Source organism: Rhodococcus sp. T2V (genome assembly GCF_029269925.1).
GTDB lineage: Bacteria > Actinomycetota > Actinomycetes > Mycobacteriales > Mycobacteriaceae > Rhodococcus_F > Rhodococcus_F koreensis.
The window spans coordinates 55,637-138,879 of record NZ_JARJBD010000020.1; the positions used below are offsets into that span (position 1 = coordinate 55,637).

93 protein-coding genes and 1 pseudogene (1 of these 94 cut by a window edge) are annotated in these 83,243 nt (G+C 66.3%); 51 read left to right on the forward strand and 43 right to left on the reverse strand.

Features of this window, described 5'->3' with window-relative positions; translation table 11 throughout:
* Positions 1-313, reverse strand: partial view of a Gfo/Idh/MocA family protein gene (locus tag P3H15_RS18605; RefSeq protein ID WP_276138594.1) — the 5' end (the start) only. 857 nt of this gene lie to the left of the window's left edge; 313 of the gene's 1,170 nt are visible here — the first part of the coding sequence; its start codon is at positions 311-313; its stop codon lies beyond the left edge, outside the window.
* Positions 314-698: 385 nt separating this feature from the next.
* Here P3H15_RS18605 and P3H15_RS18610 point away from each other — a divergent pair, with 385 nt between their 5' ends.
* From P3H15_RS18610 to P3H15_RS18660, 11 genes and pseudogenes are all read left to right on the forward strand, one after another.
* Positions 699-1,736 (forward strand): LacI family DNA-binding transcriptional regulator, encoded by a 1,038-nt coding sequence (locus tag P3H15_RS18610; protein WP_276138595.1) that lies wholly within the window; start codon positions 699-701, stop codon positions 1,734-1,736.
* 18 nt (positions 1,737-1,754) lie between these two features.
* Positions 1,755-3,196, forward strand: a pseudogene (locus P3H15_RS18615) (hypothetical protein).
* Entirely contained in the window at positions 3,196-4,218 is a 1,023-nt protein-coding gene (locus tag P3H15_RS18620) for a glutamate ABC transporter substrate-binding protein (protein ID WP_276138597.1), read from the forward strand. The pseudogene P3H15_RS18615 and the gene P3H15_RS18620 overlap by 1 nt, the downstream one beginning before the upstream one ends.
* Before the next feature lie 574 nt (positions 4,219-4,792).
* Positions 4,793-5,671 (forward strand): glycoside hydrolase family 26 protein, encoded by an 879-nt coding sequence (locus P3H15_RS18625; RefSeq protein ID WP_276138598.1) that lies wholly within the window; start codon positions 4,793-4,795, stop codon positions 5,669-5,671.
* A gap of 1 nt (position 5,672) precedes the next feature.
* Positions 5,673-6,896: a PP2C family protein-serine/threonine phosphatase gene (locus tag P3H15_RS18630; protein WP_276138599.1), complete on the forward strand. Its 1,224-nt coding sequence runs from the start codon at positions 5,673-5,675 to the stop codon at positions 6,894-6,896.
* 11 nt (positions 6,897-6,907) lie between these two features.
* Positions 6,908-8,860, forward strand: a complete 1,953-nt coding sequence (locus P3H15_RS18635) for a glycosyltransferase (RefSeq protein ID WP_276138600.1) — start codon at positions 6,908-6,910, stop codon at positions 8,858-8,860.
* Positions 8,857-9,195, forward strand: coding sequence for an STAS domain-containing protein (locus P3H15_RS18640; RefSeq protein ID WP_276138601.1), 339 nt, complete (start codon positions 8,857-8,859; stop codon positions 9,193-9,195). Before P3H15_RS18635 ends, P3H15_RS18640 begins: the two co-directional genes overlap by 4 nt.
* Positions 9,185-9,601 carry an ATP-binding protein gene (locus P3H15_RS18645; protein ID WP_276138681.1) on the forward strand — a complete coding sequence of 139 codons (417 nt, stop codon included), beginning with the start codon at positions 9,185-9,187 and terminating at the stop codon, positions 9,599-9,601. Before P3H15_RS18640 ends, P3H15_RS18645 begins: the two co-directional genes overlap by 11 nt.
* 524 nt (positions 9,602-10,125) lie before the next feature.
* Complete coding sequence (locus tag P3H15_RS18650) at positions 10,126-10,392, forward strand: hypothetical protein (protein WP_276138602.1); 267 nt, start codon at positions 10,126-10,128, stop codon at positions 10,390-10,392.
* Positions 10,389-10,715 (forward strand): hypothetical protein, encoded by a 327-nt coding sequence (locus P3H15_RS18655; protein WP_276138603.1) that lies wholly within the window; start codon positions 10,389-10,391, stop codon positions 10,713-10,715. Before P3H15_RS18650 ends, P3H15_RS18655 begins: the two co-directional genes overlap by 4 nt.
* A 485-nt stretch (positions 10,716-11,200) precedes the next feature.
* Positions 11,201-13,231, forward strand: coding sequence for a TerD family protein (locus P3H15_RS18660; protein WP_276138604.1), 2,031 nt, complete (start codon positions 11,201-11,203; stop codon positions 13,229-13,231).
* 90 nt (positions 13,232-13,321) lie between these two features.
* On the opposite strand, the gene P3H15_RS18665 is transcribed toward P3H15_RS18660, so the two are convergent.
* Positions 13,322-13,753 carry a hypothetical protein gene (locus P3H15_RS18665; RefSeq protein WP_276138605.1) on the reverse strand — a complete coding sequence of 144 codons (432 nt, stop codon included), beginning with the start codon at positions 13,751-13,753 and terminating at the stop codon, positions 13,322-13,324.
* A 118-nt stretch (positions 13,754-13,871) separates the two neighbouring features.
* Entirely contained in the window at positions 13,872-14,468 is a 597-nt protein-coding gene (locus P3H15_RS18670) for an FHA domain-containing protein (protein WP_276138606.1), read from the reverse strand.
* 856 nt (positions 14,469-15,324) lie between these two features.
* On the opposite strand from P3H15_RS18670, the gene P3H15_RS18675 reads away from it, so the two are divergent.
* Both P3H15_RS18675 and P3H15_RS18680 read left to right on the forward strand, forming a co-directional pair.
* A complete protein-coding gene (locus tag P3H15_RS18675) occupies positions 15,325-16,017 on the forward strand; it encodes a DUF6745 domain-containing protein (RefSeq protein WP_276138607.1) in 693 nt (230 codons plus the stop codon).
* Between the two features lie 33 nt (positions 16,018-16,050).
* Positions 16,051-16,506: a hypothetical protein gene (locus tag P3H15_RS18680; RefSeq protein ID WP_276138608.1), complete on the forward strand. Its 456-nt coding sequence runs from the start codon at positions 16,051-16,053 to the stop codon at positions 16,504-16,506.
* A 49-nt stretch (positions 16,507-16,555) separates the two neighbouring features.
* On the opposite strand, the gene P3H15_RS18685 is transcribed toward P3H15_RS18680, so the two are convergent.
* The 13 genes from P3H15_RS18685 to P3H15_RS18745 all read right to left on the reverse strand — a co-directional run bounded on the left by P3H15_RS18685 (position 16,556) and on the right by P3H15_RS18745 (position 29,623).
* Complete coding sequence (locus P3H15_RS18685; RefSeq protein ID WP_276138609.1) at positions 16,556-17,764, reverse strand: acyl-CoA dehydrogenase family protein; 1,209 nt, start codon at positions 17,762-17,764, stop codon at positions 16,556-16,558.
* 25 nt (positions 17,765-17,789) lie between these two features.
* Complete coding sequence (locus P3H15_RS18690; RefSeq protein WP_276138610.1) at positions 17,790-18,317, reverse strand: flavin reductase family protein; 528 nt, start codon at positions 18,315-18,317, stop codon at positions 17,790-17,792.
* A gap of 93 nt (positions 18,318-18,410) precedes the next feature.
* Entirely contained in the window at positions 18,411-19,226 is an 816-nt protein-coding gene (locus P3H15_RS18695; protein ID WP_276138611.1) for an ABC transporter ATP-binding protein, read from the reverse strand.
* Positions 19,223-20,011: an ABC transporter permease gene (locus P3H15_RS18700; RefSeq protein ID WP_276138612.1), complete on the reverse strand. Its 789-nt coding sequence runs from the start codon at positions 20,009-20,011 to the stop codon at positions 19,223-19,225. The genes P3H15_RS18695 and P3H15_RS18700 overlap by 4 nt, the downstream gene beginning before the upstream one ends.
* Complete coding sequence (locus P3H15_RS18705; RefSeq protein ID WP_276138613.1) at positions 20,008-20,835, reverse strand: ABC transporter permease; 828 nt, start codon at positions 20,833-20,835, stop codon at positions 20,008-20,010. The genes P3H15_RS18700 and P3H15_RS18705 overlap by 4 nt, the downstream gene beginning before the upstream one ends.
* A gap of 6 nt (positions 20,836-20,841) precedes the next feature.
* Positions 20,842-21,804, reverse strand: a complete 963-nt coding sequence (locus P3H15_RS18710; RefSeq protein ID WP_276138614.1) for an ABC transporter substrate-binding protein — start codon at positions 21,802-21,804, stop codon at positions 20,842-20,844.
* Between the two features lie 155 nt (positions 21,805-21,959).
* Positions 21,960-22,664, reverse strand: coding sequence for a dienelactone hydrolase family protein (locus P3H15_RS18715; protein WP_276138615.1), 705 nt, complete (start codon positions 22,662-22,664; stop codon positions 21,960-21,962).
* Entirely contained in the window at positions 22,661-23,170 is a 510-nt protein-coding gene (locus tag P3H15_RS18720) for a nucleoside deaminase (protein ID WP_276138616.1), read from the reverse strand. The genes P3H15_RS18715 and P3H15_RS18720 overlap by 4 nt, the downstream gene beginning before the upstream one ends.
* Positions 23,167-23,598 carry a nuclear transport factor 2 family protein gene (locus P3H15_RS18725; protein ID WP_276138617.1) on the reverse strand — a complete coding sequence of 144 codons (432 nt, stop codon included), beginning with the start codon at positions 23,596-23,598 and terminating at the stop codon, positions 23,167-23,169. Before P3H15_RS18725 ends, P3H15_RS18720 begins: the two co-directional genes overlap by 4 nt.
* Positions 23,599-23,739: 141 nt before the next feature.
* Positions 23,740-26,142, reverse strand: a complete 2,403-nt coding sequence (locus P3H15_RS18730; RefSeq protein WP_276138618.1) for a LuxR C-terminal-related transcriptional regulator — start codon at positions 26,140-26,142, stop codon at positions 23,740-23,742.
* A gap of 34 nt (positions 26,143-26,176) precedes the next feature.
* Positions 26,177-27,103, reverse strand: a complete 927-nt coding sequence (locus P3H15_RS18735) for a VOC family protein (protein WP_276138619.1) — start codon at positions 27,101-27,103, stop codon at positions 26,177-26,179.
* 12 nt (positions 27,104-27,115) lie between these two features.
* Entirely contained in the window at positions 27,116-27,997 is an 882-nt protein-coding gene (locus P3H15_RS18740) for a fumarylacetoacetate hydrolase family protein (protein ID WP_276138620.1), read from the reverse strand.
* 24 nt (positions 27,998-28,021) lie between these two features.
* Positions 28,022-29,623 (reverse strand): bifunctional 3-(3-hydroxy-phenyl)propionate/3-hydroxycinnamic acid hydroxylase, encoded by a 1,602-nt coding sequence (locus P3H15_RS18745; RefSeq protein ID WP_276138621.1) that lies wholly within the window; start codon positions 29,621-29,623, stop codon positions 28,022-28,024.
* Positions 29,624-29,832: 209 nt separating this feature from the next.
* On the opposite strand from P3H15_RS18745, the gene P3H15_RS18750 reads away from it, so the two are divergent.
* The 3 genes from P3H15_RS18750 to P3H15_RS18760 all read left to right on the forward strand — a co-directional run bounded on the left by P3H15_RS18750 (position 29,833) and on the right by P3H15_RS18760 (position 32,597).
* Positions 29,833-30,540, forward strand: coding sequence for a FadR/GntR family transcriptional regulator (locus P3H15_RS18750; protein WP_276138622.1), 708 nt, complete (start codon positions 29,833-29,835; stop codon positions 30,538-30,540).
* A 69-nt stretch (positions 30,541-30,609) separates the two neighbouring features.
* Positions 30,610-31,032 carry an MmcQ/YjbR family DNA-binding protein gene (locus P3H15_RS18755; protein ID WP_276138682.1) on the forward strand — a complete coding sequence of 141 codons (423 nt, stop codon included), beginning with the start codon at positions 30,610-30,612 and terminating at the stop codon, positions 31,030-31,032.
* 161 nt (positions 31,033-31,193) lie between these two features.
* Positions 31,194-32,597, forward strand: coding sequence for a CHASE3 domain-containing protein (locus tag P3H15_RS18760; protein WP_276138623.1), 1,404 nt, complete (start codon positions 31,194-31,196; stop codon positions 32,595-32,597).
* A 9-nt stretch (positions 32,598-32,606) separates the two neighbouring features.
* Here the strand turns inward: P3H15_RS18760 and P3H15_RS18765 are convergent, their stop codons facing one another.
* The gene (locus tag P3H15_RS18765; RefSeq protein WP_276138624.1) at positions 32,607-33,056 is read right to left on the reverse strand and encodes a DUF5990 family protein; all 450 of its coding nucleotides are present in this window, start codon (positions 33,054-33,056) and stop codon (positions 32,607-32,609) included.
* Positions 33,057-33,221: 165 nt separating this feature from the next.
* Here P3H15_RS18765 and P3H15_RS18770 point away from each other — a divergent pair, with 165 nt between their 5' ends.
* The 3 genes from P3H15_RS18770 to P3H15_RS18780 all read left to right on the forward strand — a co-directional run bounded on the left by P3H15_RS18770 (position 33,222) and on the right by P3H15_RS18780 (position 35,016).
* Complete coding sequence (locus P3H15_RS18770; protein ID WP_276138625.1) at positions 33,222-33,665, forward strand: DoxX family protein; 444 nt, start codon at positions 33,222-33,224, stop codon at positions 33,663-33,665.
* A gap of 81 nt (positions 33,666-33,746) precedes the next feature.
* Positions 33,747-34,505: a haloacid dehalogenase type II gene (locus P3H15_RS18775; protein WP_276138626.1), complete on the forward strand. Its 759-nt coding sequence runs from the start codon at positions 33,747-33,749 to the stop codon at positions 34,503-34,505.
* Between the two features lie 97 nt (positions 34,506-34,602).
* The gene (locus P3H15_RS18780; RefSeq protein WP_276138627.1) at positions 34,603-35,016 is read left to right on the forward strand and encodes a hypothetical protein; all 414 of its coding nucleotides are present in this window, start codon (positions 34,603-34,605) and stop codon (positions 35,014-35,016) included.
* Positions 35,017-35,035: 19 nt separating this feature from the next.
* Here P3H15_RS18780 and P3H15_RS18785 read toward each other — a convergent pair whose 3' ends face one another.
* The gene (locus tag P3H15_RS18785) at positions 35,036-36,025 is read right to left on the reverse strand and encodes a glutamate ABC transporter substrate-binding protein (protein ID WP_276138628.1); all 990 of its coding nucleotides are present in this window, start codon (positions 36,023-36,025) and stop codon (positions 35,036-35,038) included.
* Positions 36,025-37,389: a hypothetical protein gene (locus P3H15_RS18790; RefSeq protein WP_276138629.1), complete on the reverse strand. Its 1,365-nt coding sequence runs from the start codon at positions 37,387-37,389 to the stop codon at positions 36,025-36,027. The genes P3H15_RS18785 and P3H15_RS18790 overlap by 1 nt, the downstream gene beginning before the upstream one ends.
* A 137-nt stretch (positions 37,390-37,526) precedes the next feature.
* Between P3H15_RS18790 and P3H15_RS18795 the strand changes: the two genes are divergently transcribed.
* Entirely contained in the window at positions 37,527-38,630 is a 1,104-nt protein-coding gene (locus P3H15_RS18795) for a substrate-binding domain-containing protein (RefSeq protein ID WP_276138630.1), read from the forward strand.
* Between the two features lie 13 nt (positions 38,631-38,643).
* On the opposite strand, the gene P3H15_RS18800 is transcribed toward P3H15_RS18795, so the two are convergent.
* Positions 38,644-39,063: a nuclear transport factor 2 family protein gene (locus P3H15_RS18800; RefSeq protein WP_276138631.1), complete on the reverse strand. Its 420-nt coding sequence runs from the start codon at positions 39,061-39,063 to the stop codon at positions 38,644-38,646.
* A gap of 128 nt (positions 39,064-39,191) precedes the next feature.
* Between P3H15_RS18800 and P3H15_RS18805 the strand changes: the two genes are divergently transcribed.
* Positions 39,192-39,806 carry a bifunctional 2-polyprenyl-6-hydroxyphenol methylase/3-demethylubiquinol 3-O-methyltransferase UbiG gene (locus tag P3H15_RS18805; RefSeq protein ID WP_276138632.1) on the forward strand — a complete coding sequence of 205 codons (615 nt, stop codon included), beginning with the start codon at positions 39,192-39,194 and terminating at the stop codon, positions 39,804-39,806.
* Here the strand turns inward: P3H15_RS18805 and P3H15_RS18810 are convergent.
* Positions 39,757-40,506, reverse strand: a complete 750-nt coding sequence (locus P3H15_RS18810; protein WP_276138633.1) for a TioE family transcriptional regulator — start codon at positions 40,504-40,506, stop codon at positions 39,757-39,759. The genes P3H15_RS18805 and P3H15_RS18810 overlap by 50 nt on opposite strands.
* Positions 40,507-40,583: 77 nt before the next feature.
* Between P3H15_RS18810 and P3H15_RS18815 the strand changes: the two genes are divergently transcribed.
* Positions 40,584-41,066 carry a DUF6194 family protein gene (locus P3H15_RS18815; protein WP_276138634.1) on the forward strand — a complete coding sequence of 161 codons (483 nt, stop codon included), beginning with the start codon at positions 40,584-40,586 and terminating at the stop codon, positions 41,064-41,066.
* Here P3H15_RS18815 and P3H15_RS18820 read toward each other — a convergent pair.
* Positions 41,057-41,395: a hypothetical protein gene (locus P3H15_RS18820; RefSeq protein WP_206012347.1), complete on the reverse strand. Its 339-nt coding sequence runs from the start codon at positions 41,393-41,395 to the stop codon at positions 41,057-41,059. The genes P3H15_RS18815 and P3H15_RS18820 overlap by 10 nt on opposite strands.
* 256 nt (positions 41,396-41,651) lie before the next feature.
* On the opposite strand from P3H15_RS18820, the gene P3H15_RS18825 reads away from it, so the two are divergent.
* Entirely contained in the window at positions 41,652-42,461 is an 810-nt protein-coding gene (locus P3H15_RS18825) for an alpha/beta fold hydrolase (protein ID WP_276138635.1), read from the forward strand.
* 156 nt (positions 42,462-42,617) lie between these two features.
* On the opposite strand, the gene P3H15_RS18830 is transcribed toward P3H15_RS18825, so the two are convergent.
* Positions 42,618-43,877, reverse strand: coding sequence for an aromatic acid/H+ symport family MFS transporter (locus P3H15_RS18830; RefSeq protein WP_276138636.1), 1,260 nt, complete (start codon positions 43,875-43,877; stop codon positions 42,618-42,620).
* Between the two features lie 113 nt (positions 43,878-43,990).
* On the opposite strand from P3H15_RS18830, the gene P3H15_RS18835 reads away from it, so the two are divergent.
* The 8 genes from P3H15_RS18835 to P3H15_RS18870 all read left to right on the forward strand — a co-directional run bounded on the left by P3H15_RS18835 (position 43,991) and on the right by P3H15_RS18870 (position 52,045).
* On the forward strand, positions 43,991-45,715 hold the full coding sequence (locus tag P3H15_RS18835; RefSeq protein ID WP_276138637.1) for an AMP-binding protein: 1,725 nt from the start codon (positions 43,991-43,993) through the stop codon (positions 45,713-45,715).
* A 12-nt stretch (positions 45,716-45,727) separates the two neighbouring features.
* Positions 45,728-47,272 carry an FAD-dependent monooxygenase gene (locus tag P3H15_RS18840; RefSeq protein WP_276138638.1) on the forward strand — a complete coding sequence of 515 codons (1,545 nt, stop codon included), beginning with the start codon at positions 45,728-45,730 and terminating at the stop codon, positions 47,270-47,272.
* Between the two features lie 119 nt (positions 47,273-47,391).
* A complete protein-coding gene (locus tag P3H15_RS18845; RefSeq protein WP_276138639.1) occupies positions 47,392-48,030 on the forward strand; it encodes a TetR/AcrR family transcriptional regulator in 639 nt (212 codons plus the stop codon).
* A gap of 140 nt (positions 48,031-48,170) precedes the next feature.
* Positions 48,171-48,944 carry a maleate cis-trans isomerase gene (locus tag P3H15_RS18850; RefSeq protein ID WP_276138640.1) on the forward strand — a complete coding sequence of 258 codons (774 nt, stop codon included), beginning with the start codon at positions 48,171-48,173 and terminating at the stop codon, positions 48,942-48,944.
* A gap of 33 nt (positions 48,945-48,977) precedes the next feature.
* The gene (locus tag P3H15_RS18855; protein WP_276138641.1) at positions 48,978-49,643 is read left to right on the forward strand and encodes a VOC family protein; all 666 of its coding nucleotides are present in this window, start codon (positions 48,978-48,980) and stop codon (positions 49,641-49,643) included.
* Complete coding sequence (locus tag P3H15_RS18860) at positions 49,640-49,885, forward strand: hypothetical protein (protein ID WP_276138642.1); 246 nt, start codon at positions 49,640-49,642, stop codon at positions 49,883-49,885. Before P3H15_RS18855 ends, P3H15_RS18860 begins: the two co-directional genes overlap by 4 nt.
* Complete coding sequence (locus tag P3H15_RS18865; protein ID WP_276138643.1) at positions 49,882-51,123, forward strand: alpha/beta hydrolase; 1,242 nt, start codon at positions 49,882-49,884, stop codon at positions 51,121-51,123. Before P3H15_RS18860 ends, P3H15_RS18865 begins: the two co-directional genes overlap by 4 nt.
* A gap of 55 nt (positions 51,124-51,178) precedes the next feature.
* Positions 51,179-52,045, forward strand: a complete 867-nt coding sequence (locus tag P3H15_RS18870) for an alpha/beta hydrolase (protein WP_276138644.1) — start codon at positions 51,179-51,181, stop codon at positions 52,043-52,045.
* A 27-nt stretch (positions 52,046-52,072) separates the two neighbouring features.
* Here P3H15_RS18870 and P3H15_RS18875 read toward each other — a convergent pair whose 3' ends face one another.
* A complete protein-coding gene (locus P3H15_RS18875) occupies positions 52,073-53,107 on the reverse strand; it encodes a Gfo/Idh/MocA family protein (protein WP_276138645.1) in 1,035 nt (344 codons plus the stop codon).
* Between the two features lie 128 nt (positions 53,108-53,235).
* Here P3H15_RS18875 and P3H15_RS18880 point away from each other — a divergent pair, with 128 nt between their 5' ends.
* Together P3H15_RS18880 and P3H15_RS18885 are read left to right on the forward strand one after the other, a co-directional pair.
* Positions 53,236-53,823 carry a hypothetical protein gene (locus P3H15_RS18880; RefSeq protein WP_276138646.1) on the forward strand — a complete coding sequence of 196 codons (588 nt, stop codon included), beginning with the start codon at positions 53,236-53,238 and terminating at the stop codon, positions 53,821-53,823.
* Positions 53,820-54,341 (forward strand): hypothetical protein, encoded by a 522-nt coding sequence (locus tag P3H15_RS18885; RefSeq protein ID WP_276138647.1) that lies wholly within the window; start codon positions 53,820-53,822, stop codon positions 54,339-54,341. The genes P3H15_RS18880 and P3H15_RS18885 overlap by 4 nt, the downstream gene beginning before the upstream one ends.
* A 43-nt stretch (positions 54,342-54,384) precedes the next feature.
* Here P3H15_RS18885 and P3H15_RS18890 read toward each other — a convergent pair whose 3' ends face one another.
* Positions 54,385-55,377, reverse strand: coding sequence for a LacI family DNA-binding transcriptional regulator (locus P3H15_RS18890; protein WP_276138648.1), 993 nt, complete (start codon positions 55,375-55,377; stop codon positions 54,385-54,387).
* A gap of 136 nt (positions 55,378-55,513) precedes the next feature.
* Between P3H15_RS18890 and P3H15_RS18895 the strand changes: the two genes are divergently transcribed.
* The 4 genes from P3H15_RS18895 (at position 55,514) to P3H15_RS18910 (ending at position 59,167) form a co-directional block, all read left to right on the forward strand.
* Positions 55,514-55,738 carry a hypothetical protein gene (locus P3H15_RS18895; RefSeq protein ID WP_276138649.1) on the forward strand — a complete coding sequence of 75 codons (225 nt, stop codon included), beginning with the start codon at positions 55,514-55,516 and terminating at the stop codon, positions 55,736-55,738.
* Positions 55,735-57,288, forward strand: a complete 1,554-nt coding sequence (locus P3H15_RS18900) for a sodium:solute symporter family protein (protein WP_276138650.1) — start codon at positions 55,735-55,737, stop codon at positions 57,286-57,288. The genes P3H15_RS18895 and P3H15_RS18900 overlap by 4 nt, the downstream gene beginning before the upstream one ends.
* A 13-nt stretch (positions 57,289-57,301) precedes the next feature.
* Positions 57,302-58,303 carry a nitrilase-related carbon-nitrogen hydrolase gene (locus P3H15_RS18905; protein WP_276138651.1) on the forward strand — a complete coding sequence of 334 codons (1,002 nt, stop codon included), beginning with the start codon at positions 57,302-57,304 and terminating at the stop codon, positions 58,301-58,303.
* 273 nt (positions 58,304-58,576) lie between these two features.
* Positions 58,577-59,167, forward strand: coding sequence for a class I SAM-dependent methyltransferase (locus tag P3H15_RS18910; RefSeq protein ID WP_276138652.1), 591 nt, complete (start codon positions 58,577-58,579; stop codon positions 59,165-59,167).
* Positions 59,168-59,188: 21 nt separating this feature from the next.
* Here P3H15_RS18910 and P3H15_RS18915 read toward each other — a convergent pair whose 3' ends face one another.
* A complete protein-coding gene (locus P3H15_RS18915) occupies positions 59,189-59,509 on the reverse strand; it encodes a hypothetical protein (protein WP_072943458.1) in 321 nt (106 codons plus the stop codon).
* A 239-nt stretch (positions 59,510-59,748) separates the two neighbouring features.
* Between P3H15_RS18915 and P3H15_RS18920 the strand changes: the two genes are divergently transcribed.
* The 3 genes from P3H15_RS18920 (at position 59,749) to P3H15_RS18930 (ending at position 61,796) form a co-directional block, all read left to right on the forward strand.
* On the forward strand, positions 59,749-60,456 hold the full coding sequence (locus P3H15_RS18920) for an SDR family oxidoreductase (protein ID WP_276138653.1): 708 nt from the start codon (positions 59,749-59,751) through the stop codon (positions 60,454-60,456).
* On the forward strand, positions 60,453-61,511 hold the full coding sequence (locus tag P3H15_RS18925; RefSeq protein ID WP_276138654.1) for an S-adenosylmethionine:tRNA ribosyltransferase-isomerase: 1,059 nt from the start codon (positions 60,453-60,455) through the stop codon (positions 61,509-61,511). Before P3H15_RS18920 ends, P3H15_RS18925 begins: the two co-directional genes overlap by 4 nt.
* Before the next feature lie 90 nt (positions 61,512-61,601).
* Positions 61,602-61,796: a CsbD family protein gene (locus tag P3H15_RS18930; protein ID WP_276138655.1), complete on the forward strand. Its 195-nt coding sequence runs from the start codon at positions 61,602-61,604 to the stop codon at positions 61,794-61,796.
* A 41-nt stretch (positions 61,797-61,837) separates the two neighbouring features.
* Here P3H15_RS18930 and P3H15_RS18935 read toward each other — a convergent pair whose 3' ends face one another.
* The 12 genes from P3H15_RS18935 to P3H15_RS18990 form a co-directional block, all read right to left on the reverse strand.
* Positions 61,838-62,170, reverse strand: coding sequence for a gas vesicle protein K (locus tag P3H15_RS18935; protein WP_276138656.1), 333 nt, complete (start codon positions 62,168-62,170; stop codon positions 61,838-61,840).
* Positions 62,163-62,372, reverse strand: coding sequence for a gas vesicle protein (locus P3H15_RS18940; RefSeq protein ID WP_276138657.1), 210 nt, complete (start codon positions 62,370-62,372; stop codon positions 62,163-62,165). Before P3H15_RS18940 ends, P3H15_RS18935 begins: the two co-directional genes overlap by 8 nt.
* Positions 62,373-62,375: 3 nt before the next feature.
* Positions 62,376-63,155 carry a GvpL/GvpF family gas vesicle protein gene (locus tag P3H15_RS18945; RefSeq protein ID WP_276138658.1) on the reverse strand — a complete coding sequence of 260 codons (780 nt, stop codon included), beginning with the start codon at positions 63,153-63,155 and terminating at the stop codon, positions 62,376-62,378.
* Positions 63,142-63,549, reverse strand: coding sequence for a gas vesicle protein (locus P3H15_RS18950; RefSeq protein WP_276138659.1), 408 nt, complete (start codon positions 63,547-63,549; stop codon positions 63,142-63,144). The genes P3H15_RS18945 and P3H15_RS18950 overlap by 14 nt, the downstream gene beginning before the upstream one ends.
* Entirely contained in the window at positions 63,546-63,836 is a 291-nt protein-coding gene (locus tag P3H15_RS18955) for a gas vesicle protein (protein WP_276138660.1), read from the reverse strand. Before P3H15_RS18955 ends, P3H15_RS18950 begins: the two co-directional genes overlap by 4 nt.
* Positions 63,837-63,842: 6 nt before the next feature.
* Positions 63,843-64,094 (reverse strand): gas vesicle protein GvpG, encoded by a 252-nt coding sequence (locus tag P3H15_RS18960; protein ID WP_276138661.1) that lies wholly within the window; start codon positions 64,092-64,094, stop codon positions 63,843-63,845.
* Between the two features lie 3 nt (positions 64,095-64,097).
* The gene (locus P3H15_RS18965) at positions 64,098-64,886 is read right to left on the reverse strand and encodes a GvpL/GvpF family gas vesicle protein (protein WP_276138662.1); all 789 of its coding nucleotides are present in this window, start codon (positions 64,884-64,886) and stop codon (positions 64,098-64,100) included.
* The gene (gene gvpJ / locus P3H15_RS18970) at positions 64,886-65,296 is read right to left on the reverse strand and encodes a gas vesicle protein GvpJ (protein WP_276138663.1); all 411 of its coding nucleotides are present in this window, start codon (positions 65,294-65,296) and stop codon (positions 64,886-64,888) included. The genes P3H15_RS18965 and gvpJ overlap by 1 nt, the downstream gene beginning before the upstream one ends.
* Entirely contained in the window at positions 65,293-66,438 is a 1,146-nt protein-coding gene (locus tag P3H15_RS18975; protein ID WP_276138664.1) for an SRPBCC family protein, read from the reverse strand. The genes gvpJ and P3H15_RS18975 overlap by 4 nt, the downstream gene beginning before the upstream one ends.
* A gap of 5 nt (positions 66,439-66,443) precedes the next feature.
* The gene (locus P3H15_RS18980; RefSeq protein WP_276138665.1) at positions 66,444-67,157 is read right to left on the reverse strand and encodes a hypothetical protein; all 714 of its coding nucleotides are present in this window, start codon (positions 67,155-67,157) and stop codon (positions 66,444-66,446) included.
* A 266-nt stretch (positions 67,158-67,423) separates the two neighbouring features.
* The gene (locus P3H15_RS18985; protein ID WP_276138666.1) at positions 67,424-68,107 is read right to left on the reverse strand and encodes a hypothetical protein; all 684 of its coding nucleotides are present in this window, start codon (positions 68,105-68,107) and stop codon (positions 67,424-67,426) included.
* A 69-nt stretch (positions 68,108-68,176) separates the two neighbouring features.
* Entirely contained in the window at positions 68,177-69,229 is a 1,053-nt protein-coding gene (locus P3H15_RS18990) for a cupin domain-containing protein (RefSeq protein WP_276138667.1), read from the reverse strand.
* Between the two features lie 380 nt (positions 69,230-69,609).
* On the opposite strand from P3H15_RS18990, the gene P3H15_RS18995 reads away from it, so the two are divergent.
* The 7 genes from P3H15_RS18995 to P3H15_RS19025 all read left to right on the forward strand — a co-directional run bounded on the left by P3H15_RS18995 (position 69,610) and on the right by P3H15_RS19025 (position 75,713).
* Positions 69,610-70,812 carry a serine hydrolase gene (locus tag P3H15_RS18995; RefSeq protein WP_276138683.1) on the forward strand — a complete coding sequence of 401 codons (1,203 nt, stop codon included), beginning with the start codon at positions 69,610-69,612 and terminating at the stop codon, positions 70,810-70,812.
* A 41-nt stretch (positions 70,813-70,853) separates the two neighbouring features.
* Complete coding sequence (locus P3H15_RS19000; RefSeq protein WP_276138668.1) at positions 70,854-71,903, forward strand: sigma-70 family RNA polymerase sigma factor; 1,050 nt, start codon at positions 70,854-70,856, stop codon at positions 71,901-71,903.
* A gap of 100 nt (positions 71,904-72,003) precedes the next feature.
* Positions 72,004-72,522, forward strand: a complete 519-nt coding sequence (locus P3H15_RS19005; RefSeq protein WP_276138669.1) for a toxin-antitoxin system HicB family antitoxin — start codon at positions 72,004-72,006, stop codon at positions 72,520-72,522.
* Positions 72,523-72,573: 51 nt separating this feature from the next.
* Entirely contained in the window at positions 72,574-73,452 is an 879-nt protein-coding gene (locus tag P3H15_RS19010; RefSeq protein ID WP_276138670.1) for a DUF4097 family beta strand repeat-containing protein, read from the forward strand.
* Positions 73,452-74,414, forward strand: coding sequence for an ATP-binding cassette domain-containing protein (locus P3H15_RS19015; protein WP_276138671.1), 963 nt, complete (start codon positions 73,452-73,454; stop codon positions 74,412-74,414). The genes P3H15_RS19010 and P3H15_RS19015 overlap by 1 nt, the downstream gene beginning before the upstream one ends.
* Complete coding sequence (locus P3H15_RS19020; RefSeq protein WP_276138672.1) at positions 74,411-75,199, forward strand: ABC transporter permease; 789 nt, start codon at positions 74,411-74,413, stop codon at positions 75,197-75,199. The genes P3H15_RS19015 and P3H15_RS19020 overlap by 4 nt, the downstream gene beginning before the upstream one ends.
* A gap of 127 nt (positions 75,200-75,326) precedes the next feature.
* A complete protein-coding gene (locus P3H15_RS19025) occupies positions 75,327-75,713 on the forward strand; it encodes a hypothetical protein (RefSeq protein ID WP_072943487.1) in 387 nt (128 codons plus the stop codon).
* An 11-nt stretch (positions 75,714-75,724) separates the two neighbouring features.
* On the opposite strand, the gene P3H15_RS19030 is transcribed toward P3H15_RS19025, so the two are convergent.
* The 3 genes from P3H15_RS19030 to P3H15_RS19040 all read right to left on the reverse strand — a co-directional run bounded on the left by P3H15_RS19030 (position 75,725) and on the right by P3H15_RS19040 (position 78,724).
* On the reverse strand, positions 75,725-76,651 hold the full coding sequence (locus P3H15_RS19030) for an LLM class F420-dependent oxidoreductase (protein WP_276138673.1): 927 nt from the start codon (positions 76,649-76,651) through the stop codon (positions 75,725-75,727).
* A gap of 218 nt (positions 76,652-76,869) precedes the next feature.
* The gene (locus P3H15_RS19035; RefSeq protein ID WP_095864115.1) at positions 76,870-77,187 is read right to left on the reverse strand and encodes a chorismate mutase; all 318 of its coding nucleotides are present in this window, start codon (positions 77,185-77,187) and stop codon (positions 76,870-76,872) included.
* A 136-nt stretch (positions 77,188-77,323) separates the two neighbouring features.
* On the reverse strand, positions 77,324-78,724 hold the full coding sequence (locus P3H15_RS19040) for a phenylacetate--CoA ligase family protein (protein WP_276138674.1): 1,401 nt from the start codon (positions 78,722-78,724) through the stop codon (positions 77,324-77,326).
* A gap of 372 nt (positions 78,725-79,096) precedes the next feature.
* Between P3H15_RS19040 and P3H15_RS19045 the strand changes: the two genes are divergently transcribed.
* Positions 79,097-79,690, forward strand: coding sequence for a hypothetical protein (locus tag P3H15_RS19045; RefSeq protein WP_276138675.1), 594 nt, complete (start codon positions 79,097-79,099; stop codon positions 79,688-79,690).
* A gap of 103 nt (positions 79,691-79,793) precedes the next feature.
* Here P3H15_RS19045 and P3H15_RS19050 read toward each other — a convergent pair whose 3' ends face one another.
* Both P3H15_RS19050 and P3H15_RS55770 read right to left on the reverse strand, forming a co-directional pair.
* The gene (locus P3H15_RS19050) at positions 79,794-80,156 is read right to left on the reverse strand and encodes a hypothetical protein (protein ID WP_276138676.1); all 363 of its coding nucleotides are present in this window, start codon (positions 80,154-80,156) and stop codon (positions 79,794-79,796) included.
* The gene (locus P3H15_RS55770) at positions 80,039-80,692 is read right to left on the reverse strand and encodes a MurR/RpiR family transcriptional regulator (RefSeq protein ID WP_369426195.1); all 654 of its coding nucleotides are present in this window, start codon (positions 80,690-80,692) and stop codon (positions 80,039-80,041) included. Before P3H15_RS55770 ends, P3H15_RS19050 begins: the two co-directional genes overlap by 118 nt.
* A gap of 445 nt (positions 80,693-81,137) precedes the next feature.
* On the opposite strand from P3H15_RS55770, the gene P3H15_RS19055 reads away from it, so the two are divergent.
* The 3 genes from P3H15_RS19055 (at position 81,138) to P3H15_RS19065 (ending at position 83,148) form a co-directional block, all read left to right on the forward strand.
* A complete protein-coding gene (locus tag P3H15_RS19055) occupies positions 81,138-81,827 on the forward strand; it encodes a transglycosylase family protein (protein ID WP_276138677.1) in 690 nt (229 codons plus the stop codon).
* A 66-nt stretch (positions 81,828-81,893) separates the two neighbouring features.
* Positions 81,894-82,181, forward strand: coding sequence for a hypothetical protein (locus P3H15_RS19060; RefSeq protein WP_276138678.1), 288 nt, complete (start codon positions 81,894-81,896; stop codon positions 82,179-82,181).
* A 130-nt stretch (positions 82,182-82,311) separates the two neighbouring features.
* A complete protein-coding gene (locus P3H15_RS19065; protein WP_276138679.1) occupies positions 82,312-83,148 on the forward strand; it encodes a CoA ester lyase in 837 nt (278 codons plus the stop codon).
* Positions 83,149-83,243: the final 95 nt, after the last annotated feature.

Consider the following 83,243-nt stretch of genomic DNA (forward strand, 5'->3'; position numbering starts at 1 on the left):
TCAGCACATGCTTTCCCGAGCGCAGGATGGCCGGCAGAACGTCGGCGTGCACGCTGTTGGGCAGCGCCACGCTGATCGCGTCGATCGACGGGTCGTCGAGAACGCTCTGCAGGTTTGCCGTGGCGTCGGTGTATCCGTAGCGGGCGGCCGTGCGACGAGCCAGCTCGACGTTCGGGTCGACGACCACGGCCAGATCGATCTGGACCGTATCGAGCCCGCTCGCCATCGTGACGTTGCGGAACCCGAAGGCATGCGCCTGGCCTGCGGCACCGGCGCCCACGAGCGCCACTCGGATCTTCTGCTGTGGGGACATCGAAGTTTCTCGCTTTCTCTGGCTGAGCACGGAGGTCGAGGGCGAATCCCGACCGATCCAGAATGAATGTGGAACGCTCCACACGGCAAAAGGTAACGGCGGTCACATCGTGATGTCAAGGGCGCGGCGAATGCACACGCAGGCGCTCACGGTCGCGTAAAGAACATGTGCGTGTCGATGACGTGCAGATATGACCCAAGAAGGCGCGGGTGGTGGTGTAGCTCGGGTGTAGTTGTTCGGGACGCCGGGGCCGATGAGTCGCGGCGAAGAGTGAGCAATTCTGTGGAACAAGATGTGGAACGCTCCATTATTGTTATGCTTGCTCGGCGACGTCCTGGACGCAGTTCTGTCACCCCGGACACCGCAGAAGGGGAGTGGTGGTTCCGTGACCGACAGCGAAACCTCGGCCGACGTCCGCGCGGCCCGGCCGACTATTTTCGACGTGGCGAATCGGGCCGGCGTGTCGAAATCGTTGGTCTCGGTGGTCCTGCGCGGAAAGTCCGGGGTGAGCGCCGCCAAGCGCGCCGCGGTGTTGGGCGCCGTCGAGGAGTTGGGTTATCGTCCCAACGCTGCGGCCCGATCGCTGGCGCAGAAGCGCACCTTCACGGTGGGCGCGCTCCTCAGTGACCTGCGCAACCCCTGGTTCATCGATCTGCTGGCCTCCACCCGGACCGAGCTGTCGGCTCAGGGGCTGAATCTCTTCCTGGCCGAGGACCATCAACTCGAGACCGACACGTCCGTGCTCGATGCCTTCGTCGAAGCCCGCGTCGACGGACTGCTCTGCCTCGGCACCGTCCCCCCGACCGAACAGTTGCTGTCTACCGCACGGACTCTGCCGACAGTCGTCGTCTCCGGCCGGGAGCCCGACCTGCCGTGCGTGGACGTGGTGACCGGCGACGACCGTGCCGGTGCGGCGCGGGCTGTTGCCCATCTCGTCGAACTCGGCCATACCCGCATCGCCCACCTCGCCGGAACGGGACGCGCGGCCGACCTGCGCACCGACGGATACCGGGAGGAGATGCACCGAAGCGGCCTTGCCGAGCACATTCGGATCGAGATCAGTGATCGCAGCGAAGCGGGCGATATGCGCGCGGCCCAGGCGTTGATCACATCGCGGTCCCGGCCCACGGCGATTCTCGCCAACAACGACTACGCCGCACTGATCACCATGTCGCACGCCGTCGAGCGCGGATTGTCGATTCCGGCGGACCTCAGTGTGGTCGGCTACGACAACAGCTACCTCGCCCGGACCGGCTACATCGGTCTGACGAGTGTGGACAACAACTACGTCGAGATGGGCAAACTCGCCGTGCAGAAGCTCGTCGCCCGCATCGAGGAACCGGATGCCGCGCGTACGGTCAGCCTGCTCGACCCGACCCTGCTACCTCGCAGGACCTCGGGTTCGCCCGCGCGCTCCGATTGAGCGCAACCGACGACCGTCATGTCGGTCCGTCGACCACCACCTCCGGTGCACACTGGACTCAGCCACACTGCCCGGATCGGTGCTCAACCGGAATCGCGGCGGCGGTGCAGGAGGGCCGGATGTTCCACCGCGGCGACCACGTCGTCACCGACACCCCGACGCTCGACGAGGATCTGCTCGTCGAGCCCGAGGGTCGCCGCCCGTGGGTCGAATTCCTCACATCGACGCCCGGACGGCTGTCCGTGCTGGGGATCGCGCTCATCGCCGTGGTCATCGCCGCCGGCGTGATCACCTCGGCGGCGGTCGGTGCGCGGCAACAGCGAGTCGAGGTACTGCGCACCCACACCGAGCCCCTGGCGAACGCCGCCCAGGCCCTCTACAGCTCACTGTCGATCGCCGATGCCGCCGCGACGACCTCCTTCATCTCCGGTGGCGAGTCGGGTACCGGCGCGGAGCAGTTCACCCAGGCGGTGGGGGACGCGTCGAACGCGCTGGTCACGGCGACCAATGGGGTGTCGTCTCAGGATGCCGAATCGCTGGCACTCTTGTCGGACGTCGTGCGCAACCTCGCCGAGTACTTCAACCTCGTCGCCACGGCTCAAGCGAACGATCGGGCCGGCAACCCCGTCGGGGTGGCCTATCTGTCCGATGCGTCCGCGCTCATGCGGCACACCATCCTCCCGTTGGCGGAGCAGCTCTACGTCCGTCAGGCCGCGGCGGTCGCCGAGACCCAGACACACACGGCCCAACTGCCCGCGGCCGCGTTCACGGTGACCGCGGCCGCCCTCGTCGCGCTCGTTCTCGCCCAGCTGTACGTCGTGCGGAAGAGCAAGCGCCGGTTCAACCCCGGCCTCGCTGTCGCGACGCTGCTCATGGCGGGACTCCTGGTCTGGCTGATCGCCGGAAGCCTGGTGTCGACGTCGGCCAGCGAACACGCGAGAACTGAAGGAACACAACCCATCAACACTGTTGCCCGCGCTCGTATCCTGGCGCAGCAAGCCCGCGCCGACGAGACCCTCGCCCTCCTGCAGCGAGGGGCCGACACCCAATCGGAAGTCGACTACATGCGGCACTCCCAGGCGTTGTCCGACGAGCTCACCCGGCAGCTGGACAGCTCGCACGGTGAGGTCGCCGCGGACGACCTCCGCGACGCCGTGGCGGCCCGCGACGGCTGGCTGGCCGCGCACCGGGACATCGAGATCGCCCTCGAGCGCGGCGACTACCCGACCGCCGCGGCGATCGCCGCCGGGTCCGGCTCCGGCACGTCGGCGGCGAAGTTCGCGGCCATGGACGCGGCCCTCCGCAAGGCGATCGACCGACTTCGCGACGACGAGGCAAGCGCTGTGACCGACGCCTATCGGTCGATGTCGTCCTTGGCGATCGGTAGCATGATTATTGGCGTGTCCTGCGGATTCGCCGTCGGCGGGGGTATCTGGCCGCGACTGAACGAGTACCACTGATGACGCAGGTGAGGATTTCGAGACCGGGGGCGACGCCGCGTGCTCGGCTCCTGATCGGCATGCTCGCGGTCGCCGTCCTCGCCGGCTGCGCTACACCCGACCCACTCACCCCGACGGTCGCGGGCACGTACACCACCCGACCGATGACAAACGGCGCACAGATCATCCCGCCCACGAACAATCCGCCGCCTGCAGGACCGTCCCCCGAGTCGTGCGGAGCCCTCGCGAGCCTGCGACCCGGCCCGCAGCCGCCGCCCGGGCAGATGCCGCCTGGTGGGTCACTCGCCGAGATCGCGTCGCGCGGCCGGTTGATCGTGGGTGTGGATCAGAACACGAACCCGTTCAGCTTCCGCGACCCGACCACGGGCACCCTGCAGGGCTTCGACATCGACGTAGCGAAGGAGATCACCAAGGACATCTTCGGCGATCCGGCAAAAGTCGAATTCCGGCTGCTCACCTCGGCCGGCCGGTTCACAGCACTCGAGCACAACGATGTCGACGTCGTCGTTCACGCCACCGCGATCACGTGTGAACGCGCCCAACGCGTCGCCTTCTCCACCGAGTACTTCCGCGCCTTTCAGCGAATCATGGTCCCGCGGGGTTCCGACATCACGGGACCGGCGGACCTGGCCGGAAAGCGGGTCTGCACGTTCGTCGACACCACGTCGCTTCCCACTGTCCAACGGGTCGCGCCGGAGGCCACGATCGTCGCGGTCCCCGATTGGGACGACTGCCTCGTCACCATGCAGAAACGGCAGGCCGACGCGACCAGCACCTCGGACTCGCTCCTGGCCGGCCTGGTGTCCCAGGACCCGCATTTTCAGATCGTGGGGCCACCGATGGAGGACGAAGAGCACTGGGGAATCGGTGTCAACAAATACAAGGACGACCTGGTGCGGTTCGTCAACGGCACCCTCGACCGCATGCGCGCGGACGGCACGTGGATGCGCATCTACGACCGGTGGATAGCAGGCCCGCTCGGGCCGGTCGCAGGCCCACCACCGGCCACCTACCGCGACTGACAGGATCTGGGGAGCCGAGCCGCTACCCGAGCGGGCTCGTCGATGCTGTTGTTCGGGGTCGCTGTCGAGGATGGTCCTGAGGGGCTGGGGCATCCGCTCCCGGCCGTCGCCGCCGGACCGCAGCACATCGACTTCTTGTGGGAGTTGGGCGTGGTGACTCCGTGATCCGCCGGAATGGGTGCCAGATCAGACGCAGGAGATAGAGAATGGACGCACCGGCCCGTCGCGAACGACGAGGTGCGCACGTTCCTGGCGCACCTCACGGAGAGCGGTCGCGTGCGCTGATAGCCCTGCGGTGACACGTCGCAACGGTGGTCGGGGCGACACCACCGGGTTTGGGTGGTGTCGACGAGGGGACATTTGCGGAGTCGAGGGAGGGACTCGAGGATTTCATCGGGCATCACGGATCTGCCAGTGGGACTGCTCTGGCTTTGTGCCGGGGTGTGGTGTGGCAGCACGTGCGGGGCGAGTGATGAGAATGGGGCGTCAGGTGATTCGGCTGTGTGTGGCTGCGGTGGTGGTGACGATCGCGGTGTCCGCCTGTGGGGGTGGTGAGTGCGGGTGCCGCGGGCCGATGACCCCGCTGGATGTGCGCCCCTGCCTGCGGTTCGGCGTCAGCACACCGGGCGGCCCCACGGCCGTCGAGGAATTCGAAGGCGTCGCGAGGATTGTCGGTGAACCACCGACGGTGGTCCTGTCGTATTCCGATTTCACCTCGACGCCCCCGATCGCCGGCCTGCGTGCCGTGCGGGACCTCGGTGCCGTGCCGGTGATCACCTGGGAACCCTGGCGGTGGCTCGACGAGGGGCGGTACGGGTCGAGTGAGTTCTCGTTGTCGTCGATTGCCGCCGGTGTCCACGACAACTACCTGTACCGGTGGGCGGACGAACTGGTCTCCTGGGATGCACTGGTCTACCTCCGTTTCGCCCACGAGCCGAACGGAACCTGGTACCCGTGGAGTGTGGCCCAGGGAACGCAGCCGAGCAGCTATGTTGCTGCCTGGCGTCACATCCACGACCTGTTCGCATCGAAGGGCGCCGACAACGTGAAGTGGGTATGGGCGCCCAACGTCGCGTTCCCAGGCAGCAGTCCGATGGCTGACCTGTATCCCGGGGACGATTACGTCGACGTTCTCGGTGTGGACGGATACAACTGGGGCACGACGCAGTCGTGGAGTCAGTGGGTGGAACCGGCCCAACTTTTCGGTCCGAGCCTGGACGAACTGCGGAATCTGGCGCCGCGTAAGCCGATCCTGGTCACCGAGGTAGGCAGCGCCGACGCCGGTGGGTCGAAGGCCGACTGGATCGGTACGCTCGTCGACTTCCTCACGGCGCAAGGCGACGTGTCCGGTTTCATATGGTTCGATCACGACAAGGAGGCCGACTGGCGGTTGACGAGCACACCGGAATCGGCTGCCGCTCTGGCGGACGCATTGGGGAGGAAGTACCGCTGACATGAACATCCCGATCATTGCCGAAGATACCGAAATCGCGCGGCTTCGCTCACTCGAACAGTTGGCGATCCTGGATACCGCACCAGAGGCGCGTTTCGACCAGATCACCCGAATGGCGCGTCACCTCTTCGGAGTTCCGATGTCGGCGGTGTCGCTGCTCGATCGGGACCGGCAGTGGATCAAGTCGACGCAGGGCCTCGACATGCAGAACATTCCGCGATCGGAGACGGTGTGCCAGACGACGATCGCCCGGGCGTATCACCATCCGGAGGATCCGATGGTGATTCTCGAGGACGCACGTCGCGATACGGTGTTCGCGGATCTGCCCGGGGTTGCCGCGGACGGCGGGGTGCGGTTCTATGCCGGCTATCCGCTGTACGGGCCCGGTGGCCACCCGGTCGGGACGTTCTGCATCTACGACACCGAGCCTCGCAGACTCGACTCGACACAATTGGCCGCCTTCGTCGAACTCGCCGAATGGGCGCAGCGGGAACTCGAGCGCTCCGACGAGCTAGAGCGGGCCGCCAGAATTCAGCGTGAACTGCTCCCTCGACACGAGATCGAGCTTCCGGGATACGACTTGGAATCGTCGTGCGTGCAGGCCTTCGCGGTCGGCGGCGACTTCTACGACTACTACCGGATCGGTCCGTACTCGATGTTCAGCCTCGCCGACGTCATGGGCAAGGGCCTGGGGGCGGCGATCCTGACGGCGTCGGTCCGGTCCGCGTTGCGGGGCGTCACCCATGCCTTGGCCGGATACGGCGATGATCGCCCCGACCTCGGACGCACAGTTGGTGCTGTGGCGGCACAACTCGCCGACGACTTCGACCGTACCGGCACGTTCGTGACCCTGTTCCACGCTGCACTCGACGTCGAATCCGGCGCTCTCGACTATGTCGACGGCGGACACGGTCTCGCGATGATCGTCCGCCGGGACGGCACCGTGGAACCGCTTCGCAGCTCCGGACTCCCGCTGGGAGTGATCGAAAACCACTCCTGGACGGCGCAACACACCGCCCTGTACCCCGGCGACATGCTCATGATCTGCTCCGACGGCCTGCTCGACCACCTCGGCGACGTCGACTGCGGATGGGAGTCGGTGCCCGCGTTCGCCGCTGCGCACCCGTCACCGAAACAGCTGCTGGCAGCCGTCGATACCCTCGCCGCTGCCACCGCACCCCTCGACGACATCACCGTCGTCGCGCTTCGACGTCGCGACTGCTGAGGAGGATACCTGTGTCACCCCTCCGGCTTGCCGGTCTCCGGATACTCATCGTCCTCACCGCCCTGCTCGGTCTCAACTACATCGTGTGGCGATGGTTGTTCTCGGTGAACTGGCCGGCGTGGTGGATCGCAGTGCCGCTGGTGATCGCCGAAACCTACAGTTTGATCGACTCGTTGCTGTTCGGGCTGACGATGTGGCGGCTGAGGAAGCGGCCCGCGCCATCACCGCCGCCACCCGACCTCACCGTCGATGTCTTCATCACCACGTACAACGAACCCGAGGACCTGGTGCTCGCGACCGCGGCCGCGGCACAGCGGATCCGGTACCCACACACCACATGGATTCTCGACGACGGTGACCGCCCCGAACTGGCCCGCGCCGCCGATGAACTCGGCGTGCGCTACATGACCCGCGCGGCGTCCTGGACCAACAAGCCCCGGCACGCCAAGGCAGGCAACCTGAACAACGCACTGATGCTCACCGAGGGCGAGTACATTCTCGTCCTCGATGCCGACCAGGTACCCGATCCAGCAATCCTCGACCGTACTCTCGGATACTTCAGGGACGAGAAGATGGCCATCGTCCAGACACCGCAGTATTTCGTGAACGTGTCCGCGAGCGACCCTCTCGGCAGCCAGGCCCCGCTGTTCTACGGCCCCATCCAGCAGGGTAAAGACGGCTGGAACGCCGCCTTCTTCTGCGGGTCCAACGCCGTTCTGCGCCGCGACGCCCTGATGCAGCTCGGCATCGCCGGATATGTCGAAGCCGTCGAACGGGACGTGCATCGGGCACTGCGGACGGCCGCGAAGGTGCTCACGAAAGCTCGGGCCGATCTGAACGGGGACCAGGAGGAGATCGCCGACGCCCTCGATGATGTCACCGAGGCCGTGCACTCGGCACGGGAATCCCTCCGCGGCAACCGATCGCTCGCCGACGTTACTTACGATTTCCAGCAGCGGGTCGACGCCGCCGCGCGCCGGATCGTCGACGCCGATGTCGGGTCGATGCGCGAGGACCTGGCGGCCATCGCCGCACTGGAAGCGGATCTGAGCGACACCGACACTCCCGTCGCGGTACTCGACGATGCCGCGTTGGCACGGCTGGCCGAACGCGAATGGTCGCCGCTCGGCGCGATCGAGTCCGTCCGCACCCTGATCCGAGCGGTTGACGTCGGCCGCGACGACGAAGCGCAGCCGGTGTTGCCGATGGCCACCATCTCGGTCACCGAAGACATGGCGACGTGTATGAAACTTCACGAACTGGGTTGGCACACGGCCTACCACCACGAGAACCTCGCCCACGGTCTGGCACCGGAAGACGCAGGCACGATGCTGACCCAGCGACTGCGGTGGGCGCAGGGCACCATCCAGGTGATGTTCCGGGAGAACCCGCTGCTGCAGCGTGGTCTCACCCTCGCGCAACGGCTGATGTACTGGGCGACGATGTGGAGTTATCTCTCCGGCTTCGCCGCCGTCGTCTACATCGCGGCACCCGTGATTTATCTCGTCTTCGGCGTCATGCCCGTGCAGGCGTACAGCTGGGAGTTCTTCGGCCGTCTCGTCCCGTTCCTCGCCTTCAACCAGCTCGTGTTCTTCGTGGTCAGCCGCGGCACCCCCACCTGGCGTGGCCAGCAGTACAGCCTCGCCCTGTTCCCGGTCTGGATCAAGGCGTGTTGGACCGCTGTCCTCAACGTGTACGCAGGGCGGCCGCTGGGCTTCGCGGTGACGCCCAAGACCCGCCAGGAACACGGTGCGACCCCGTGGTATCTGGTGCGATACCAGCTGATCGCGATGGTGGCACTCATCCTCGCGTCGGTGATCGGCGTGATTCATCTCGCGCTCGGGAACATCTCCGTCCTCGGTGTCGGTGTGAACCTGTTCTGGGTCGCGTTCGATCTGGTCATCTTGAGTGTCGTCATCCCCGCGGTCCGATATCGCGGATTCCGACAGGAGGAAACTGCATGATCGAGTTCGAGAGCCGTACCACGGACGAGGGTGTGGCGGTGGTGCGTCCGGCCGGCAGGCTGAACATGGTTGCAGCGCCCCGCCTGCGAGAGCTGGTGCGCGACTTGGTCGACGGCGGAACGACCCGTGTGGTGGTCGATCTCAGCGCCACTGATTTTATCGACTCCTCGGGGCTCGGGGCACTCATCTCCGGTCTCAAGGCCGCCCGACAGGCCGGTGGCGACCTCCGCATCGCCCAGCCCACCGAGCAGGTCGAGACCGTGCTCGCGCTGACCAACCTCAATCGTGTACTTCGAACACACGATTCGGTCGATGCCGCATTCGATGGCCGCTGAACTCGGCCCGTTCGTCCGGCGGCTTCGCACAACCGCCCGCCCGGAAAGCCTGGACGAGGTCCACGAGGTCCTCGCGGACCTGTGGGCGAACGACCCTATGGACGTGCGCCGGCGCATCGAGTTCGAGTCCGCTGTCGCTGAAATCGCGGCGAACATCATCGAGCACACTTCCGGTGACAGTGTGACCATGACACTCGAAGTCCGGGCGCTGCCGGACCGGATCGAAGCTCGGTTCGAGGACGACGGAGATCCCGTGTCGGTCGATCTCACAGCCATCGAACTCCCAGACGAATTCGCGGAACGCGGCCGCGGCCTCATGATCGCCACCACGGTTCTCGACCGGCTCGACTACCAGCGGGACGGCACCGTCAACACCTGGATTCTGGGCCGCGACCGGGAGGGTTGACGCGATACGACAATGATCAGCCAGATCTCACAGTGTCGGCGCCAAGAGTTCCACCACGCCAACGCCGCCGTCGAGGACGCCCCCTGACTGCTTCGTGACCCGCGCAGACACCCGCACCCAGCGCCGCGCGCACCGCTCGGGAATACCACCCGATGGTCCGCTGTTGAAGGAGCGGACGGCGGCGCGCATACCCCGGGTACCACACCAGAAGAGTCGCTGCGAGCGACCACTTGCCGAGAGGCGATATGGCGTCACCGTCACCCTGACCGGGTAAGACCTGCATTGCGTAGCGTTCCCGGGAAGGAAACGAAGCCGCTGTCACCGGGGAAGGCGACAGCGGCTTCCTCTTGCTCGGATGGGTTCGATCCCGCGCACGCGGCAACCGTCCCACATCGCTTCCGCCGCGAAGTGTGCGGCACGAGCACACGACCGTCGATGACCCGCCGATCTGCTCGCCGCCGGCGGCATGACACCCTGTGACGAGACGGCACGCCCCGCCGACCCCGGAAGGACCCATACCACCCATGACCACCTGGATCCTCTGGCTCGGAGCCCTGCTGGTCGTCGGCGGCTCGACCGTTCAGCTCACACACCGGTCCGGGGTGGCCCGCGTCCTGTGGGTGCTCGCCGTGCTCGCCTTCGCGGCCACTACCGTCGGCGCGATGACCGCGTCCGAGATCTCGCTGCCCCTGGCGCTCACTCTCGTGGGCGCGATCGCGGCGACCTGTGCCCTGGTCGCGGTCACCCGTGAACCGGCAAAGGTCGCGGTCGCACAAAGGGGCGCCGAATGATCACCGCGGTCTGTGTCGTCGTCCTCGCCGTCCTGCTGGCCGGATCAGACCTCGCGGACCGGTGGCGAACAGGTCGGTCGGAGCGGGCGCGGATCGCCGAGATCACGGCCGGCCTCGATCGTTTTCAGTGGTGGGTGCTCGAAGACCTCGCCGAAGCACGCCACAAACTCGTGCACCGAGACCGCGCATCAGGGAACGACGAGGTTCGGGCGTTCATCGCGGCCCGTGAGCGTGCCACGAAGGTCGGTATCCCCGACGAGGTGGCGGTGTATCGCCTGACTGATCAGCTCATCCGGGAACGGGAGCAGCAACCGCTGCGATGAACCCTCACGCAGCGGACCAGCCTCTTCGAAGTGCGGACCCAGAGGCTTTGTCGAGTGCACCATGCCATGACGCACTGTTCATGTGGCGGCAATTCGGCACTTTCGCGGCTCGCTGCAGGCCCTGGCGGCCTGATCGTGAACGTCCGTCGGCGCGGTCACGGTGATAGCTGTCGAGGGTGTGCCTACCGGCAGTGCGTGGTCTGTGGCAGCGAGTGCTGAAACCTGCAGGTGTCCGGCGGTCGTCGATTCGAGCGCAGTTCGTCTGGTCCGCAATATCATTCACACAACCGACAGAGCGCCACGGGGTGTTGTCGACCCGCTGACGGCGTGAATGCCCGCGGCGACACGATGTTTGCGGGGTGGTGTCCAAGAGCGAAACGAACCGATTAGTATGCGCAGTTGATGCGACGGACGTCGGTTGTCGGCACAGACCCTGTCCGGCGGCACAGGTCGTTGCAGTACCGGGTCGAACAAAGGTGGTTCTGGTGGAGTTTCCGATGCTGTCCAAGGGGCAGAACCTGTCCCTGCCCGCTGATGTGGAGCAGATCGACGTGGTGCTCGGGTGGACCGAGTCGGACGTCGAGGTCGACGCGTCGGCATTGCTGCTGAACGCGGACCGGAAGGTGCGCTCCGATGCCGATTTCGTGTTCTACAACCAGCCTGAGTCGACCGACGGATCGATTCGGTTCCTGGGCGCGAGCGGCACCGAGGAAGGGGCGCAGGCGAGGATCGCAATCGATCTGTCCGCCGTGCCGGACGATGTGCACACCGTTGCCCTCGGCGGCAGTGTCGCTGCCGGCAGGTTCGGTGACCTCGGCAAACTCGCCCTTCGGGTCGTCGACGGTGCCGGGCACACGTTGGCGGAGTATGTCACTGCCGATGCCACCACCGAGTCGGCATTCGTATTCGGCGAGGTGTACCGCCGCAACGGCGACTGGAAGGTTCGGGCGGTCGGGCAGGGCTGGGAGTCCGGGCTGGCGGGGTTGGCCACGGATTTCGGAGTCGACATCGACGACGACCAGGACCCCGAACCCGCCGCGACCGCCGACGCCCCGTCCGACAGTGAGGAATCCGCCGTGGCGGCGCCGTCCGGCTCCACCGGCGACGTCCCGCAATTGGTGCCCGAACTGCCCACGACACCGGCCGCACCACGGAAAGCGACGACCCGGGGTGTCCGCACTGCCAAGCGGGCGGTGAAGAAGTCGAAACCACTCGTATTCGGCCTCGCCGAACAGGACACCTGGCAGCCGGCGCGGTTGTTCTCGGTCATCGGTGTCGGCGCGGGTGAGGAGCAGGAGCGGCGTGCCACGTCCGCACTGATCGCGACGATGCAGGCGGTGCGCCCGTTCGCCCGCGCGGTGTGTGCCCGGGTGGGGGCTCCCACGGGCACCTTCGAGGGGTACGTGGAGGTGGCGTACGAGCGGGGCGAGACGAAGGTGATTCCGGATGCCGTGTTGAAGGTCGCCCGCGGCAGCAGGGTGTGGACCGGTCTGCTCGAGGTCAAGACCGGCAGCGGCAAGCTGAAGAAGGAGCAGCTCGAGAATTATCTCGACGTAGCTCGGAAGAAGAAGTACGACGTCGTGGTCAGCCTGTCGAATGACGTCCCGGCCAGCGCGGGGGAGCTGCCGGTGGAGGTCGATCGGCGCAAGCTCGCCAAGGTCGCTCTACGGCACCTGTCGTGGGCGGAGGTGGCGCACGAGGCGCGGATGCTGCTGTCCCACGGCGGAATCGACGACGATCTGCAGGCGTGGGTCCTTGCGGAGTTCCTGCGGTACCTCGACCATCCGCGGTCCGGGGCGGTCGAGTTCGTCGACATGGGTCGGCACTGGGTCACGGTGCGCGACGCAGTCACCGCCGGCACTCTGCGCGCCGGCGACCAGAAAGCCCTCACCGTGGCCGACACCTGGGTGTCCCTGTCCCGGCATCTCGCGCTGCGACTGACCGCCGAGTTGGGGGTCACCGTCAAACACGTACTGCCGCGCAGGCACAGCACCGATCCGGTGGCCCGTAACGCGGCGGTTGCCGAGCGGTTGGCGGCCGACGGCGTGTTCGAGGCGGTCCTGCGGATCCCGGAGACTGCGGGTGATCTGGTGGTGATCGCGGATGTGCGGACCAACAAGATCCGCTGCCGGACCACCGTGGAGGCACCGAACGAGGGAACCTCCGGTCGCCGGCTGTCGTGGCTGCTCAGACAACTCAAGGAGGTCCCCGGCGACGTTCAGGTGGAGGCGGTGTTCTCCGAGCGCGGAAACGAAGCCTGCGAGCACATCGCGGCGGTGCGGGCCGATCCGAAAGTGCTCACCGCCGGCCGGTCCGGCGACATCGTGTCCTTCTGCCTCGAGCAGTCATTCCCGATGGGCGGTCGAAGGTCGGGAACGGCGGCGAGTTTCATCAGCAGCGTGACGTCCTCGGCGGACGCGTTCTACGGAACAGTGGTGCAGCAACTGCGGGAATGGGTGCCGGCTGCACCCAAGCAGACCGGGCAGCCGAGGACTGCAGAACCCGAAGGCGAGTAGTAATCGGCCGACGTGTGGTGGGCTGCGACCTCACAACATCGGCCGGTCCAGCGGCCGGATGACGACCGAACGTCGAATGCACGTGTCCACTCAACGAGCACCGGAATTTGTTGATCCAGTTGCCCCTGCGCTGACAGCCGTGAGTAGAGCGTCGGCTCGCTTCACCTGGCGATGCATCCCGAACGCCGCGGCAAGTAACGTGGCGGCCAACCACATGAACACCCACGTCAGGAAGAAGTCACCCTCGTCGGCGAAGTTGGCGAGCGCGACGAATGACATGAGGAGACCGGCGGCGAGCATCGCCCAGCTGCCGCGGGCGACCGACCGTCGGTTCTCGACCAGTCGCGTTCGCCATGACCAGATGTCTGCGTTCGGTGGCAGCGCGCCGTTGCTGATCGCCGTGGACACCTCACGTTTCGCGGCCAGCCGTGGACTGCGACCGCTCTTGATCAGCCAGAGCGGCACGACATATGCGGCGACGGCGCCCACCACTCCACCGAGAATCACGATGATCGGATCCATGCATTCCTCGCTTGACAGATGTTGTTGGCAACAACAGGATCCGCCGGACCTCCCGCGTATCGAAACGCATCCTAGGGTTGGAAATCGACCCCCCTTCGGCTTGGAACCGATCAGAACCCTAGTTGAGAACGCCGTTGTTGAGGGCGAGAGTGACGAGTCGGGAGCGCTTCTGATTCTGAGGGAGGTCCTCTATCTGGAATGTGCTGAAGAGGGCACGGAGATGGGTCTTGACGGTTTCGGTGCTCAGGTGCAGGGCGTCGGCAATCTGTCGGTTCGAGGCCGGGATGGGGTGGTCGGTGCCGTCGTGGAATGGCCGGCACAGTTCGGTGAGGACGGTGCGTTGGGCGGGTGTGAGAACGATGTCGGCGTCGACGGTGCCCCCGATGTGGGTGACGCCGCAGTCGGTGCCAGGCTCCCCATGGTAGGTGAGCATGCTCTCGCCGACTTGGATGACGTCTCCGGGGTGCAGTGTCTGGCGTCCTTGCAGGCGGGTGCCGTTGACAGAGGTGCCGTTGCGGGAGAGGCCGTCGTCGGTGATGGTCCAGTGGATGCCGATGCGTTCGATGGTCGCGTGCAGGCGTGAGATGTCGGGGTCGGTGGGCAGCGACAGGTCGGCGTACGAGGAGCGGCCGATGACGATCGGGGAGTGGTCCGGGACCAGAGTCATCTCGTCGGTACGCCCACGGTCGGTGTACGAGAGAACGGAGTCCGTCACTGGGAGTTCCCCTTTCGGAGTGCGCCCGTTGAGGTAGTGCGTTGCCGGGCTCCGTCGGTCGGCGGGTCGCCGTAGTTGGTCGACGTCATGGTGTGCTTTCTGGGGGTCGGGGCGGGTGTTGTCGATTCCGGTACCTCCATCGTGGCGCGCAGGGGCGGGTCGTGTTAGACCCCCTGGGGGTGGTGTCTGGCCACCCCCCTGGACCGAGCCGGCGAGGGAAAGATCGCGGGGGTCAGCCGGAGGTCTTGCGCTCGAGGCATTCGCGTGCCACGCTCATACGCATGACCATGGGAAAGGCGGACTCCGCCACAGTCGCGTGAGCGCCGCACCGTTCCGCTCGGTGACTCGGCACCGAGCGACATTCACCGAGAACACTGATTACTCCGCCGAATACACGTTCGGCGTCGAAGCTGCGCGTGACGCATGGCTCGCGCACGGGTTGTGTGCACACCCTTCCGATCGCACCACGGCGGAATCGGCTATCGAAACATTGTATCGTCGAGCCGGATTCAGCCGGCCGGAGTTCGTCTGGGTGCCGTCACCCCCAGCGGGATCGGACCTGATCGCCGCCGAGGGATTGGCGACGACGCTGTCGTTTGCCGGCGACGGAGTCCAGTGCGTCTCCGCCCGAATAGCAACCATGCTTTCGAAATCGCGCAGACGCATGGACGCATCGATCGCCCGAGGGCGATCCGACTGGCCGCACGAACGCCGGGCGATCGAGATCGCGCGAGCCCAGTCGCCCGACAACTCTGCCCGCGCCGACATCAGCCCCAATGCAATCATTCGAGCCGCCGTGTGGGATTCGTTGCGCACGAGCCTTTTCGATGGGGCCGCGGCTGCGATACGGACACTGATGCCTGCCGTCGCCGGTGGCGTGAGCTGGTATGGACAGCAAGAGGCCCATCGGGTCGCGTACTACGACGCGTACCGTCGGTTTGGGCTCGCCAGGTTCCGCTCCGACGATGTCGAGCTACTCGACGTCCACACCGCCCTGACCGGCGCGACCGGGTGGTGGTGGGCGTTCGACAATGTGTGCGTCGTTGCCGAACGACCCACCGCCCTGCATGCCGAGCCCATACCGGCCCGTGTTCACAACGAGCACCGATTGCATCACCCGGATGCGCCTGCGCTGGAATTCGAAGATGGTCGGGCGCTTTTCGTGCAGCACGGGACTATCGTCCCCGACTGGGTCGTCCTCGAGCCGACGGTCGAACGTATCGCACGCGAACGAAATGTCGAGGTCCGCCGATGCGCGATCGAGCGCATCGGATGGGACACCTACATCGACGAGGCCGGACTCGCGCTGATCGACCGAGCCGACGATCCCGGCAATGTCGGTCACACGCTGCAGCTTTACGTGATATCGGACGGCTGGGGCCGCAGCGATCACATTCTGCTCGCCGTCAACGGTTCTCCCGAACGCGACGGCCGTCGGCGACGATACGGGATCTATGTGCCGACAGGGATTTCGTCCGCGTTGGATGCCGCGGCCTGGACCTACGGCATCAATGGCGCCGACTACGCCCGGCTCGTTCGTCGAACCTGAAACCCGAAAACCCGAACTCCGAAGGTGATTCGCATGAATTCGATCATGACCTTGTCCGATCTCACGACCCTCACGGGCCTCGATGTGTTCGACTATCTCGATCAGGAAGTATCCGTACCCGTCATCGACGGTATGCAGGCCCAGGGCGATCTCATCGTAGTCCCGTACTCGCTTGTCGCCGAAGTCGTCACGCCCGGTCCATGGACGCGGTCGGAGAACGTCCCGCTGTCGGGAGTGGAGTTGCTGCGGAGCGCGGCGGGCGGAAACCCGCACAGCCTCGTCGCCGACGAAGGCATGTGCATATGGTCGACACCGGTGAACGACCCGCGGCGCCTCGCGCTCGGCATCCTCGACACCCGCGTTGCCGCCTACCTCATCCACCCCGAGCACGGAGCCACCGGCATTGCCCCCGGTCGATATGTGATCGGACGACAGCGGGAACGGGGCGCCGGGCGGTTCTTCGAGAGGACGCACTTCGTCGTCGATTGACGTCCGGGATTCCATCCGGTTCGGCTCTGCAGGTCGGGTGACACCGCGGTCACACCATTCGGCGGTTCTCGTCGGTCTGAAGGCCGAGGATGAATTCTGCGTGGCTTTCGAAACCGGCCTCACCCATCACCCCATGAGCGGAGATGGTGTTGAGGTCGCGGAGGAGCTTGGACAGGAGACTGTCGTCGAGGATCGCGGCGGCACCCGCATGTCGGAACGCGCGGGTGACCACTTCCACCGAGGTCTTCGCGGCAAGCGAGGCGGCGGTCTGCATCTGGTCGAGCAGTGGGAGCTGAACACGGTCTCCTGCGTCGATCACATCGTTGACCTGGTGCAGGGTATCGATGCAGAGGCTGCGCGCGGCGCGGACGCGGGCGTCGAGTTCGCCGAGTTCGCGTTGGAACCAGGTGAGTTCGGTCAGGGCAGGAGGCTGATGCAGGTTGATCCGCCCACCACGCCGGATCTTCGGCGCGGCGCCGACAATTTCGTCCAGAGCCCGGCGGGCCGCGCCGAGGACCATGCCGGGGTGCATTTGCAACACGAAGGGCACCATGCCGAGGCGGGACAGCGGGGTGTCGGTGCGGCAGCCCTCAGCCATCGGGTCGTAGATCATGTCGTCGGCGACGAAGACATGGTCGGCCTGGAAGCTGCTGCTGCCCGTGCCGCGCATGCCCAGTACTTGCCAGTCGTCGAGGATCTCTATCTCGCCACGCGGCAGGAGCGCGGCTCGGCGTACCGGTTTGCCGGCCTCATCGGCGATGAGGAACGTCGCGGTGACGTAGTCAGCGTGGTAGAGGCCGCTGACGAAGTCCCACCGGCCGCTGACAACGTAGCCGCCGTCCACCCTTTGCGCGCTGCCGGGCTTGAGGGACGCCGCCTTGAGGGCGATGCCGCCGGCGAAGATCCTGCGGGCTGTGTCTTGGCTGACCACGGTGGCGAGCTCGCCGGCACCTTCGAGAAGAATCGTGGCTGTCCAGGCGGTGGCGGGGTCGATGTGCCCAATCTTTTCGATTACCTCGAACGCGGTGACGGCATCGACGACGTTGCCGCCGAGATCGTCGGGAGTCATGATTCCGAGCACCCGCGATTGCCGCAGTGCTGCGATGGATCGGTCACTGAGGCGCCGACCCGATTCGGATTCGATTGCGCCGATAACGAGTTCGTCACGGATGGAATCGACCCCGGCGAGGGCCGCGGCGCGCCGATCGGTGCGGGCGAGCGGCCACGAGGTCAGCGGGGCAGTGGTGGTGGAGGTCATCTTCGGTTCCTTTGCGGTTGGGGAGTCACGGACGGGCCGAGGTGGGCAGCGGAGTATGGATCCCGAATCGGCGTTTGCTGTAGGAGAGGGTGCGGGCGGGCCGGTTTTCGACCGTTCTGACCTGCCCGAGAATGATGATGTGGTCGCCGCCGCCGACTATCCGGGCGACGTCGCATCCGAGCCAGCCGGGGGCGTCGATCAAGCGAGGCAGGCCGCTGTCCATCCTCCAGGGTGCGTCGGCGAATCGATCGATGCCGCTGGTAGCAAAGATGCGGGCGAGTTCCTCATCGTGCTCGCCGAGGATGTTCACGCCCAGTCGGCCGGTGGCGGTGACAGCCGTCAGCACCCGCGAGCGGCGGTCGAGGGCGACGGTGATCATGGGCGGGGTCAGCGACAGCGAGCCGAAGGCGCTGACAGTGGCACCCACGGGCGTGTTCTCGGTCATGGTGGTGATCACCGTGACCGGGGCGCACAGGGATGCCATCGTGTCTTTGAATTCGTCGGCGATCGAGGTGGTGTCGGTCCGGTCGGGGGTGTCTGTGCTGATCGACATTCGTGCCCTCACTTCAGGTCAGTGGTGGGAGGTGTTCTTGCTCGATACTGCTCGGGTCGGCAACGTCGGTTCATCCCCGGAACTCGGGATTTTTCAGCGCCGGATCAGTCCGAGGACATGTGCGCGTAGCTCGGCGAAGGCCGGCTCGAGTTTGGTGTGCAATTGATCCCGGGGGCCGGGTAGGGGGACCTGGATGATCTCGGTGACCGACGTCGGAGCGCCGGAGAGGACGATGACACGGTCGGCCAGGTACACCGCTTCGTCGATGTCATGGGTGACGAGAACGACGGTCATCCCCAGTTCCTCACGCAGTCTGAGCATCAGGTCCTCGAGATCTGCCCGGGTCTGCGCGTCGACCGATGCGAAGGGCTCGTCCATCAACAGCACTTCGGGCCGGCACGCGACTGCGCGGGCGATGGCGGCGCGTTGCTGCATCCCGCCCGACATCTGCCAGGGATAGAGGTTCGTCGCGTGTGCAAGGCCCACCGCCTGCAGCGCCTGCTCGGCGATGCGGTGGCGTTCTGTTCGTTTCAGGCCCGAACCGCGGAGCGGGAGCATGACATTGCCCAGCACACTCATCCAGGGGAGCAGGGACCGTGAGTAGTCCTGGAAGACGAGGGCCAGGCCCTTCGGGGGAGCGGTGACATTCTCTCCCTCGAGTGCGACCTCGCCGGCGTCCGGTGTCAGCAGTCCGGCGAGGCACCGCAACAGGGTGGTCTTGCCTGCCCCCGAGGGGCCGACCACGGTGACGAATTCCCCTTGATGGACCGTGAACGTGATGTCGGCCAGGATGTGCCGGGAGGCAGTCCCGCGACCATAGGATTTTGCCACGGCCCGCACATCAAGAGCGAGACGAGCGGGCACGTCCGGGTCGGTGGCTGCGGCCGGGGTGGTGGTGGATGTGGTCATGATGCAGAACCTCCTTGCCCAGCTTTCCTGAGCCCGTAGTACCAGCGGAGTAGATACCGTTCGATGCCGCGGAACACGACGTTGCTCGTGTAACCGAGAATTCCCAGAAGTAACAATGCCGACCACATCTCCGGAATCGCGAAGGTGCGTTCGGCCTGCAGTTGCACGTATCCGATTCCGTGCGTGGACGCGACGTATTCGCTGGCGATGATCAACACCACGCCGAGCGCGACGCTGATCCGCGCTCCGGCCAGAATCTGCGGGCTTGCCCCCGGCAGGACGACCCGCAGCAATCGATGGTGGAACGGAATGTGATAGCTGCGCATCATGTCTCGTACGAGCGGGTCCAGGGAGCGGACACCGTCGATCGTGCCGAGCAGGATCGGCCAGATCGTCCCGTAGGCGATAACCGCGATCTTCATCTCGTCCCCGACACCCATCAGCACGAGGCCGACGGGAACGAGCACGATCCCAGGTACCGAGCGCATGAACTCGAACACCGGGTGTGCGGCATCGTAGAGACCCTCGCGCAGCGCCAGCACCAACCCGGCACCGATTCCGATCACTGTCGCAATCACCAGACCGGCGAGGAAGTTCCGCACGCTGGGAACGGCATCCGATCCGATCCGGTCGAACAACCACATCTGCTGGAAGGTATGCGCCACCTGCTGAAGTGGAGGGAAATAGAAACTCTCGCTGCGTGTTGTCGCCACCCACACCACGGCGACGGCCACGATGGGCAGCCACAGTTCGACGGCGGCCGCTCGTGCTGTTCTCCGTATCATTTCACTGTCTCTCTGTTGGCGGGCGACCACGGAATCACCCGGCATTCGAGGTGGAGGAAGACCACGTTGAGGGCAACACCGAGCAGTCCCGCGACCATCAGCCAGGCGAACATCACATCCACACCACCGGCCTGCTGCGCTATGCCCAGTGACTTGCCCAGTCCCGGAGCCGAGCCGAGGTACTCGGCCGCCGTCGTCAGCATCAGCGCGATGGCGGCCGAAGTGCGTAATCCGGTGACCACGAAGGGGAGCGCGGACGGCAGGATCAGTCGAGTCATGCGATCGAAACGCGAGAGTCGTAACGACCGCACGGTGTCGGCGGCGACAGGGTCGACGTGATGAACACCGTCGACGGTGGACGTCAGTAGCGGCCAGCACGCCCCGAACACGACCAGGAGCACCTTCATCTCCATCGTCGAGCCGAGGATCAGCAGCAGTACGGGGGTGAGTGCGACCGCGGGAATGGTGCGCAGGAAGTCGATCATCAGGCGTGTGCTGCGGGTGAGGAACTCGGATGTTCCGATCAGCAGTCCGACGGGGACGGCGAGGACGACGCACAGGGCGAGGCCCGCAACCCAGCCCACCGCGGTCTGGCCCAGCGTCATCCAGAACTCCGGCGTGGTCGTCATCGACGCGAGAGCCGACAGTGATTGTGTGGCAGTAGGTATCGAACTGGAGGGCAACAGCCCGGACTGCACCGCCAGCTGCCAGCCTGCCAGGGCAGCGACGACGACCGCTGCCCGCGTGGCCAGGCGTCGCTGGGGGAGTGGAAACCGCGGTGAGGTTGCGGCCGGGGGTCGAGGCGTGTGCGTGAGCGTGGTCATGATCGATCAGCTCATCAACTCGTCGACATCGACGTCTCCTGAGACGAACTGATACTGCTCCATCAGCCCGGTCCACAGCGTCAGCGCGGCGCGGGGGGCGCCGGCGTCGAAGACAGGGAGCCGCATGGCCGGAATCAGTTCAGCGGGAACCGGGCTGATCGTCGGCAGCACTGCCCGCACCTCGTCCGGGTGCGCGGCGGCGTATTCGATGCCCCGGTTCAGTGCCCGGACGAAGCCCTGCACTGCCTCCGGATTCTCCTGTTCGAACTTCTGCGAGGTGGCGACGGTCAGCTGCATGCCACCGGGCACCGCCTCTGCGCCCGGTGACATCAAGCGGGTGGCGCCCTGGGCGAGCGCGGCGGTATCGAACGGTGAGATCGTGCTGATGGCGTCGACATGGCCTTTGGCGAGGGCGTCGGTCATGTCCGACAACGGCATTTCCAGGAATTTCACCTGGTGGCTGTCCGCCCCGGCCTTGTCGAGCGCGGCACGGAGAGACAGTTCGCCACTGCCTTTCAGTGCCCCGACCGCGACGGTTCTTCCGGTCAGGTCCGCGGGTGTCTTGACGGCACTGTTCTCAGCGACGAGCACGACTCCGGTGTCCTCAGCGGGGAGATCGGTGCTCTTGGTGACGCCCCCGACGATCCGCAGCGGGAGCCCCTTGTCGAACGCCTGGATCACGATCGCTGTCTCTCCGAGAGCGAACTGGTCGGAGCCGTTGACCAAGTTCGTGATCATGGCACCGGCATTGGTGAAGTCTGCGGTCGCGTTGATCCCTTCCTCGCGGAAGAATCCCTTGTCGACGGCAAACGTGAAGGGAACGGAGTCGACGATGGGTAGCTGACCCACCGTGACGTCGAGAAGGCCATCGGTACGGGACTGTGTGTTCGAGGAACTACAACTTGCCGTCGATACCAGGGCAAGTGTGACCAGGCCGGCGATGACGGCGTGTCGGGGCAGTATGTGCATCGGTCGTTTCCTTCTCCGAGAATGAGGTCGTGGACCTGAAGGGACTCGCGGTTCGCGCGATCCTTGGAGACTGGGGGTGTGGCGAAAGTCTCGTTGTACTGAGCCTGGCGGGTTCGAGTTGTGGCCGCAATGACGAGAACTCGGGATGTGTCAGGTCAGTCCAGCCACCGCTGCAGATGCAGCAGGGTGCGCTCGAACGCGAGATCGGTTGCTTCGGAATCGAACGTGTCGCGTCCGAAGGTGGCGAACGCGTGGTTCGCCCCGGGGTACCGGTAGAACTCCGCCTCCGGGTTCCCGGCGAACGCCTCCGCGATGGCGGTTCGGGCCTCGGGCGGGCAATAATGGTCATTTTCGGCGAAGTGGAACAGGACGGGGACATCGATCTGTTCGGCGACGTCGAGGCGGTCCTGCACTCCGACGCCGTAGTAGCTCACCGCAGTCTCGACGTCGGTACTCGCGGCGGCCAGGATAGCCAGACCGCCGCCGAGGCAGTAGCCGAGCGCACCGACCCGCCCATTGCCCCAGTCGCTTCGGCGCAGCCACTGGACTGCCGCGGAAATGTCGAGGCGGGCGGTGGACAGGTCCAGGTTGTCCCGCAGCTCGATCGCGTGAGTGAAGTCCTCCCCGGTGTAGTCGAGTTCGACATCAGTCTCCTGGCGCGCGAACAAGTCGGGGACGAGCGTCTGAAACCCCTGCGCCGCAAAGATCTCAGCCATGGTCCGTATGTAACGGTTGACACCGAAGATTTCGTGCAGCAGAACGATTCCACCGCGATGGTGACGTGTTTCGGGTCGCGCGGAGTAGGCCCGGAACGTGTGGCCGTCCCCGGCAATGAGGCGAACCGTCGAGGTGAGGATCATCGTGCCTGCCCCGTCCAGTAGTCGACGTGGGGTTCGAGGGCGGCCTGTCCCATCGGATGATGCCGGATCTCCGGACCACCGTCGCCACCGGCGAGCACCTCCGCCATGGGGGTAGGGACCGTGCGGACTTGGTCCGATGCACCCGGAAGTGATGCCAGATCCTTGGCTGCGAGTGCGTACACCACGCGTCCTATGCCGCTCAGATAGATCGCGCCGGCGCACATCGTGCACGGTTCCGCGCTGCTGTACAGCGTGGTCGAGGCAAGTGCCGGAGCCCACCTCGACGCCGACGCCGCGCGCACCACATTGGTCTCGGCGTGCGCAGTGATGTCGCGGTCGGTGACTGCGCTGTTCGTTGCCGTCAGCAGAACGATCCCTGCGGCATCGACGAGAAGGGCGCCGAATGGCCGGTTGCCCTCGGCGCGCGCCGTCCTCGCCAGATCCAACGCGTGCAGCAGGTGCGTTCGATCGGCGGCCTCGCCGACCGTGCTGCCGGCCGGATTCACGCCGACCTCGTGAAGATCGGAACCGAGCGCCGCTCACGGAACCGCCACACATGGTCGGCGCCCCGAAGGTAGATGTCCCGGTATTCCGCCACCGACTGTGCGATGGGTTCACCAACCTCGAGTCCGTCGTGCATGTACAAGGTGACGAGCACCGTGCCCTCGATCGACGAGGTGGAGAGACGAACGAGGCGATGGTTGCTGAGCACGCTTCGGGACGTGCGAGCCATTGCTGTGCGTCCGTCGGCGAACGCCTGCAGTGCGGCAGTGCCGGCCGTGACCGCCTGACCGGTGACGAATCTTCCGTCGGCCTCGAACAGTTCCGCGAACCCGGCCGGCTCCGCATGGTCGAGCTTCCAGGTGAATTCGACGACGAGGTCGTGTATCGCCGATCGGGTGGGGGTGTCGATGTCGCCTCGAATTGCGTGCACCAGTCGCTCCTGTGGTCGAAGTTGTCGTATCGCTCGTAAGCTTTCTCCGACAACACCGGTCGGCGCATCACAAGTTCTCGTCAACTCCGACTCCGAAGCGCACCCCGTGCGCAACCGACCGCACTCGAGGCGTGGCGGGCGTCAGTGGTCCATCAGCCCGGATCTGATGGCATACGCGGTGGCGTCCGCTCGCCCGGAGGCCCCGATCTTGCGATACAGGTTGCTGATGTGCCTGCCGACGGTCTCGATGCTGATGACGAGTTCGGTGGCGATCGCCCGGCTGGTCGAACCGGCCGCGATCAACCGGAGCACCTGCACCTCGCGGGCGGTCAGACCGTCGGGATAGCGATCCTGTCGACTGCGCCGGGCGCTGCGTGCGGCCACGAGCTGCGGTGCGTAGGCCAGGACGTCACCGACTGTCATTCGGAAACCTTCTGCGTGCAGCACCGAGAGATTGGACGGCGGTCCGGTGAGGATTCCGGTCAAATCTATCGCTCTGGCCGGGAATTCGACCCAGTCGTGCAGATTCAACGTCGAGCGGATGGACATCGCCAGACCTACCAGCCGGGCGGCATAGTCGCTGTCGCCGAGATCGTGGAGGCACACGGCAAGACCTTCCAGACACCAGATGAAACGTGGTCTCGCACCGATTGCGGCCGCCAGGGCGAGGCTCTCGAGGTAGTGGGTGGCAGCCGCGACGACGGTGCCACGGCCCAGTTCGATCTCGGCGATGAGGTTGAGGAAGACCGAGCTGTTCCAGGCATCACCGGCGTCCTGGGTCAGACGTAGTCCCTCTGCGAGCAGCGCTGTCGCCTGAGTGTCGTGGCCGTCCTCATGGAGAATGCGGCCGAGTTGTTGCAGTGGCACGTTGGTGTACGAGCTGTCTCCGACACCGCGAAACCCTTCGACGGCACGGTCCAGGGTGCTGCGGGCAAGCTCGCGGTGGTGGCCGGTCGCGGCGGCCGAGGCGCCGAAGAGGCTGCGGGCGCGGGCTGCCCACCACCGGTCGTCCGCGTCGTCGAGGCTGGCGATGGCCTCCTCGAAGAGCGGGCGGGCGGCGTCGAATCCGTGTACTTCGAATCGGGCGGCGGCAAGGTCGACGAGAGTGCGGGCTCGCGCGGTCGGTTCACCCAATTCCTGCCAATCACGGGCACATTCGTCCAATTCGGCGAGCGCATGCGCATATGAGGACGCGGCACCGGTGAGAACTGCCCGGGCCTCGCGGGCGCGCACGGCCGGCACGGACCGCCTGTCGTCCGTGAGCCGAAGACTGTTGGTGAGCCAGTGCACGCCCTCCTGCAGGAGACCTCTGGCGAGCCAGTAGCTGCGCATTCCTGCGGCAATGTCGACTGCGCGTTCGTTGCCCAATTCGAGGTAGAACCGTAGTGACGACCTGATGTCGCCGAGGTCACCGTCGGTACGTGTGAGCCAGTCGTCGGCGGCAGGTCCCACGAGGTCCGCGCCGTCGAGCACTCTGTGCAGAAAATACTGTGCGTGGGCAGTTCTGGCGGTCGCAGGCTGTGGTTCCGACCGCAGTAGTTGCCGGCCGTAGTCGCGCGTGGTCTGCGCCATCGCGAAGGCGGGTGTGCGACGGCCCGTCCGATCGGGCACCGGAGTGAGCAGGCTGAGGCGGACGAATTCGTCGAGGTGATCCACCACCGCGTGCGGAGAACAGACTTCGGCAGGTCCGTGCGGTTCGCCCACCGAATCGGCGAGAATCGCTGACAGCGCTCGAGGTTCGATGACGCCGTCGAAAACCGCAAGGACCTTGTACAAGGCGGCATCGACCGGCGCGAGCAGCGACACGGTGTCCGCCACCGTGCGGGCCAAGGTGCGGTGACGGTCGGGAAGATCAGCGGGTCCACGCATGTTCGGCGACCAACCGTCCTCGATCCGCGCCGCCAGGGCGTCCAGCGTCAACGTGCTCAGTTGATGGGAGGCGATCACCAGGGCGAGGGGAAGCCCGCCGAGTTGCCGGCAAATCGAGGCGACCGTGTGGGCCTGGGCCTCGAGGTCTCGTTCGAAGGCAACCCGGCGGGCGTGATCGAGGAAGAGTGTCAGCGCTGGACTGGTCGACGCGTCGATGTTGGGGGCACCGTCTGGGTCCGGACACGGGAGAGGGCCCAGTACATATCGGTATTCGTATGACAGATCGGTCGCAGCCCTGCTCGTTGCAAGGAGCCGGACGTGCGGGTGGGCACTCAGGAGCGCGCCGAGGGCGCGCACCTCGGAGCGGATCCGTTCGAGACTGTCGACCACGACGACGTGTGGTTTCTCCGATTCGGGCGGCGTCGCCATGGTGTTGCCGATCTGGGTCACCGCATCTGTCGCGGACTCGCATCCCGACAGGTCCACCGGCGTGACGTCGGTGCCCGATGTCACCAGTTCCCTCGTGACCGCGGCGACGACCGCGGTCTTCCCCACACCTCCGGCGCCGACCACGGTCAGCATCCTGACCGCGGGGTCGCGGAGAAGAGTGAGGATCGAGGCAACGTCGTCCCCCCTGCCGACGAGCGCGCGTGGTGGCAATGTGTCCGAGTCCATGGCAGAACCCTCTCGATGTCGACGAAGCCCGCAGTCATCCCTTCGCGGAATGCGCTCCGGTCATGAGGGCGGCGAGGTCGTCCGGTTCGAGGAACGACGGGGGCGGCGGCGGTCCCCAGGCGTAGAGGCCCTGCAGTCCGTGCAGCACCTCCGGAGACCAGAGTTCGTCCTCGGGGACGGTGTCCATGTCGGAGTAGTACTCGGAGAAGTTCCCGGCCGGGTCCTTGAGATACCAGAAGAAGTTCGCGCCCGCGTAGTGGCGGCCGAGACCCCAGATGTGGCGTTCGGGATTGCCTTCGAGCATGGTGTGGGCGCCGCGGCCGACCTCGTCGATGTCGTCGACCTGCCAGCTGGTGTGGTGCATGAAGTTCACCGGTGCGGCCATGACGAGGACGTTGTGGTGCTCGACGGAGCAGCGCAGGAACGCGGCCTTGTCGCCCATGTAATCGCTGACCTTGAATCCGAGACCGTCGGTGAAGAACTTCATGGTGGTCTCGAGGTCGGTGGACCCGATCACCGCGTGTCCCAGTTTGCGGGGGCGTACCGGATCGGTGCGGGTGAGGAACGGGGCCCGCCCCCAGCGGTCGATCCGGCCCGGACCGTTGTACGGCGTCGGCGATACCGCGGGCTCGATCACGATTCGGGGTCGCACCGCGACGTGCACCAGGGTGCCGGTGATCGGTTCGACGGCGCTGACGGAGGTGCCGTCGTACTGGATCGCCGTACCGAGCTTGGTCAGCCGCGCTGTGGTGGCGGTGATGTCGTCGGGGTCGTCGGCGGCGACGGTCAGCTCGACCAGTCGCCGGGTGGGCGCGTGCACGATTTCGAGTTGTTCGCCGCCGTTGCGGGTGGCGAACACCCCGTGTCCGTGGTGCTCGAGTCCGAAGTCGGAGTAGTAGGCGATGGTGTCGTCGACGTTGGGGACGCCGATGGTGACCTTGCCCAGTCCGTGTAGTCCCATGACGTGGCGTCCTTACTGCGCGTCGGGTTCGGCGACGAATCTCTGGTGCAGTTCGCCGATGCCGTCGATCCAGCTGTCGAGTGCGTCGCCGACCTGCAGGAACCGTTGCGGGTTGCGGCCGATCCCGACACCGGCGGGGGTGCCGGTGAAGATCACGTCACCGGGGTAGAGGGTCACGGTGTGGGAGAGGGTGGCGATGAGCTTCGAGACGGGGAAGATGAGGTCGCGGGTGCGGCCCTTCTGCACTTCTTCGCCGTCGATGGTGCAGCCGAGTTCGAGGTCGTCGGGGTCGGCGAACTCGTCCGGGGTGACCAGCCACGGTCCCTGCGGGGAGAACCCGGCGAAGGATTTGCCCAGACCGAATTGCGGTGCGGGACCGCGGGTCTGGGTGATGCGTTCGGAGATGTCCTGTCCGGCGGTGAGTCCGGCGACGTGCGCCCAGGCGTCGGCCTCGTCGATGTTGCCGGCTTCGCGGCCGATGACGGCGACGAGTTCGACCTCCCAGTCGACGTTGCCGCCGGTGGGGATGATCACGTCGGTGTCGGGGCCGGTGAAGCTGGAGGCGTATTTGGTGAAGACCGGCGGCAGGTGGGTGGGGGATTCGAAGCCGGATTCGGCGGCGTGGGCGTGGTAGTTCAGGCCGACGGCGAACACCTGCCGGGGAGCCGGTGAGGGTGCGCGGAGGTGGGACCGGTCGATCGGGAAGCTGTCGTCGGCCAGAGCCGAGAGGTCCTGGACTGCGGCCCATTCGGTGACGTCGTCCCAGGCTTCGTAGAGAGCCTGCAGGTTCGGGCCGAACCGGCCGCGGGAGCCGTGGGCGATGTCGACGGCCCGCTCGGAACCTTCCTCTCCGAGGACGAGGGCGGCACGGTGGTCGATATTGGCGATGCGCATGAAAGTGGTTCTCCTGGGTTGAGTTCACACGGTGGTGGTTGCAGGGTGGGGGCTGGTGGTCGAGGGGTATAGGGCCCGCAGTCGGTCGCGGTATTCGCTGAGCAGATCCGTCAGTTGGGTGTTGTCGGTGACGGCGCCGAAGATGTAGTGATCCGGCCGGACGAGCACTGCGCTGATGTTCTGTCCGTGGAGCCACCGAGTCCATTGACCGGTCGAGTCGAGCAGATCCGGTGCTCCGGTCTCCTCGACGGTCTTCAGCCGTACGCCGGTGCTGTCGAGCAGTTGCCGCAGTGTCGGATCCGCGTGCGCGACATCGGTGTCACCGCGTACCAGCAGGACCGAACCGAAGCCGGTGACCTCGTCGAGGAGGTCGCTGTGGGCGCCGATCCGCACCGGAAACTGTGGTGCAAGGGTCCCGCGCAGCCCGCCGCCGTCGGTGTCCTGCGCGGTGACGCCGTCTCCGAGGACGGGAAGGGCTGTGACCGGCAAGACCTTCGCGGGGTCGGCGCCACCGCCGATCATGCGGGTATCGCGTTCGGTGGCCTTCTCCTCGTCGAGGACGCAGATGACCCGCCCGAGTTCGACCGACATCGTGACCGCATGCTGCAGGTGCGCGCTGCGTTCGGAGGTGTAGGAATCGAGCAATGCGAGGTCGGATTCGCCGCGCAGGATGCGATCGAGCTTCCACGACAGATTGGCTGCGTCGCGGATACCCGAGCACATGCCCTGCCCGGCGAAGGGAGGCATCTGGTGCGCGGCGTCACCGGCGATCGCGAGACGGCCGGCGTTCCACCGGTCCGCCCACCGCGCGGCGAACGTGTAGACGGCGTGCCGCTCGAGTTCACTGTTCTCCGGCGTCCGGTCCCACGCCCGGAGCAATTCCCATGCCTTCTCCGGCGTGTTCAGTTCTTCTCTCGTCTCGCCGGGCAGTCGCATGAACTCCCACCGACGACGCCCCGGTCCGCCCGACACGACCGTGGTCGGCCGGGCGGGATCGCACAGTTGCCAGTTCTGTGGTGCCCACTCGCGGTCGTCGAGCGGAATGGTGTCGACGATCAGCCAGTCGAAGAAGAAGCCCTCGTCGTGCATGGTCGCACCCATGCGCTCACGGACGAAGCTGTTCGCGCCGTCGCAGCCGACGACGAACCGTGTTCGCACCTGCCGCTGCTTGACGACGGTGCTGGTGAAGGTCACTGCGACGTCGTCTGCGCCCTCGTCGATACCGACCACTTCGGCGCCGCGCAGCAGAGTGACGTTCGGCATCGTCGCCACCGCCTCGGCCAGTACCTTCTCGAGCTGCGGCTGGGAGAAGAAGCTCGCTGTCGGCCAGCCGTTCGGACCGGTGCCGGACCAGTCGATCCGCACCAGCGCCTCGCCCGCCGCATTGCGCCATTCGTAGTAGTCGGGCACCGCCTCGGAGATCGACTCGACCTCCTCGGTCAGGGCCATCGATTGGAAGACACGGCCGATCTCGTCGTCGAAATGGACTGCCCTCGGGAGCGGGTACGGCTCCGGCCAGCGTTCGACGATCACCACGTCGTGGCCTCGCAGGCCGAGCATCCGACCCAGCGCCAGTCCTACGGGCCCGGCGCCGACGACCACGACATCGTGCGTGTTGTCCTGCATGTTCGTTGCTCTTCCTCGGGTGCGAGTGCAATAGGACCCTATTGAGCCCTATTGAGCATGTTGAATAGTCACAGCATGCTGTGACCCGCACCGCATGTCAAGAGACTCGACCCAATCAATCCGTATCAAGCATGCTCAATACGGTAGAATCGGCGTTGGCCCGACTCCCAGCGGTGAAGCGGCGATGGGCACGACGAAACGAGGACACGATGACCGATCTCGCGCAGCGGATGATGATGGACGCATCGCTGAGCCGGACCGAGCAAGCTGCACTGGCTATCGGTCAACTCGCGGAGCAGTCGCCGCACGGGGCGCGCCTCGGGACGAAAAAGGAACTCCAGGAACAATGCGGCGTCGCGAAAGGCACTTTCAACGAAGCTCTGCGCATTCTGCAGTCACGTGGGGTGATCGCAGTCCGATCGGGACCCGGTGGGGGGCTGTTTGCCGCTTCACCCACCCCCATCGCGCGTCTCGGGAACTCCATCCTCTCCCTCGACGCCGCGGAAGGAGATGTCGCCGATGCGGTACGCATCCGTGACGCCCTGGACCCGCTGCTCGTCGAGGACGCTCTCGATCACAGTTCGGCCGTCGACATCACTCGTATGCGCACCGCTCTCGACGTCATGCGGCAGTCTGCCGACGCCGGCGACGCGACGGAATTCGTCCGAGCCAACTGGGAACTGCACGCCGCGATCGCTCGCGTGAGTCCCAACGCGATCCTGAAGTCGATCTACCTGAGTCTGCTCGATCTGATCGAATCCCACACCGTCTCCGTCGAACCGGTCGGCGACAGACCTCTGCCGGAATACATCGCCGAACGACAGCAGTTGCACGTCGACCTCGTCGACGCCCTGGATCGCCGTGACCGGGACGCGGCCCTCCGACTCATCCATGCGCACAACACAACACAAACCTGAGGCCGGACGCGCACACACGGCCTGAAACCCGGTACGGAGGCGCCCCGGATGCCGAGCATTTAGGGTTGTCTGGTGGCAACCACACGTGCGGCACGGGTCGAAGACGTGCACGAATTGGCTCTCGGCATGCCGCACGTCACCGTTACCCATGGCCCCGGCGACAATCCCGTCTACCAGATCGGGGGCAAGTCGTTTGTGTTCTTCCGCAATCCGCGACCCGATGCGACGGACCCCGACACCGGGGAACGTTATGACGACGTGATCGTGTTCTGGGTGCCGTCCGAATCCGACAAGGAGGCGCTTGTCCGCGACCACGCGACACCGTTCTTCACCACCTCACACTTCGACGGCCACCTGTCGGTGCTCTTGCGGGGGAGCCGCATCGGCGAGTTGTCCCGGCAAGAATTGGTGGAGCTCGTTCAGGATGCGTGGCTCTCGCGCGCGTCGGCGCGCAGAGCAGCGACCTGGCTCGGCGCGCACCCTCCCGCGTGACCCACGATCCGGTGGCGATCGGACTCGGCAATCGGTTCCGCCGCGCAGGTCGGGCGCAATAGTGTGGAAACCGGCGGGGTCGGAACGTCCAGGCACCCGATCCTGTGTTCGGAACGGGTGAGAGGCTGACCATGCCGGGTCGGACTGCAAGTGCCAGACGGATGTCGTTGCGGACGTTGCTGTGGCTGGCGATCGGGATCCTCGTGGCCCTGTTCGCCGTTTCTGCCGCGTTTTCCGTGTACGGGAGATTGGTGGTTCGTGCGTCCGAGAACGTGCTCTCCGAGCGCCTCCTGCCCGCGCAGCATGCCGTGTCGGAGCTGACGACCGCCTATGTGGACCAGGAGACCGGGCAGCGTGGCTATGTTCTGACCGGTGATCCCAGTTTCCTCGAACCGTACGACGCAGGCAGGGACGCCGCGGCCGCGTCCCTGTCGGATCTGACCGCGCTGCTTGCCGGCGACGCGGAGGCTTCGGCAACGCTGGACGCGGTCGTCGAGGCGGCGAACACCTGGACCACTCAGGCCAGCGAGCCGGAGATCCTCGCTCGTCGCAACAACGAGATAGCGGACGAGCAGGTCGTGGCCATGACCGCGACGGGCAAGGAACTGTTCGACGGGCTGCGCTCACAGCTTCAGGACCTCAATGCCCTGACGGATGAACGGGTGACCGAACAGGTCGACCGGGTTCGGTCGGCGCAGATCTTGGCAAATGTCGCGACCGCCGTCGCGTTCGTTCTCGCGATCGGCACCGCGATAGCCTCCCTGCATCTGACGCGACGATTGCTGACCCGGCCGATCGAGCGTCTCGTCGCAGACATCAGCGCGGTGGCCGAGGGCGACTACGAGAGGGAGATCGGCACCGATGGGCCGAGGGAAGTGTCGATGATCGGCAGCGCCGTCGACACCATGCGGACCAGTCTGCTCACCCAGAATCGGCTACTCGTGCAGGCGGAACACGAACGAACCCGCCACGACGAACAAACCCGGATGGCCGCCGATCTGCACGACCTGACGATTCAGCGCGTGTTCGGGCTGGGCCTGGCATTGACTTCCCTGGCTCGACGTCATCCCCGCCTCGCCGCGGATCTCGATCCGCTGATCGACGAAACCGACAGCATCGTTCGCGGTTTGAGGGCGGTCATCTTCGACCTCGAGAGTGGTGCGACCGCACCGACGAACGGCACCGCAAGTTTGAGTGCGGCGGTCGGTGAGATCGTCGAGAGCAGTACCGCCGCACTCGGATTCACTCCCGACGTGTGCCTGGACGGGCCGGTCGACCAGTTCTCCGGCCACGACGCCGGTCCGGAACTTCAGGCGGTGCTCCGGGAGGCCCTGAGCAACGTTGCCCGGCACGCCCATGCGACATCGTGCCGTGTGATGGTCGCCGCCGACGACGACCGCCTGGCGCTGAGCGTGACGGACGACGGAGCCGGGATGGGCACGGACGCTGTCCGGGGGCACGGGCTGGCGAACATATGCAACCGAGCCGTGCAACTCGGTGGTCGTGCCGTCATCCGCGACGGTGCACCGGGGACCGTGGTCGAGTGGGAAGTGCCCGCGTCCTGATCGCGGTGGCTACGCAGACCACTCGATCAACGGCGGTCGCACTGCAGCGCACAGGGGATTCCCGCGGGCGTCGGTGAGTCCGAGTCGCCCAGTGATGCGCCCGGCCGACGCCGCTGCGTCCGCGGTGGCCTGATCCACCCCGTCCCACATCAACTTCGCCCGTCGGAACATGGCGAATCCGCCGTCTCCGTCGACTGTCCCCCACGACAGGTAGACGAACCGTGCACCGGGACGGCCCTGTACGTACGGCCCGGTGATGTCGAGACCCGCCGGCGTCGGGGTCGCCGTGCACTCGAGAACCCAGCGGGCGGTGGCCGCGTCCCCGGGATGCAGGTCGAGCAGATCGCCGGGGGAACCGCGGCGCTGCACGGCCACATGGATGTTGTCGTAGCCGGGGAAATTGGCCCCCGGCGGGCACGACGATCCGGGAAGGTCGGTTGCCTCGATCACGAGTTGCACCAGTTCATCCAACCACCGGGGAGAGCGTCCGGTCGGGCGGTCGAAGCTCGGGTGGCGCACCACGTTCACCCCGCCGCGGTGAGTTTTCCCGGCACCTCCGGTCTGTACTGGTGTGAGGACCCACGAAGCGTGTTGGAGCTTCCTGAACAACAAGGAGAAAATCTCATGACCTCGACACCTCCCGCCACCGGAGCGTCCGACGCGACATCCGCGCCCACGGACGGAACGACGAAGAAGGCCCGAGTCGCAGGGCTCGTCGTCAGCGCACTCGCGGTGCTGTTTCTCCTGTTCGACTCGCTGATCCACATCGCGAACACCGAGATGGTGCGTGATGCGATGGCCGAACTGGGCTTCGCCGAGAACCTCAACCGCGTGATCGGCGTGGTTCTGCTGGTGTGCTTGATTCTCTACATCGTGCCCGTCACCTCGATCCTGGGAGCCGTGCTGCTCACCGGATACCTCGGTGGAGCGGTCGCTACCAACATGCTCACCGAGCAGCCGATCGTCAGCACCACGCTGTTCCCGATCTATGTCGGCATATTCGTGTGGGGTGGGTTGTACCTCCGTGAGCCGCTGGTGCGCTCGATCATGCCCGTTCGACGCGTCTGAACCATCCGCGCGGCGACTCGTGACGGCGAGTCGCCGCACTATTGTGGTGCGACGTCGTGTGTTCGAGCGAAAGGACGCCTCATGGGTGGTGCGCGGTTCCGGTCCCCGTCGACGGGACGCAGTATTCGTGCCGTGTTGTTCGATACGTTCGGCACCGTCGTCGACTGGCGCACCGGTATCGCCTCCGCTGTGGCGGGCTACGCGGAACGCCGTCAGCTCGAACTGGACGCAGCCGCGTTCGCCGATCGGTGGCGGGACCGCTACCAGCCGTCCATGGAACCCATCCGGTCCGGTGCCCGCGAGTTCGTGACACTCGATACCCTGCACCGCGAAAACCTCCACGCCGCGCTCCTCGAATCGGGCATCGACCCCGCGGATCACGACGCCGGCGAGTTGGACGATCTCTCGCGCGTATGGCACGAACTCACTCCGTGGCCCGACAGCGTGCCCGGTCTCACCGCAATCCGGTCCGACTACATCATCGGTCCGCTCTCGAACGGCAACACCTCTCTGCTGCTCGACATGGCCAAGAATGCCGGAATCCCGTGGGATGTCATCATCGGCTCCGATAGCAACCGAATGTACAAACCGCATCCCCGGGCCTATCTACACACTGCACAACTTCTCGGTCTCCACCCGGGCGAGGTCATGCTTGCGGCCGCGCACAACGGCGACCTCGAGGCCGCACAGGCCGCGGGCCTGGCGACAGCGTTCATTCTCCGGCCCCTCGAACACGGACCTCACCAGACCACCGATCTCGCGCCGACGGGCAGCTGGGACATTTCGGCGACCGACATCACCGATCTCGCAGCACAGCTCCGTGCGGCCTCGCCCGGGTAATTCGGCACGTGTCGACGCTGCCGCGGCCCGTGTCAGGGAAGGCTTGACGCCACTGGCAAATGCTGTCAGGCTATACCTGACAGAATGGGAGATCGTCATGGAACTCGTAGAACGCGCCGTCAGCGCCGACATCGACGCCGCTGCGCGCGCTGTGATCACTGCTGCGGCAGCCGAAGCGAGCCGTCACGCCGACGACATCATCGGCACCGGGCCGCTTCCGGGCACGGCCGAATGGGATGCCGAGCAGGGCACGGACATTCCGAACCAGCGCACCCTGGCCTGGCATCTGCTGAGTCTTCGCATCCAGCTGGCGGCGGGACTGGACGGCATCGAAACTGTTCTCGGACTGCGCTTTCAGGGTGCGACATGGGCAACGATCGGGAAGGCCGCCGGAATGACCCGTCAGTCGGCGCACGAGCGATGGGGTGCGCGCACGACCGCCCTGCTCGATCCGATGGGGACCGGCCTTCCGCGGACCGTTGCCGACGATGATCCCGAGGTGGCCCGCTAATTGCGGCTACGGGAGGTGATCAGTCCCGGTACTCCGGGGACGGCGGTGCGGGTGCCGGGCCGAGCGGCGACAACCAGCGATCGTAGAGGGCAGTCCAGGTTCCGTCTGTGCGCAGTCGATCCAAGGTGCCGTTGACGAACCGGACGAGGTCGTCGTTGCCGGGCGCGAGGGCGATGGCGTACCGGGCGGAATCGGAGTCGGGACCGACGATGTCGAGATTCGGATCCTGGGCGACGAGGCCGGCGAGGAGGGCAGCACCCACGACGGCGTCGACCTGCCGTTGCTGGATGGCCATGAGGCAGTCGTCCCAGTCGGGCACCGCAAGGATCGTGGCTTTGGGGGCGATCCGCGACAACGCCGATATCGAGGCCGGATCGTCGTGCGTGCAGACCCGTCGCCGTGCCAGGTCCGCGGGTTCGGATATCCCGGATCCGTCCCGAACGACGAGTCGACGGGGCGTCTCGAGATACACCGTGGAGAAGGCCAGATCCTGGGGGCTCTCACAGGGCAGTGCCACCGGGCGCACGATCAGGTCCGCGTCCCCGTGCGCGAGCATGTCGGCGCCGTCGTCGGAACCGAGTGGCCGGAATTCGACCTTGCCGGGGTCGCCGAGTAGGTCGCGGGCGACCTCCCTCGCAAGGTCGACGCCGAAGCCGGTGAGGGTGCCGGTAGTCGGATCGCGGAAGCTGAACAGGTTGGTGTTCTGATCGACGGCGACGACCAGGGTTCCGCGGGCCCGGATCTCGTCGAGAGTGCCGCCGACGCCGGCGATCCCCGGACGGAGGCTCGCCGTGGGTGCGCAGGACGACGGCTCCGCGGCAGATGGCGGAGATTCGGCCGGTTCGATGATCCGGGCGCCGACGGACACGGGGAACTCCGTGAAGTCCCCGGAGAACATCGGGGTGGGTGCATCGGGTGCCCCGCAACCGGCGATCAGCACAGTTCCGAACGCGAGGCTGCCGAGCAGCCGAGTGAGCCCCGGTCGCCGTGCGCGGAAAGGTCGCACCATCAGTGATACTCACTCACTCTGGGCTCGATCCCCGCGATCACGGCGAGTGCCGCGGAAACGGCGAGCACGACGGCACCCACGGCGAGCGCCGCCATCGTCCGGTACGACTCACGCATCGCGTCGAGTTCCTCGGCACGCAGCGCGATGATGGCATCTTCGAGCGATTCGTCGAGGGCGCGGAACTGGGCTGTCGACGCCGTCGATCCCGGGCCGACCGCGACGTCCGCCGCACCCTGGTAGTCGCCGTCCGCAAGCTTGCGCAGCAGTTCCCGGTGCGCGCTCCGCCATCCCTCGAACGCAGCGGACGCATCGTCGATCGCCGGCACGTCGACGGCGTCCGGTGATGCGTCCGAGCTCAGAATCGCGGTCAGGGCGTCCGTGTGCCGGGTGTAGTCGCTGCCCGCCGGATCGAACCCCGGCCGGAGCAGTCCGAGCGTCTCGTCGGCGCGTGCCTGCTGCGCGAGGATCCGCGCCTTCGTGACCGCCGCGAGAGGCTCGGCGCCGTCGATCCGCGCGCGTTCGCTCGCCGATGTCGACAACAGCCCCGCGACCACGATCCACACGACGAGCGCAGTGAGCAGGACCGTCGCGCACGCAAGCCCCGGATTGACCCGACGGCGACTTCGATGCGCCACGTACGCATGCGCGACGGCGAGGACGACGACCCCCGCCGACGCAACCACGATTGCGGTGACGGGCAGTCGCGCGGTGTGGGACTGGGTGTCGGCGACCGCGCCGGCCTGATCGTTGTAGAGGCGTTCGGCCAGCGGCAGGATGGTGTCCTGCATCAGGGCCGACGCGGTTCCCAGGTACGCCACCCCGACCGGATTTCCCGCGGAGTCGTTCGACCGTGCGGTCGCTACCAGGTCCGTGTAGACGGCGAGGTGCCGCGACATCTCGGTGAGCAGGCGCAGCGAGTCCACATCACCGGAGGTGACTCCGTACGACGCGGTGACGAGTGCGTTCGACGCGTCGCCGATCGCCTGGTTGTACCGGTCGCGGACCGCGAGCGGTTCGATGGCGCCCGCGATGAACGACGACGTCGCGGCGGCGTCGGCGATCGACAGGGAGCTGAAGAGGTTCTGCGCGGCGTCCGCCAGCGGTTCGGTATGGGCGCGAAGGGTTTCCATTCGCTGCTGCCGTGCACCGATCACGGCGGACGTCACGACACCGGCCGTCAGCGCCACCGCGACGAGGACGACAGCGAGGACGGAAAGTCGCCCGGGCGTCGACTCCAGGAATTCGCGCCACGGGCGTCGGCGGATGTCGGGTTCGACGAGTAGGGATTCTTTCAGGAGGTGCTCGTCCGCCTGCGAAGTGTCACGCTCTTCGCTGGATACGGTGCCGCGGTCCTGGTCGAACACCCTCTCCTCCTCATCCCTGCACTCAGTGTGCTCCGATCGGTGCCGGAAAACACCGAAAGCATCGACGAACGCGCATAGCCGTCCTCGCCCGCGGGTATGTCCGAACCAGGCATGATCAGCCTGGAGGTTCTCGACTCATGAAGACAAGCATCGTGACCGCAAGGTTGCGCGCGTTCGGTGTCGCAGCCTCGGTCGCCGCGATGGTGCTCGGGGCGTGCGCGGCCCCGCCGCCCGGCGACGACGGGGCGAAGAAGGTGTACTTTTTTCTTCCGAACACCACGACGACCCGGTTCATGGAGCGAGACGAACCCTTGTTCACCGACTTCCTCGAACTGTTCGCGCCGAAGGCCACCGTGACGGTCCGCAACGCCGAAGGCGATCCCGGCCGGCAGCAGAGCCAGGTCGAGTCGGCGATCGCGGACGGGGCGTCGGTGCTCGTGCTGATCTCCGCGGACGCGCGATTTTCGGGGGGAGCATTGACCGCCGCTGCCGACGCGAATGTGCCGGTGGTGCTCTACGACCACGACGCGGTCGGCGGACCGGCGGAGGTCCAGGTGATCTTCGATCCACTCGAGGTCGGCCGACGACAGGGAAGTCGCGCCGCGGACCTGATCGCCGCGATGCCCGGTGACGGTCTGAAAATCGCCAGGGTGCAGGGCAATCTGGGTGAATACGGAACCCGCCAGTTTCAGCTCGGCCAGAACGAGTACCTGCAGCCCCTCATCGACAGCGGCAAGATCCGCGTGGTCTGCGAGACCACGATCGACGACTGGGACCCGGCCGAAGGTCAGGCATTTGCGGACGAATGCCTGACCCGGGAGAACAACGACATCGACCTGTTCGTCACCATGAACGACGACCTGGCAGGCGGAATCGTCGCCGCCCTCGCCGGCCGCGGGCTCGCCGGTCGGATTCCCGTCACCGGGGGACAGGACGCCAATCTCGCTGCCCTGCAACTCATCGCACAGGGATCCCTCGACAACACGATCTTCAAGAACCTGTCCGACCAGGCGAAGGTCGCCGCGCAGCTGACCACGTCGATCCTCCACGGCGACGGCGTGCCCGAGGACATGATCAACGGCACGATCGACAACCAGTACATGGCGGTGCCGACGGTGTTCCTGCCCATCCAGAACATCACGAAGGACAACCTCCATGTGGTGGTCAACTCCGGCTTCTACACCTGGCAGCAGATCTGCGCACCGGATCCGGACTCCACAGTGTGCCGGGAGCACGACTGAGCCGTACGACTGGTCAGCGGGGCGCGATGACACTCCGGTCGCCGATCTCGGCGCGCACATCGATCTCCCGCCCGGACAGCAACCAGCCCGACGGGCCGCGCCGCCACTGGTCCCGGTATTCGCCGAGGCATTCGTACGTCGCGCCGGCACGGTCGCCGAGGCCGACGTGAAAGGCTCGGAAATAGGACGTCGTGCGTGCCGTGTCGCCGTCGAGGTCGATGCGGATGTTGCCGAGCAGGTGCTGGGTGGCGCCGCAGACGTCGAGGTGGGAGCGGACACGCGCGACCACCTCAGCGGGCCCGGTCCGGCCGTAGGCCACGGTGTCGTCGGTAAGGGTCGCGGTGAACCCCGTCCAGTCCTTCGTGTCGAGCAGGTTTGCCACGGCGTGCAGGCGGTCGGTGATCTGGACGCGGTCGGGAAGGGACTCGCTCATGGCTGAATCCTCCCCGGAGGGCCGGCGAGGTGGCGCGCGGCGTCCGTTGACCGAGACCGTTCGCGGGAACCGGGTTCGCTACGGTGGCACTGGCTCGCCGAGCGGGCCGGATCGAGGAGGAATAGACAATGAGCGAGCGCACCCCCAGCCGGTGGGAGGAGATCACCGCGGCCGACCCCGGCCACTCGACGTGGTACGTCGAGCGGTTCCGGGCGATGGAGGCGAAGGGCCAGGACATCGTGGGCGAGGCCAGGCTGGTCGATGCGATGCTGGGCCGTGGCGGCCGGGTTCTCGATGCGGGGTGCGGACTGGGCCGGCTCGGTGGTTATCTGCACGATGCAGGTCATGTCGTGGTCGGGGTCGACGTCGATCCGGTGCTGATCGGCGTCGCGGAGGAGGATCACCCCGGCCCGGTGTGGCTGGTCGGCGACCTCGCGGAGTTGGATCTGCCCGCCCGCGGCGTCGCGGCCGATTTCGACGTGATCGTGTGTGCGGGCAACGTGATGACCTTCCTGGCGCCGTCGACGCGGGAGTCGGTTCTGGCGGGATTCGCCGCTCATCTCGCCGCGACCGGCCGGGTGATCGTCGGGTTCGGCGCCGACCGGGGCTACGAGTTCCCGCAATTCCTCGCGGACGCCGCAGCCAACGGTCTGAGGGTGGATCTGCTGCTCTCGACGTGGGATCTGCGTCCGTTCACCGACGACTCCGATTTTCTGGTGGCGGTGCTGTCGCGCGCGGACTGACACTGTGGGGCGGCAGAAGCCCGGCGAGCGCGGCGGTGGCGTCGACCAAGGCTCTGGAGCGGGTCGTGAGCGTCTCGTCACGGACGGCGAGGGCGGCGCCGACGTCGCGCGATCCGGGTGGGTGCCGCAGTTGTGCCATCACGGCGCGGAGGGGTGCGATGCGGTAACCGGCTTTGCGCAACTGATGCACGATGCGGGCATCGCGGACCTGGGACGGGGAGTATCGGCGCGCTCCCGTGGGTGCGTTCCGATCGGGGATGACGAGTCCCTCTGCGTCCCAGTGCCGCAACGTGGACGAGCGGACGCCGAGCGCGGCGGCGAGTTCGGCCACGCTCATCCAGTCGGATGCTCGCACGTCCTCGATCGGCTCGGTGGAGATCACCGCGGCCGCCTTCTTCGCCAGCGCGAGTTCGGCGCGTTCGGCGTGGAGCCGGGCGTGTGCGGCGTCGAGGAGAGCAACCGTCGTCGAGGCCGGGCACGTGTGGACGCTGCGCACGATTCGTTTGGCGTCGACCGGACCGGCGGCGAGGGCGAGTTCTCGATAGGCCAGCGCGGACTGCAGATGCACCTCGGCGTAGATCCGGTATCCGGCGGCTGTGCGGGTGGTGGGAGGCAGCACACCGTCGCGTTCGAGGTTGCGGATCTGCTGGACGGAGCACCCCGCACGGCGGGCCACGTCCACGGTCCGGAAATTCTGCATGTGGAGACTCGCCTCCCTATTTCTCCTGCACGTGCTCTACCAGGTCTCCACAAGCACTTCAATGAAACGCTGGAACCATGACGATAGACGACATCATCGACTTCGTGGAGAGTCTCGACGACGTCCTCACTCTCAGGCCGGTCCCGGGCGACGGCTCGCCGGAGATCAGCTGGGGCGACACCTTCTTCTACTACTCACCGGATGGGGTCGTGCCGACGACTACCCAGCCGTTCGCCACGATCGTCACCAAGAACTATCCGGGTGACGAAGATTCGCGACTCGATCGTGCCGGTGCTTTCCGGGTGAACATCCACGCCGGAAAGGAGGCGTTCATCGAGGCAGTTGGCCACGCACCGCGAGAACAAGGCCCAGCCGACGTCGACGCCGGCGCATCCGACACGGTCATCGCTCACCCCGTCTACGGCTCCGCAGGCTGGCTGGCCGTGGTGAATCCAGGCCCCGTCACCCGTGAGCTCGCCCGCGAGTTATTGTGCACGGCATACACCCTCGCCCGATCGCGGTACGAGCGAAAAGCGGATGCCGTGCGTCGTCACATCTGATGAATCTGGCTGCTGTTCCACCCGACGAGGAGTTCGTCGAGCGTCATGCCCTGGTCCCTGCGCTCTTGCCGCTGATCGCGTTGCCGATCATGGCGGGGGCCGTCACCGTTGTCGCCGCGGTCGCCGGGAATGGTCGGCGCGGAGACGGTCGTTGCGGGGAGTTCGGTCGCCGCCGCGACGGCGGTGGCCGCCCCGACAGGGATGACCGCGAGCGCGGCGGTGGCAACGACCGTGACGAGCCGGTTCCGCAGCGGGACTCGACGAGGAGTGTTCACTGCGCCCGAACGATTCGACGCGTGCGAAGCCTCGTGGGGAAGTGAGGTGTGCATTTTCAAGTGTCCTGTCCGAATGCGTGGACCCGACGTCCACAGCTACACGAATGGTGTCCGTGAGGGCCCGAAACGTTACACCCGGCGATCCACGAATTCTGCCAACGTGGCCCTCCCACAAAGCCGAGCTGAGCTCCACACCGGAATGCTTGTGCCATGGAGAAGTTCTCCATGGATTGCTCCCTCACGCTGTACTACCGTCGCACTGACGCAGGCGGACACCGTGCCACCTGGCAGGAGGGCGACGGGAGAAAAGGTGCCATCCATCGAATCCGGCGAAGCTCGAATCGACTACACCGTGCACGGTGACGGCGGCCGGTCCTCGTCGAACGTGATCTTGCTGGCAGGGTTCAAAGCGCCCGCCACCTCGTGGCGCTATCAGATCCCGTCGCTGATCCGGGCCGGCCACCGCGTCGTCGCCGTGGATCTGCCGGGCCACGGGACTGCTCCGGCCATGCCGCACGGAACGACGATGCAGACACGGGCCGACCACGTGCACGCGCTCCTCGACGAACTCGACCTCCGGGATGCGGCGATGATCGGGGGCTCGATGGGCGGGAACACGATCTGGTCGTATGTCGACACGTACGGCACGGGGCGGCTTCGCGCCGCGGTCGTGGTCGACCAGACACCGAGGATGCTCAACACACCGGACTGGGAATACGGGTTCTACGGTTACGGCGGGGACGAGGTGGACACGTTCTTCGAGGACGGAATTCCCTCGACCGGCCACGGCACCCCGATCTGGAAGCGCGGGATGCGGCTGGTCCGTTTCATCGCCGCGATGGGCCGCGTCGACTGGAAACTGTCGCAACCGGAACTCGCCTTGTTGAACGACCACGCGAAACGCGATTGGCGTCCGGCGATCCGCTCGAGCGACCTTCCGGTGCTATTCGTCGCCGGTTCCGAGAGCGAATTCTGGCCGTCGGCACACGCGGAGGCGGCCGCGGCACTGTCGCCGAAGGGGGCGTCGATCGTTGTCCCGCGTGCGGGACACGCAACGAACCTGGAGCGACCGGATCCGGTCAACACGGCTGTCGCCGAATTCCTCTCTTCGGCACGCTGAGCCGAGGTCCTCGAGTGGGACGAGAGTGGGCGGGGCCCCGGACCGAAGACCTGCACCGGTGCCGGTCGGGCAGCGAGGCCGTCAGATGTGCACCCGGTCAGGGCGGTGGGTCCGACGGCAGCACCGGTCAGGGCCAGTGCGTGCCGCCGGGAAGGGTCAACTGACTCGCTCGGTACCCGGGTGAGGAGCGAGCGACGTCTCGGTGTGCCTGACGGTGCGGTGCGGGACGAACAGGCAGGCGAGTCCGCCGATGAGGGCGATGGCGCCGAAGATCGTGAAGACCCATCCGAAGGGCACGTGAGCGGACAACAGAATTCCGCCGAGCAATGGGCCGGTGACAGCGCCCAGTCGCCCGAAGCCGGTCGTGACTCCCAGTGCTGTGGCACGGATGCGAGCGGGGTAGTGCGTAGCAACGAATCCGAAGAGCACGATTTGTGTGCCGATCGATCCCGCACCTGCGAGGAGGACCACGAAGTACATCAGCAGCGGGGGAGGCGCTATCGCCATGCCGCCGATCGCGATGGTGGCCAGGAGGAAGGCGGATGCTGCCACCGGCCGACTGCCGTATCGGTCTGCCAGTGTCGATCCGCTGACGCCGCCGATGATGGCGCCGGTGTTGAGGAGCACCTGGAATGTCAGAGCGGAGCCGAGGCTGTAGCCGGCTTCGTGCATCAGTTCGGGCAGCCAGGTGTTGAGACCGAAGACGAGTAGGAAGCCGACGAAGTTCGCCAGACCGAAGAGGAGGACGCCCGAAAGGGCGGGTGCTGCGAACAGTTCACGCAGGGGGGCTGTTCGGGTTTGCTCAGTGTGTGCGGGAGTGGGTGTGGCGTGTGGTGTGGTCTCGGGGATCACTCGCCAGGCGAACGGCAGGACCAGTACGAGTGCGAGTGCACCCATCGCCCAGAGGCCGCGGAATCCGATCACGTCCTGCAGGTTGAGTGCGGCGAGAGCGGCGAGAACACCGCCGACCGGTAGGCCGGACAACATCAGTGCGTTCAGACGGTTGCGTTCGGAGTCGCGGGCAACCTCGACAACGAGTGCGATCGCCACCGGAGCGATGCCGCCGAAGCCGAGTCCGGCGATGAATCGGAACAGTCCCAACAGTTCTGGGGTGGGGGCCGCGGCGACGGCAAGCATGGCCGCGGAGTACCACGCCAGGCATGTGAGGAAGAGACGTCGTCGGCCGAATCGGTCGGTGAGTGTGCCGGCTGTGATGGCGCCGAGGAACATTCCGAGCAATGCGCAGCTGCCGATGGCCCCGGCCTGGGTTCGTGACAGTGACCACGGTTCGTACGCGAGCAGGGCGGGGATGGTTGATCCGTAGACGATCAGGTCGTATCCATCGAAGATGATCGCGGCGAAGCACACCGCGACAACGGGATAGCGCCGGGCCGTGATTGATGTGGGGGAGGGCATGCAGTCTCCATGGGAGTGAGGTGGGTAACACGATTGTCCATGTTTCGATATCAGTGTCAATAGTCAGACACTGGTATTGACTATTCGACACTATCGTCGATATTGTGACATTTATGTTTGAAGAAGAATCCGATTCGGCCCCTGTCGCACCCCGGTTCGCGGAGGAAGGGTTCACGCCTTTCCCTACGCACGTTGTCGAGGAGTACCGCCGCCGCGGCCTCTGGGGCGGGCGGTCGTTGCCGGCCGAGCTGGCTGACGCGGCCCATGACCATGCCCATCGTGTGGCGCTCGTTACTCCCGAGGTCCGGTTGACCTACCGCGAACTCTTCAATATGGCAAAGCAATTCGGTTCCGGGCTTCGGGCAGGTACCGAACTGTGCGCCGGCGATGCGGTGATGTTCCAGATGGGGAACGTCGCCGAAACCGTGGTGGCGTATCTCGGGTGTCTCGTCGCGGGGGTACGCCCGGTGTGCACGTTGCCGCAGCACGGCGAGCGCGAGGTCACCTTGCTCGCCGATCATGTCGGCGCCAAGGCGCTGTTCATCCAGGCAGATTTCGGACGCGGTGAAACCCTCGCCACTGCCCGCTCTCTGCTCGATCGCGGCGCGGTCGACACCGTCGTCGTTGCGCGCGGGGAACCTGCGCCGGGCACTGTTTCGTTCGAGGAGATCATGCGGATCGGTGTCGCGGCGCCCGTCCCGGATGCGGTCGACCCGCATCAGATCGCGGTCTTCCAGTTGTCCGGCGGTACGACCGGCTTGCCCAAGGTCGCACCACGCCTGCACGAGGAGTACGTCTACAACTCCAAGGCGTGGGCCACAACACTCGGGTGGTCGCCGGAGACCACATTGCTCTATCCGCTTCCGCTTCTGCACAATGCCGGCATTGCGCTCGCCCTCCAGCCCGCTCTGTTGTCCGGTGCCTCGATCATTCTGGCGCCGAATGCTCGTATCGACCTTCTTCTCGACCTCATCGAGAGTGAGCGTCCGACGACGCTGCCCCTGGTGCCGCCCGCGCTGGCCATTCGTCTACTGGAGGAACCGCGGAGTCGTGCCGCCGACCTGTCCAGCATCCGCGACTTCATCGTCGGCGGGCAACGGTTGCCGGTCGAGATCGCCGAACGGTTGCGGGACGAGTTGGGTATCTCGGTTCGGCAGATGTTCGGCATGGCCGAAGGGATGTTCCTGATCACCCCGGATCATGGCAGCGAAGCTCTCCGGTTCCACACCGTCGGTCATCCGATCTCGCCCGCCGACGAGATTCGCATCCTCGAGGTCGGTGGCACCAGCGAGGTGCCATCCGGCGAAGTCGGCGAGTTCTGCGCCCGAGGGCCCTACACGATCCGCGGTTACTACCGCGCCGCCCAGCACAACACCGACGCCTTCACCGAGGACGGGTTCTACCGCACAGGTGACCTCGCCCGTGCACAGCAGGTCGACGGAATGACTGTGTACTCCATCGAAGGGCGCATCAAGGACGTCATCAACCGAGGCGCGGAGAAGATCCACGCCGAGGAGGTCGAAGAGCTGATCCTGCGCCACCCGGACGTCACCAACGCCGCGCTCGTCGCGATGCCCGACGATGTACTCGGGGAGCGTGCCTGCGTCTACCTGATCCTCGAGGAGAACGCTTCGGAGTTGACGGTCCGGGCGCTGGGGGAGTTTCTCCTCGGGCAGGGACTGGCGAAATACAAGCTTCCCGAACGGGTGGAGACGCTGGACCAATTCCCGCTGTCCAACGTCGGAAAGGTATCGAAGAAAGCACTGCGGGAACACATTTCGAATGCATTGCTCGCCGAACGAGAAAACCGCGATTCGTCCGCAGTCGGCGCACGCTAGAGGAGAACCAACATGTCTCATCGCACCATCGACGTCATCGGAGGCGGGCCGGCAGGGCTGGCCGCCGCCCGTTTGATCAAGCTGGCCGATCCCTCGTCCCGTGTGACCGTGCACGAGCGGTCGGACTCGAGCACGTCGACGTTCGGCTTCGGTGTGAGCCTGACCGAGTCGACGATGCGCAATCTCTCGGCAGTAGACCCGCAGACCGCCGAGCGAATTCGCCAGGTCAGCTATGCCGGACATTCGCTGACCCTGCGTGGTGACGACCGGGACGTGCAACTGCACGGGGCACGAAATCTCGCCATCGGCAGGGCCGCGCTGCTGGAGGTACTCACCGAGGCTGCCGCCGACATCGGGGTCGACATACGCATGGGATCACGAGTGGACGTGTCCGATACCGACGCCGACGTCGTCGTCGCCGCCGATGGTGCCCGCAGTGCCGTGCGTGACAAACTCGCTGCGGAACTCGGCGTCCACGTCTCCTATGGAAGTCTGCACTATATGTGGTGCGGAGCCGATTTCGCCGTCGACACCGCCTACTTCGCGGCCCGATCCCTCGATGATGCACTGTTCGTCACCCACGCCTACCCGTATGCGGACGGGCGCAGCACGTTCCTCATCGAGGCCGACGAACAGACCTGGAAGTCGGCACGGCTGGCGGACAACGAAACCGGCTTGGCGCCGGGTGAGACCGACGAGGTCAGTGTGCGGATGCTGGAGCAGGCGTTCTCCGCCGACCTGCATGGCCGGAAACTTCTCACGAACCGGACGCGGTGGGCACGGTTTCCCACGGTCCGCCTGGACCGGTGGTCGCACGGCAACGTCGTGGTCCTCGGGGACGCCGCACACACCGCTCACTACACGATCGGCTCCGGCACGAAACTCGCCCTCGAAGACGCGATCGCGCTTGCCCGTTCGCTCGCCGATACCCGCGACGTCACCGAAGCATTCACGCGCTACGAGGCCGCACGACGACCGGTGGTGGACCGGTTCAAACACCTCGCCGCGCGCAGTCAGGGATGGTGGTCGAGCTACCGCAACCGCCACGACCAGCTACCCGAACGGGTCGCGCTGTCCTACATGACCCGCGCCGGCAACCTTTCGGTCGCTGACTACGCCACTGCCCACCCCGAGATCGTGCAGGCGGCCCTACGTCACCTCGGTGATGCGCCCGTCACCGACCCGGCCACCCTCGACGATTGGATCCTGTCCCGTCCGCTCGACCATGCTGCGTTGACGCTCGCCAGGCGGGAGATCGACCCGGACGCGATTCGCGACGATGCCCGCGTACGCCACCTGACCTGGACCGACACCGACGTCTGGGGAGATCGCGCTGACGAGTTTGTGGCTGAGCTCGAGTCCCGTTCCGCCCAGACCGTCGTAATGCTGGAGGGGCCCGACGATGCCCCGTCCATCGGTGCGCGCATCGACATGGCCGAACGGCTGCGATGGCACACCGCATCCGCGGTCGTCGTGACCTTACCTTCGGTTGCTCGGCCGGAGGGCGCCGCCGCGGTCGCTGCCGGCAGATGCGACGCCGTGGTGCTCGTCCGATGAGCAACGACACAACGAACCGATCGGCGGCAGGCGGTACCCTCAGGCGTCGATACACTGCAAGCATGCCGGCGAAGCAACGAACCAATGGGACGAGAAGTACACGGCGCCGCGAACTGATCGTGTCCGAACTGCTCGATACAGCAACGGAGTTGTTCGCAGTCAAAGGCTACGAGGCAACGAGCCTGCAGGACATCGCCGATGCGATGGATGTGTCGCGGTCCGCGCTGTACCACTACCTGCACACCAAGGACGATCTCCTCTCCATGCTCGTCGAGCAGGTCTCCCGCAGTTTGGCCGTGGTTTTCGAAGAGCTTCGCGCGCGGCCCGATCTGTCGCCGTTGGAGAAGGTGCGTAACCTGACCGAGTTGCTCGTGCGGCAGCGTGCCGAGCATCCGAGCCAATTCCGCATTCTGGATCGCTCCGAAACGGTATTACCCGAGCCGGCTGGTACCGAGCACCTCGAGGCCAAACGCCGCATCGTCCGCGAACTGGTCAACATTATCGAGGAGGGGGTGAAACTCGGGCAGTTCCGACCCATCGACGCCCGCACCGCCGCATTCAGCTTGCTGGGAATGTGCAACTGGGTGGCGTGGTGGTTCCGTCCCCAAGACGCCTCCGACATCGAATCGGTGGTGGCCACGATCACCCAGTTGGCGCAGGACATGCTGCGAGGACCTCGAGAGGAAGCCGAGGTCGGATCGCTCGGTCTCCTCAACGAGATTCGTGAACGCTTGGACAGGCTCGAACCCCGTCTCTGACGACTTCCACGAACGAAGGCCCGGTACCCGTCGGTACCGGGCCTTCCCTTTTGGTGTTCGACGATAGTGACGGTAAAACGACATCACTGTTGACAAAGCGATGCCAGTGTCGAACAATTGTCATTGTTGTCGATTCGCTCATGAGGAGCACCATGAACCCTTCACCCGCTCGCATCGGACTCGTAGTCCCCAGCTCGAACATCACCGTCGAAACCGAGATGCCCCGACTTCTCGGGCGTCACCCCGACCGCTCCTTTTCCTTCCACGCCAGTCGCATGCGCATGCACACGGTCTCACCGGAACAGTTGCGCGCGATGAACGCACAACGTGAACGGTGCGTTCTGGAACTCGGTGACGCCGGAGTCGATGTTCTGCTGTACGCGTGCCTCGTGGCGATCATGGCCACCGGGCCGGGCGAGCACCGCAGCGTTGAACTGTCGGTCGCCGAACAGCTGGCCGCCGGCGGGGCCCGAGCCAAGGTGCTCTCGAGCGCCGGAGCCTTGGTGACTGCCCTCGAATCCATCGGGGCACGTCGCATCGCCCTCGTCACCCCGTACATGCGCCCACTGGCAGAGCAGGTTGTGCGCTATCTCGAAGAGGAAAACTTCGAAGTGGCCGACTGGCGAGCTCTCGAGGTGGCCGACAATGCCGACGTCGGATGCATTCGCGGTGAGCGCGTGATGGACGCGGCCCGCAGCCTCGATCTGGACGGCGTCGACGCACTCGTCCTGTCCGCGTGTGTGCAGATGCCGTCTTTGGATCTCATCCAAGCTGCCGAGGACGAGTTCGGCCTCCCGGTCCTGTCCGCCGCCACCGCCGGTGCCTACAACATCCTGCGCGCCGTCGGTGCCCGCGTCGACATCCCCGATGCCGGTTCGTTGCTACGCGCCGATGCGACAGTCCCCACCCACTGATTCGCAGTTCTCGACACCAAGGGAGAACCACCAATGACCACATCACACACCAAACCGGTCCACCGCGTCCGCGGCGTCGATCATGCCGCGTTCCCCACCTTCGACCCCGTGGGCACCGTGGCCTTCTACCGGGACGTTCTACGTTTTCCGGTGGTCCACTCGATCTGCGCGGCGGGATGGGGCCCCGAACAGCACCCCGACTTCATCCACTTCTTCTTCGATATCGGCAACGATGACCGGATTGCATTCTTCTACTACTTCGGACTCGAGCCGATCGGTGATCAGGACGCCCCCGGTGACTCGTGGGCGCGATTCGCTCCCGGTACACCGGAGTTCTTCCGCAACTCCCGCCACCTGGCGATCCACGTGGACAGCGAGGAGGATCTCCTCGAATACCGGCGCCGCCTCGACGAATCACAGTGGCCCGTCGAAATGCAGGTCGTTCACGAAACAATCGAATCGATCTACACCCACGACCCCAACGGCTACATGCTCGAGATCACCCGTGCACTGCGTCCGGTCACCGCCCAGGAGGACCTCGATGCAGAACTGACCATCCAGGCTCTGTGCGACATCGCCTCCGGCGAAGATCCCTCCATGGACCAACTCCTCACCCGTAAAGCGGAACTCATCGTCGAGCGTGCAGCACGCTGGGAAGAGGAGCGCCGCACCGAAAACGAGGAGGTGGTGTCGCGATGAGCCGAATCTACGTCCTCGGAGTTCCGGAGAACGACGGCGTCATCGACGTCGCAACACAGGATCCGGCAATCACAGTCGACACGGTGGGACCCTACTTCCGCATCACCGCCGATCAGGACATCGTCATCGACCGGCGAGCCACCGGATGCCGCCACGCCGTCTGGTACAGCTCCGTAGCAGGCCTGGAAAACTCGCGCATCGCTCAACACGACAAAGACGCACTGCGAGTTGTTCAGCGATGAGTACCACCGAACGGATCGGCGCCGGCCGCTACCTCTCGGCGGCCGCGACCCCGGCCAACACCACTGTCGGTGTGCACGAACTGACCACCACCGACGGCGCTACCGTCTCCGGTGTGCTCCGGACCGTGCCCGGTGCTGCAACAGTCGCCTTCCTCATGCATCCGCGTCAGGACTTCACCCACCACGTGCTCGTTTCCGAGTTCCTCGCTCGCGGATGCGCGGTGTGGACGCAGGGTGCTCGCACCATGGGCAACGATCTGACGCTGCTGCACGAGCAGGCGCTGCTGGATATGGCGGCCGGTCACGTCTTTCTGCGACAACACGGATTCGACGCCGTCGTCGCGGTCGGTCACTCCGGCGGCGGCACCCTGGCCGCCTACTACATCGAACAAGCGTCCCTGGCACCGTCCGCGCGATTCGCCAACACCCCCGGCGGCAGGACGGTTCCCCTGCCCGAGGCAGACATGCCGGAACCCGACGCTGCGGTGTTCATGGCCCCGCATCCCGGCCAGGGCACGTTGCTGATGCGCATGATCGATCCCTCTGTCGTCGACGAGTCCGATCCACTCTCGGTGGACCCGACTCTCGATCCGTTCAACTCGGACAACGGATTCGTTCAGGCACCCGAATCCAGCACCTACACAAGTGAATTCATAGACCGATACCGGGCAGCCCAGCGGGTACGCATCGCCCGAATCGACGATATCGCCCACGCACGAGTCCATGCCGCTGCCTGTGCACGCCAACGGCACAAGCAGACCGGTGATCCGGCAGCACGCCGGAAAGCTCTGGCGTCGGGCGTGCTCACGGTCCATCGCACCGATGCCGACCTGCGGTGCATGGACCTCGCTCTCGACCCCAACGACCGACCGTACGGATCGCTGTTCGGGTCGCGACCTGACTTGACGAATTACGGTGTCGTCGGCTTCGGGCGGGTGACCACCCCCGAAGCGTGGCTGTCCACCTGGTCGGGACTGAGCACTCGAGCGGATTTCCTCCGCTGCGCCCCGGCTGTCCGAATTCCCTCCCTGCTGATCGAACTGACCGGTGATCAGGCGTGCTTTCCTGTCGATGCGCGAGCCATGGCATCGGCGCTGGGCGGCGCGGACGTCACCCATGTGCGAGTGCGGGGCAAACACTTCGGAGCCGGGTTGACCACCGGCGAGCCCACCGGCGCATCCCTAGCCGGGGAGCGCATCGGTCACTGGTTGCACGAACGCTACGACACCCGACATTGATTCGCTTTGCACGATTCTCGACCTGCTGTCCCCACCTCACTCAGAAGGCGCTGCCATGACCACACCGATCCACGTCACCGGAATGTCAGTCGATACCGACGCGCTGCAATTGTCGGGTCGGATCGCTCGACCGTGCACTGCCAGCCGCGGTCTCGTGCTCGCACTACACGGCGGCACCTACGACTCGGGGTACTACGACCTCGGACCCGACTCCCTGCTCGAGCTCGGCGCACTCCTCGGCTACACCGTCGTCGCGCTCGACCGCCCCGGCTACGGGCGCACAACGGACTGCGACCGGGAACTCCTGTCGTTCTCCGCTCAAACGCAGATACTTGCCGCTGCCGTTGACAAGGTAGCCGACGACCTGGCACTGACCGACCGCGTCGTCCTGGTCGGGCATTCCATCGGTGGGATGCTCGCGCTGCGTGTGGCCTCGGAAACCACCACAGCGTTGCAGGGTGTCGAGGTCAGCGGGATGGGTAGCCTGTGGCAGCCCGGGTTGCGCGAAATGTGGGCATCGATGATCAGTGATGCACCGGACCTCGTGCTACCTGCACAGGACCACGCACACGTCATGTTCGGCCCGGCCGACACCTACGCCGACGCACAAGTCGAGCGCAATGCACAGCTCCTGCGTCCACTGCCCACGCCCGAGCTCGTCGACGTGGTGCAGTGGTCGACTGCCCTGCCCTCAGCCGCCGCGAAAATCACAGTGCCCGTGAGTCTTACCCTGGCCGAACACGACAACATCTGGCAATCCAGTGCCGAAGCCCGCGCCGCGCTGGCGGGGCAATTCACGTCTGCGCCGACGGTACGGACAGACCTGTTTCCGCACGCGGGTCACTCGATCGAACTGCACCATGGGGCACGTGCGTACGTACTGCGGCAGTTGGCTTTCGTGGAGGAGTGCCTCGCCCCGTAATCATGGTCGAGCGGCGGTAGTCGCCCGTCAGTCGACGGGCGGCACGGCGACCGTGCGGCCGGTCTCGGCGGCCTCACGTGCCGCCGCCAGCACCGCGATGGTGCCGAGTGCGGTGCGCGCCGGAACCGGCTGCGGGCCGGTGCCGGCCACTGCCGCCGCGAACTCGGTGTAATAGTCCTGATACGCACCCCGCTGCGACGGGATCGTTTCCGGTCCTTGCGCCGTGTGCAGGACACCCCACCGTTCCGGTCGTTCGAGACCCCACCCGGTCGGATCGTCGACGGGCCGACTCCCCGCGAACAGCGCCTGCGCCTGAACGTCCGTGCCGTCCGCCACATAGCTGCCGGCACTGCCGAACGCGCGCAGCCGCCGCCCCTCGAGATGGTTGACCTTGGTCGACGAGACGGTCGAATAGACGCCGCTGCGGTGGGTGATGTTGACGACGAAGCCGGCGTCGGTGCGTCCCTCCGGCCGGTCGACGTAATCGAGATGTGCGTCCACCCGCTCGGCCGGGCCGAGCAACCACAGCATCTGGTCGACGACATGTGCGCCGATGTCCCGCAACAGCCCACCGGTCGGGCCCGCTTCGAGGGTGTCGGCACCGTCCAGATCGAAATGCGACTCGACACGCCAGATGTCGCCGAGCCGCGGCAACACCGACTTCAGCGTGCGGATATCGGCGTCGTAGCGACGGTTGTGAAAAACGCTGAGCAGCACCCCGGCTTCGTCGCCGGCGGCGATCAACTCGCAGGCCGTCGCGACATCCGGTGCGAACGGCTTGTCCGCGACCACGTGCACACCCCGCCTGACCGCCTCGAGCACGAGTTCGCGTCGCGTCTGCGGTGGAGTGGTGATGGTGACGGCATCGACGCCGGAATCGATGAGCTCGCCCAGGCTCGGGAACACCGGCACTCCGGGGAAGTCGGCGGCAGCCTGGGCGATGCGGTCGGGGGATCGGGTCACGATGCCGCCCAGTGTGATTCCCTCCGCCGCCTCGATGAACGGCGCGTGGAAATACCGGCCACCCAGGCCGTACCCGGCAATTCCAATCTTTACGGTCATGCAGTCAGTCTATGTTAAGACATTCGAACAATCCACCGGTGTGCACGGACGCAAGGGTCCGCAGTGGTGGCGCCGTTTTCGAATGAGCCATCGGGGTACACGGTCGAGGGACGAGGAGGTCTGAGGAAATGCCTGTTTGGGGATGGATCTTGATCGCGGTGCTCGTCGTGATCGCGGTGCTGGCGATCATCGCGTCCCGCTCGATCAGCAGTCGCAAGAGGACGGAACGGCTGAAAGGGCGGTTCGGCCCCGAATACGAGCGGACGGTCGGAGAGGTGGGCGACCAAGGCGCTGCCGAGAAGGAGCTCGCCGCCCGCGAACGAAAGCGGGAGAAGCTCGACATCGTCCCGCTGCCACCCGAGGCGCGCGCGAAGTACACCGATTCCTGGCGGACGGTTCAGATCGAGTTCGTCGACAACCCGTCGAGCGCGGTCGCCGCTGCGGACCGGCTCGTGATACACGTCATGCGCGAACGTGGGTACCCGATCGACGACTTCGATCAGCGCGCGGCCGACATTTCGGTAGACCACCCGAAGGTCGTCGAGAACTACCGCACGGCGCACGGCATCTATCTCGCGCAAGAGCAGGGCGACATCGGTACGGAGCAACAGCGGGAGGCGTTCGTGCACTACCGCGAACTTTTCGAGAAGTTGCTCGAGACGGATGAGAGCAAAGACGAGCCGAACAAGGACGAGTCGAAGGAGACGCGCGCATGACAACCCCAGACCGGCGACCCGAGGGCACCAGCCCGGCCGGGAGCGGCGAAACGTCCACCGAGAACCCCGCCTCGGCGGTCGAGGGAGCCGGTTCACCCACCGGAACAACCGAATCTGCCCCCGAGGTTGCCGCCGCGCCGGCCGAGGGTGCCCAGCGGCCGGCGGAGGTCCCGGACTCGGCGGGCGAGGCTCGACCCGCGTCGGCCGAGGGGGCTCGACCGTCCGCACAGGACGCCGACACACCGGTCGGGCAGACACTGTTCGCCGAGGATGAACTTTCGGTACTTCGCTTGCGCTGGGACGAGGTTCAGTCGGGCTTCGTCGACGATCCCCGAGAGTGCGTGCAGAAGGCGGACGGTCTCGTGTCGGACGTCGTCGACCGGATCACGACCGGGTTCTCGGAGGCGCGCTCGCGGCTCGAGGAGCAGTGGGCCCGAGGTGAAGAGGGCTCGACGGAGGACCTACGTCTTGCGCTGAAGCGCTATCGCGAGTTCTTCCAGCGATTGCTCGAGCTCTGAGCGAAGAGTTCGAGGGCAAGTGAGTGGGGAGGGCCTGATCCCGTTACTGCACAGACGAGGGAGACGTGCGTGAGAGGTTCGCCGAATGATATCGGTGTAGCGGCGCGGCCGGCAGTGAGGTGGACAGCTCGACGAGGAGGTCCATGGCCTCTCGACCGAAACTGCGAGGAGCAAGATCCACTGCGAATATCTGCGAACTTCCCAACTCGCTGACCGGGTCGCCTGCAAGGGATGCCACCCGAAAACCGTTCTCGCTGTCGGTGTCGGGCGCCTTCCCCAGCGAGTGCAGCATCGGCACGGCGCGAGCTGCCAATCCTTGCGGTCCGAAAACAATTGCGTCGACTTCACATTCGCCGACCAACCTCTCGAGAACGGCGAACAACTCGGCCTCGCTCGGGTCGGCCGGCAAACTGAACGCATGGGGCTCGAAGCCCTCTCGCCGGCACCACTGTTCGAAGCTGCGCGCCGAGTCCGCTGCCCACCTGGGGCCGTGGAACGACTCCAGGCCGACATACCCTGGACGCCGCGTTCCCGTTGACTCGAGTTGCCCAAGAACGAAATCGACGACCGCGGCATGGTCGATCTCGATCGTTCCCTGCGGCTCCGTGGGCAGTGGGCCGCTTCGCCCGGCAAAAACTATCGGGATCGATGCGCTGAGCATTCTCTCGACCACCGGATCCTCGTCCAGGGCATCGATGACGACCGCGCCGTCGACCTGAAAATGTTCGGACGTTCGCGTGTGCAGTGTGAGATCTCGCCCCACCGCCGCCGCCGCGTCCGCCGCCCCAAAAGCGAAATGCATGTAGAAGGACAACCCTCGAACCTCGGACGGGATATACAACCCGAAAGCCCCGGTGCTTCGCCGACGCAGAGACCGGGCTGCCCGATTCGACACGTACCCCATCGATTGCGCGGCCGTCATCACCCGCTGGCGAGTCGCCTCCGACACCCGCCCCGATCCGACCAATGCATCGGACACCGTCGTCTTCGACAGGCCGAGTTCGCGAGCCAGATCGACGATCGTCACTGTGGGCATGCCCCGATCCTACCGACCCAGCGATTCGGGAAACCTCGGTAACAGTCTTGACATGTGACATGGGTTACGAGCACGATTGTTGCGTGCCGGAACGTTCCGGCATCCGCCTTCGGCGGCTCTACCTCGGAGTTTGCACATGACACATTCGACCCGCTCGCCCGCGAGTAGGTGGCGTTCCCCTGTCATCGCGGGGCTGCTGATGCTCGATCTGGCCGTCGGCCTGGCACCGCCGCTGCACTGGCTTGCCGGCAACGGCACCGCCTTTCTGTCGATGGGGTACTTCCTCGCAGCCGGTGTGTTCATCACCCTGAGCCTGCTCGTAATGTCCGCCCTCGACTCGGACTCCGGTGATCGTCGATGAACATGCTCGTCGGATATGGCAGCGTCGCCGTCTTCTTCCTGATCGTCGTTGCCGCGTTGGAGCTGACCAAGCGGAAAGACGCGACGTTCAGCGAATACGCGACGGCAGGACGCTCGTTCGGATCGTTCTTCGGAACGATGGCGTTCCTCAACACCTGGCTGCCCGGAACGATGTTCATCTCGTTTGCAGGTCTCGCGGCGGGCGCGGGGGTCATCGGCTTCTATTCACTGATCTATTCGCTGCTCGCCGTCGTGCTGATGTTCTTCCTCGCCAAACCCGTACACGATTGGGGCAAGCGGTACGACCTGAGAACTCAGGCAGATCTCCTCGGCGCCCGTTACAACTCACGAGCCGTGCGGGTGGTCGCAGCGCTGATCGGCATCGCGGCATCCTTCCCGTGGATCGTTCTGGGGATGCAATCGCTGGCACTGGTGTTCCAGTACCTGTCGTTCGGGCGAATCGGCGGAGCGACCGCCGTTCTGATCGGCATCGTGGTGATCGGGCTGCGGCAGATCTGGACGATCCGATTCGGCATGCGCGGTGTGATCATCAGCGACATGGTGCAGGGAATCGTCGCCTACTTCGTCGGCACCCTCGTCATTCTCGGCCTGCTCACCTGGCTGGTCAGTAATGGCCACGGATTCGGTGACGTCGACCCGACCCACTTCGAGTTGCCCGGTCCGGGGAGCGCCTTGGGGCCTTTGTACCTTTCGTCGCTGATACTGACCGGTGCGCTCGGAGGGTGGTGCTGGCCCGACATCTTTGTTCGACTCTTCACTGCGAGAAGCGCCGCGACGATCAAACGTTCGGCGGTACAGGCGGCGCCGGTCCTGCTGATCTTCGGGGCGGCACTGACCCTGATGGCGATCGCAGCGTCCAGTGTCCCCGGTGTCGCGGAGGCACCCGACGATGTATGGTTCATCGCCGCCGGTGTCGGCGGCACCGGCTTGATCACCGTCGCCGGCATTTGCGTGGTCGCGGCCACCATGGGCAATGTCGGCGCCAACCTCCAGGCGCTCGGCACCCAGACCGCGAACGATATCATCGGTGTCGCCAAGGGGGTTCGGGTCACCGATCCGAGGATCGGTCGCATCGCGGTGGGGGTGCTGACGCTGTCGGCTGCCCTCGGCGCTTCCGCCACCGTCGGTATCTCCTCCGGACTGATCACCCTCGCTCTCATCTCGTACCAGGGCATCTGCCAACTCGCCCCGACCCTGTTCCTGGGCATCTTCTGGAGGAAAGGCACTGCAGCCGCGGCAGTCTCCGCGATGTCGAGTGGCTTCGCAACGGCAGCCGTGCTGCAGTGGCTCTACCCGGTGTCGATCCCATGGCTCGGGGGCCTGACCTCCGGCGTCGCAGCCTTGGCCGTCAACGCTGCCGTCTATGTCGCGGTGACTTACTCGGCGCCGATGAACGATACCGAACGCAACCGAGTCGGCCAGCTGTTCGACCGATTGAGCGAATCGAAGGCCGATCCCGACCCCGAGAGCCGGTCAAGCCCCGACACCGAATCCGATTCCGACACCACCCGTCAGTACACCCACCAGTAGAAGGCAACGCCCGATGAGACACCCCCTCGCAACGAACCCACGGTCGGTGACCGTGGCGGCCACCCAGTTCGCCTGCACCTGGGACCCGCACACGAACCTCGAGACGGCCGAACGACTCGTACGCCACGCAGCCGCCTCGGGTGCTCAGATCGTAGCCCTCCCTGAGCTGTTCGAAACGCCGTACTTCTGCCAGACCCTCGGAGACGAGTACTTCGCCCTCGCTGTGCCCATCGACGAGAATCCGGCCGTCGAACTGTGCCGTCACCTCGCCCACGAACTGCAGATCGTCCTCCCTGTGAGCACATTCGAACGTGACGGCCAGAAGTACTTCAACAGCGTCACCATCATCGATGCCGACGGCAGGAAGCTCGGAACATACCGGAAAACTCATATACCGGAAGGTCCCGGATATCACGAGAAGTTCTACTTCAATCCCGGCGACACCGGCCTGTCGGTGTGGCGCACGCGTTACGCCACCATCGGCGTCGGCATCTGCTGGGATCAGTGGTTCGTCGAATCGGCACGGATCATGGCGTTGCAGGGCGCAGAGATCCTGCTCTTCCCCACGGCAATCGGATCGAGTCCCATCGCCGACGACGGTCACGGTGAACACGCCACGGAACCGGGAGACCTGCAGGACACTGCTCTGCGACACGCCCATTGGCAGAACGTGCAACGCGGACACGCTGCCGCGAACATGATGCCCGTAGTGGCCGCGAATCGGGTTGGCTGCGAAAGCCAGGGTTCCACGCACATCGACTTCTTCGGACAATCCTTCATGACAAATCAACGGGGAGAAGTCGTCGAGGAACTCAGCGGCGATGGCGAGGGCGTCATCCTTCACGAATACGATTTGGAGCAGCTGCGCACTCAACGAGCGAGTTGGGGCCTGTTCCGCGACCGCCGCCCGAATGCTTACGCAGACCTGACGGCTGGATCTCACCCTTCACCGAACAACTCGAGTTCAGATCATCGTCAGGGGGGTCGTCGGACCGTATCGGTGGGTACTTTCTGACCCAGACGCCGAAGGTGCGGTTCGTTCATCCCTTCGCGCACGGCCCGCACCCGAACCTCCGGGTGCGGGCCGTGACCTTGTGTGGAATGTGACGGCGTGCGACGGTGGCGAATGAGAGGATCCGCGTGCACGAGGAACGGCCGAGTTTCACCGGATTGCCGTGCCACGACGGGTTGGCGCGATCGGGTTGAGGAAGGGGCGGTGGTGTCGGAGCAATCAGGACCTCCCACCGACGATCCGTTCGGCGGTCGGGAACCGACCAGTCACGAGCGGATGACGGGGCTGCCATGGGATGCGTCGTACCACGAGGGCCGTGCGCCCTGGGATATCGACGGGCCCCAGCCGGCGATCGTGCGGGTGGCATCCAAGGGCGGATTCGCCGGAGCGGTCCTCGACGCGGGCTGCGGAACCGGCGAAAACGCACTTCACGTCGCCGCGCTGGGACTGTCGGTTGTGGGCGTGGATGTGGCCGAGACGGCGCTGGCGATCGCCCGGGCGAAGGCCGAGGATCGTCGGATCGAGATAGAGTTCGCCGCGGCCGACGCACTCCGGCTGGAGACGCTGGGACGCCGGTTCGTGACAGTGCTGGACTGCGGACTGTTCCACACCTTCGACGCCGGCGAGCGGCCGGGCTACGCGGCGAGCCTGGCCTCGGTGACCGAACCCGACGGGATCCTGTATGTGCTGTGCTTCAGTGATGACGGACCCGATACCGGCCCGCACCCCGTCAGCCGGGAGGAGTTGAGAGCAGCATTCAACCCCGGAGCCGGATGGACCATCACAGCCATCCAACCGGACCGGATTCACACGCGATTCCACGTCGACGGCGCACCGGCCTGGCTCGCGACCGTCACGCGGATCTAGATATCGAGTGCGGGCGCGCCGTTACTCGGCGTTGCCGGTCGGGAAGTAGACCGACCCGTCGCTACCGACGCAGCCGCCCTGGACGGGGCCGGGTCCGAAATAGGCGCCGTTGACCGAACCGGCGCTACCGGACGAATTCGATCCGACTCCGGCTCCCGCGACGCCGACTGCCCCACAGGTGTAGCTGTTCGAGTCGCCCGGCTCGCTCTCCACCTGAACCTGGGTGCCGGGAGTCGTCGGATCCCCGTGCAGGTTCGGTGCTGCGGCCGCGATACCGGGTGCGGCGAAGGCGGCGAATGCAGCGGCCGCTGCGATCGCCGAGCGCACTGCGACTGTGTTCATGCGAAGTCACTCTCGATTCTGTCGGCGCCCGGGTTCGGCTCGCAGGCTTCCGCGCGGGTCGTGGCACGTGGCGCATTCGTCTCACGGTAGGGACTCATTATCGTCCGATCGACCTCGGAATCCCACCCCTCGGTGCGGGCGCCCTGCCCGGACGCCCCCGCAGGACAGCGGCCCTTGACATGAAGTGGACTTCAGGTTTCAAGATGGTGCCAGATGTCACTGGAGGCAAGGAGTCCGCGATGAACGGCACCAGAACGGCGCTGATCACTGGGGGATCGGCAGGATTGGGACGGGCGAGCGCACTCGCACTCGCGGAGCGCGGCTGGGAGGTGATCGTCACCGGAAGGCGGGTCGAACCGCTCGATCGGGTCGCCTCGCGGGGGAGCACCATCACCGCCGTCCCCGGTGATGTGACGGATCCGCGGCATCGCGAGTGTATCGCCGAAGCGATCGAGGCGCAGGGACGACTGGACCTGCTCCTCAACAACGCGAGCGCGCTCGGCCCCAGCCCCATGCCCGCCCTGACCCGGTACCCGGAGGCCGCACTGGCCCAGGTCTTCACGACGAACGTGCTGGCCCCGCTCGCGCTGATCGGCGCGCTGATCGGGCACATACGGGCCGCGGACGGCACCGTGATCAACATTTCGTCGGACGCTGCGGTCGAGGCCTATGCGGGCTGGGGTGGCTACGGGGCGGCGAAGGCGGCGCTCGACCACGCCACCGCGGTACTGGCGGTCGAGGAGCCCGATCTCGCGATCTACGCGTTCGATCCCGGCGACATGCGCACCGCGATGCACCAGGCGGCGTTCCCCGGCGAGGACATCTCGGATCGGCCCGAGCCGGAGACCGTGGTCCCGGCCCTGCTGAGGCTGCTCGAGACGAGACCGCCCAGCGGCCGGTACCGTGCATCCGACTTCGCGGCCGCGAACACCGGAGTGTCGTCGTGACCCGGGCGGGCAGCGACTCCGTGACCGAGTTCCGGTTCGTCCTGCCACAGCGGTTGGAGGCGAGCGGCCCGCCGGAGGAGCGGGGCCTGCTGCGGGACTCGGTGAAGCTGCTTGTGTCCGACCGGGGCGAATTGGTACACAGCACATTTCACGACCTGCCCCGCTTTCTCCGGCCAGGCGACGTGGTAGTGGTGAACGCGTCGGCGACGCTGGCCGCGGCAATGGACGGCACCGTCGACACGGTGGGACCGGTGGTCGTGCACTTCTCCACCGAACTCGACGGCGGCGACTGGGCGGTCGAGGTGCGAGCGCCGGGCCCGGTATCCGGAGCCCTCGATTCGGTCGTGGCGGGAACGCGGATCAGGCTGTCGCGCGGCGCCGTTGCGACACTCCAGGAGCCCTGGCCCCGTCGTTCGACCCGGCTGTGGCGGGCCTCGGTCGACGGCGTCACGGACGTGGCCGCGGAACTGCTCGCAACCGCGGGCCGTCCGATCACGTACGCATACGTCCACGAGCGCTGGCCCCTGTCCTACTACCAGACGATCTTCGGCCGCACCGGTGGGAGCGCCGAGATGGCCAGCGCCGCGAGGCCGTTCACGCATCCGATCGTCACCGATCTCGCGACCGCGGGGGTGGTGACAGCGCCGATCCTGTTGCACACGGGTGTGTCCTCGCCCGAGCGCGGGGAGCCGCCGATCCCCGAGCGGTACGAGGTGCCGAAGCACACGGCGCGGCTGATCAATGATCGTCGCGCGGCGGGCGGGCGCGTGATCGCGGTCGGCACCACGGTGACCAGGGCTCTCGAGACCCGGGCAACGCCGGACGGGCTGGCGGTGGCGGGCGGGGGCTGGACGAACCTGGTGCTGAGCGCGGCGCGGCCGGCCCGCGTGGTGGACGGGCTGATCACGGGCTGGCATGCGCCCGGCGCTTCCCACCTGATGTTGCTCGAATCGGTGGTGGGGGCGGCGGCCGTCCGACGCGCCTACGACGAGGCACTCGCGCGCGGATACCTGTGGCACGAATTCGGGGACAGTGCGCTGTTGCTGCGGCGGTGACCGCACGACCGGATAGGACGCCGTGCGCTTCGTGATTGAAATCGGTGGCGCAGGGCAATCGGGAGGGACCGCAGAGGACAGGACGGCGTCATGAACATGGGAAAGAAGATCCGGCACAAGGTCGAAACCGCCGAGGGCGCCGCCAAGAAGGCGGTCGGCAGGGCCACCGGCAACGCCCACCTCGAAGCAGAGGGCAGCAAAGAGCAGGCCAGGGGCAACGCCAAGCAGATGGGAGACAAGGTCAAGGACGCCGGAAAGAAGATCAAGAACGCGCTCAAACACTGATCGCTCGAGCATCGATATCGACGACGCTTCGCGAGTCCGGCCTATTCGTTCGACAGCAGCGGCCCCAGCGGCCCGAGATCGATGTTCAGGTCCTCGGGTGTGAGATCGAAATGATCACGCAACTCCGCCATGCGTTCCTCGAGCAGCATGAGCGTCGTCCCGATGCGTTCGATCTGGTCGTCGCTGAGATCGCCGTGCTCGACTCGGCGCAGCGCCTGCCGTTCCATCAACTGCCGCAGTAGCTCCACGATCGTCAGGACGAGGGTGACCAGGCCCTTCTCCACGGATTCGGGATCGGCGTCGATCCGCTGCGGCAGTACCCGGCGCCCGATGTCGCTCGGAGCATCCGAATCCACGGGCTCGCCCTCAGCCATCGGCGGAACCCTGTTCGGCCGGATCCGGGACGAGTGCGCTCACCGACGCGATGAGCGTGCGCAGGGAGATGCGGACCATGTCGACGTCGGCGAGCGACAGCGTGATCTCACCGGTGATGACGACACCGCCGCCCAGCACCCGATCGAGTAGATCGACGAGTGCGATACGGCGGGTGTCGTCGGTGGGGACCATCTCGCTCATGGCTCACCCGTCGATTCCGGCGAACGAATACGGAGGCCAAGGTCCGGTCAATTCCAATGTGATGCCCGGACGTTCGGTGTCGAGTGCCGTGACGAGTGCCGCGAAACCCTCGACGCGATCATTGTCGACGAGGTAGGTGCCGTTGAAGATCATCCAGGCTCGCTTGCCGGTGAGAACCGGGTCGGTGACCTGCCGGCGTACCCCGTCGACGGCCCGGTCCAGGAGCGCGGTGTGAATTTCTCCCGCGTGGCCGGCCGCTGTGCGTTCGACGTCCTGTTGCGCGCTCAACTCCGCACGGCGGCGCAGTAGATACGCGGTTCCCTTTCCGGCCGCACCCGTCGGGGGCGGCTCCTCCTTCACGCCCTGCGACAGTAGCTTCGCGTCTCCGTATCCCTTGACGCCCCATTCGCTCCGACCGGTCACCCGGCGTAACGTCGCACCGAACTCCTCATGACGTTCGGTGAGGAGGCGGCGGACGCGCTCGTCGTCGAGGTAGAGGGTCGCCAATCGCAACGGAACGGTGGGGCCGTTGCGCAACACGGCCGCCACCACGGCGTCGTGTGCTCTCGCGGTTGCGGCCAGCCAGTCGAGGTCCTCGAGTTTGCGTTGCAGAGGTTCCTGCCCGAATTCACCGAGGCTCACCGTCCCCACCACCGCAACCAGACCCGACGACGTCACCGCCCGGACCTGCTCGCCTGCCACGCCGGTGACCCCGGCGAGTTGCGCATCGCCGATATTGTCGGTGGTGATGCTGTAGAGCCAGACACCGTCATCCGCTGTCATCGTCGCGCTCCTGACGCCTCGCCTCCACCTCGACCGTGTCGGCGGCCTCGACCGCGGGGCGAACCGACCTGTCGGACTCGAGTTCGGCTATCCGCTCCCGCAACCTCCGGTTCTCGAGTTCGATGTCGCTGCTCTTTCCGGTCAGCCAGGGGTCGTGCTCCCACCAGTTGATCCCCACCTCCTTCGCGGTTTCCAGTGAGGCGATCACCAGTCGCACCTTGATGGTCAGCAGTTCGATGTCGAGCAGGTTGACCTGGATGTCGCCGGCGATCACGAGACCCTTGTCGAGTACCCGCTCGAGGATCTCGCCGAGATTCGTCGACTGGTGCCCACCGCCGAATCCTCCGCCCGAACTCTGCGGAAGGTTGCTCGTACCGCCGCCGGCGACGGTCATGACTGAGCGCTCCCGCTGTCACCGACACCGCGGATGTAGCGGCGGGTTCTGCGGTAGGACAACAGTTCTCCATCCAAGTCCAGAACCACCTCGTACAACGCGAGCATGTCCGTCGACGACGGGATCCGCCGATCCTCGACCACCTCCACCTCCACCGTCCAGCCGTCGTCGGTGGGCATCACCGATGTGGCACTGAGCGGTTTCTTGCCGGTCAACTTCGCGATGTCACGCGTTGCGATCTCGGCGATCTCCGGCGCCGGCAACGGAGGCGGCTCCTCTTCTGCCATCGCCGATCACTCCTTCTCCGGACTGCTGGGCCGTGCCGTTCCGGTCATGCGGTCGAGGATGGCCTGCTGAGCCTGCTCCTCCTCCTCGGCGGAGATCTCGCCGGCCGCACGGGCGTCCTCCAACTCCTCGAGCGCGCGGCGCGCGCTCGCGGGGTTGTGGAGTTCCTCCTCGACCTGTCGCTGGATCAACTCGGCCAGCGAGATCACCCCACGAACAGGGGCGAGCGGCAGCCCGGCGATGAACGACAGCAGGCCCATCGGTCAGCCCTCCGGCTTCTGCGTCACCACGAAGTCGTAGGCGGCGAGAGGTCCGAGCAGGCGCATCTCGACGCGGCCGTCCCACTGTTCGGCCAGGTCTCCGACTGCCTTCTCGAGTTCGTCCTGCCGGGCGACCTCGACGAGAACGGCTACCTGCGCGGCCTCCTCCTCATGCGTCGGTTCCCGCACGTTGACCGAATCGGACAGCGACTCGAGCGCCTCGACCACCGTGCGCGTGTCCTCGTTCCGCTTGGCCTCGATGCCGTTGCTGACGATCTCGCCCAGCGCCATCCGGGCGTCGCGGGTGGCCTCCTCGGGCTGATCACGGATCGCCTCGACCAGTTCGCCCGCTTGCCGGTTTTCCTCGATGATCTCCCGGAGGATCGCTTCCTCGACGTACCGCCCCTTCACGACGTACTGCGCTCGACCCTCGAGTTCCTTCAACGCTGCCGCGAACTCGTCGGCGTGTGCTTCGAGCAGCTCCTTCTCGACGGCGTCCTCATCGGTCATGACCGCCCCGAAGCGAAGCGGAAGTACCGGCGCCACGCTCGACGTACCGTCCAGCAGGTGCGCGTGCGCCTGGAGGTCCTCGGGTTTTCCGAGCGGTCGGTCGACCGAGATCTCGCTGACGAGCGCCGCGATGTCGCCGTGTGTGACGACGGCGACCGGTCCGTCACACACGCCGACCGCGTCCTCTTCGGCTTCCACATCCGCAGGCACGATGCCGTACACGTAGACACCGCTGGTCCGCGGCTCCTCGGGTGCGTCGTTGGACTTTTCTGACGTAGACATCACTTGTCCCCTCGACTGGACTTGCGCGAAACCCGCTCGCGCTCAGGTTCTTCCTGCCCGCCGCCGAGGATGTCGCCGAGTTTGTCACCCGCGGCCTCGAGCGCACCCTTGGTTTTCGATTTGGCGCCACCCTCGGTGACGTCGCCGACCAGGTCCGTCAGACCCTTCGGCTCGCCACTGCCGATCTCGAGCCGGTTCACGGCCTCCGCGAACCGCAGATAGGTGTCGACACTGGCGACGACGACGCGCGCGTCGATGGTCAGCAGTTCGATACCGACCAGTGACACCCGCACGTAGGCATCGATGACCAGGCCCTTGTCGAGAATGGTGTCGATGACGTCGGCGAGGCTACTGGAGCTGGGGCCGCCGCTGACTCCGCCGCCGCCTCCCGCTGGTTGTATTGCCGTCATTGCCGCGCTCCTTGCCGTGACCCGGCAGATCTCTTGGCGGCAGTCTTACGCGGGCGGCCCCGCCTCTTCGGGGCTGCCTTGTCTTCGGCGGTCGAGGCGGTCTTGCGTGGGCGACCTCGACGTGCCCGCGGGGGTGCTTCCTCTTCCTCTTCCTCTTCGGACTCGTCTTCGTCGGTTTCCTCGGGCTCTTCCCGTTCCGACTCGTCCTGCTCGGGCTCCTCGTCGTCGGCTTCGTCGGCTTCGTCGGCTTCGTCGGTTTCGTCGAGCTCGTCCGACTCGTCCGGCTGAGCCTCTTGCTCGTCGGGCTCGACCACCTCGCCGTCCCGGATCTCCCCGCGCCAGCCCACCACCTCGTCGGGATGGAGAACGGACTGCGTCATGACGTGGCGGCCAAAGTGCTTCAACTCCAGTCGCGCTCGTCGTCCCTGCGCGCGCCAGATGTTGCCAGTCCTCTCGAACAGACCCTTGGGGTGATACTCGAGGATGAGGACGATGCGGGTGAGATCGGGAGTCACCTCGTGGAACGTCACCGCACCGTCGACGTAGCCCTTCGCACCCTTCGAGTGCCACACGATCCGCTCATCGGGAACCTGTTCGATGATCGACGCTTCCCATGTGCGGTGCGACAGGAACACCTGCGCCTTCCACTCGAGCTTCTCGTCCGCTTCCTGTTCCACCCGTTCGACCTTCTTCATGAAGGAGGGAAAGTCGGCGAACTGGGTCCACTGGTTGTAGGCGAGCTGGACCGGGACCCCGACATCGAGCGTTTCGACGATGTTGGTCAACTTGAGTTTCTTGCCTTTGCTGCCGCCACCACCGGTGACGGCCTCCTTGACGTCGGAGGCGGTGTCCTTGACCATCTGCTTGGCGCCCTGCCAGCCACCGCTCACCGCCGACTTGATCGGTGATTCACCCTCGGCCAGCTTCTCGGAACCGGTCACGGCGGCGAGCAGCCCGCCGCCGCCACCCTCGGCGTAATCGGTGAGCCTGCCGGACGCGTTCTGCACCTTGTCGGAGACCGACGTGAGTGCCTTCTCCGTCACCGTGCCGACCAGCTTCTGCAGTGCCTCCTGCAACACACCCGACGACCCGCCCCCGTCTCCCGGTGCGGCTTCTCGCAATTTGTTCGCGGCGTTCGCCATCGTGCTCACCGTCCGCCGCGCCGGACGGGCGCGGAATCAGTCGTGGCTTTGGCCCGCGTCCGGCGGCCACGGGCCGGGGCTTCCTCGTCGTCCTCGTCGGATTTCGCGCTGCGCGACCTGCTCGACGGCCGGGAGCTGCCGTTGTTGCTGGACGCGCGGCGACGCGCGGCGGGTCGCTTGCGTGGAGCGGGTTCCTCCTCGTCGGCGGGTTCCTCCTCGTCGGGTTCGGGCTCCTCGTAGTCCTCGTCCTCTTCGGCGTACTGTTCGTCCGGCTCCTCGTCGACTTCGGATTCGTCGTACTCCTCGTCCTTGGACCGTCCGCGTCGCTTGCGGCCGAGTTTTCCGAGACTGCTGAGTTTGCCGACCGAGTTACCGACACCACCCACGGTGTCGTCGACTGTGTCGCCCACGTCGCTGACGGCTTCGCCGCCGCCGGACAGAATCCGGTTGTTGAGCTGGTTGATGCGCTGACTTGCTGCGGTGACCGCCGCGGCCTTCGCCGCGCTGACCAGCTCTTGTCGAACCGAATCGCTGATCTTGGCGAATTCGGGGGAGTTCGCGAGCACCTTCGTGCCGCGTTCCAACAAGTCGCGTGGCCCGCCGGGGAAGCGTCCGGTCGCACCCGCAGCCGCCAGCATCAGTGCCATTTTCATCCTGTGTGTTCGGCCCAGCATGTACCCCGCGCCGACGGCCAACGCCACCTGACCTTTGGTTTTCATCGTCGAACCCCTTTACCGAGTAGTCGCCGGCGCACCTCTCGCCAACTTCGGCAATGTGTCGCAATACCGTGCGCGGTAAGGGGGCGCCGTCTCCCGACTACCCCAGCCGCAGGACGCTCAACCAGCGGCAGAAAAGTCGGTTCGGCCGGCGTGCCGCGGCGCACGCCTCCCACATATCCACACGGGCGGTGGCGATATCGACGCGTCGTTGTCGTATTTCGAGAGTCGTTGAGTTGCAATGTGTTCCCTGTGAACAGCGGAAAATGTCACTGGGCGGCGGCTCGTACCGCAGCGACGATCACCGCGACAAGGAGCACCAGCAGAAGAATCACGAGTAATACGGGTCCGAGCAGCAGCGCGACGATCAGAAGGAGGACAAGGCCGAACTTGGCCTTTCCACTCAAACCGGATACCAGCGCCTTGGTCGCGGCCCACACCGGGTTCTTACCCGTCAAGGCGGCGCGAATGCCTTCGAGTCCGGCGCCGGCCCCGGCGTTGCTGTGTATCACCTCGTGGACGAGCGACGCCAACCATTCCTTGAATTTTTGCCGAAGATTCTGCGCCTCCATCTCGCCGCGGTCCCGCAGTGCGTCCAAGAGGTGGCGAACCTGGTCCTTCAGCCACTCGGTGACGTCCCCGAAGTCCTGCGGAACCGGATCGGGCAGGCGCGAGCGGCCGGTGCCGGAGGATCGGGTGTGGGCCGGTGCGGGAGACCCCGTGTCCCGGGGACGCTTCCCCGTCGGCTTCGTGGCGGATTCGGTGCCGGCATCCGTACGCGTCGGCCGGGGCGCCGTCTCGGTCCGTCGAGGAAGGCCGTGCCGCGATCCGGCCGACGCCGATGTCGAGGTAGCCGGCCGCCTGGGCGGGAGTGGCTGCCTCCGCGGCAGCCGTCCCGGGGGAGCGTCGACGAGCGCCGTCGACCGTGTCGTCGTCCTCTCTCGTGCGCCCATACACCCCAATTACCCTCGGGGAAATTCTTGAAACCGGAGCGGGAACGGCGGCAATCCGGGTACGACGGGTTACCGCTCTCCGCGTTCGTCGAGTGGGTTGTTGCGGGTGACGATGAGCGGGTCGGCGGGGGTGAACGGGAAATTCGGTAGATCGTCGATGTGGGTGCCGAACGTGGCGGCGAGGACTTCGCGGGAGTAGGCGCTGACCGATGCGCGGTATCCGATGTCACCGGGTGTCGGCTGGTCGAAGAAGATCAGAAAATGGATGTGGTCGGAGTCCACGACCTCGATGTGGTGGGGGTACGCGCGGGGAATGAAATACACGTCCCCCTGCTCGAGATACCAGGTGTCGAGGGAGCCGTCCGGGTCCATGACCGTCATCCGCGCCGATCCGCGCCGCACATAACCCATTTCGGCGGTGATCGGATGCCAGTGCGGTTCCCGCATCCCGTCCTCCCGTATCCGCAGGGAGTACATCGACAGATCTTTCAGCGCGGGCCAGAACTGGACGCGCGCGAGGTGGGCGGAGCCGACAGCGAGGCTGATGGTCGGGTTCTGCTCCTCGACGGCGAACTTGTGAGGATCGGAGAATTTCGCCGCCGACGGCACCACGGGATCGCCGATTCGCGCCACCAGGGCGCGGTCCGCGGTGTCGCGTCGGAGAGAGGCGAAGTCGGAGGCGTCGAGATCGTAGGTGTTGCCGAGGACGGCATCGGTCATCGCGCCGAACGCGGCTCCGAGACCGAAGTCCTCGGGGCGCTCGCTCCGGAAGGCGATGACGAATTCCGCGACCTCGTCGCCGATGTTCTCGATGTGGTGCAGCGATCCCGAATCGATGTGGAACATCTCCCCGGCGCCGACCGTGAAGGTGGAGAACACGCTGCCGGTGTCGAGCACGGAGACAAGCGACGTTCCGGACAGGCAGTAGGTGAGTTCGTTGGCGTTGGCGTGCCAATGCGGGGTGCGCAGCGCTCCGGGATTGATCAGCACGCGCTTCAACGACAGACCCTTCAGGATCGGGAAGGTGTCCGCTGTCACCCGGGTGATGGAGCCGAGGTCGGATTGCTCGACGATCTCGCCGTCGGTCAACGAGGTGTTGTGAATGCTGCGTCGCGTGCTCATGGATGTGCCTTCCGTGTCGGACGGTTGCCTGAGGACGGCCTCGGCGGTGGGAAGCAGTTCGCGCATACAGGTAGAAGTATGTCTTTCCGCAGTGAAATGTTCCGGTGATCGCGGCGGAGTGGGTGGGCTCCCGGGCTAGGATTCGAAAGAGGCATGCCAGCTGGTGCCGCCCGTCGGCGCGGTACTCGAACCATGGCGCCGAGGCGGTGATGGCGACGATGAGGGATTTCCCGGTGGAGTGCATGCGGGGCCGGAGAAATGGAGTGGGTCGGTTCCGCACGCTGCGCGCCACCCGCCTCGTTGTGATCGCGGCGTGCGGCGCACTCGTGATCGCTGGGTGCTCGCCGACGTCCGAGCCGAAGACCTCGGAGAACGGTTCACTGCCTGCCGCGACGACGGCGACGGGGACCGCTGCTTCGGGTTCGGCGCTCAATTCCATCGATCCGGCCGCATTCCAGGCTGCGGTCGACGCTGCCGCCGAGGAGCTGATGATCCCCGGCGCGGTGGTACAGCTCCGCACCCCGCAGGGAGACTTCGTCGCGGCGGTCGGCACCACGGAACTGGGTGCGGACACACCGCCGGCTGCGCAGACTCATTTCCGGATCGCCTCGAACACCAAGACCTTGACGGCGGCGCTGACGGTCCTGCTGGCACAGGACGGCAAGCTCCGGTTCAGCGACCCGGTGTCGACCTACGTCGCCGACGTGCCCAACGGCGAGAACATCACCATCGCACAGCTGTTGACGATGCGCAGCGGGCTGTACAACTACACGAACTCGCCCGAGTTGGCGGCCAGTCTGGACAGCGACCCGGCGAAGGCCTGGACGCCTCAGGAGGTCCTGGACATCGCGTTCAGCCGGCCGCCGAACTTCCCACCCGGCACGTCGTACGAATACAACAACACCAACTACGCGTTGCTGGGTCTGGTCGCGGAGAAGGCCGGAGGTCGCCCACTGGCCGAGCAGTTCCAGGAACGGTTGTTCGGCCCGCTCGGGCTGGACCAGACCTCGTTTCCCGCCGCCGACGACAGGGCGATCCCGGACCGGTATTCGCACGGTTACATGTACGGCGAATCGGCCTATGCCCTGGTGGACGAGCCATATCCTGCCGACATGCAGGCAGCCGCGCGGGCGGGGACACTGCAGCCCCTCGACTACACCAACCAGAATCCGTCCTACGCCACTGCCGCCGGCGGCGCCATCTCCACCGCGGACAACCTGGCCACGTGGATCCGGGCGCTGGTCTCCGGCAAAGTGTTGAATCCGGAATACCAGCAACAATGGCGGGACAGTCTGCAACCCGAGGACCCGGACGCACCCGACGGGCAGCAATACGGTTACGGGATCAGCTACCAGCGGTTCGGGCCGAACGCGTCGATGTATTACCACGGCGGTGAGCTGCCGAGCTTCAACTCGTTCATCGGGTACGACCCGGACAACGACGTCGCGCTCGTGATCTGGGCGAATCTGACCCTGTCGCCAGAGGGGGAAACCACCGCGAACGCGTTGCTGCCCACCGTTCTCGACGAGATCTACGCCGGGATGTCGCTGGCGCCGACACCGGCCCCTACCCCCACCAGGTGATGCCAGGTGCGTGAGTCGCCGGTGGGGCAGAATCGTCCCTTGTGAGCGACAACTCCGTTCGAACACCGCACGCGCCGGTAGATGCCGACGATCCCGACCTGGCCAGAGCCCGGGACGGAGACGACGCCGCGTTCACGCGGCTGGTCGGACCGTTGCGCCGGGAGCTGCACGCCCACTGCTATCGCATGCTCGGCTCCAGCCACGATGCCGACGACGCCCTGCAGGACGCTCTGCTGCGGGCGTGGCGCGGATTCGCGAAATTCGAAGGCCGCAGCGCACTGCGCTCCTGGCTGTACACCGTCGCGACGCGCACGTGCCTGGACGCCGTCGAGTCGCGCAGTAGGCGGGCCCTGCCCGTCGACCTGGGTCCGTCCAGTGATCGCGCCGTCGTCGGCGACGTCCCTCTCACAGAAGTGGCGTGGCTGGGTCCCTACGCCGATGCGGGACTGGCCGCCGGTGCGGCGGGGCCGGCCGCCCGCTACGAGCAGCGCGAGTCCGTCGAACTGGCATTCGTTGCGGCACTGCAACATCTGCCGGGTAATCAGCGGGCGGCCCTGCTGCTCTTCGAGGTCCTGGGGTTCTCCGCCGCGGAGATCGCCGCCGCCATGGACACGACGACCGCGTCGGTGAACAGCGCGCTGCAGCGGGCCCGGGCGATCGTCGCGACGAAGATTCCGTCGGTGACTCAGTCGCGAACCCTGCGCGAGATCGACGACGCGGATCTGCGTGCCCTGGTCGCCGGGTACTCCACCGCGTTGGAACGCGGTGATGCCGATGCTCTGGTCGCTCTGCTGACGGAGGACGTCACCTGGTCGATGCCGCCGATGGCGCACTGGTATCGCGGTCTGGCCGCGGTCACGGATTTCGCGGTCCGGGTCCCGCTCACGGGGTGCGGTTCGTGGCGCCACCTGCCGGTCGGTGCCAACGGCCAGCCCGCGGTGGCCTTCTATCTGTGGGACGAGGACGCCGGGACACACCTCCGCTGGTCGATCACGGTGCTGACCCTGCGTGGCACCAAGATCGCGGAGCTGACCTCGTTCATCGGTGCGGAGCACTTCGAGCCGTTCGGGCTGCCTCAATTCCTGCCGTGACCCGCGCGCGGTCACCGATCGCGCCGCCGTGACACCACGGTGGCACATCGATCGCCGGGTGAGTCTTGCGATGGTGCCAATGTGATGCCATCATGGCACCATGGATCTCACACCCTATGTCGTGTCCCTCCGTCACGAACTCGCCGTAGCCGCCGAGGCCGGGGGAGAGGACGCCCGTGCGCTCGCCGAGCGACTCACCGCACCACTGGAGTCCGGGGTCCGGCTCGCGCTACTCGACGCGCTGTCGGCAGCCGCCAGTGAAATCACCCGTGACCTCGCACCGGGTTCGGTCGATCTTCGTCTCCGCGGACGTGAGCCCACGTTCGTCGTCACTCCCGCGCCGGCCGAGCAATTGTTCGAGGAGCAGGCCGCATCCGGTCCGGACATGTCGCCGCCTCGGATCCCGGAAGCGGAAGACGGCGCCATGACCCGGATCAACCTTCGTCTCCCGCAAGACCTCAAGGACCGCGTCGAGGAGGCCGCTCGGGAGGCAGGGCTGTCCGTGAACGCCTGGCTCGTCCGGTCCGCGGCCGCGGGGTTGGAGTCCGACGGCGGCAGCAATCGTTCCGAACGGCGTGCCCCACGCGGCAACGACCGATTCACGGGCTGGGTGCGCTGACCCGACCGGCCCGTCCTGTCACTCGCCACCACCACATTCCGGAGGACAATCATGCCCACATTCAGCACCCCGGCGCCGATCTCGGCCACGGTCGAACTCGTCGTCGGCGACGCACGGATCACGGCGAGCGACCGCCACGACACGGTCGTGGACGTGCGCCCCAGCGACGGCTCGCGGGAATCGGACGTTCGCGCCGCCGAGCAGACCCGCGTCGAGTACTCCGCAGGGAGACTGCTGGTCAAGGCGCCGAAGCAGCGCGGTCTCGGCCTGTTCGGCAAGGTCGGTTCCGTCGACGTCACCATCGCGCTGCCGACCGGCTCCGAAGTCGAGGGCGAGGCGTCGGTGGCGACGTTCCGCGGCACCGGACGGTTCGGCGCGTGCCGCGTCAAGACATCGGCGGGGGACGTCCAACTCGGCGACACAGGCCCGCTCGACGTGCACACCGGGGCCGGCACGGTCACCGTGGACCACGTTACGGGTGATGCGGACCTGAGCACGGGGTCGGGAAAACTCCGCGTCGGTGCGATCGACGGCAGCGCCGTGATCAAGAACTCCAACGGCGACAACTGGATCGGCACGATCTGCGGCGGACTGCGGGTGAAGACGGCGAACGGGGACATCTCCGTCGACGACGCCCGCGCCGACCTCGCCGCCGCAACCGCGAACGGCGACATCCGCATCGGGCAGGTGACGCAGGGCGCGGCGTCGCTCGAAACCGGTCACGGTCGAATCGAGATCGGCATCCGCCCGGGGACCGCCGCCCGGCTCGACGCGCACACGTCCTTCGGGAAGGTCCAGAACCATCTGGACTCCGTCGACCGGCCCGAATCGACGGACGACACGGTCGAGGTGCGCGCCCGTACCGGATTCGGCGACATCGTGATTCGCCGCCCGGATTCCCAGAAGTCGACCAGTCGAAAGGCAGAGTGATGACAGCATCGATCACCACCCGGTCCGCAATCACCACCACCGGGCTGCGAAAGTCCTACGGCGACAAAGTCGTCCTCGACGGCATCGACCTCGACATCGGTGAGGGAACGATCTTCTCGCTCCTCGGGCCCAACGGCGCGGGCAAGACCACCATGGTGCAGATTCTGTCCACCCTCATCGCCCCCGACGGCGGCAAGGTGAGGATCGCGGGTCACGATCTCGCCCGCGAGCCCGACGCGGTTCGGTCCACCATCGGTGTGACCGGCCAGTTCTCCGCGGTGGACAACCTCCTCACGGGCCGCGAGAACCTGATGCTGATGGCCGATCTGCACCACCTGCGGCGCGACGCGGGCCGCGCCCGGGCCACGGAACTGCTGGCCCGGTTCGATCTCGTCGAGGCGGGCGGTCAGCCTGCCGGGAGTTACTCCGGTGGCATGCGCCGCCGGCTGGACCTGGCGATGACCCTCGTCGGCGATCCCCGGATCATCTTCCTCGACGAGCCGACGACCGGGCTCGATCCGCGAAGCCGGCGCGCCATGTGGCAGATCATCCGCGAACTCGTCGCCGACGGGGTCACGATCTTCCTCACCACCCAGTACCTGGAGGAAGCAGATCGGCTCGCCGACCGGATCGCACTCCTCGACGGCGGCAGGCTGGTCGCGGAGGGAACCCCCGAACAGCTGAAGAGGCTCGTTCCGGGCGGCCACATCACCCTGGCGTTGCCCGGGGTGCGCGAACTCGACGCCGCATCCCGGCTGCTCGGCGACGTGACCCGGAACGAGGAAGCGCTCACCCTGCAGGTTCCCGGCGACGGCAGCGTGCAATCGCTGCGCGCGCTGCTCGATCGGCTCGATCACGCGTCGATCGAGGTCGAGAACCTGACCGTCCACACACCCGATCTCGACGACGTCTTCCTCGCGCTCACCGAGCGCGCCGCAACCAGGAAAGAGAGCGTGCGATGACGACCATGGGTTACGCGCTGAGCGATTCGGCGACGATGCTGCGACGCAACCTCCGGCACATGATCCGGTACCCGTCGGTGACGGTGCTCCTCGTCGGGATGCCGATCATCCTCCTCCTGCTCTTCGTGTACGTGTTCGGCGGCACGCTGGGAGCGGGACTCGGCGATCCCGACGGCGGACGTGGCGCCTACATCGACTACGTGGCACCCGGAATCCTCCTGATGACCGTGGCCAGCGCCGCCCAGGGAACCGCGATCTCGGTCGCCACCGACATGACCGAGGGCATCATCGCCCGGTTCCGGACCATGGCCATCGCACGGGTGTCCGTGCTGACCGGGCACGTCATCGGCAGCATGATCCAGACACTGATCAGCCTCGTGCTGGTCGTCGGTGTCGCCGTGCTCATCGGTTTCCAGCCCACCGCCGGACTCGGCGAGTGGGTAGCGGCGACGGCGGTGCTCGCGATGTTCACGTTCGCGCTCACTTGGCTGTCCGTTGCGTTCGGGCTGGTGTCCAAGAGCGTCGAAACGGCGAGCAACCTCCCGATGGTGCTGATACTGCTGCCATTCCTCGGCAGTGGGTTCGTCCCCACCGACTCGATGCCGGCCGGTCTCCGGTGGTTCGCCGAGTACCAGCCGTTCAGCCCCGTCATCGAGACCGTCCGCGGACTGCTTCTCGGCGGTCCCGTCGGCAGCAGCGCAGTGCTCGCGGTCGGCTGGAGCGCCGGCATCGCGCTGCTTGGCTACCTCTGGGCGAAAAGACTGTTCAACCGGCGCGTGAACTGACGGCTTTCACCCGTGCCGACGGGCGCTCACCGCGGTACTCTTCCGATGCCGCGGTTTCGCCACCGATGATGCAGCCGCAGGTTACAGTCGGAACCGGTTTTTCCTTCTTCAGCAGGGTGGGATCGCGATGAACTTGATCAAGAAATCGGCAGCGTCGGTCCTCGTCGCAGCGACGGTGACACTCGGAGCGGGCACGGCGCATGCCGACCCCGTCGTGCCGAACACGGGAACGCCGGCCCTGGCGATCCCCGGTCGGCACGAGGTGGACAAGCAGAAGGCCCTCGAGAACATGCTCAACGAACTCGGCGTCGGCTGGGCCAACGGGGGAGCGGCCGGCACCGCGATCGGTGCGCTCATCGGTCTCGGCGTCGGATGCGTCTCGATGTTCCCGGGCAGTCTCGCCGGCTGCATCATCGGCACGCCGATCGGCGCGATCACCGGTGCGATCGTCGGTATGGGACAGGGCAACCCCAAGGCGCAGCAGGCCATCCAGGAGTACATCAACACGCCGTGAGTCGTTGTCCGTCAACTCTGTTCGCGGAGTCGACGGATCACGGGGGCGAACACCTCCAGATACGGTTCGTGGACGGTGACGTACGAGAAGCCGTAACGCTCCCGATGGCTCCGGAGTTGCTCGGCCATCTCCTCCACGGTTCCCACGAGGACGTACGGGGTGCCGAGGACGTCTTCCACCGCCATGGTGCCGCCGAGCCGGTCCGCGATCTCGTTCGCCGCGGCTCGGCGGTCGTCCGTCTCGACGACCAACTGGACCAGTAGATGCCACTCGATGTCCTCGGCTCTCGCACCGGCGAGGTTCCTTACGAAGCGAATTCGCTCGGCCACCTCGTCCGCGGTGGCGAGGCGGAATGTGCCGGGGGGTCGCCCCGGAATCTGGAATGTGCCCGCGACACCGACGATGTCGGCGTGCGCGGCCGCGATCCGCAGCACACGGTCCCCGGTACCGCCGATGATCAGGGGTGGACCCGAGCCGCCGAATCCACGCCGCTGCAACGGTCGTGGCACAGTGCGGCCCTCGGGTAGCTCGTCGAAGTCCGTGGTGAAGGACGTGCGGAGGCCGTCGACCAACTCCGACAACTGCTCGACTCGGCTGCCGAACGGCTTCCATTCGATACCCGCGGCGTCGAACTCCCACTTCATGTGCCCGGCACCGAGACCGATCTCGAGCTTTCCGTCGGTGAGGATGTCCGTCGTCGCGATCTCACGAGCGAGCAGGGCGGCGTTCCAGAACGGTGCGTTGAGCACCAGAGTTCCGACCCGCAGTCCGGTGGCCCCGGCGACGGCCACCAGGAGGGGGAACGGTGCCGGGGCGCCGAGGTGGTCGGCGGCGAACACGGTGTCGTAGCCGGCGCTCTCGCCGTGCCGGCATCGGTCGAGAAGGGCATCTCGGGAGTCGAAACCGAAAATGTTGAACGAGAATCGGAAATCGCGCATGGACTTCACGATGCACCCGAAGAGGCTCGGCCGGTGCCGAATGCGACGGGTGAACGCGGCAACTTCGGCGTCGCGAGTGTGATGCCTACCACATTTGGCCTGGTTTCCCCACGTGACGGCGCTGAATCACCCCGGACAGGCGAACAGTGCCCAGCGTCGCGAAGACTGCTGGGCACTGCTCTCGCGATCGGTGTCGACCGAGGTGAGTGTCGGTGCGGCTACCGTGTTCGGTACGTCGACGAAAAGGGTGGCCGCGCCAGCCGGAGCAATTCCAGCGCCAGCAGCGAACCTCGGGGGCCCAATTCGTCCTGATAGCGGCGGATCACGTCGGTCTCCCCGCCGAGCGCGACCATCGGTGCACCGGACTCGACCCGGGTACGGGCCGCGAGCTGTGCGAGAACGAGGCGGCGATTGACCGCGTCCAGGATCTCCGCGTCGAGGCGGGCGATCTCGGCGTGAACGCGATTCAGATCCGTGCCGTCGGAGACTGCGCCTGTGGCGTCTTCGCTGACTGCCCCGAAATCACTGTCCGTCATCGTTGCTCCTCGACTGGGTGACCGTGTACGACCATCGTCGGACGGGAGCGGCCGCAGCGACAGACACCCTGGGGTGAAGAATGGCGACCCCTGTCCGGCCCGGCCGACCGGGCGGGTGCCGCGAACCGATTGCGCGCTACCGCAGTGCGATGAACCGCTGCAGTTTCCCGCTCGCCTGATGACGCTGCAGGTGGTCGACGACCTCGATCCGGACCTGTGGATCGGACAATCCTTGCCGGCGCAACGCCCCGGCGACAGCCGACGTCAGCCGGGCGACGTCGGGGTCGCCGACCGCGAAGATGTCCGCACCGTCGACGGTCTGCCTGACCTGATACTCGGAGACACGCGGATCTGCGCCGAGGACGTAACGAAACGTGCTCGCGGGCACCGTCTTCGTCCCGTATCGGAAATCGTCGTCGCGCCGCCCGCCGATGTCGGCGACGCGTACGAAGGCACTTCCGCACGGGCAGGTCCCGGGGAGCAACGTGACCTGATCGCCGAGGTCGTAGCGGATGAAGGGAAACGTCCGGTTGGCCAGGCCCGTGGCGAGCGTTCGCGCGGCCGGCGCATCGGCGGCGACCAGGGCGCCACTGTCGTCGACGCGTTCGAGCACGACCTCGTCCTCGCACACGTGCAGACCCTCACCGTGTCCGCAACCCACTGCCTGCACACCGATCTCGGTCGACCCCCAGAGGTTGTGGATCGTTGCCGACCAGGCCTCGTCGATGGCGTGCCTGTCCTCGTCCAGCAGTGGCTCGGAATTGGTGCTCACCCGGACGGGGCCGACCTGCAGATCACCGGCCAGGGCGGCCCGGGCAAGCCGTCCGATCACCGACGCATAACCGACCAGGTGCGTGGGCCTGGCCGCGGCGACCGCGGCGACGATCTCGTCGAACGGTGCGCCCGCCGGGATCACGACGGTCTCCATCCCCGGTGCGGTCGGCACATCGAACAGTGGGGTGCTCGCGTGCGGAGGGATCCCGGCCGCCAGCACGGCCAGACGCGACGGAGACCGCACCGGCGCCCGCCGTTCCTCCCGCGCCTGTACCCGCCAGGCCAGGCACGCGGCCGACACGGTGAACTGCCAATCCCAGACGTAGACGCCGCGGACCCCGCTCGACCCACCCGAGCTGAAGACCTGTTCGCCGCTCGAGGTGTACGAAAACCATTGCTGCTCGGCCAGAATCCGCTCGGCACGCTCGCGGTCGAGGTCACGAGTGGTGACGATCGAATTCCACTCGTCCTGCGCGTCCTGCTTGGTCATCATCGGCAGCGATGCCAGGTCGGCGACCGTGGCCGTCGACGGATCAAGCCCGCGCAGTCGCCGGGCGTGGAACGGCGACCGCTCACGGGCGTGCGAGAGGAAGGCCCGCAGCCGGGCGGTCCGGTAGCGCTCGATCTGCTCTCGCGGCCAGTCCAGGCGTCCCGTGTGGTCCTCGAGGGCGGCCTGAACCGCATTCACCTGGCCGGCGCGCACCCGCGCGTACGCCGTGTGCCCCACGTCGTCCGGACCAACTCCGGGTACCGATCGGGACATCACGCCCTCCGCATCACCATGGTCCGGCGCACCACTGCCGTCCGTGCGTATTCGAGTCTTGCACAGCGGGGTGCCGACCGTCAGGGTGTGTGAATCTTCCGCAGGAGACGCTTCAGTGTCCGGGCGTCCCGCCACCCGAACGACGTGCGGTCCGCGGCGTGGCGTTGGAGCAGATCGACGATACGTGCCGAAACGGCGACCCGGTGCCGCACCGCACTGTCCACGGCCTCGAGGACCGCGGGGTGGGGACGATGCCACAGAAAAAGTCCGACTGGAAGGTTTTGTCCTCCGTGCCGGCGCGCCTGGATCCATTTTCTGCACGAGCGCTCCGTCGCGATTGCGGTGCGGCGACCTCTTTGAAAGCCTCGGACGATGGGAGGCTTCATCGGGCAGCACGCGGCCGCTGTCACCAGCCTGGCCTTCGTGGTCGCCGGCCTCGCAGTCCTCGCGGGTCGCCGGCGCGACGCGCCGTCCGTCACCTACGGCCTGCTCGTCGTCGCGGTCGGTCTCGGGTCGCTCGTCCAGCACGGACCCGACCCGTCGTGGCAGGGATACGCGCACGACATCCCGATCGCGACGTTGCTCGCGTACATCGCCGTAGACGCCGCGTCCGATCGGTTCGGCCGTCGGATGTCGCCGGGGTGGTGGCTCGCTGTTCCGTTCCTGATGATTCCCACAGTGGCTGCCGGCCCGACGGCGTCGACGATCGTGCAGGCATTGCTCGCCGCGGCCGCAGTGGGACTCTGCCTCGAACGCGCCCGCGTCCGACCGGAGTTGCGGCGCACGACGGTCGTCGCGGCAGTGCTTATCGCATTCGGGGCGCTGCTCGGCGCCGTGGACGACAGTCTCCTGCTTGGCCACGCGCTGTGGCACGTGCTCGCCGCCGCCGGATTGTGGCGGCTGGCGCCCACGATCGGGCGAAGGACTATGCCGGGTCCGCGACACTGTGGGAGATGGTGCGGTTGACCGACAGGACCCGCCACACGCGCGCCCATTCGATCTCGCAGACCGCGCCGTTGACGATGCGCGGCACCGCTGTGGCGGACCAGCGCCAATCGGGTCGCCTCGCTCATCGCGGCGATCCTGCGAGCGCCGCCGCACCGGTAGCGAGCGGCACGTCGGCCTCCGTCGGGGCCGGGTAGAACAGGGCTCGGCGGATCGTCAGCCCGGCGCGGTCGCCGACTACCGGCCGGGTTCCGTGGACCGCACAACGGAATTCGGTCCCGCGGCAGGACGCGACGACGTCGCTCGGGTCGCGCCCGAAGAGTGACGACATCGTGATCCCCGGGGTGGTGCCCGCGCTGTCCGTCGACGTCACTTCGATGTCGGACGGCAGCACGGGGAGGATGCTGGCTCCGGATGACCTGTCCGCCAGCCGATCCCGACCCACGTGCTCACCGTCGTCGGCGCTCGCGAAGCCGTGGTCGGACACAGCGCCGGACAGTAGGTTCGCGTCCGAGAGAAATTTTGCGACAACTGGCTGATCCGCGCCGAGAACTGCTGCCCCAGGATGTCGAGCGGCGTCTCCACGCTGCGCCCCGCGGTGGTGAACCGCAACGGGGCATCCTGGATCGGCGGGGTCGAAAATCCGTTGCCCACCAAAAGTATTTGCCGAGGCCGCACGATCAGATCCACGACGGCGGCGAACCCTGCGGGATCGATGGTCGCGCGGGTCGCGGTGAGCGCCTGGGCGGCGGCCGCGAATGCCGTGTCCACCGGGGTGGCCGCCGAGTGCTCGGAATCCGTTGTAACACGCTCCAGTTCGAGCCGAAGATGCTGGAATCCGCGGAAACCCAATCGCTGGCACGCCCGCACCACCGTCGCCGGGGACGTACCGACGCCGCCGCGACTTCCGCCGTCGACAACTCCACGACCGCCGCAGGCTCGGCGAGTACGACCCGCTGCTCCCCGGGACCCAGGGCGGCCAGGCCGGCCCGCAAACGCGCCAGGGTGGTGCTCGAGCGCCACGGATCGGCTGAGGAATGCGACATGTCGGCACTGTCCTGTTCGTCCGCGCCGGTGGACTCCGGCGGTGTCGGGATCTCCAGGGTAGCCAGTTCACCGCCACCGTCGACGGACGGGAGCGTCCGTTCACTGCACCGTCATCCAGCATTCGCATACCTGTTCAGCAGATGTCGGAATTGTCACGACATGGACTCGAACCGGTATCGAAACCTCAGAACTACACAATTTTCACTCGCGTTTCTCAATAGTCGAACATCCGTACCTTGTTCATGCCGTGTGAATTTCGGGAGGAGGCCACGTTCGGGGGCCCGCCGCTGCAAATCTGCCGACGCGGGTTCGTGATCCCGACACCTTCGAGGCGCGGGACGAGGCACCGACAGGATGGCCGGCAATCGACGTGTCGTCGCCGGCGTGCCGCGTCCGCAAGCGCGGAGAGGATTGAGCCAGCATGACCACTCGCAACATGGAGAAACGCACCTTCGGCTGGATCGCCCTGATCGGCGCGGCCGCCACCATTCTACTGGGGCTGGGCGCGGGAACCGCGTTCGGCGCGCCGCACGACTGGGAAGAAGTCGCGGAGTGCGAAAGCGGCGGCGACTGGACCACCGACACCGGAAACGGGTTCTACGGCGGATTGCAGTTCACACCGGAAACCTGGAAATCCCACGGCGGAACCGGAGTGCCCTCGGAAGCCAGTCAGGCCGAGCAGATCCGGGTCGCCGAGAACGTATTGAAAACCCAAGGCCCCGGCGCGTGGCCGGTGTGCGGCCAGTATCTGAAGAAGGGTGGCACAGCGCCCGTCGAGGTACCTCCCGTCACCAAGGCGCCCGCACCGGCAATCGAGACTCCCGACCCCGTGGACGCGCCGGACGCGGTGGAGACGCCGGACGCCGTGGAGACGCCGGACGCAGTGGAGACGCCGGACGCAGTAGAGACCCCTGATGCCGTCGAAACCCCCGATCTCGCGGAGACTCCCGACGCCGTCGAGACGCCCGCACCGATCGAAGTACCTGCGACAGCCGAGGATCCCGCGACGGTGAAGGCGGCCGCCCAGGAGGCCCTGGACAGAGCCCGCGCGCTCGCCGCGCAGAACGGGTCGAGCGAGGTGTTCGAGGAGAGGGCCGCAGCACCGCGGTAACGTCCGACGCTTCTTATGCGAACTAACCACGCAGAACTGTCGTGTTTCGCCCACGAAGGAGCTCTCGTGCAGAAGAAGTCCGCCCGGCGTGCCGCCGCACTGGCCGGGATGCTGTCCGCACCTCTCGTCCTCGGAGCCACCGTCGGCGCCGGTACCGCGGGTGCCGAACCGTGGCACGTCGGACCCGTCTACCGTGCCGAGACGTCCGGCGAAGGCGCGGAGTACTTCTGCGGGAAGGCCGCGGCGCTCGAACAGACGTCCGGGGTCGTGATCGTGCCGTGCACGTTCGACTCGGCCACCGCCGTCTGGTACCGCGTCGTCTTCAACCCGGCCAATTGGGGCTTCGACTTCTGAGGTTGACCGCGCCGGTCGGCGCCGCACCTGACGAATCGGTGTCCGTACCCCTTCGCTGCACTCCGCTTCGTCGAGTGTGCCGCCTCCCGGTGAAGCGCAGACTCCCCGGTATGGCCGAGGAAAGAACAGCATGAGTGTCGAGGCAGCCCAGCACAGCGAGATCGACCTCGCGATGGCGCGAAGTTGGCTCCTGGTTCCTGCGGTCGGGAGCGAAGTTCTCGCCGCGGCGGCGGCCTCCGGCGCCGATGCGCTGATCCTCGACCTCGAGGACGGCTTGCCGTTCGCCGCGAAGGACGAGGGTCGTGCCGTCGCCGCCGCGTGGCTCGAACGGAACCCGGGCTGGGTGCGGATCAACGACGCAACCACCCCGCACTGGCAGCGCGACCTCGACGCGATCCGTAGCCTGCCCGGGCTGCGAGGGCTGATGCTGTCGAAAACCGAAGCACCCGATCAGGTCCGGGACACCGCCGCGGAGATCCCCGGTGTCCCGGTGGTCGCTCTCATCGAATCGGCGGAGGCCGTCGTCGCCGTGAACGACATTGCTCGCACCGCTCCCGTCGCGCGACTCGCGTTCGGGATCGGCGACTACTGCCGCGACACCGGCGCCGGACGAACCCCGATGGCGTTGGCATACGCCCGGTCCCGCCTCGTCAACGCCAGCCGGGCGGCCCGGATCGCGGCTCCGATCGACGGGCCGACGCTGGCGCAGAGCGCCGAGATCGTCCGGGACGACACTCGACTTGCCCGCGAGATGGGGATGACCGGAAAACTGACGCTCGCGAACGAGCAGGTACCCGTGATCAACACCGCGATGGGGCCGGACTCGGACGACATCTCCTGGGCCGAGTCGACGATCGAGCGACTGGGCCCGGACGGTAGCCATGTCACGCACGGCGGGCATCCGCCGCAACTCGCCCGTGCCCACGACATCCTCCGTCGCGCGCACCACTTCGCAGCGCGGGCCTAGGAGCCCGCTGATTTATCGAGGCGGTGGGGGTTGACGGTGCGGGAGAATGCTCCGGTCTGGGAGTCGATGATGTGCCGAAAATGGTGTTCGAGCAT

Bases quoted from the DNA above. Each gene is read 5' to 3' on its own strand.
- P3H15_RS18620 (WP_276138597.1), top strand. From the start codon at position 3,196: ATGACGCAGGTGAGGATTTCGAGACCGGGGGCGACGCCGCGTGCTCGG.
- P3H15_RS18625 (WP_276138598.1), top strand. From the start codon at position 4,793: ATGACCCCGCTGGATGTGCGCCCCTGCCTGCGGTTCGGCGTCAGCACA.
- P3H15_RS18630 (WP_276138599.1), top strand. From the start codon at position 5,673: ATGAACATCCCGATCATTGCCGAAGATACCGAAATCGCGCGGCTTCGC.
- P3H15_RS18640 (WP_276138601.1), top strand. From the start codon at position 8,857: ATGATCGAGTTCGAGAGCCGTACCACGGACGAGGGTGTGGCGGTGGTG.
- P3H15_RS18645 (WP_276138681.1), top strand. From the start codon at position 9,185: ATGGCCGCTGAACTCGGCCCGTTCGTCCGGCGGCTTCGCACAACCGCC.
- P3H15_RS18650 (WP_276138602.1), top strand. From the start codon at position 10,126: ATGACCACCTGGATCCTCTGGCTCGGAGCCCTGCTGGTCGTCGGCGGC.
- P3H15_RS18655 (WP_276138603.1), top strand. From the start codon at position 10,389: ATGATCACCGCGGTCTGTGTCGTCGTCCTCGCCGTCCTGCTGGCCGGA.
- P3H15_RS18665 (WP_276138605.1), bottom strand. From the start codon at position 13,753: ATGGATCCGATCATCGTGATTCTCGGTGGAGTGGTGGGCGCCGTCGCC.
- P3H15_RS18675 (WP_276138607.1), top strand. From the start codon at position 15,325: ATGCCTGCCGTCGCCGGTGGCGTGAGCTGGTATGGACAGCAAGAGGCC.
- P3H15_RS18680 (WP_276138608.1), top strand. From the start codon at position 16,051: ATGAATTCGATCATGACCTTGTCCGATCTCACGACCCTCACGGGCCTC.
- P3H15_RS18685 (WP_276138609.1), bottom strand. From the start codon at position 17,764: ATGACCTCCACCACCACTGCCCCGCTGACCTCGTGGCCGCTCGCCCGC.
- P3H15_RS18690 (WP_276138610.1), bottom strand. From the start codon at position 18,317: ATGTCGATCAGCACAGACACCCCCGACCGGACCGACACCACCTCGATC.
- P3H15_RS18695 (WP_276138611.1), bottom strand. From the start codon at position 19,226: ATGACCACATCCACCACCACCCCGGCCGCAGCCACCGACCCGGACGTG.
- P3H15_RS18700 (WP_276138612.1), bottom strand. From the start codon at position 20,011: ATGATACGGAGAACAGCACGAGCGGCCGCCGTCGAACTGTGGCTGCCC.
- P3H15_RS18705 (WP_276138613.1), bottom strand. From the start codon at position 20,835: ATGACCACGCTCACGCACACGCCTCGACCCCCGGCCGCAACCTCACCG.
- P3H15_RS18710 (WP_276138614.1), bottom strand. From the start codon at position 21,804: ATGCACATACTGCCCCGACACGCCGTCATCGCCGGCCTGGTCACACTT.
- P3H15_RS18715 (WP_276138615.1), bottom strand. From the start codon at position 22,664: ATGATCCTCACCTCGACGGTTCGCCTCATTGCCGGGGACGGCCACACG.
- P3H15_RS18730 (WP_276138618.1), bottom strand. From the start codon at position 26,142: ATGGACTCGGACACATTGCCACCACGCGCGCTCGTCGGCAGGGGGGAC.
- P3H15_RS18735 (WP_276138619.1), bottom strand. From the start codon at position 27,103: ATGGGACTACACGGACTGGGCAAGGTCACCATCGGCGTCCCCAACGTC.
- P3H15_RS18740 (WP_276138620.1), bottom strand. From the start codon at position 27,997: ATGCGCATCGCCAATATCGACCACCGTGCCGCCCTCGTCCTCGGAGAG.
- P3H15_RS18745 (WP_276138621.1), bottom strand. From the start codon at position 29,623: ATGCAGGACAACACGCACGATGTCGTGGTCGTCGGCGCCGGGCCCGTA.
- P3H15_RS18750 (WP_276138622.1), top strand. From the start codon at position 29,833: ATGACCGATCTCGCGCAGCGGATGATGATGGACGCATCGCTGAGCCGG.
- P3H15_RS18760 (WP_276138623.1), top strand. From the start codon at position 31,194: ATGTCGTTGCGGACGTTGCTGTGGCTGGCGATCGGGATCCTCGTGGCC.
- P3H15_RS18770 (WP_276138625.1), top strand. From the start codon at position 33,222: ATGACCTCGACACCTCCCGCCACCGGAGCGTCCGACGCGACATCCGCG.
- P3H15_RS18775 (WP_276138626.1), top strand. From the start codon at position 33,747: ATGGGTGGTGCGCGGTTCCGGTCCCCGTCGACGGGACGCAGTATTCGT.
- P3H15_RS18780 (WP_276138627.1), top strand. From the start codon at position 34,603: ATGGAACTCGTAGAACGCGCCGTCAGCGCCGACATCGACGCCGCTGCG.
- P3H15_RS18785 (WP_276138628.1), bottom strand. From the start codon at position 36,025: ATGGTGCGACCTTTCCGCGCACGGCGACCGGGGCTCACTCGGCTGCTC.
- P3H15_RS18795 (WP_276138630.1), top strand. From the start codon at position 37,527: ATGAAGACAAGCATCGTGACCGCAAGGTTGCGCGCGTTCGGTGTCGCA.
- P3H15_RS18800 (WP_276138631.1), bottom strand. From the start codon at position 39,063: ATGAGCGAGTCCCTTCCCGACCGCGTCCAGATCACCGACCGCCTGCAC.
- P3H15_RS18805 (WP_276138632.1), top strand. From the start codon at position 39,192: ATGAGCGAGCGCACCCCCAGCCGGTGGGAGGAGATCACCGCGGCCGAC.
- P3H15_RS18810 (WP_276138633.1), bottom strand. From the start codon at position 40,506: ATGCAGAATTTCCGGACCGTGGACGTGGCCCGCCGTGCGGGGTGCTCC.
- P3H15_RS18815 (WP_276138634.1), top strand. From the start codon at position 40,584: ATGACGATAGACGACATCATCGACTTCGTGGAGAGTCTCGACGACGTC.
- P3H15_RS18820 (WP_206012347.1), bottom strand. From the start codon at position 41,395: ATGCACACCTCACTTCCCCACGAGGCTTCGCACGCGTCGAATCGTTCG.
- P3H15_RS18830 (WP_276138636.1), bottom strand. From the start codon at position 43,877: ATGCCCTCCCCCACATCAATCACGGCCCGGCGCTATCCCGTTGTCGCG.
- P3H15_RS18835 (WP_276138637.1), top strand. From the start codon at position 43,991: ATGTTTGAAGAAGAATCCGATTCGGCCCCTGTCGCACCCCGGTTCGCG.
- P3H15_RS18840 (WP_276138638.1), top strand. From the start codon at position 45,728: ATGTCTCATCGCACCATCGACGTCATCGGAGGCGGGCCGGCAGGGCTG.
- P3H15_RS18850 (WP_276138640.1), top strand. From the start codon at position 48,171: ATGAGGAGCACCATGAACCCTTCACCCGCTCGCATCGGACTCGTAGTC.
- P3H15_RS18855 (WP_276138641.1), top strand. From the start codon at position 48,978: ATGACCACATCACACACCAAACCGGTCCACCGCGTCCGCGGCGTCGAT.
- P3H15_RS18860 (WP_276138642.1), top strand. From the start codon at position 49,640: ATGAGCCGAATCTACGTCCTCGGAGTTCCGGAGAACGACGGCGTCATC.
- P3H15_RS18865 (WP_276138643.1), top strand. From the start codon at position 49,882: ATGAGTACCACCGAACGGATCGGCGCCGGCCGCTACCTCTCGGCGGCC.
- P3H15_RS18870 (WP_276138644.1), top strand. From the start codon at position 51,179: ATGACCACACCGATCCACGTCACCGGAATGTCAGTCGATACCGACGCG.
- P3H15_RS18875 (WP_276138645.1), bottom strand. From the start codon at position 53,107: ATGACCGTAAAGATTGGAATTGCCGGGTACGGCCTGGGTGGCCGGTAT.
- P3H15_RS18880 (WP_276138646.1), top strand. From the start codon at position 53,236: ATGCCTGTTTGGGGATGGATCTTGATCGCGGTGCTCGTCGTGATCGCG.
- P3H15_RS18885 (WP_276138647.1), top strand. From the start codon at position 53,820: ATGACAACCCCAGACCGGCGACCCGAGGGCACCAGCCCGGCCGGGAGC.
- P3H15_RS18890 (WP_276138648.1), bottom strand. From the start codon at position 55,377: ATGCCCACAGTGACGATCGTCGATCTGGCTCGCGAACTCGGCCTGTCG.
- P3H15_RS18895 (WP_276138649.1), top strand. From the start codon at position 55,514: ATGACACATTCGACCCGCTCGCCCGCGAGTAGGTGGCGTTCCCCTGTC.
- P3H15_RS18900 (WP_276138650.1), top strand. From the start codon at position 55,735: ATGAACATGCTCGTCGGATATGGCAGCGTCGCCGTCTTCTTCCTGATC.
- P3H15_RS18905 (WP_276138651.1), top strand. From the start codon at position 57,302: ATGAGACACCCCCTCGCAACGAACCCACGGTCGGTGACCGTGGCGGCC.
- P3H15_RS18910 (WP_276138652.1), top strand. From the start codon at position 58,577: ATGACGGGGCTGCCATGGGATGCGTCGTACCACGAGGGCCGTGCGCCC.
- P3H15_RS18915 (WP_072943458.1), bottom strand. From the start codon at position 59,509: ATGAACACAGTCGCAGTGCGCTCGGCGATCGCAGCGGCCGCTGCATTC.
- P3H15_RS18920 (WP_276138653.1), top strand. From the start codon at position 59,749: ATGAACGGCACCAGAACGGCGCTGATCACTGGGGGATCGGCAGGATTG.
- P3H15_RS18930 (WP_276138655.1), top strand. From the start codon at position 61,602: ATGAACATGGGAAAGAAGATCCGGCACAAGGTCGAAACCGCCGAGGGC.
- P3H15_RS18935 (WP_276138656.1), bottom strand. From the start codon at position 62,170: ATGGCTGAGGGCGAGCCCGTGGATTCGGATGCTCCGAGCGACATCGGG.
- P3H15_RS18940 (WP_276138657.1), bottom strand. From the start codon at position 62,372: ATGAGCGAGATGGTCCCCACCGACGACACCCGCCGTATCGCACTCGTC.
- P3H15_RS18945 (WP_276138658.1), bottom strand. From the start codon at position 63,155: ATGACAGCGGATGACGGTGTCTGGCTCTACAGCATCACCACCGACAAT.
- P3H15_RS18950 (WP_276138659.1), bottom strand. From the start codon at position 63,549: ATGACCGTCGCCGGCGGCGGTACGAGCAACCTTCCGCAGAGTTCGGGC.
- P3H15_RS18955 (WP_276138660.1), bottom strand. From the start codon at position 63,836: ATGGCAGAAGAGGAGCCGCCTCCGTTGCCGGCGCCGGAGATCGCCGAG.
- P3H15_RS18960 (WP_276138661.1), bottom strand. From the start codon at position 64,094: ATGGGCCTGCTGTCGTTCATCGCCGGGCTGCCGCTCGCCCCTGTTCGT.
- P3H15_RS18965 (WP_276138662.1), bottom strand. From the start codon at position 64,886: ATGTCTACGTCAGAAAAGTCCAACGACGCACCCGAGGAGCCGCGGACC.
- gvpJ (WP_276138663.1), bottom strand. From the start codon at position 65,296: ATGACGGCAATACAACCAGCGGGAGGCGGCGGCGGAGTCAGCGGCGGC.
- P3H15_RS18975 (WP_276138664.1), bottom strand. From the start codon at position 66,438: ATGGCGAACGCCGCGAACAAATTGCGAGAAGCCGCACCGGGAGACGGG.
- P3H15_RS18980 (WP_276138665.1), bottom strand. From the start codon at position 67,157: ATGAAAACCAAAGGTCAGGTGGCGTTGGCCGTCGGCGCGGGGTACATG.
- P3H15_RS18985 (WP_276138666.1), bottom strand. From the start codon at position 68,107: ATGGGCGCACGAGAGAGGACGACGACACGGTCGACGGCGCTCGTCGAC.
- P3H15_RS18990 (WP_276138667.1), bottom strand. From the start codon at position 69,229: ATGAGCACGCGACGCAGCATTCACAACACCTCGTTGACCGACGGCGAG.
- P3H15_RS19005 (WP_276138669.1), top strand. From the start codon at position 72,004: ATGGATCTCACACCCTATGTCGTGTCCCTCCGTCACGAACTCGCCGTA.
- P3H15_RS19010 (WP_276138670.1), top strand. From the start codon at position 72,574: ATGCCCACATTCAGCACCCCGGCGCCGATCTCGGCCACGGTCGAACTC.
- P3H15_RS19015 (WP_276138671.1), top strand. From the start codon at position 73,452: ATGACAGCATCGATCACCACCCGGTCCGCAATCACCACCACCGGGCTG.
- P3H15_RS19020 (WP_276138672.1), top strand. From the start codon at position 74,411: ATGACGACCATGGGTTACGCGCTGAGCGATTCGGCGACGATGCTGCGA.
- P3H15_RS19025 (WP_072943487.1), top strand. From the start codon at position 75,327: ATGAACTTGATCAAGAAATCGGCAGCGTCGGTCCTCGTCGCAGCGACG.
- P3H15_RS19030 (WP_276138673.1), bottom strand. From the start codon at position 76,651: ATGCGCGATTTCCGATTCTCGTTCAACATTTTCGGTTTCGACTCCCGA.
- P3H15_RS19035 (WP_095864115.1), bottom strand. From the start codon at position 77,187: ATGACGGACAGTGATTTCGGGGCAGTCAGCGAAGACGCCACAGGCGCA.
- P3H15_RS19040 (WP_276138674.1), bottom strand. From the start codon at position 78,724: ATGTCCCGATCGGTACCCGGAGTTGGTCCGGACGACGTGGGGCACACG.
- P3H15_RS19045 (WP_276138675.1), top strand. From the start codon at position 79,097: ATGGGAGGCTTCATCGGGCAGCACGCGGCCGCTGTCACCAGCCTGGCC.
- P3H15_RS19055 (WP_276138677.1), top strand. From the start codon at position 81,138: ATGACCACTCGCAACATGGAGAAACGCACCTTCGGCTGGATCGCCCTG.
- P3H15_RS19065 (WP_276138679.1), top strand. From the start codon at position 82,312: ATGAGTGTCGAGGCAGCCCAGCACAGCGAGATCGACCTCGCGATGGCG.